This window comes from Gammaproteobacteria bacterium, from assembly GCA_029884425.1.
In the GTDB taxonomy this organism is placed as follows: domain Bacteria; phylum Pseudomonadota; class Gammaproteobacteria; order S012-40; family S012-40; genus JAOUHV01.
In genome coordinates this window covers 1-104,191 of the sequence record JAOUHV010000002.1, presented here as the reverse complement: position 1 = coordinate 104,191, position 104,191 = coordinate 1, and the positions used below count along the sequence as shown (strand labels likewise).

Annotated in this window: 87 protein-coding genes and 4 tRNA genes; 80 read left to right on the top strand and 11 right to left on the bottom strand. The window is 49.3% G+C overall.

Annotation, left to right across the window (positions count from 1 at the left end):
* The coding region (locus OEW58_01040) for a class A beta-lactamase-related serine hydrolase (protein MDH5299932.1) at positions 1–1,684 on the bottom strand (1,684 nt) is incomplete at its 3' end.
* Positions 1,685–2,024: 340 nt separating this feature from the next.
* Here OEW58_01040 and OEW58_01035 point away from each other — a divergent pair.
* On the top strand, positions 2,025–2,903 hold the full coding sequence (locus OEW58_01035; protein ID MDH5299931.1) for an SAM-dependent methyltransferase: 879 nt from the start codon (positions 2,025–2,027) through the stop codon (positions 2,901–2,903).
* Between the two features lie 84 nt (positions 2,904–2,987).
* On the opposite strand, the gene OEW58_01030 is transcribed toward OEW58_01035, so the two are convergent.
* Positions 2,988–4,760, bottom strand: coding sequence for a LysM peptidoglycan-binding domain-containing protein (locus OEW58_01030; GenBank protein ID MDH5299930.1), 1,773 nt, complete (start codon positions 4,758–4,760; stop codon positions 2,988–2,990).
* 265 nt (positions 4,761–5,025) lie between these two features.
* Between OEW58_01030 and OEW58_01025 the strand changes: the two genes are divergently transcribed.
* The 21 genes from OEW58_01025 (at position 5,026) to OEW58_00925 (ending at position 24,815) form a co-directional block, all read left to right on the top strand.
* The gene (locus tag OEW58_01025; protein MDH5299929.1) at positions 5,026–5,838 is read left to right on the top strand and encodes a class I SAM-dependent methyltransferase; all 813 of its coding nucleotides are present in this window, start codon (positions 5,026–5,028) and stop codon (positions 5,836–5,838) included.
* On the top strand, positions 5,819–6,271 hold the full coding sequence (gene rnhA / locus OEW58_01020) for a ribonuclease HI (GenBank protein ID MDH5299928.1): 453 nt from the start codon (positions 5,819–5,821) through the stop codon (positions 6,269–6,271). The genes OEW58_01025 and rnhA overlap by 20 nt, the downstream gene beginning before the upstream one ends.
* Before the next feature lie 3 nt (positions 6,272–6,274).
* Positions 6,275–6,976, top strand: a complete 702-nt coding sequence (gene dnaQ, locus OEW58_01015) for a DNA polymerase III subunit epsilon (GenBank protein MDH5299927.1) — start codon at positions 6,275–6,277, stop codon at positions 6,974–6,976.
* 163 nt (positions 6,977–7,139) lie between these two features.
* A complete protein-coding gene (locus tag OEW58_01010; GenBank protein MDH5299926.1) occupies positions 7,140–7,934 on the top strand; it encodes a UDP-3-O-acyl-N-acetylglucosamine deacetylase in 795 nt (264 codons plus the stop codon).
* Positions 7,935–7,970: 36 nt separating this feature from the next.
* A complete protein-coding gene (locus OEW58_01005; GenBank protein MDH5299925.1) occupies positions 7,971–8,249 on the top strand; it encodes a DUF2934 domain-containing protein in 279 nt (92 codons plus the stop codon).
* Between the two features lie 96 nt (positions 8,250–8,345).
* A complete protein-coding gene (locus OEW58_01000; GenBank protein ID MDH5299924.1) occupies positions 8,346–9,728 on the top strand; it encodes an HDOD domain-containing protein in 1,383 nt (460 codons plus the stop codon).
* Positions 9,729–9,796: 68 nt separating this feature from the next.
* Complete coding sequence (hemH, locus tag OEW58_00995) at positions 9,797–10,819, top strand: ferrochelatase (GenBank protein MDH5299923.1); 1,023 nt, start codon at positions 9,797–9,799, stop codon at positions 10,817–10,819.
* Between the two features lie 4 nt (positions 10,820–10,823).
* Entirely contained in the window at positions 10,824–11,747 is a 924-nt protein-coding gene (gene prmB, locus OEW58_00990; protein MDH5299922.1) for a 50S ribosomal protein L3 N(5)-glutamine methyltransferase, read from the top strand.
* 59 nt (positions 11,748–11,806) lie between these two features.
* Positions 11,807–12,907, top strand: a complete 1,101-nt coding sequence (gene aroC, locus OEW58_00985) for a chorismate synthase (protein ID MDH5299921.1) — start codon at positions 11,807–11,809, stop codon at positions 12,905–12,907.
* Complete coding sequence (locus OEW58_00980) at positions 12,904–14,049, top strand: MFS transporter (protein MDH5299920.1); 1,146 nt, start codon at positions 12,904–12,906, stop codon at positions 14,047–14,049. The genes aroC and OEW58_00980 overlap by 4 nt, the downstream gene beginning before the upstream one ends.
* A 51-nt stretch (positions 14,050–14,100) precedes the next feature.
* A tRNA-Lys gene (locus OEW58_00975) sits at positions 14,101–14,176 on the top strand.
* A 31-nt stretch (positions 14,177–14,207) separates the two neighbouring features.
* A tRNA-Leu gene (locus tag OEW58_00970) sits at positions 14,208–14,292 on the top strand.
* A gap of 357 nt (positions 14,293–14,649) precedes the next feature.
* The gene (tig, locus tag OEW58_00965; GenBank protein MDH5299919.1) at positions 14,650–15,960 is read left to right on the top strand and encodes a trigger factor; all 1,311 of its coding nucleotides are present in this window, start codon (positions 14,650–14,652) and stop codon (positions 15,958–15,960) included.
* Positions 15,961–16,033: 73 nt separating this feature from the next.
* Positions 16,034–16,630 carry an ATP-dependent Clp endopeptidase proteolytic subunit ClpP gene (gene clpP / locus OEW58_00960; protein MDH5299918.1) on the top strand — a complete coding sequence of 199 codons (597 nt, stop codon included), beginning with the start codon at positions 16,034–16,036 and terminating at the stop codon, positions 16,628–16,630.
* Positions 16,631–16,715: 85 nt separating this feature from the next.
* Positions 16,716–17,999, top strand: coding sequence for an ATP-dependent Clp protease ATP-binding subunit ClpX (gene clpX, locus OEW58_00955; protein ID MDH5299917.1), 1,284 nt, complete (start codon positions 16,716–16,718; stop codon positions 17,997–17,999).
* Between the two features lie 289 nt (positions 18,000–18,288).
* A complete protein-coding gene (gene lon, locus OEW58_00950; GenBank protein MDH5299916.1) occupies positions 18,289–20,718 on the top strand; it encodes an endopeptidase La in 2,430 nt (809 codons plus the stop codon).
* A gap of 152 nt (positions 20,719–20,870) precedes the next feature.
* A complete protein-coding gene (locus tag OEW58_00945; GenBank protein ID MDH5299915.1) occupies positions 20,871–21,143 on the top strand; it encodes an HU family DNA-binding protein in 273 nt (90 codons plus the stop codon).
* Between the two features lie 146 nt (positions 21,144–21,289).
* Positions 21,290–21,365: transfer RNA gene (locus OEW58_00940), tRNA-Val, on the top strand.
* Positions 21,366–21,370: 5 nt separating this feature from the next.
* A tRNA-Asp gene (locus OEW58_00935) sits at positions 21,371–21,447 on the top strand.
* Positions 21,448–21,535: 88 nt separating this feature from the next.
* Entirely contained in the window at positions 21,536–23,419 is a 1,884-nt protein-coding gene (locus OEW58_00930; protein MDH5299914.1) for a SurA N-terminal domain-containing protein, read from the top strand.
* A gap of 91 nt (positions 23,420–23,510) precedes the next feature.
* On the top strand, positions 23,511–24,815 hold the full coding sequence (locus tag OEW58_00925) for a dicarboxylate/amino acid:cation symporter (GenBank protein ID MDH5299913.1): 1,305 nt from the start codon (positions 23,511–23,513) through the stop codon (positions 24,813–24,815).
* Positions 24,816–24,870: 55 nt separating this feature from the next.
* Here the strand turns inward: OEW58_00925 and groL are convergent, their stop codons facing one another.
* Together groL and groES are read right to left on the bottom strand one after the other, a co-directional pair.
* Positions 24,871–26,502, bottom strand: a complete 1,632-nt coding sequence (gene groL, locus OEW58_00920) for a chaperonin GroEL (protein MDH5299912.1) — start codon at positions 26,500–26,502, stop codon at positions 24,871–24,873.
* 34 nt (positions 26,503–26,536) lie between these two features.
* Positions 26,537–26,827, bottom strand: coding sequence for a co-chaperone GroES (gene groES / locus OEW58_00915; GenBank protein ID MDH5299911.1), 291 nt, complete (start codon positions 26,825–26,827; stop codon positions 26,537–26,539).
* Positions 26,828–27,078: 251 nt separating this feature from the next.
* Between groES and OEW58_00910 the strand changes: the two genes are divergently transcribed.
* The 14 genes from OEW58_00910 (at position 27,079) to OEW58_00845 (ending at position 48,180) form a co-directional block, all read left to right on the top strand.
* Positions 27,079–29,238, top strand: coding sequence for a glycosyltransferase (locus OEW58_00910; GenBank protein MDH5299910.1), 2,160 nt, complete (start codon positions 27,079–27,081; stop codon positions 29,236–29,238).
* Positions 29,235–30,092, top strand: coding sequence for an HAD-IIB family hydrolase (locus OEW58_00905; protein MDH5299909.1), 858 nt, complete (start codon positions 29,235–29,237; stop codon positions 30,090–30,092). Before OEW58_00910 ends, OEW58_00905 begins: the two co-directional genes overlap by 4 nt.
* Positions 30,093–30,152: 60 nt before the next feature.
* Positions 30,153–32,111 carry an alpha-amylase family protein gene (locus OEW58_00900; protein ID MDH5299908.1) on the top strand — a complete coding sequence of 653 codons (1,959 nt, stop codon included), beginning with the start codon at positions 30,153–30,155 and terminating at the stop codon, positions 32,109–32,111.
* Between the two features lie 231 nt (positions 32,112–32,342).
* The gene (locus tag OEW58_00895; protein MDH5299907.1) at positions 32,343–34,370 is read left to right on the top strand and encodes a methyl-accepting chemotaxis protein; all 2,028 of its coding nucleotides are present in this window, start codon (positions 32,343–32,345) and stop codon (positions 34,368–34,370) included.
* 240 nt (positions 34,371–34,610) lie between these two features.
* Positions 34,611–36,029, top strand: a complete 1,419-nt coding sequence (gene dgt / locus OEW58_00890) for a dNTP triphosphohydrolase (GenBank protein MDH5299906.1) — start codon at positions 34,611–34,613, stop codon at positions 36,027–36,029.
* Between the two features lie 24 nt (positions 36,030–36,053).
* A complete protein-coding gene (gene msrA, locus OEW58_00885) occupies positions 36,054–36,707 on the top strand; it encodes a peptide-methionine (S)-S-oxide reductase MsrA (protein MDH5299905.1) in 654 nt (217 codons plus the stop codon).
* A 58-nt stretch (positions 36,708–36,765) separates the two neighbouring features.
* The gene (locus OEW58_00880; GenBank protein MDH5299904.1) at positions 36,766–37,698 is read left to right on the top strand and encodes a hypothetical protein; all 933 of its coding nucleotides are present in this window, start codon (positions 36,766–36,768) and stop codon (positions 37,696–37,698) included.
* Between the two features lie 269 nt (positions 37,699–37,967).
* Entirely contained in the window at positions 37,968–40,148 is a 2,181-nt protein-coding gene (locus tag OEW58_00875) for an ABC transporter substrate-binding protein (protein ID MDH5299903.1), read from the top strand.
* 2 nt (positions 40,149–40,150) lie between these two features.
* On the top strand, positions 40,151–41,128 hold the full coding sequence (locus tag OEW58_00870) for an ABC transporter permease (GenBank protein MDH5299902.1): 978 nt from the start codon (positions 40,151–40,153) through the stop codon (positions 41,126–41,128).
* A gap of 80 nt (positions 41,129–41,208) precedes the next feature.
* Positions 41,209–42,630, top strand: a complete 1,422-nt coding sequence (locus tag OEW58_00865) for an ABC transporter permease (GenBank protein MDH5299901.1) — start codon at positions 41,209–41,211, stop codon at positions 42,628–42,630.
* Positions 42,627–44,672: an ABC transporter ATP-binding protein gene (locus OEW58_00860; protein MDH5299900.1), complete on the top strand. Its 2,046-nt coding sequence runs from the start codon at positions 42,627–42,629 to the stop codon at positions 44,670–44,672. Before OEW58_00865 ends, OEW58_00860 begins: the two co-directional genes overlap by 4 nt.
* Positions 44,673–44,856: 184 nt before the next feature.
* Positions 44,857–45,576, top strand: coding sequence for a DNA alkylation repair protein (locus tag OEW58_00855; GenBank protein ID MDH5299899.1), 720 nt, complete (start codon positions 44,857–44,859; stop codon positions 45,574–45,576).
* Between the two features lie 82 nt (positions 45,577–45,658).
* Entirely contained in the window at positions 45,659–46,546 is an 888-nt protein-coding gene (locus OEW58_00850; protein ID MDH5299898.1) for a hypothetical protein, read from the top strand.
* Positions 46,547–46,719: 173 nt separating this feature from the next.
* On the top strand, positions 46,720–48,180 hold the full coding sequence (locus tag OEW58_00845; GenBank protein MDH5299897.1) for an aminotransferase class V-fold PLP-dependent enzyme: 1,461 nt from the start codon (positions 46,720–46,722) through the stop codon (positions 48,178–48,180).
* 5 nt (positions 48,181–48,185) lie between these two features.
* Here the strand turns inward: OEW58_00845 and OEW58_00840 are convergent, their stop codons facing one another.
* From OEW58_00840 to OEW58_00820, 5 genes are all read right to left on the bottom strand, one after another.
* Positions 48,186–50,411: an adenylate/guanylate cyclase domain-containing protein gene (locus tag OEW58_00840; GenBank protein MDH5299896.1), complete on the bottom strand. Its 2,226-nt coding sequence runs from the start codon at positions 50,409–50,411 to the stop codon at positions 48,186–48,188.
* A 104-nt stretch (positions 50,412–50,515) separates the two neighbouring features.
* Positions 50,516–54,520: an HYR domain-containing protein gene (locus OEW58_00835; protein MDH5299895.1), complete on the bottom strand. Its 4,005-nt coding sequence runs from the start codon at positions 54,518–54,520 to the stop codon at positions 50,516–50,518.
* Positions 54,520–54,927, bottom strand: a complete 408-nt coding sequence (locus tag OEW58_00830; protein ID MDH5299894.1) for a hypothetical protein — start codon at positions 54,925–54,927, stop codon at positions 54,520–54,522. The genes OEW58_00835 and OEW58_00830 overlap by 1 nt, the downstream gene beginning before the upstream one ends.
* Before the next feature lie 31 nt (positions 54,928–54,958).
* Positions 54,959–56,128, bottom strand: a complete 1,170-nt coding sequence (locus OEW58_00825; GenBank protein MDH5299893.1) for a FecR domain-containing protein — start codon at positions 56,126–56,128, stop codon at positions 54,959–54,961.
* Positions 56,129–56,139: 11 nt separating this feature from the next.
* A complete protein-coding gene (locus tag OEW58_00820; protein ID MDH5299892.1) occupies positions 56,140–57,429 on the bottom strand; it encodes a tetratricopeptide repeat protein in 1,290 nt (429 codons plus the stop codon).
* A 486-nt stretch (positions 57,430–57,915) separates the two neighbouring features.
* Between OEW58_00820 and OEW58_00815 the strand changes: the two genes are divergently transcribed.
* From OEW58_00815 to OEW58_00785, 7 genes are all read left to right on the top strand, one after another.
* Positions 57,916–58,863, top strand: coding sequence for a methyl-accepting chemotaxis protein (locus OEW58_00815; protein ID MDH5299891.1), 948 nt, complete (start codon positions 57,916–57,918; stop codon positions 58,861–58,863).
* 100 nt (positions 58,864–58,963) lie between these two features.
* Positions 58,964–59,260, top strand: coding sequence for an STAS domain-containing protein (locus tag OEW58_00810; protein ID MDH5299890.1), 297 nt, complete (start codon positions 58,964–58,966; stop codon positions 59,258–59,260).
* Positions 59,261–59,275: 15 nt separating this feature from the next.
* Positions 59,276–60,955 (top strand): fused response regulator/phosphatase, encoded by a 1,680-nt coding sequence (locus OEW58_00805; protein MDH5299889.1) that lies wholly within the window; start codon positions 59,276–59,278, stop codon positions 60,953–60,955.
* Positions 60,956–61,112: 157 nt separating this feature from the next.
* Positions 61,113–61,751: a response regulator transcription factor gene (locus tag OEW58_00800; GenBank protein ID MDH5299888.1), complete on the top strand. Its 639-nt coding sequence runs from the start codon at positions 61,113–61,115 to the stop codon at positions 61,749–61,751.
* Positions 61,752–61,793: 42 nt separating this feature from the next.
* Positions 61,794–64,019, top strand: a complete 2,226-nt coding sequence (locus OEW58_00795) for a TonB-dependent receptor (GenBank protein ID MDH5299887.1) — start codon at positions 61,794–61,796, stop codon at positions 64,017–64,019.
* An 18-nt stretch (positions 64,020–64,037) separates the two neighbouring features.
* Entirely contained in the window at positions 64,038–64,955 is a 918-nt protein-coding gene (locus OEW58_00790; GenBank protein ID MDH5299886.1) for a hypothetical protein, read from the top strand.
* Positions 64,952–67,633, top strand: a complete 2,682-nt coding sequence (locus OEW58_00785; GenBank protein ID MDH5299885.1) for an ATP-binding protein — start codon at positions 64,952–64,954, stop codon at positions 67,631–67,633. The genes OEW58_00790 and OEW58_00785 overlap by 4 nt, the downstream gene beginning before the upstream one ends.
* Before the next feature lie 17 nt (positions 67,634–67,650).
* Here the strand turns inward: OEW58_00785 and OEW58_00780 are convergent, their stop codons facing one another.
* The gene (locus tag OEW58_00780; protein ID MDH5299884.1) at positions 67,651–68,667 is read right to left on the bottom strand and encodes a folate-binding protein; all 1,017 of its coding nucleotides are present in this window, start codon (positions 68,665–68,667) and stop codon (positions 67,651–67,653) included.
* 165 nt (positions 68,668–68,832) lie between these two features.
* Here OEW58_00780 and sdhC point away from each other — a divergent pair, with 165 nt between their 5' ends.
* From sdhC to OEW58_00750, 6 genes are read left to right on the top strand one after another with little or no spacing between them, the layout of a single operon-like run.
* The gene (gene sdhC / locus OEW58_00775; GenBank protein MDH5299883.1) at positions 68,833–69,222 is read left to right on the top strand and encodes a succinate dehydrogenase, cytochrome b556 subunit; all 390 of its coding nucleotides are present in this window, start codon (positions 68,833–68,835) and stop codon (positions 69,220–69,222) included.
* On the top strand, positions 69,219–69,551 hold the full coding sequence (sdhD, locus tag OEW58_00770; GenBank protein MDH5299882.1) for a succinate dehydrogenase, hydrophobic membrane anchor protein: 333 nt from the start codon (positions 69,219–69,221) through the stop codon (positions 69,549–69,551). The genes sdhC and sdhD overlap by 4 nt, the downstream gene beginning before the upstream one ends.
* A 3-nt stretch (positions 69,552–69,554) precedes the next feature.
* Positions 69,555–71,318: a succinate dehydrogenase flavoprotein subunit gene (sdhA, locus tag OEW58_00765; GenBank protein MDH5299881.1), complete on the top strand. Its 1,764-nt coding sequence runs from the start codon at positions 69,555–69,557 to the stop codon at positions 71,316–71,318.
* A 22-nt stretch (positions 71,319–71,340) separates the two neighbouring features.
* Positions 71,341–72,048 carry a succinate dehydrogenase iron-sulfur subunit gene (locus OEW58_00760; GenBank protein MDH5299880.1) on the top strand — a complete coding sequence of 236 codons (708 nt, stop codon included), beginning with the start codon at positions 71,341–71,343 and terminating at the stop codon, positions 72,046–72,048.
* Positions 72,048–72,317, top strand: coding sequence for a succinate dehydrogenase assembly factor 2 (locus OEW58_00755; GenBank protein ID MDH5299879.1), 270 nt, complete (start codon positions 72,048–72,050; stop codon positions 72,315–72,317). Before OEW58_00760 ends, OEW58_00755 begins: the two co-directional genes overlap by 1 nt.
* Positions 72,280–72,744: a hypothetical protein gene (locus tag OEW58_00750; GenBank protein ID MDH5299878.1), complete on the top strand. Its 465-nt coding sequence runs from the start codon at positions 72,280–72,282 to the stop codon at positions 72,742–72,744. Before OEW58_00755 ends, OEW58_00750 begins: the two co-directional genes overlap by 38 nt.
* Here OEW58_00750 and nadB read toward each other — a convergent pair.
* Positions 72,735–74,330: an L-aspartate oxidase gene (nadB, locus tag OEW58_00745; protein ID MDH5299877.1), complete on the bottom strand. Its 1,596-nt coding sequence runs from the start codon at positions 74,328–74,330 to the stop codon at positions 72,735–72,737. The two genes, OEW58_00750 and nadB, sit on opposite strands and share 10 nt — an antisense overlap.
* A 216-nt stretch (positions 74,331–74,546) precedes the next feature.
* Here nadB and rpoE point away from each other — a divergent pair, with 216 nt between their 5' ends.
* From rpoE to OEW58_00590, 31 genes are all read left to right on the top strand, one after another.
* The gene (gene rpoE / locus OEW58_00740) at positions 74,547–75,119 is read left to right on the top strand and encodes an RNA polymerase sigma factor RpoE (protein MDH5299876.1); all 573 of its coding nucleotides are present in this window, start codon (positions 74,547–74,549) and stop codon (positions 75,117–75,119) included.
* A gap of 17 nt (positions 75,120–75,136) precedes the next feature.
* Positions 75,137–75,841: a sigma-E factor negative regulatory protein gene (locus OEW58_00735; GenBank protein ID MDH5299875.1), complete on the top strand. Its 705-nt coding sequence runs from the start codon at positions 75,137–75,139 to the stop codon at positions 75,839–75,841.
* A 51-nt stretch (positions 75,842–75,892) separates the two neighbouring features.
* Positions 75,893–76,381 carry a SoxR reducing system RseC family protein gene (locus OEW58_00730; GenBank protein MDH5299874.1) on the top strand — a complete coding sequence of 163 codons (489 nt, stop codon included), beginning with the start codon at positions 75,893–75,895 and terminating at the stop codon, positions 76,379–76,381.
* A 54-nt stretch (positions 76,382–76,435) separates the two neighbouring features.
* The gene (locus OEW58_00725; protein ID MDH5299873.1) at positions 76,436–77,884 is read left to right on the top strand and encodes a DegQ family serine endoprotease; all 1,449 of its coding nucleotides are present in this window, start codon (positions 76,436–76,438) and stop codon (positions 77,882–77,884) included.
* A 75-nt stretch (positions 77,885–77,959) separates the two neighbouring features.
* Entirely contained in the window at positions 77,960–78,763 is an 804-nt protein-coding gene (locus OEW58_00720) for a glycosyltransferase (GenBank protein MDH5299872.1), read from the top strand.
* On the top strand, positions 78,756–79,862 hold the full coding sequence (locus OEW58_00715; protein ID MDH5299871.1) for a glycosyltransferase: 1,107 nt from the start codon (positions 78,756–78,758) through the stop codon (positions 79,860–79,862). The genes OEW58_00720 and OEW58_00715 overlap by 8 nt, the downstream gene beginning before the upstream one ends.
* Before the next feature lie 58 nt (positions 79,863–79,920).
* Complete coding sequence (locus OEW58_00710) at positions 79,921–81,021, top strand: glycosyltransferase (protein ID MDH5299870.1); 1,101 nt, start codon at positions 79,921–79,923, stop codon at positions 81,019–81,021.
* Positions 81,022–81,129: 108 nt separating this feature from the next.
* Positions 81,130–82,530 carry an undecaprenyl-phosphate glucose phosphotransferase gene (locus tag OEW58_00705; protein ID MDH5299869.1) on the top strand — a complete coding sequence of 467 codons (1,401 nt, stop codon included), beginning with the start codon at positions 81,130–81,132 and terminating at the stop codon, positions 82,528–82,530.
* The gene (locus OEW58_00700; GenBank protein ID MDH5299868.1) at positions 82,520–83,764 is read left to right on the top strand and encodes an O-antigen ligase family protein; all 1,245 of its coding nucleotides are present in this window, start codon (positions 82,520–82,522) and stop codon (positions 83,762–83,764) included. Before OEW58_00705 ends, OEW58_00700 begins: the two co-directional genes overlap by 11 nt.
* Before the next feature lie 123 nt (positions 83,765–83,887).
* Positions 83,888–84,658, top strand: a complete 771-nt coding sequence (gene rfbF, locus OEW58_00695) for a glucose-1-phosphate cytidylyltransferase (protein MDH5299867.1) — start codon at positions 83,888–83,890, stop codon at positions 84,656–84,658.
* Entirely contained in the window at positions 84,658–85,728 is a 1,071-nt protein-coding gene (gene rfbG, locus OEW58_00690) for a CDP-glucose 4,6-dehydratase (GenBank protein ID MDH5299866.1), read from the top strand. The genes rfbF and rfbG overlap by 1 nt, the downstream gene beginning before the upstream one ends.
* A 22-nt stretch (positions 85,729–85,750) precedes the next feature.
* Positions 85,751–87,064 carry a lipopolysaccharide biosynthesis protein RfbH gene (gene rfbH, locus OEW58_00685; GenBank protein ID MDH5299865.1) on the top strand — a complete coding sequence of 438 codons (1,314 nt, stop codon included), beginning with the start codon at positions 85,751–85,753 and terminating at the stop codon, positions 87,062–87,064.
* Between the two features lie 2 nt (positions 87,065–87,066).
* Positions 87,067–88,020 (top strand): NAD-dependent epimerase/dehydratase family protein, encoded by a 954-nt coding sequence (locus OEW58_00680; protein MDH5299864.1) that lies wholly within the window; start codon positions 87,067–87,069, stop codon positions 88,018–88,020.
* Positions 88,017–89,042, top strand: coding sequence for a GDP-mannose 4,6-dehydratase (locus OEW58_00675; GenBank protein MDH5299863.1), 1,026 nt, complete (start codon positions 88,017–88,019; stop codon positions 89,040–89,042). Before OEW58_00680 ends, OEW58_00675 begins: the two co-directional genes overlap by 4 nt.
* A complete protein-coding gene (locus tag OEW58_00670; GenBank protein MDH5299862.1) occupies positions 89,014–90,357 on the top strand; it encodes a polysaccharide biosynthesis protein in 1,344 nt (447 codons plus the stop codon). The genes OEW58_00675 and OEW58_00670 overlap by 29 nt, the downstream gene beginning before the upstream one ends.
* Positions 90,347–91,267: a glycosyltransferase family 2 protein gene (locus tag OEW58_00665; protein ID MDH5299861.1), complete on the top strand. Its 921-nt coding sequence runs from the start codon at positions 90,347–90,349 to the stop codon at positions 91,265–91,267. The genes OEW58_00670 and OEW58_00665 overlap by 11 nt, the downstream gene beginning before the upstream one ends.
* A gap of 38 nt (positions 91,268–91,305) precedes the next feature.
* A complete protein-coding gene (locus OEW58_00660) occupies positions 91,306–92,193 on the top strand; it encodes a glycosyltransferase (GenBank protein ID MDH5299860.1) in 888 nt (295 codons plus the stop codon).
* A 75-nt stretch (positions 92,194–92,268) separates the two neighbouring features.
* Complete coding sequence (locus OEW58_00655) at positions 92,269–93,099, top strand: glycosyltransferase (GenBank protein MDH5299859.1); 831 nt, start codon at positions 92,269–92,271, stop codon at positions 93,097–93,099.
* Between the two features lie 89 nt (positions 93,100–93,188).
* Positions 93,189–93,533, top strand: a complete 345-nt coding sequence (locus OEW58_00650) for a MarR family EPS-associated transcriptional regulator (GenBank protein MDH5299858.1) — start codon at positions 93,189–93,191, stop codon at positions 93,531–93,533.
* Between the two features lie 13 nt (positions 93,534–93,546).
* A complete protein-coding gene (rfbB, locus tag OEW58_00645) occupies positions 93,547–94,623 on the top strand; it encodes a dTDP-glucose 4,6-dehydratase (protein ID MDH5299857.1) in 1,077 nt (358 codons plus the stop codon).
* The gene (rfbA, locus tag OEW58_00640) at positions 94,620–95,498 is read left to right on the top strand and encodes a glucose-1-phosphate thymidylyltransferase RfbA (GenBank protein MDH5299856.1); all 879 of its coding nucleotides are present in this window, start codon (positions 94,620–94,622) and stop codon (positions 95,496–95,498) included. Before rfbB ends, rfbA begins: the two co-directional genes overlap by 4 nt.
* Positions 95,495–96,043 (top strand): dTDP-4-dehydrorhamnose 3,5-epimerase, encoded by a 549-nt coding sequence (gene rfbC / locus OEW58_00635; protein MDH5299855.1) that lies wholly within the window; start codon positions 95,495–95,497, stop codon positions 96,041–96,043. Before rfbA ends, rfbC begins: the two co-directional genes overlap by 4 nt.
* Entirely contained in the window at positions 96,040–96,900 is an 861-nt protein-coding gene (gene rfbD, locus OEW58_00630; GenBank protein ID MDH5299854.1) for a dTDP-4-dehydrorhamnose reductase, read from the top strand. The genes rfbC and rfbD overlap by 4 nt, the downstream gene beginning before the upstream one ends.
* A 48-nt stretch (positions 96,901–96,948) precedes the next feature.
* A complete protein-coding gene (pseB, locus tag OEW58_00625) occupies positions 96,949–97,950 on the top strand; it encodes a UDP-N-acetylglucosamine 4,6-dehydratase (inverting) (GenBank protein ID MDH5299853.1) in 1,002 nt (333 codons plus the stop codon).
* Between the two features lie 3 nt (positions 97,951–97,953).
* Positions 97,954–99,111, top strand: coding sequence for a UDP-4-amino-4,6-dideoxy-N-acetyl-beta-L-altrosamine transaminase (gene pseC / locus OEW58_00620; GenBank protein ID MDH5299852.1), 1,158 nt, complete (start codon positions 97,954–97,956; stop codon positions 99,109–99,111).
* On the top strand, positions 99,108–99,806 hold the full coding sequence (gene pseF / locus OEW58_00615) for a pseudaminic acid cytidylyltransferase (protein ID MDH5299851.1): 699 nt from the start codon (positions 99,108–99,110) through the stop codon (positions 99,804–99,806). The genes pseC and pseF overlap by 4 nt, the downstream gene beginning before the upstream one ends.
* Positions 99,807–99,808: 2 nt before the next feature.
* Positions 99,809–100,894 carry a UDP-2,4-diacetamido-2,4,6-trideoxy-beta-L-altropyranose hydrolase gene (gene pseG / locus OEW58_00610; protein MDH5299850.1) on the top strand — a complete coding sequence of 362 codons (1,086 nt, stop codon included), beginning with the start codon at positions 99,809–99,811 and terminating at the stop codon, positions 100,892–100,894.
* The gene (pseH, locus tag OEW58_00605; GenBank protein MDH5299849.1) at positions 100,894–101,838 is read left to right on the top strand and encodes a UDP-4-amino-4,6-dideoxy-N-acetyl-beta-L-altrosamine N-acetyltransferase; all 945 of its coding nucleotides are present in this window, start codon (positions 100,894–100,896) and stop codon (positions 101,836–101,838) included. Before pseG ends, pseH begins: the two co-directional genes overlap by 1 nt.
* Positions 101,839–101,854: 16 nt before the next feature.
* Positions 101,855–102,910 carry a pseudaminic acid synthase gene (gene pseI / locus OEW58_00600; GenBank protein ID MDH5299848.1) on the top strand — a complete coding sequence of 352 codons (1,056 nt, stop codon included), beginning with the start codon at positions 101,855–101,857 and terminating at the stop codon, positions 102,908–102,910.
* A gap of 45 nt (positions 102,911–102,955) precedes the next feature.
* Positions 102,956–103,228, top strand: a complete 273-nt coding sequence (locus OEW58_00595) for a hypothetical protein (GenBank protein ID MDH5299847.1) — start codon at positions 102,956–102,958, stop codon at positions 103,226–103,228.
* Between the two features lie 91 nt (positions 103,229–103,319).
* Positions 103,320–103,853 carry a hypothetical protein gene (locus OEW58_00590; GenBank protein MDH5299846.1) on the top strand — a complete coding sequence of 178 codons (534 nt, stop codon included), beginning with the start codon at positions 103,320–103,322 and terminating at the stop codon, positions 103,851–103,853.
* The last annotated feature ends 338 nt before the right edge of the window (positions 103,854–104,191 follow it).

The following is a 104,191-nucleotide window of genomic DNA, read 5'->3' as shown; positions in this document are numbered from 1 at the left end:
GCATATTCCAAATTAAAAACTCGGGTGAAATTGATGATGCTTTATCTATGAACATTCCGTGGACGTATTCTTTGCCAACGATTACACCTGTCGGAGTTTTAGCTGGGAATGAAACCCAGCCTGCGATGCTTACATACAGTGCGTTATTTAAATCATAGTTTCCGGCTTTGGCTGCTGCACGAACTCGAGATTTGAAGTCATTAATCTGAGTGTTGTCGAGTCCAAGGTTGGCGGCTTCTTCGTTAATGACTGGGGTAATGTCGTTCTGTCCCATAATCATTAGATTGTAAAAACTGTTTCGTTCGGAGCCATAGCCAATGTAACCATTGCGGACCGCTTGATAAAGCTTGCCAGCATCAACTAACGTTAGCTGATTTGGTGTTCCGCCGCAGCCTATGCGATGATTTAGTTTTGTTGACGACATTCCAAGGTCAATCGCCGTATTGTTCAAGGCAGTTTCTGTGTATTCCACGCGAAATGCTTGGGTCCAGCGATTGTCGGAGTTAACCATCATCAGATTGTGTGCATTGGATCGCGGAATCCAAACAGGTGAGGTGTCTTGTGGGCAACTGCTGTCTGTTCCGTCGCCGTTCTTAACATAATCAGAGAAGCCTTGCACTAAGTCGCTAAGAGAATCTTGTTTGTCATAAACACGCTTCATTCCGTGAATATGATGTACCGCTTTGATGGTGCTGGCAGGTTCAAATGGAGTGGATGACATTAATGCTACTTTGGTGGATGCATTAACTTCTTTTACGTACAAACCAAAAGTTCCTCCAGTGCGCTTGTTCGCAATCAAATCACGAACACGAGATGTTTGCGCGTTAACGTTATTGAGATAAATTACATCATATCGGTATTCGCCATTGATCAAATAGGATTCAATATCGATGATGCGAGTGCCGTATTGTGAGAGAAAGCTATTTACATTGTCTGCGGTAACACCATAGAGCCACCACCATTGTGAGCCAGAATTCTTTATCATAACAACAGTATATTTTCCGTTGCTTTGACGCTCAATGTCTATTAAGCGAGCATCATTGGTATTCGCATATTTTCCAATATCAGATACGGGGATGTCTGTATACCACCACCAGGCAGCACTATTGGTGCCGGTGTTTTGTATCATAATGGAATCATAGTATCTAACTCCATTTACTTCATATGTGTCGACGTCAATTAGGCGAGCATTGTTTGCTTTCAATTTAGCCGATAAGTCGGCAAATGTTTGACCATAGTAATACCACCATGAACTGGCTCTGGTTCCGGAGTTTTGGATCATGACGACGGCGAAATATCGAGTGCCATTGACAAAGTATGATTCAATATCAATGAGTCTGGCGTTATTGCTGGCTAAATAACTTGAGAGCTGGCTAGAAGTTATCCCGTAATACCACCACCAAGCGCTAGTGTTTTCTCCGGAGTTTGCTACTGTCACTACGTTAAAAGTCGGGGTTGTGGCATTTACAACTTCGATATCGATAATGCGATAGCCGGCATTAACTTGGGCGGTTATCGTGGCAGCAGTCACGCCATAATGCCTAGTCCATGCTGTGGGTGTCGTTGTTGATTTTTCCAGTGGTTCTTCTGCAAATGCGCTTGATGTTGATGCAATACCAAGGAGCAGTGTGGCAATTAAACGTATGGCGAACAGTGACCTATTTTTTAATATTTTGTAAAGCATGATTTCATCTCCAGTGCAAAAATGGCAAAGTAGGGCGCAAGAGCTAACTGGTTTTGCGCCGAGTGTATTATTTTTGGTGCAATGAGCAATGCTTTTTGCACCCTACGAGATCAGTCGTTTTACGATGCTAGTTCAACCTGATGCAATTGCTTGTCGATTCTCAAATGTCGAATTACCTATGGCTGATATTCGTATTGTGGATAGATTAAACAATGTTTATTTCTGGAAGGTTTCTGATGACAGGGTGTTTTGTTTCATTTGTAACAATGATAGCTTGCTGCGAGATCATTCAAATGTCTGTTACCTCCTGCATTTATGGTGGTGTATAAAGTGAGGTTGTATGAACCAATCTGAAATCAATCAAGTATCCGATACCGCCTTTATGGCGGCGGCTTATCGTGCGATGGAAACCGATCGACCAAACGCACTGTTTCATGATCCGCTGGCGGCGAAGCTGGCGGGCGAGCAGGGTAGAAGGATTATTGAGCGCCTTCCGCCCCGGGCGATGATCGGCGGTTGGACGGTGGTGATTCGCACCAGAATTATCGACGAGTTCATTCTTGCCGCTATTGCTGAGGGTGTGGATACGATTCTGAATCTGGGAGCAGGACTGGATGCCCGGCCTTATCGAATGCAACTGTCATCGCCGATTCGCTGGGTCGAAGTGGATTATCCGCACGTTATCGACTTGAAGGAGGCCCGTCTTTCTGACGAGACAGCACGTTGTCGGTTGGAGCGAGTCAGACTGGATTTGGCCGATGTCGATGCGAGGCAGAAATTTCTTGGCGAAATTTCTGCGCAGTCGAAAAAAATCCTGGTACTCACCGAGGCGGTTACGCCTTATCTGTCTGAGGATGCAGTGGCTTCACTGGGCGCAGACCTGCAATCGCATGCTTCAATCCACTATTGGCTGACGGATTATTTTTCGCCGGCGTCGTACGAATATCGTCGGCGAAGTGGTATGAGCCAGGCGATGAAGAACGCACCTTTTCTGTTTGAGCCGGCGGACTATTACGGCTTTTTTGCCCAGATTGGCTGGCAGCCGAAGGAAGTTCGTTATTTTCCCATTGAGGCCGATCGGTTGCTCCGCCCTGCGCCGTTTCCCCTGCCGTTAAGGCTGGCCATGCGTTTGCTGGCGATGTTTGCCTCAGCCGAACGCCGGCGAGAGATGAAACGTTACGCTGGTTTTGTGTTGTTTGAACGCGATGACTGTGTCTAGCACTAAAAATTTGGAGTGGTTGGTATTGCGCGGGAGAGGATGGAAATCAATCACCCGCCACGAAGGCGGGTGACCGGTGCAGTTTTAGATGTTGGCCTGGCTGGTGACGTCGACGTAAACCACCAGGTTTTGGCCGGGCTTCAGGTGCTTCTTGCCAGACACGCTGTTCCAGCGCATCAAGTCGTTTAAGTTGACGTTGAATTTGCGGGAAATGGTGGCCAGTGAATCACCGCGACGTACACGATAAGTGATTTTCTGGGTACGGTCTTCGTGGTTGGGGGTGAAGGCCGTTTTGGGTGATGTCGAGCCCTTCTTGGTCCAGATAACCAGTTTCTGGCCGGCGCTCAGGGTGTCACCTGGGGCCATGCCGTTCCACTTTGCCAAGGTGCGTACGTTGACGTTGTGTTTGCGGGAAATACTCCACCAGGTGTCACCGCTGCGGACTTGGTACGCAATCTTGTGTTTGTTGCTGGAAGGCGTTGTATTTTGCAGGCGGCTCAGGCGTTGATCGGCACTCATGCTGTAGGACGCCAGTGACTTGCGGGCCACGGGGACGACCAGCTCTTGGTTTTGGCGGATCATGTTGCCCTTGATATTGTTGATCTCTTTGATGAGCTCCACGGTGGTGTCATATTTGTTGGCGACGGATAACAGGGTGTCACCCTTGCCGATGGTATGACGTTCCCAGGCCACGCGCTCGGAATCAGGCAGAGCAGCCAGATTGGCTTCGAAAATCTCGACCTTGTCGAGGGGTAGCATCAGGCGATGCGGACCTTTGGGGTCGGTTGCCCAGCGGTTGAAGCCGGGGTTGAGCATGTAGATTTCGTCCACGCTGAGTTCAGCCAATTCTGCAGCCAGGGCAAGGTCGATCTGTTTCTTGGTGTCGACCTCGGCCATGTAGGGCTCGTTGGGCAGGGGCTGCAGCGTCATGCCGTATTGTTCGGGATTTTTCACCAGACGGGCAATGGCAATCAGCTTGGGTACGTAGGCGCGGGTTTCAGGCGGCAAATCCAATGACCAGAAGTCTGTTGGCAAGCCACGACGTTTGTTTTTGGTGATGGCGCGGGACACGGTGCCCCAGCCGGAGTTGTAGGCAGCGAGCGCCAGCATCCAGTCACCCTTGAAGCTGCGGTTGAGGTCTTCCAGGAAGCTCAGGGCCGCATGGGTGGATTGCACGACATCACGACGTCCGTCGTACCACCAGTTCTGTTTCAGACCATACAGTCGGCCGGTGCTGGGAATAAATTGCCAGATACCAGCAGCGCGGCCATGAGAGTAGGCAAAGGGTTTGAACGCGCTTTCGACGATGGGCAGCAGGGCGATTTCTGCGGGCATGCCGCGACGCTCGACTTCTTCAACGATGAAGTGAAAATAGGGTTGGGCGCGCTCGGCGACCCGGTCCAGGTAGGCCTGGTGACGGGCATACCATGCCAGTTCCGATTCAATGCGGGGGTGATCAACGTCGGGCAGTTTGTAGCCGGCGCGCACGCGTTGCCACAGGTCATCATCGCCGCTGTCGGCGACATCGACCGAATTCTCGGTGTCAGCAATTTTGTCATCAAATAGTGCGGGTGGTGGATTGCGTTGTGCCAATCCAGAGGTGCTGGAGCTACTCGACAGGCGGCTTAGTACTGGGAAGGTGCTGGATGTCGCCTGGGGCCAAACAGTGGTTTTGTCCTGTTTGCGGAATACGGCTGGAAAATCGGCTTGTGAGTCGGCGATTTCTGCGGTGTTGTCTGCATCTATGGCACTGTTTTGCTGCGGAATATGCGCGCATGCACTCAAAAGGACCGCAGCACCGAGCGTAAGGCTGGTGGGCAGCAACATAAAGCGAGTGGACTTATTCTTCTTTGCCATAAAAAACCTTGGGTAATTTAGGATCAATCTCATACAGGGCCACATGGTTTCACAAAAGGCCTTGTATTCCAAGCAACTATGCGCCAAAAACGTACCGCAGACGTGAAGCGCTCGGACCGAAAGTCCGGTAATGCCAAATGTGTGCCACGGCAATGGTTAGCATTCACTGTTATTAACGGTATGATAGGAACAAGGCTTTAACGCGTTTGGGATGTTTTGTGCGCGGTTGACCAATTGGACGAAAGACTTGGTGAGTAATTGATCAGTGAAATTTAGCTTGGGACAACTTAACGGTTATTCGTCACCGGAGCCGGAGTACAGTTCCGAGGCCGTGATCCGCGTTGGTCAGCAGATGCGACGCTGGTACGCCGAGGGTTTGGGGGAGGTGTTGGCCCGTGAGGAGCGCACCGCCCTGCAGCAGGTTCTGCCCATGCTGTTCGGTTATCACCTGGTGCAGCTGGGGTATTTGTATGACACGGATTATCTGGCCGAGAGCTGTGTTCGTCACAAGGTTGTCGCCGATCCTGATTTGACCTTGCCGGCATCGCAGCGGATGTTGCTGGCCGATGCGGCGCAGATTCCGTTGGCCTCGGACAGTGTTGATGTCGTTATTTTGCCCCACACCCTGGAAATGCATCCGCAACCGCATCAGGTGCTGCGCGAGGTCGAGCGCATTTTGATACCCGAAGGGCATGTGGTGCTGCTGGTCTTTAACCCCTGGAGTCTTTGGGGGATGAGGCGGGCGCTTACTTTTGGTGAAAACAAGCAGGCACCTTGGTGTTGCCGGTTTATCAATCCGATACGCACCAAGGATTGGCTGGAGGTGCTGGGTTTTCAGGTGCGTGAGGTGCGGACGTTTTTCCATCGTCCGCCCATTGGTCACCCGGAGGTACAGCGCTGGATGGCACCGCTGGACGGGTGGGGCGAACGGCTCTGGCCTGCGTTTGGCGGGGTGACTTTGTATGTGGTTCGCAAACGGGTGATTCCGATCACCCCGATCAAGCCGCGGTGGCAACGCAAGCGGCGATTGTTGGCAGCTGATTTGGTGGAGACGCGTAATGGCTACCAGCGAAAATAATGTGACTGAATTGTTTACTGACGGTGCCTGCAAGGGCAATCCCGGCCCCGGTGGCTGGGGCGTGTTGTTGCGTCACAACGGCACGGAAAAGGAACTGTACGGCGGCGAGCCGCAGACCACCAATAACCGCATGGAAATGACGGCGGTGATTCGTGGGCTGGAGGCACTGAAGCGCCCCTGTCGGGTGCTGATTACCACCGATTCCCAGTACGTCAAAAATGGCATGACCCAGTGGCTGGCAGGCTGGAAGGCCAAAGGTTGGAAAACCGCAGACAAAAAGCCGGTCAAAAACCAGGATTTGTGGATGCAACTGGACGAGCTGGTGGCCAAACATGAGGTCAGTTGGCACTGGGTGCGGGGGCATAATGGCCATGATGAAAACGAGCGCGTGGACCAATTGGCCAATCGCGGCGTTGAAGAAATAATGGGATAACGCATGAGACAAATCGTATTCGATACCGAAACCACCGGCGTGGAGGTTTCGCAGGGCAATCGCATTATCGAAATTGGCTGTGTCGAGGTGATTGATCGTGTGGTCACCGGCAACACCTATCACCAGTACATTAATCCACAGCGTGACAGTGAAGAAGGCGCACTGCAGGTGCACGGTATTACCAGCGAGTTTCTCGCCGATAAGCCGCTGTTCGCGACCGTAGCCCGTAGTTTTATTGACTTTGTCAGCGGTGCGCAGTTGGTCATTCACAACGCGGCGTTCGACGTGGGCTTTATCAATTACGAATTGTCGCTGTTGGGTGCGCAGTGGGGTCGAATCGAAGACTATTGCACGGTACTCGATACCCTGGAAATGGCGCGCAGACTGCATCCGGGGCAGAAGAACAACCTGGATGCGTTGTGCAAACGCTACGACATCAGCAATGCCCATCGCGAATTGCACGGCGCGTTGTTAGACGCGGAAATTCTTGCTGACGTCTATCTGGCCATGACCGGTGGTCAGGTCAGTCTGGGGTTTGATGGTCAGGGTGAGGCCGGCGGGCCGGCAGTAAGCACGATTCGTCGACTGGACCGCAATCAGCCATTGCGGGTGTGTTACGCCAGCGCCGGCGAATTGCTCGCGCATGAAGAGCGTCTGGAAAAAATTGACAAGGCGTCGTCTGGTGCGACGATCTGGCGAAAATAATTATTTAAGATAAAACAATATGTTAAGGCGGCATTTGTCGCCTTTTCTTTTTTGTGGTGGCGCAAAATGTGGCGTTGAAGTTTACTCAAGTAACCCTGCAAAATGTCGATGATTGCTGAGATGTATTGGTATTTCATCTCCCTGTCATTTTGGAAGATTAGACATGCAGCAGACATTGCGTTTTACCGTGCAGGCGAAGGGACTGGCGCGCTATAGCGCTCAACAGGTGCAGATGCGCATACATCCCGCAGCGGAAAATTGCGGCATTGTGTTTGATGTTCTGGGTTGGCAGTTGGCGGCGACCTTGGCAGATGCCATGCCGGAGTATGGTTTGAGCTTGGGGCAACAAGAGCAGGTGATTCGCAATTGCGAAAAACTGCTGGCGGCAATGTACGGCGTGGGCATCGATAACGCGGTGATTGAGCTGAATTACCCGGAAGTCCCGGAAATGGATGGTGGCGCTTCGTCGTTTGTTGCGTTGCTGCATTCTGCGGGCGTAGTGCAACAAACTCAGCCAAGGAGAGTCCTAAAAGTGGAGTCTCCCCTGTTGGTTCAGCATCATGGCAGCTGGGCACGCGTATTACCGGCGCAAAACTTGCGTGTGGCTTGTCTGCGCTCTCAGGGGCGCAAGCAGCATGCGGTTAATTTGCGAGATGTGGTGGTCGATATCCGTCGCGCCACGTTTGAGTCCTGTGTGCGCCATGCCGGCGCGCAGCCTTTGCCGCATCAATCCCGTGAGGGCGGAGACACCAGCGTTTTCAACCGCCACGACGTGTTAGCGTGTCTGGCGGATTTGAGTTTGCTGCAGGTGCGTTTTCAGGGGATGTACGTGGGGTGTGGTGCCAATCGCGCGCTCAATCTGGCGTTATTGCGCCGATTGATGGATTCGCCGGATGCGTGGATTCAGTATGTTCCTGGTCTGCAGGCTGCGGCGGGCGCGCAGGGCAACACCGGATAGTGAAGCAAGTTAAATTGAGAATACAAGGAAATGACCATGGCAGAGACCAAAGTGCGTAGCCGAAAGGCCGCCGTTACCAGAACAACTGCGGATAGCGCCGCCAAACCCAAAGCGCGTCGTGCGACGACCACTAAAAGCACGAGCAAGGCGACGAAAAAAACGGCTTCAGTTTCAGGTATGCAGCGTGAACAAATGATTCGTGATGCGGCTTATTTTCGTGCGCAAAGCCGAGGATTTGTCGGCGGCAACCCCATGCAGGATTGGTTGGACGCTGAAGCGGAAATCGATAGCCAGATTGCCGGCGCTGGACACTGACAAAACAAAAAAAAATGCCGGCTTAGGTCGGCGGACAACTGTGGGATGAGCCATAAGGTTACTGGTATGTCGTGTTTGGATATCTCGCAGAGATACTTGAAAAGATTAAATATCGCCTACGATGTGATTGCCCACAAAACCGTGGACAGCACGTTTGATGTAGCCGGTGCGGTGGGGATTTCGCCACGGCAACTGGTCAAAACAGTGTTGCTGGCAGATGATCGAGGCGCCATTCTGGTATCGCTGGCGGCGGATCAAGGGCTGGATTTTGAGGCGCTGAATCGACAACTCAATCGTCGACTAACCTTGGCGTACGCCAAACAGTTTTATGGTCAGTTGTTGGGTTATGAACCCATCATGCTGCCTCCCTGGCATAGACTGTTCAATTTGCCCTGGGTTATTGAGCAGAGTCTGTGTGAACAAACAGCGCTGTACGTAGCCTCTGGATCAGCCAATGCGGTGATTCGGTTGTCCAAGACGGCGTTTGCGCGCATGTGTAGTGATGCGCAGATTGGTCATTTTGGACGGCAGGCGCGCAGCTTCGTGCAGGAAATAAAGCACGTACCGCAGATACAGGGAGCCAAGTCGGGAAGCGTGACGTTTGCGGCGGGCGAAATGTCCGGTCTGCGCGAACGATTTCGTCGGGGCATGGAATTGCCTGTTATTCCCGGTATCGCCGCACAGTTGGTGACGTTGCGAGGCGATGCCAACCGCGACGTGGTGCGAGCGGTAAAAATTATTGAGCAAGACCCGGTACTGGTGGCCAATCTGTTGCGCTACGCCAGTTCGCCGGTGTTTGCCTATCAGGGCAAGCTGCAATCGGTGCATGAGGCGATTCACCATGTGCTGGGGTTGGAGCAAGCGCTGGATCTGGCGCTGGGATTGTCGCTTTGCAATCATTTTCACGGTCCTCGCGAGGGCCGGTTGGGGTTGGCCAATCTTTGGCGTGATGCGTTTTTCAGCGCAATCACTTGCCAATATCTGGCGTCCTGTTCATCGTTGCCGGAATTGCGTAATCGATTGAGCACGGCGTTTCTTGCGGGTTTGCTGCACAACATTGGTTATTTGGTGTTGGCGCAGTTGTTCCCGACCGAATACTCGTTGCTGAATCGGCTTAGTTCGAAGCAGTCCGAAGTCAGTCTGGTGGAGCTTGAGCGTCGTACCCTGGCAATTACCCATGTCGAGGCGGGCGAAGCATTGCTGGCTGCGTGGAATCTGGACGATCTGCTGCAACATTGTGCGGCTGCGCACCATGATTTGGAATACGCCGGCGGGGATCAGGCATTTGCCAGGCTGATGACCGTGGCTGATTTGTTGCTGGCCAAGTTGGGAGTTGGTGATATGCCGGTGATGGACGTGCCGGCGGATTGTCTACAACAGGCCGGCCTGGATCACGACGCGCTGAAGATGGCGCAGACACATATGTTGCAGATCCAATCTGATATTGGCCCCATGCTTAACAAGGTGATCGCCGCCTAGCCCGGCGGTGTACTTTTCTGGTCATTCCGGTAAACTCCCTGCTTCAAAAAAGTGGAGCGGGAACGGGGATGAACTACCTTGGCGATGCGGCTGACGCCGTAGACAATTGGGGCAAAATTGGCGTATTGCTGGTGAACCTGGGTTCTCCTGAGGCGCCGACCGCCGCTGCCCTCAAGCCATACCTGAAAGAATTTCTCTGGGACCCGCGAGTAGTGGAAATGTCCCGGCCTTTGTGGTGGTTAATCCTCAATGGCATTATCCTGCGTACTCGTCCGGCCAAGTCTGCCCATGCCTATCAGAGCGTGTGGACCGAACAGGGCGCGCCCCTGCTGGTGATCAGTCGTGCCCAGACCCAGGCTATTAGCGGGCGTCTGCAGCAACAATGGGGCGATAAAGTCGTTTGTCAGTTGGCGATGCGTTACGGTCAACCATCGGTGGCACACGGTTTGGCCAGTCTGAAAAAAGCCGGTGTGGGCCGCGTGCTGGTGCTGCCGTTGTATCCACAATATTCGGCATCGACGGTGGCGTCGGTGCATGACGCGGTATTCACTGAGTTGCAGCGCTGGCGGCGCATGCCGGAAATTCGCACCGTGAATGAATACCACGTTCACCCGGGTTATATCTCTGCCTTGGCCAGTAGCATTCGCGAGCATTGGCAACAGCATGGCCGGGCCAAACGTTTGCTGTTTTCTTTTCACGGTATGCCGCAGCGCTATGTCGATAACGGTGACCCCTATCGCACTCACTGCGAGGCAACCGCCAAGGCGACCGCCAACCAGCTTGGTTTACAGTCGGATGAGTGGCAGGTCAGTTACCAGTCACGTTTTGGCAAGGAAGAGTGGCTGCGTCCCTATACCGATGAAACCCTGATCCGCTGGGGCAAAGAAGGGCTGGAAAGTGTTGAAGTGGTTTGCCCTGGGTTTTCGGCAGACTGTCTGGAAACCATTGAAGAAATCAACGTGGAAAATCGCCAGCACTTTATTGGACATGGCGGACTACAGTTCCATTACATTCCCGCGCTCAATGATCGCGAGGATCACGTCCAGGCATTGTGCGATGTGATTGCGCGCAACGTGTCTGGCTGGATTTAGAGAGATGACAATGAACGATACTTTATTGCTGGAATTGCACAGCATTCGCGATTTTATTCGCTACGGCATTACCAGCTTCAATCGTGCCGGCATTTATTTTGGTCATGGCACCGACAATGCACTGGACGAAGCGGCCAATCTGGTTTTGCATGCGCTGAAATTGCCGCATGATTTGCCCGGCCACTACATGGAGTCACGTTTGACCAGCGAGGAAAAACGCGCGGTGCTGGAGTTGTTTCGTCGGCGCATCGAAGAGCGCATTCCTGCGGCGTATCTGACCGGTGAAGCCTGGTTTGCCAACATGCAGTTCCATGTGGATTCGCGCGTATTGGTGCCACGTTCGCCCATCGCTGAATTGATTGAACAACACTTCGCGCCCTGGCTGGAATCTGACAATGTGCATCGCATTTTGGACATGTGCACCGGCAGCGGTTGTATCGGTATGGCGTGCGCGCAGTACTTCCCCGATGCCATGGTCGATTGCGTGGATATTTCTGCTGATGCGCTGGAAGTGGCGCAGCAAAATTTGCAACGTCATGCGCATCTGCAAGATCAGGTGCGACTGGTGCAGAGCGATTTGTTTGCCGCGCTGGACGGAGAGCGTTACGACCTGATCGTTTCCAATCCGCCGTATGTTGACAGTATGGATCTGGCTGCCATGCCGGTGGAATTTGAACATGAGCCAGCGCTGGGTCTGGGGTCGGGTGAAGATGGCCTGGATGCAACACGGGTGATTTTGCGCGAAGCGGCCGAGCATCTTACCGAGCACGGTGTGCTGGTGGTCGAGGTGGGTGCCAGTGCGGCGAATCTGGAACAGGCGTTTCCGGAAGTGCCCTTCATGTGGCTGGAGCTGGCGCGCGGCGGCGATGGTGTATTTTTGTTCACCCGCGATCAGTTGATCGAATACGCGGACCAGTTTGCCGGCTGATTTTTCAGTCGGGATCGACGACGGTATAATTGTGTTTTTTAAATCTGCGAGAAAATGTCATGTCAGGTAACAGCTTCGGCAAACTTTTTACAGTGACCACCTTTGGTGAAAGCCACGGTCCGGCTCTGGGAGGCATTGTCGATGGCTGTCCTCCGGGGATTCCGTTGACCGAAGAAGATTTGCAGATCGATCTGGACAGACGCAAGCCTGGCACGTCACGCCATACTACCCAGCGTCGCGAAGACGATTTGGTGCGTATTTTGTCCGGGGTGTTCGAAGGCAAAACCACCGGAACGCCGATTGGTCTGCTGATCGAAAACACTGACCAGCGCTCCAAGGATTATTCCAATATCGCGGCGACGTTCCGCCCTGGTCATGCCGATTACACTTATCAGCAAAAATACGGCATTCGCGACTATCGCGGCGGTGGGCGCTCATCGGCGCGTGAAACGGCGATTCGCGTTGCCGCCGGCGGTGTGGCCAAGAAGTTTCTCGCCACCCAGGGCATCGAAGTGCGAGGTTATTTGTCGCAGTTGGGGCCGATCAAGGCGCACGGCGACATTCAGTGGGACGTGGTCAATACCAATCCCTTTTTCTGGCCCAATAACGAGCAATTGACCGAGCTGGAAGACTACATGGATGCGCTGCGCAAATCGGGTGATTCCATTGGTGCCAAGGTAACTGTGGTGGCCAGCGGCATGATTCCCGGTTTGGGCGAACCGATTTTTGATCGGCTGGATGCCGACATCGCGCACGCATTGATGAGCATCAATGCCGTCAAAGGCGTGGAAATCGGTGCGGGCTTCGCCTGTATTGAACAAAAAGGTACTGAGCACCGTGACGAGATGACGCCGCAGGGTTTTCTGTCCAACAACGCCGGCGGCGTGTTGGGTGGTATCTCCAGCGGTCAGGACATTATTGCCCACATCGCGCTCAAGCCGACCTCCAGTCTGCGTTTGCCCGGCAAGTCGGTGAACCTGCAGGGCGAGGCCGCCGAAGTGATCACTACCGGTCGTCACGATCCTTGCGTGGGCATTCGTGCAACGCCGATTGCCGAGGCCATGCTGGCGATTACCTTGATGGATCACTTCCTGCGCCATCGCGCGCAAAATGCGGACGTGAATACCGGCATGCCGGTGATTCCCGCCTCGATTAAATGAGTCAGGGACAAGCGCCGTATTGGCGCCTGTCCGGCTTTTACCTCTTCTATTTCATCGGGCTGGGGGCGCTGGTGCCCTATTGGGGCTTGTACCTCCAGAGCCTGGGATTTTCCGCGCACGAAATCGGTGAGTTGCTGGCAGTGCTGATGGCCACCAAACTGGTGGCTCCCTACCTGTGGGGTTGGATCGCAGACGCCACGGGGCGGCGCATGGCGGTGATTCGCTGGGGCTCGCTGCTGGCGATGCTGGCATTTATCGGCGTGTTTTACGCGCAGACCTATGCGTGGATGATGCTGGTGATGTTTGCCTTCAGCTTTTTCTGGAATGCCACTTTGCCGCAATTTGAAGCCAATACCTTGGCGCATCTTGGCAAAAATACCCATGACTACAGCCACATTCGCCTGTGGGGCTCGATTGGTTTTGTGCTGGCGGTGGTGGTGCTGGGGGCGGTGCTGGAGTCGTATGGCGTGGCGAGTTTGCCGCCGATTATGCTGGGCATGCTGGCTTCCATCTGGTTGGTGAGTCTGGTAACACCGCAGGCGCCGGGCCTGCAGACGGAAGATCACAGTCAATCGTTGCTGGCGGTGCTGCGTCGCCGCGAGGTGATTGGTTTGCTGTTGGTGTGCTTGCTGTTACAGGCCAGTCACGGGCCGTATTACGCGTTTTATTCGATTTATTTGGAACAGCACGGCTACAGCCGCAGCACGATTGGTTTGTACTGGGCGTTGGGCGTGGTGGCCGAGATCGTGATCTTCATGGTGATGACGCGACTGCTTGCACGATTTAGCGCGCGCGGATTACTGACTGCGGCGCTGCTGCTCAGTGCGGTACGCTGGCTGATGATCGGTCAGTTTGTCGAATCGCACAGTGTGATGTTTTTTGCGCAACTGTTACACGCGGCGAGTTTTGGGGTGTATCACGCGGTATCCATCCACCTGTTCCACCAGTTTTTCCCCGGCAAATTGCAGGGACGGGGCTTGGCATTGTACACCAGCGTCAGCTTCGGTGCCGGTGGCGCTATCGGTGCGTTGTACAGCGGTTATCTGTGGGATTCGGCTGGGCCGTTGACGACGTATGCGCTGGCGGCGGCGATGTGCTTAATTGCTGCGCTATTGGCACTAAAATTTCTTCCAAACCGCTAATTTTGCGTTGAAATGCTGATTTTGCTGTGTTTTAATTTGCGCCCTTGCCATGGGCCGTTAGCTCAGTCGGTAGAGCAGCGGACTTTTAATCCGTTGGTCCTGCGTTCGAGTCGCAGACGGCCCACCATATTTAAGTCATCCGGCATCGGGTGACTATTGCGAAAGTGGCGAAATTGGTAGACGCACTGGATTTAGGTTCCAGCGGGGTGACCCGTGAGAGTTCGAGTCTCTCCTTTCGCACCATCTTTGTTATCTTGTTCATCTGGTTGTGCAGCGCGCGGGCAATAGCTCGCTGCGTTGCTCCATCGGCCATTCTGCCGCCTACTCTTGGCTATCGAGCATGGTAAAAAGTCTGTATAATCCCGGCGCAATAATGTTTTGCAAACGTCAAGCGTTGCAAACGGCGGAAGATGGCTGCTATAGGCCACTGTTTTCAGAGGATTTCCTTTCATTTTTTGTGGTCAGGCTCTGGTCGCGGAAAATGCATTTCCGGCTTTCGTTTAATGTTTTCGGGTTGAGTCAAGTATTCGACGTTTTGCATGATGTCGAGTTCGCTTGCTGGACCACAATTTTTAAAGACATATTTACAGGGGAATTCAAATGCAGGTAACGGTTGAAACCACACAGGGTTTGGAACGCCGTATTAAGGCAGTTGTGCCGGCGGAGAAAGTAAATAGCGCAGTACAGGCGCGCCTGAAATCAATGGCGCCACGCGTGAAAATGGATGGTTTCCGCCCAGGCAAGGTGCCAATGCGTGTGGTTGAACAGCGTTATGGCGCGCAAGCGCGTTACGAAGCCATCAATGATTTGGTTTCTGAAACTTTCTATCAAGCAGTTTCCGAGAAACAGCTGCGTTTGGCTGGCGCACCAGAGATTAATCCTGGCGAACTGAATAATGGCACTGACATTCACTTTGAAGCGACGTTTGAAGTGTATCCCGAGATTCAAGTCGGTGGTGTTGACGGGGTCGTGATTGAGCGTCCCGTGGCATCGGTTACCGAAGCTGATGTGGACAAGATGATTGACAAGCTGCGTGAACAGCGCAGAACCTGGAGCGAAGTATCACGCGCTTCCAAGTCTGGCGATCAGGTCACTGTTGATTTCAAGGCGACTATCGATGGCGAAGGCTTCGCTGGTGGCGAAGGTACCGGCATGACGGTGGTGCTTGGCGCCGGCCGCATGATCGAAGGTTTTGAAGACAAACTGACTGGCGTGAAAGCTGGCGCGAAAGTGGAAGCTGATCTGCCGTTCCCGGAGGTTTATCACAACCAGGAAATTGCAGGCAAAACCGCACATTTCGTAATGGATGTGGTCAAAGTTGAAGAGCCTGTGTTGCCAGAGGCGAACGACCAGTTTGCGGTCGCATTTGGCATCACCGATGGTGGAATTGAGAAGCTCCGCAAGGACGTGCGCGACAATATGCAGCGCGAATTGGATTTTGCCTTGAAAAACAAGGTCAAAAATCTGGTGATGGATGCCTTGCTCGAGAAAAATTCTTTTGATATACCTAAAGTTATGGTTAACGCCGAGGCGAAGCGTTTGGCTGAACAGATGCGTCAGCAGATGGCTCAGCGCTTTGGTGGACGTACTCCTGAAGGGATGGAGTTCAAACCGGAACTATTCCTGCAACAGGGAGAGCGTCGCGTGGCTTTAGGACTGTTGCTGTCAGAAATCATTCAACAGAAGTCGCTCAAAGCGAATTCTGAGGCGGTGCTGAAAGAAATCAGGAATATTGCTTCTGCGTATGAGGATCCATCAGAAGTAGAACAGTGGTACCGTGGTAATCGTGAGCGCATGAGCGAGATCGAATCGATGGTGCTGGAAGATCAGGTGGTTCAGTGGGTTTTGCAAAATGCAAAAGTGACTGAAAAATCGACTACTTTTGATGAAGTTGTGAACAATACCCAATAATAACCCGTATAAAGGACAGCGCCGAATGATCGATAAACGTCAGCAGAGTAGCGTGTTTGCGCCAGAATCCAACCTGGTTCCTATGGTGGTTGAGCAGACTGGGCGCGGTGAGCGCGCCTTTGATATCTATTCTAGGCTGCTTAAGGAACGAGTGATCTTTCTGGTTGGCCAGGTCGAAGACCACATGGCTAATCTGGTGGTGGCGCAGTTGTTGTTTCTGGAGTCGGAAAACCCAGACAAGGATATTCATCTGTACATCAACTCGCCAGGTGGTTCCGTAACCGCCGGGTTGTCAATTTACGACACCATGCAGTTTATCAAGCCGGACGTGAGCACCACGTGTATCGGTCAGGCGGCGAGCATGGGGGCGTTGTTGCTGTGCGGCGGCGCGGCGGGCAAGCGTTACTGTCTGCCACACTCGCGGATGATGATTCACCAACCGCTGGCCGGTTTCCAGGGGCAGGCGACTGACCTGGAGATTCACACCAAAGAGATTCTTCGTGCCCGTGAACGTTTGAACGCTATCATGGCCAAGCACACCGGACAGCCGATGGACAAGATTCAGGTGGATACCGACCGTGACTTCTTCATGGGTGGTCAGGAAGCGGTGGAATACCGTCTGATCGACGAAGTGCTGACGAGTCGCGCCGGCGCGTCAAGCGGTGCATAAATGGGGACTGACAGTCGCGCCTTGAGGTGGTGTGGCTGTCTTGTTTTGGAGCCAGGGACAGGCTTGGTGAAAAAGAGGTAGACCGATGAGTGATGATGGACACAACAAGGGCGGTAATAGCGGTGACAAGCTGCTGTACTGTTCGTTCTGCGGTAAAAGCCAGCATGAAGTGCGCAAGCTGATCGCAGGCCCGTCTGTTTTCGTCTGCGACGAGTGCGTCGAGCTGTGCAACGATATCATTCGTGAAGAAGTACAGGAAAGCTCGCCTTCGGCACATGGCTCATCACTGCCAACGCCCAAAGCGATCAATGCCGTGCTGGATGAGTATGTCATTGGTCAGGAGCGAGCCAAGAGAATTTTGTCGGTTGCAGTGTATAACCACTACAAACGATTGGAAGTTGGTCAGAAAAAAGACGAAGTTGAACTTTCCAAAAGCAATATTCTGCTGTTAGGCCCCACCGGTTCGGGTAAAACACTGCTGGCGGAAACGCTGGCGCGGTTGCTGAATGTGCCATTTACCATTGCTGACGCGACCACGCTGACAGAGGCGGGTTACGTGGGCGAAGATGTGGAAAACATCATTCAGAAACTGCTGCAGAAATGCGATTACGATGTGGAAAAAGCCCAGACCGGGATTGTTTACATCGATGAAATCGACAAGATTTCGCGCAAGTCGGACAACCCGTCAATTACGCGAGATGTTTCTGGTGAAGGCGTTCAGCAGGCATTGCTCAAGCTGATCGAAGGTACGGTCGCATCCGTTCCGCCCCAAGGTGGACGCAAGCATCCGCAGCAGGAGTTTTTGCAGGTCAATACCTCCAATATTCTGTTTATCTGCGGCGGCGCGTTTGCTGGTCTTGATAACATTATTCGCCAGCGTACGGAAAAAGGCGGTATTGGTTTCGGTGCGGAAGTTAAGAGCAAAGAAGACAAGAGTGACGCGGGTGAAATTTTGCACAAGGCCGAGCCGGAAGACTTGGTGCGCTTTGGTTTGATTCCCGAGTTTGTTGGTCGCTTGCCAGTGATTGCAACCTTGAGCGAACTGACCGAAGACGCGTTGATTCGTGTGCTGCAGGAACCCAAAAATGCACTGACCAAACAGTACGCCAAGCTGTTCAGTTTGGAAGGCGCAGAGCTGGAGTTTCGCGATGACGCCTTGCGCGCTATTGCCAAAAAGGCCATGGTACGCAAAACCGGTGCGCGCGGTTTGCGCTCGATTCTGGAAAATGTGCTGCTGGATATCATGTACGAACTGCCATCCATGGATGATGTCTGTAAAGTCGTGATCGACGCCGATGTCATCGAAGGTAAATCAGAGCCATTGATGATTTACAAAACCAAAGACAAGGTTGCTGGCGGCGAACAATAATCCAGCAAACTGGATCAGAACACAAAACACCTGAGATGACCTCTCAGGTGTTTTTGTTTTAGGCCTTGAAAAAAGCGCTGAATGCACTTATATCTGCAGCAGGACACGCATTTATTGTCCGCGCAACGCACACACTCATTCCATTTTGCATCTTGTTGATCTGGCGGAGATATTGCAGCGACGCATTGAACATGTTGGCATTTCGTTTTTTTCAACGCGATGGCGTTGCCGAAAAACGAAGTGTCGACAAAATGGCGGAAGCCGGTAGTAAAAGTAAGAGGGTATCCTTATGGACCAGACTGATAAGACTTCTGAATTAATTGACGATCAAATGGTTGTTATGCCCGTTTTGCCTTTGCGAGACGTGGTGGTATACCCCCACATGGTCATTCCTTTGTTTGTTGGGCGTGACAAATCCATCAAGGCGCTTGAAGCAGCGATGGAAGAAGATAAGCAGATTTTGCTGGTTGCGCAAAAAAGTGCGGCTGAAGATGAACCCAAGATCGAAGATATTTACCGCGTCGGTACGGTCTCAAGTATTTTGCAGTTGCTGAAACTGCCCGATGGCACGGTCAAGGTCTTGGTAGAGGGACTGCGTCGTACAAAAATTATTCACTTCCTCGGTGGCAAGGAATATTTTTCTGCGCAAGTCGCTGCAGTTGAAGAAGCTGCGCTGGATGAGCGTGAGGAAGATGTGATGATGCGTTCCATCATCACCCAGTTCGATCAATACGTAAAACTGAACAAAAAAGTACCGCCAGAAATTTTAACTTCATTGTCCGGAATCGAAGAACCCGGTCGTTTGGCGGACACCATTGCAGCGCATATGTCGCTGAAAATTGACGAGAAACAAAAAGCCCTGGAAACGTTTGACCTGCGCGAACGTTTTGAATTGCTGATGGGCGTCATGGAATCTGAAATCGATATCCTTGAAGTGGAAAAGCGTATTCGTGGTCGCGTGAAACGCCAGATGGAAAAGAGTCAGCGCGAATACTATTTGAATGAGCAGATGAAGGCCATTCAAAAAGAGCTGGGCGATATGGATGAAGCGCCTAACGAAGTGGACGAGCTGCAAGAGCGGATCGATACCTCGGGCATGAGCGTGGAAGCCAAAGAAAAAGCCACCTCTGAGTTGAATAAGCTGAAAATGATGTCGCCGATGGCTGCGGAAGCGACGGTTGTTCGCAACTACATTGACTGGCTGGTGACCGTGCCGTGGAAAAAACGCACCAAAGTGCGTCACGATCTGGTGCTGGCGCAAGAAGTGCTGGATGCGGATCACTATGGCTTGGAAAAAGTCAAAGAACGTATTCTTGAATATCTCGCAGTGCAAAAGCGCGTGAAGAAACTCAAGGGTTCCGTTCTGTGCCTGGTGGGACCGCCTGGGGTTGGTAAAACCTCGTTGGGACGCTCCATTGCGCGTGCGACCAATCGCAAGTTCGTGCGGATGTCCTTGGGTGGGGTGCGTGACGAGGCTGAGATTCGCGGTCACCGTCGGACCTATATCGGTTCCATGCCGGGTAAAATTGTGCAAAACATGGCCAAGGTGGAAGTGCGTAATCCGCTATTCCTGCTGGACGAAATTGACAAGATGTCCATGGATTTTCGCGGTGATCCGTCATCAGCAATGTTGGAAGTGCTGGATCCCGAGCAAAACAGTACATTTGTTGATCACTACCTGGAAGTGGATTACGACTTGTCCGAAGTTATGTTTATTGCTACGGCCAACAGTCTGAATATTCCCGCTCCTCTGCTTGACCGGATGGAAGTAATTCGGATTCCCGGTTATACCGAGGACGAAAAGGTGGCAATTACAAAGCGTTACCTTGTTGCCAAGCAAATGAACAATTGCGGTCTGAAAGAAAGCGAGCTGGTACTGGATGATGACGCAGTGCGTGACATTATTCGTTATTACACGCGCGAAGCGGGCGTTCGTAACTTGGATCGTGAAGTTTCGAAGATTTGCCGCAAGGTGGTGAAGGAAATATTACTTTCCAAGGATATCACCAGCATCACCGTAACCAGTGAAAATCTCGAGAAATATTTGGGTGTGAAGCGTCATCGTTTTGGTCGTGCAGAAGAGCGTGATCAAGTGGGGCAGGTCACTGGATTGGCTTGGACCGAAGTCGGCGGCGACTTGCTGACGATTGAGGCTACCGTTGTTCCTGGCAAGGGTAAGATGACCGTGACCGGTCAGTTGGGTGACGTGATGAAAGAGTCTGTGCAGGCTGCTACCACGGTTGTGCGTAGTCGTGCGGCTGTGTTGGGTATCTCGCCAGATTTTTACGAGAAACGCGATATTCACATTCACGTTCCAGAAGGCGCTATTCCCAAAGACGGTCCCAGTGCAGGTATCGCCATGTGCACAACCCTGGTTTCTGTGCTGACCAGTATCCCGGTTAAAGCGGATGTTGCGATGACGGGTGAAATCACATTGCGTGGCGAAGTTTTGCCCATCGGTGGATTGAAAGAGAAGTTGCTGGCTGCGCACCGGGGTGGAATTAAGACTGTCATTATTCCTGAAGAGAATCGACGCGATCTTGCTGAAATTCCCAAGAATATTTTACAGGATATCGATATTCATCCGGTGAAGTGGATTGAAGAGGTGCTAGAAATTGCGTTACAGCACATGCCTGATCCCATTGATGAGACGGTTGTTATCGAAGAAACAGAAAAAGGAAATGCAGACGAGAAAAATCGATCAACGATTCAGCATTAAATTTCTTTTTTTGCGCGATAAAACGAAAACGGGGGGTGTTTGCTTGACAGCAGCCGGTGTCAGCCGGTATAACATCCCCCCACAAACGAAAACACTGATTAAAGCCGCCGACGGCGGCTTTAATTTTGACACCGCGAAGAGAGGAGTTGCGTGTGAACAAAGCAGAATTGGTTGACGCTATTGCCGAATCCGCCGACCTTTCTAAAGCTTCGGCTGCAAGAGCTTTGGATGCGATGATTGATGCCTTGACTGGAGCCATGAAGAAAGGCGACTCAGTTTCCCTGGTTGGTTTTGGTACGTTCAGCGTTAAAGAACGTGCAGCTCGTACGGGCCGTAACCCACGTACTGGCGAAGAGATTAAAATTGCTGCGGCCAAGGTTCCCGGATTTAAGCCTGGCAAAACACTGAAGGATGCAGTAAACTAGCGCCCGATTTCGCGCACTGCGCCTAGGTGATTTGATAGGGCGTAGTAAGTCTCGGTTTGAGACTCTTCTGTAAAAAAGTTCAATAATTGATTGAATTTATGCTTGAAAAGGCAATATTGTTACAGTAGAATGCGCACCACGGTTTTGGGTGGTTAGCTCAGCTGGGAGAGCATCGCCCTTACAAGGCGAGGGTCGCAGGTTCGATCCCTGCACCACCCACCAAATCCGGAGCGGTAGTTCAGATGGTTAGAATACCGGCCTGTCACGCCGGGGGTCGCGGGTTCGAGCCCCGTCCGCTCCGCCAATACTCGATAAAGGGGTGCTTTACAAAAGCACCCCTTTTTTTTACTCTCTTAAAACCAAATTTTTCAATTATTTAGGAATCTGGCTTTATGCTGCAAGTCATTCGAGATCGGGTACAGGGCGTCATCGTTTGGTTTATCGTTGGGGCAATCGTGGTTTCGTTTGCCCTGTTTGGCATAAATGATTATTTCAGCGGAAATAACCGCGGAACACATGCTGCCGTGGTGAATGGTAAGGAGATCTCGGTATATGAATACCAGGTTGCCTACCAGAATGAACGTGCCCGTATGGAGCAAATGTTTGGCGGACAAATCGATCTGGACATGATGGATCAGCAGATCAAGAACTCTGCCCTGGATCGCGTGATCGACAACGCCTTGATGATGCAGATCGCGTTGGATGAAGGTTTCCGGATTTCGGATCAGCATGTGGCCGAGCAGATTCAGGCCATTGATGCGTTCCATGACAATGGTCAGTTTTCGCAGGAAATGTACACGCAAAAATTGCGTGCTGCGGGTGAAACGCCAGCCGGATTTGAGCAGCGCATCCGCCATTCATTGTTGACAGATCAGTTGATGATGGGAGTTGCCGCGACGGGATTCGCGACCAAGGTGGAAATCGAGCAATCCTATCGTGTAAGCAAGCAGCAGCGCGAAATTTCCTATTTCATAGTTGACCGCAACAAATTCAAAGACAGCGCCAAAGTTGCGGAAGCGGACGTGGTTGCGTTTTATGAAGCGAACAAAGATAAATACATGACACCGGAAATGGTCAGTCTTGAGTATTTGGAACTGACCATGGATTCCGCAATGGCGGAAGTATCTGTTACTGAAGATGATTTGAAGTCAGCCTACGATACGCAAAAAGCACGATTCACCGAACCTGTTCAAGTTAAAGCCAGCCACATCCTGATCGAAACAGGCAGTGATGCTGCTGCAGCCAAAGCCAAGGCCGAAGCCTTGTATGCTCGTCTGCAAAAGGGTGAGGATTTTGCGAAATTGGCCAAAGAAAATTCGCAGGATCCAGGTTCCGCTGATAAGGGTGGTGATTTGGGATATTTTGGCGCCGGCATCATGGACAAAGCTTTCGAAGAAGCATCGTTTGCACTGAAAGTGGGCGAGTTGTCCAAGCCAGTACGCTCCGAGTTTGGCTATCACTTGATTAAAGTGTCTGACCGTCGTGGTGGTCAGGGCAAAACCTTTGCTGAAGTTCGCGCACAGTTGGAAAACGATTTGAAGCGTGATCGCGCCAAGCGAATTTTTGTCGACAAATTGGATACGTTCTCAACGTTGGCGTTTGAACATCCAGAATCATTGGATGCGCTGGTGGACGAGTTGAAGCTGCCACGCAAGGTTACGCCAATGTTCCCACGTCAGGGAGGCCCAGGCATTGCGGAAAACCGCAAAGTGGCTGAGGTGGCATTTAGTAACGCGGTGCTGGAAGATCAGCTGAACAGTGAAGTGATTGAAATCAGTGACCAAAGTTCGGTTGTGGTACGTGTGAAAGAACGCAAGCCTGCAGAACAGCGTCCATTGGCGCAGATGCGTGCCATGATCGAAGGTCAGTTGAAAGACAAGCAGGCCAGTGAAACAGCGAAAGCAAAAGCTGAAGCGCTGTTGGCTGAGCTCAAGGCAGGTAAAAAACCTGCGGACAAAGAGTTCTCCTCCTTTGCACGTAAATGGATTGCGCGAGACAACCAGGAAGCCAATGCTGAGTTGAGTCGTCACTTGTTTGCCATGGGCAGACCAGCGGCGGATGCAGCTAATCACGATGTGGTTGTTATGAGTGGCGGCGATGTTGCGGTGGTGAGTTTGCACGGGATTCGTGATGGCGATGTTAGCGCGATGACTGCTGAAGACAAAAACACCACAACCCAGCAATTGGAAAATGCGACTGCAGTTGCAGATTTCACTGCGTTTCTCGCAGAGCTGAAGAAAAAAGCGGAAATTGAGCGCTTCCCAGGTAATCTCTAAACGGGAATCGCAACCGATTAAAAACGGCACCTACGGGTGCCGTTTTTGTCTCTGAATATTTTTGCCATCAAACGACAAGCGAGATCATGACATGCAAAAAAATACGGACGTGACCAGGAAAATCTTGATTTGGATGTTGGCCGGATTGATGGTGGGCAGCGTGATCAATATGTTCGCAGCCAATCAGGATTGGGTTCGTGTGTATTTCACCGATGGACTGTTCCATGTGATTGGAGCGATGTTTGTCAGCTTGCTGAAAATGCTGGTCGTACCGTTGGTGACATTTTCGTTGATTTGCGGCGTATGTGGTCTGGGAGATATCAACAAACTGGGGCGAGTGGGAGGCAAGTCATTGGGCTTGTTTCTGTTGACTACGGCGTTGGCGATTAGTCTGGCCATTGCGTTGGCATTGATCGTCGAGCCAGGCAAAGGATTTGATTTGACGGCTAACACCAGCACGTTTGTTGCGCCGGAAGCTCCGCCGTTGACTCAGGTGTTGATTGATCTGATACCGTCCAATCCAGTAGCAGCATTCGCCAGTGGCAATATGCTGCAAATTATTTTCTTTGTGGTGATGTTTGGTATTTGCGTAGTGATGTTGGGCGAGCGCGGCAAACCCATTGTCGATCTGTCGTCACGACTTAATGACATTATGATGCAACTGGTAACGCTGGTGATGCAGGTTGCGCCGTATGGTGTATTTGCGCTGATGGCCAAAGCGTTCGCGAATCAGGGGCTGGGTCTGATCGTGCCGATGTTTGCGTATTTTTCAGTGGTGGTGCTTGCGTTGCTGTTGCACTTGACGGGTACGCTGATGATTTTGCTCAAGGTGTTTGGTCGGGTTAATCCCTGGATGTTTTTGCGCAAAATGCGCGAGGTGCAGTTATTTGCCTTTAGTACATCCAGTTCAAATGCCACCTTGCCCGTGACCTTGAAAACAGCGGAGCAGCGCTTGGGGGTGGATAACTCGACTGCCTCATTCGTGGTTCCATTGGGTGCTACCATCAACATGGATGGTACGGCGATCATGCAGGGTGTGGCGACTGTGTTTATTGCCAACGTGTACGGTGTTGAGTTGGGTGTGACAGGCTATCTGGTGGTGATTGCGATGGCCGTGTTGGCATCGATTGGTACCGCCGGCGTACCGGGCGTAGGTTTGATTATGCTGGCGATGGTGTTGCACCAGGTAGGCTTGCCGGTGGAAGGCATTGCGTTAATCATGGGTGTGGATCGCTTGCTCGATATGATGCGAACGGCGGTGAATGTGACCGGCGATGCGATGGTGTCGGTGATTGTGGCGGGCAGTGAAAATACACTGGACAGACAGCGCTACGATGATCCACGCGCCGGCGATGCCGAAGAAGTCGTGCATCTTCCTCATGGTGACGCAAAATAATCAGCCATAAAAAAGCCCCGCAATGCGGGGCTTTTAAGTTGTGGCGCGGTGATGATTACATCATGCCCATGTCGCCCATGCCACCACCGGCAGGCGCTGCAGCTTCGGCCTTTGGCTTTTCAGCAATCATGGCTTCGGTTGTCAGCATCAAACCAGCGATGGACGCGGCGTTTTGCAGTGCAGAACGCGTGACCTTGGTTGGATCCAGGATACCCATGGCAACCATGTCGCCGAACTCACCGGTGGCCGCGTTGTAACCAAAATTGCCTTTACCTTCGGCAACCTTGTTGACGATCACGGAAGGTTCGTCGCCAGCGTTGGCCACGATTTGACGCAGAGGCTCTTCCATTGCACGACGTGCGATGCGGATACCAACGTCTTGGTCGTGGTTGTCGCCTTTCAGATCCTTGATGGCTTGCAGGGCGCGAATCAGCGCAACGCCACCGCCAGGGACGATGCCTTCTTCAACCGCTGCGCGTGTGGCGTGCAGTGCGTCGTCGATGCGATCTTTCTTTTCTTTCATTTCAACTTCAGTGGCTGCGCCAACTTTGATGACGGCAACACCGCCAGCCAGTTTGGCAATGCGCTCTTGCAGTTTTTCCTTGTCGTAGTCAGAAGAAGTTTCTGCCAACTGCGCGCGGATTTGTGCAAGACGTGCATCCAGTTCGGCTTTGCTGCCAGCGCCGTCAACGATGGTGGTGTTCTCTTTGGTGATAACCACTTTTTTCGCAGTGCCAAGTTGATCCAGGGTAGCTTGATCCAATGACAGACCAACTTCTTCAGAGATCACCTGACCACCGGTCAGGATGGCGATGTCTTGCAGCATGGCTTTACGGCGGTCGCCGAAACCAGGTGCCTTCACCGCAGCCACTTTCAGAATGCCGCGCATGTTGTTAACTACCAGCGTTGCCAATGCTTCGCCTTCGAGGTCTTCAGCGATAATCACCAGTGCTTTGCCAGTTTTGGAAACTGCTTCCAGAGCGGGCAGCATTTCGCGGATGTTGGAGATTTTCTTGTCAGTTACCAGGATGAATGGTGCATCCAGTTCGGCCTGCATTTTTTCAGCGTTATTGACGAAGTAGGGTGACAGGTAGCCACGGTCGAACTGCATGCCTTCAACCACGTCCAGCTCGTCTTGCAGGCTGGAGCCTTCTTCAACGGTGATAACGCCTTCTTTGCCGACCTTTTCCATGGCTTGTGCAATCAGGCCGCCGATGGTGTGGTCGGAGTTGGCAGAAATAGTGCCGACCTGTTCAATGGCTTTGTTGTCGGTGCATGGCTTGGACTGTTTTTTCAGATCGGCTACGGCAGCGGCAGTGGCTTTGTCGATACCGCGTTTCAGATCCATCGGGTTCATGCCGGAAGCAACGGCCTTCATGCCTTCGTTCAGGATGCTTTGCGCCAATACGGTCGCGGTGGTGGTGCCATCGCCGGCGACGTCAGCGGTTTTGGAAGAAACTTCCTTCACCATCTGTACGCCCATGTTCTCAAACTTGTCTTCCAGGTTGATTTCTTTGGCAACGGACACACCGTCTTTGGTGACGGTTGGGGCGCCGTAGCCTTTTTCCAGCACAACATTGCGGCCCTTGGGGCCCAGGGTTACTTTAACCGCGTTGGCCAGGACGTTTACGCCGGCCAGCATTTTTTGGCGGGCAACGGTGGAAAATAGAATTTCTTTTGCACTCATGATGTAACTCTCCAATCAAACCTTATATTTACGATTAGCCTTCGATGACAGCGAACAGGTCGTCTTCTTTCATCACCAGCAGTTGCTGGCCATCGACCTTGATTTCGGTGCCGGAAAATTTGCCGAACAGCACTTTGTCACCTTTTTTCACGGACATGGCGCGACTCTCGCCATTGTCGAGTACGCGGCCGGAGCCTGCGGCAACGATTTCGCCCATCTGAGGCTTTTCCTGTGCGGAACCTGGGAGCACGATGCCACCGGCGGATTTGGTTTCGTTATCCAACCGCTTAACGATGACACGGTCATGCAAAGGACGAATGTTCACGTTGTTAATCCTCCTGAAGAATTAAGTAGTTCAGTTTGTTATACAAAAAATAAGCACACATAAAACGGCTGACGGCTAAATGGGGTTGGTGGCGGTGATTTCAAGGGGGGAGGATGAAAATTTTTATGAGGCAGGCGGGAATTTGCAATCTCGGGGCGGCTGGGGTAGGGTAAATAATCTGAGCTTGAAAGTACGCATAAATCAATCAGTTATCACGGAATGTGGCCGTGACCGAACTTTGAGAAACGATGATGAGTCACCAGAGCTGCGGGCTGTACATTGTGTTGATCAGTGTGCATGGCCTGATACGAGGAAAAAATCTGGAGTTGGGCCGCGATGCCGACACCGGTGGGCAGACGTTGTACGTGGTTGAGCTGGCCAGGGCGTTGGCGCAGTTGCCGGCGGTTGGACGGGTTGATTTGGTCACCCGACGCGTGGTTGATCCGCAAGTGGCCGAGGACTATGGCGAGCCGCTTGAAGAGTTGGGGCCGACCGCAAAAATTGTACGCATTTCCGCCGGGCCAGACGGTTATATCGCCAAAGAGCAGATTTGGGATCATCTGGACAGTTTCGTTGATAACACCGTCGAATACCTTCGCGCACAGGCGCGACCACCAGATGTGGTGCACAGCCATTACGCCGATGCCGGCTATGTGGGCAGCAGCGTAGCGCACCAACTGGGCATTCCACTCATTCACACCGGACATTCGTTGGGCCGGGTCAAGCAACTGCGATTACTCGCCAGTGGTTTGAGTCACGACGATATCGAAAATCGCTACTGCATGCGTCGACGGATTGATGCCGAGGAACAAACCCTGGCGGCAGCCGAGCGGGTGATTACCAGTACGCGGCAGGAAATTCAGGAACAGTACGAACTGTACGATCACTATCAGCCGGAACAGATGCGGGTGATACCGCCTGGGACGGATGTGCAAAAGTTTGTTCCGGTGCAAGGGGATGAATATTCCAGCGACATTTATAGTGAACTGTGTCGATTTTTGCGGGCTCCGGAAAAGCCGATAATTCTGGCGCTGTCACGTGCCGATAGACGTAAAAATATTGTTGCGCTGCTTGAAGCCTACGGTCAGTCTCCGCAACTACAGCAGTATGCCAATCTGGTAATCGTCGCCGGTAATCGTGATGATATTGACGATCTGGACGCTGGCGCCCAGGAGTTTTTTCGAGAACTGCTGGTGTGTATGGATCGGTATGATCTGTACGGAAAAATTGCTTTACCCAAACATCATCAGCGCAATGACGTGTCGATGTTTTATCGTTTGGCGGCAAGCAGCGGCGGTGTTTTTGTTAACCCGGCGTTGACCGAACCCTTTGGCCTGACTTTGATTGAGGCTGCCGCGTCCGGTTTGCCGATTGTTGCCACCGAAGACGGTGGGCCAAAGGACATCATTGGTAACTGTGGCAATGGCATATTGATCGATCCGCTGGACACGCTAACCATCAGCAATGCCCTGATCCGATTATTGGGCGACAAAAAATATTGGCAGCACTGTGCGAAAAATGGCATGAGTGGTGTAACAGAGCATTATTCATGGTTGGCACATGCACAAAGTTATTTGAAGCTGCTGCAGCCGTTGCTTGCCGGCACCGAAACGTTACAACGCCGTCCAGCGGTGCGGCGCACGGAACTGTATCGTGACAGAGCCATTTTCAGTGACATTGATCAAAATCTTTTGGGTGACAAGGACAGTTTGCAGCAGTTGATTCAGCTGTTACGAATCCGTCGAAAAGATGCTGTTTTTGGTATTGCCACGGGACGACGCCTGGATTCGGCACTGCGGATTATGCGCAGCCACGGCATACCTGAACCGGATATTCTGATTACCAGTTGCGGCACAGAAATTTATTACGCACCAGAACTGACCGCTGATGAACTTTGGTTTAAACATATCGATTATCGCTGGACACCGCAGGTGGTGCGTCGGCTGCTTGATGGGCTGCCAGGATTACGTTTGCAGGCGAAGAACGAGCAGAGTCGGTACAAAGTGAGTTTCTACTATGACTCTAGCATCGCACCGCCCATGGAAGAGATTCAAGGCTTAATTCACCAGGAAGATTTGGCGGTGAATATCAACATAGCATTTGGCCAGTTTCTCGACATCACGCCGATTCGTGCCAGCAAAGGAATGGCGCTGCGGTATGCTGCCAATCGCTGGCAAATTCCGCTTAATCATGTTTTTGTCGCTGGTGGTTCCGGTGCCGATGAAGACATGATGCGTGGAAACACGCTGGCAGCAGTCATCGCCAATCGCCACCACGAAGAGCTGTCCCAGTTGGCGGATAACCGCAATATTTATTTTGCACGCCAGGCGTTTGCTGCAGGGATTTTGGAGTCGCTGGAGCATTATGATTTTTTCAACAGCTGTCGCGCAGCAGAACCGATGACATTATGAGTAAAAATAAAGTTTTGTTGTGTACGGATATGGATAGAACCGTGATTCCAAATGGCGATCAACCGGAATCAACTCAAGCCAGGGTGCTTTTCTCCGCGCTGTGTCAATCGCCGGAAATTGTGCTGGCGTATGTCAGTGGGCGTGATGTTGGGTTAGTGAAAGAAGCTATTCGTACTTATTTATTGCCTACTCCTCAATTTGTGATTAGCGACGTCGGCAGCAAAATTTATCACGTGGATCATGATCGCTGGACTGAGTTGGAGGTATGGTCACGTAAAATGGATCAGGCCTGGGCAGGAAAACATGCGGTTGACTTGCAACGAATGTTTGAAGATTTGACTTGTCTGACATTGCAGGAGGATGAAAAGCAAAATATACACAAGCTTAGTTACTACGTGCCGTTATCTGAAGATTACGTCGCAGTGTTGTCAATGTTACAGGCGCGACTGCAAACGGTAGATGTCCACGCCAACTTGATCTGGAGCGTAGATGATATTGAGCATGTTGGTTTATTGGATATCCTGCCAGCGAATGCGTCCAAATTGCATGCAGTGAGATTTCTGCGTGATTACTTGCAAATGTCCACAGATGAAGTTGTCTTTGCCGGTGATAGCGGCAACGATCTGGATATCATGGCCAGCGAAATACCTTCAGTGCTGGTCGCCAATGCCAGCGATGAAGTGAGAAGAGAGGCAAGGCTGTTGGCCGAGCAGCAAGGTCATTTATCTCAACTGTACTTTGCCAAGGGAAACTGGCTGGGAATGAATGGCAATTATTCTGCGGGTGTTCTTGAGGGAGCGAGTCATTATTTTCCAGGCTTGCGAGAAAAAATAAAGGCAATGCATATTTTGTGAATGCCATGCAAATATCCATCATGCCGTATCTCGAATCAGTGACAACTGGAAAAAAATCGTATGTATGAACAAGTGTCTCATTCTTTGCTCAATAATATTCTGAATAAGCTGAAACCGGAAATTCGCAAGCGTGACTTGCGGCATTTTTACACCCGACTTGGGGCTAATTTTTACGCTATTCACTCCCTGTTTAAGCGTCTGTATGGTGACAGAGATGATTTTGAAACGCAGATGTTGCGTTTGGTTGAAACCATGGCCAGCAACTACATTCGGCGACCGGATGCGTTCAAGGCAATCGATGTGGCGCGTGAAAGTGACCACAATTGGTTCTTGAGTCAAAGATGGGTTGGCATGGCGCTGTACAGCGATGGTTTCGCCGGTGATTTGTGCGGGCTGCAAGAGCGCCTGGGATATTTTCAGGAGTTAGGCGTCAATCTTGTCCACATTATGCCCATCATGCTGTGTCCGGTGGGGAAAAGTGATGGCGGATATGCGGTGAGTGATTTCAGGCAGGTTGACCCACGCGTCGGCACGCTTGAGGATTTGCAGGGATTGTCCGCAGAAATGCGTCAGCGGGATATTCTGCTGGTGTTGGACGTGGTGGTAAATCATACCTCGAACGAACATGAGTGGGCGCAAAAGGCGCGAGCCGGTGATGCTCTATTTCAGGATTATTTTTACACCTTTGAAAATCGCACCGTGCCCGATATGTTCGAGCAAAACATGCTGGAGATTTTTCCCGAAACATCGCCAGGAAATTTTACCTGGGATGAGGAAATGAATCGCTGGGTAATGACGGTATTTAATTCCTATCAGTGGGATTTGAATTATAGCAATCCCAAAGTGTTTATAGAGATGCTAGATGTTATTTTGTATTGGGCAAATCAGGGGGCGGATATATTGCGCCTTGATGCCGTTGCCTTTCTGTGGAAAAAAGTAGGTAGCCAGTGCCAGAACGAGCGCGAAGCGCATTTGATTTTGCAGCTGTTCAAGGATTGTTGTCAGGTCACGGCTCCTGGTGTGCTGTTTATTGCAGAGGCGATTGTAGCGCCGGTGGAAGTCGCAAAATATTTTGGTGAAGATGCGGTGATCGCCAAGGAATGCGAGATTGCCTATAACGCGACGTTTATGGCGTTGATGTGGGATGCGGTAGCGACGAAAAACGCCAAACTGCTCGCTCAAGGTATAAAAAGTTTGCCGGTAAAACTGGACGGTGCCACCTGGTTAAATTATGTCCGCTGTCACGATGACATCGGTTTTGGTTTTGATGACCAGGACATCGTTACTGTGGGGTATCAGCCGCGCAGTCATCGTCAGTTTTTGCTGGATTACTTCACCGGGAAATTTGAGGAATCACATGCGCGGGGGTTGCCATTTGGCAGCAACCAGAAAACCGGTGATGCGCGAATTTCAGGGACGTTGGCATCCTTGGTGGGTTTGGAATACGCACTGGAACAAACGGATGCTCAGGCCATTGATGATGCCATCAAATCGATCCTGTTGTTGCACAGTCTGATTTTGTCTTTTGGTGGAATTCCTTTGATTTATTACGGGGATGAATTGGGAACCCTGAATGACCCTCGGTTCTTGCTGGACGAGATGACTGCTGGAGACAGCCGTTGGGCACATCGCCCCAGGATGGATTGGCAGCGGGCAGAAAAAAGAAATGACGTGGCAACGGTGGAATATAAAATATTCAGTGCCCTAAAAAAAATGATTTCCGTGCGCAAGGAAACTCAGGTGTTTGCGGATTTTAATAATCGTGAGTTGGTCAGCGTAGAAAATCCCCACCTGTTTGTATTCTGCCGCTATGGCGTGTTTAACGCCCAATCTGAAAATGTGTTTGTTATTGCCAACTTTGACACTAATCCACAAAAAATAAATGCTAATGAATTGGCTGCCTGGAACTCATGGCAGTTAAGGCAGTTAAAGGATATTTACACCGGCCGATCTCCGGAAATGTTCAAAGATGATATCGTTGTCCCCCCGCTAAGCTTTTACTGGTTATCGCTCCAGTAATGATCTTAACTCACTGAAAAGTAATTAGTTTAATTATTGGGCTAGTCTGTTTTCTACCTCCCTGGTGTATAGGGCTCGTTGGTGAGTGTGCGTTCTTTCTGCCGCAATGAGCCGTAAAACAACGATTGTTTTGCCGGAATACTGTAACGGCCGTCAGTAAAGAATTACTTGCGACCTGCCGATCACCTCGACGCAAAGAGAATTTTCCACCCGAAAAGGGGAGGGCAGACGGTGAAAAACTGGTTTTATCCTGCAATGTATTTCATGAACCGCATGCGGTTTTTAGCAAAGTTTTCAGTGCTATTCGTGCTGGTTATGGTGCCACTGGTCTTTCTATCCTATGTGGTGATTAGTCGCGTAAGCGATGAAAACGCATACATGCATGGCGAGCAGAAGGGCTTGGAGTATGTGGTCGCCGTACGCGGTGTACTGGAGCCGCTGCAGACCCACCGAGGGCAGACTGCCGTTTACTTGGGGGGAGAACCGTCTTTCAGAGGAAAACTCCTGGCGACCCGACAGTTAGTGGACAAGGGGTTTGAACAGTTAAGGGTGACGGATGCCGAGGTGGGCGTAGCGTTACAAACCGAAGGTAAGTTAGCGCCGATACTGGCTGGATGGCAAAACCTTAAAAACGACTCGCTCAGTGACGACCAGGCCAAGTCATTTACTGACCATACGGCACTGATAGATCAGTTGTTGACACTGATCAGTTACGTTGGTGATACATCGCAAATCGCTCTGGATCCTGCGATAGATAGTTATTATCTCGGGGATGCGGCGGTCAACCGCATTCCTCGACTGCTGGAGTTTATGGGCCAAGCGCGGGCGATGGGTGCCGGTGCGGCAGCAAAAGGGACGCTGAGTAATCGGGAGTTGGTTGAGCTGGCGGTACTGGCCAACAATATTGGTTATCAGACGAACAAAATGAAGGCGGGATTGAACACTGCCATAAAAAATAACCCAGCGCTGGCAGGTAAGATATCAGAGGCTATAGATGAGGTTGTAGCTGATGCAGTCCAATTTAAGGCGCTGCTTGATAGTGAGTTGATTCACAAGGATGTTATTACCGTATCCGCATCAACCGTATTTAATGCTGCCACCAGCAGTATTACCAAAATGTACGGTTTGTTTGATATCGTCGCACCGGAGTTGGACGGGTTATGGGAAGGTCGGGTAGCGGAAAATGCTCGGTTTGAGGCGCTGGAAATTGTTGGTGTGGTGGCAGTACTGCTGGTGATATTTTATCTGTTTGCCGGCTTGTATTTGTCTATTGAAACCGCAGTCAAGAAAATTGAAGTCGTGGCTGGCAGTATGGCGGGAGGCGATTTGAGTGTTCGGCTGTTTGTTGATACCCGCGACGAAATGCGTGATATTGCGCAGCATTTCAACAAAATGGCAGAGGTTTTTGAATCATCCATTAAGCGTATCGCATCGGCGACAACACAATTGGCGGCGGCGTCTGAGGAAGTGGCGGCGGTAGCGCAGGAAAGTGCCGGCAATCTTTCAAATCAGCGTGCCGAGACAGATCAAGTTGCTACGGCAATGAATGAGATGGCCTCCACTGTGCAGGAAGTGGCGCGCAGTGCCAGTGATGCGGCGACGGCGGCATCGAATGCAGATAAAGAGGCAAGTAGTGGTCGACAAATTGTCAAGCAAGCCTCTGAGTCCATTGAACGTCTGGCGAGCGAAGTTCAGCGTTCATCAGAAGTGATTAACAAAGTCGCTGACGACAGTGTGGAAATCGGCGCGGTACTGGATGTCATCAAAGGCATTGCCGAACAAACCAATCTGTTGGCACTGAATGCCGCGATCGAAGCGGCCCGTGCTGGCGAGCAAGGTCGAGGCTTTGCGGTGGTGGCTGACGAAGTTCGTACTCTGGCGGGTCGTACGCAAGAGTCAACTTCCGAAATCGAGGCTATGATCGAAAAACTGCAGACCAGCGCCAAAAATGCGGTCAGTGCGATGAAGTCAGGTCAGGAACAGGCGAAAATTGGCGTAGAGCATACCACCAAGGCGGGTTCTGCCCTGGATGCAATCGCACAGGCGGTGGCGGTAATCAGTCAGATGAACACGCAAATCGCCAGTGCCGCTGAAGAACAGAGCATTACTGCCGACGAGATGAACAAAAACATTGTTAATATCAGCAATCTTTCTGAGCAAACAGCGGAAAGTGCGCAGCAAAGTACCGCATCTGCAGAAGAGCTGTCATCGTTAGCGATCGAGCTTCAAGGTTTGGTTAATAACTTCAAAGTTTCCTAAGGTATTAAATGCATTGATATTCGCCCGGTTCGCCGGGCTTTTTTTTGTCCATAACAATCCGAAACCTCGTTTATTGATATCCCTGTCTTCGTAAAACCTGTGTAAACAGTCGTCGGTTAAAAAAACGCCGGCACGCTAGTTGAAAAATACTACCAAACAGAATTTTGTCTGATGCCGACATAGAAAAATTGTATTTGGTCAGCATCAAATTTCAAAAGCAGATTCAAAACAGGGAAATTTATGCTGTGCAACAAAAAAATTGCGATTGTTGAAAATGACGTCAGGCTTTATACCGATCGATGCGTAGATCGGGATGGTGATTTATCCGTGTCAAGTCAAGAAGCAACGTATAAAAATCCATTCAGATTGGATTACCGCAACCTGATTCGTAGCGATGCATTTCGCCGTTTGGCAGGAAAAACCCAAATGTTCCCAGTGAGCGAACTGGAATGTTTTCGTAACAGGCTGACGCATTCACTGGAAGTTGCAGAGATCGCCGTCGGAATAGCAGAGCGTATCAATCGTCAGTATTCGTACTTCATAAAAAATCCACTTGATTTGAGTCTGATAGAAACCGCCGCGCTGGCGCATGACATCGGTCATCCGCCGTTTGGCCATGAAGGAGAGCGTGCGCTGGATCGCTGCATGAAAGACTATGGAGGGTTTAATTCCAACGCACAAACAGTGCGACTCCTGTCGCGTATTGAAGGTGCATCCATGCTGGGCGAGTATTTGTCAGGCATGGGTGATGATCTCCGTCAGGGACTAAACTTCACCTATCGCACATTGGCGGCAGTGATCAAATATGATCAGGTTCATGCCCATAGTGCAGATGAGGCGGGTTCTGCCGATAGCGGTTATTACCGCCAGGAGATGCCGTTGGTCAATAGAATAAAAATGGCATTGCTGGGAAATTCATTATCTGGTCAATCCCTAAAAACTGTTGAGTGCCACATCATGGATGTGGCTGATGATATTGCCAATGCCTGTTTTGATTTAGACGATGCGTTGCGTTCAGGGCATGTCAATCCATGTCGTCTTTTTAACTTCACACACAGCCAGCTAGTCGGAATGGCAAAAAAAATATCTAAATCTGGAAATGCCAAAGAGATTGGCGCTGACGAAGTTTTTGAAATGATTCAAATCATAATAAATGAATACGGCATTTCTCAGTTTGGCCAGTTTGGCGGTGCATGGGCGGATATTTCAGTAAGTAGGATGGCAGAGTGTGATGCAGCACGAAAAAAATTCATACAGGCCATTGTCAGTGATTTGAATAACGAGATCGAAGTTGAGCTGAATGTTGTTAATCCGGTATTAACCAAGGTGTCTTTGTCTGAAAAATCTCGTTTGCAAGTGGCTCTGTTGAAGGCCATGGTGCATGAGAGCTTGGTGAATTCGCCGGGATTCCGCGCCAAAGAATTTATTAATGCAGAAGTGGTGAGTGGATTGTTTTCTGCGCTGACGACGGAGATTTCTCGTTGTGGCCGTGGGTGTTTGCTGCCGGAGAAGTTTCGAGCCATTTATCAGCGCTTTGAACTGATAGGGGACAAGGAGCAGGCAATGCGTCAGGTGTGTGATTACATTGCCTGTTTGACCGACAAGCAGGCGATTGAAACCTACAGACAATTGCGAATTCCGGCCAGTGTTAATTTTTAACGAGCCATCCAAGGAGGAAAAAGTATGAGTTTTTTATTCAGGACCAGATTGCCCAGTAAAAATGAAGCCCTCGTTGGTCGCGATGCAGTGCGTTTTTTGAAGGAGCCTCATGCAGTGTTTGGTCGGTCATTCACCGATGCTATTGCAGAAAATCATTCGATAGCCAGATTTGCCATGGGGTGCTTTTGGGGAGCCGAACGTCTTTTCTGGCAGGTGGATGGCGTTTATCTCACATGGGTTGGCTACAGTGGAGGTTTTACCAAAAATCCGACTTATCAGGAAGTGTGCAGCGGTAGAACGGGGCACGCAGAAACGGTGCAAGTCATTTATGACTCGTCGCAAGTGAGTTATGCCGAATTGCTGGAAGTCTTTTGGAAAAATCACGATCCGAGCCAGGGGATGCGTCAGGGACATGATGTGGGAACGCAGTACCGCTCTTGTATATTTTTTGCCGATGATGAACAAAAAAAAAGGGCAGTGACCAGCATGAATCATTGGCAGTCGGTTATGCGCGCGCAAGGTTTGGGTGACATAACCACCGAATTGTTGGCTCAGAGCGAGTTTTATCTTGCTGAGGAATTTCATCAGCAGTATCTGGCCAAAAATCCGGGTGCAGTGTGCAGTATCGCATCACCACTCAAGCATTGTCGATCTGACGACATGGTGGTGATGAGTTAAAAGGCTTCCGAATAAACGTCGTATCGGGAAAACAATCAAACATGGAAAGGAGGTTAAGATGGGAACGGTCATTTCAATGAAAGACAGTGATAAAGTTTTGATGGAAAAAATCAAGAGCGATGTGGTTTTTCAGTTGCAGTTCGATATGATGGATGGCGAGGATGTTGATAAAATTGTACATCAGTACCATCAATACGAAGCCGATCAGCAGTCTAATCACCGTCGTGATTTTAATAATACCAACTATGGCTACAAACTGGTCAATAATGGCGACACGCGACGCTCAATTCTGACCATGAACAATGACGTGTTTATTGCCGGCTTGCAGGACTATTATCACCAGTACAATATCCCCAGACTGGATTACAACATGCCAGCACCATTACGGAACGACTTGTACCAGTTGTATCACCATGTTTATGCCATGATGCGACGGATGATGATGCTGATATCCAAGGATGTTTTTAATGACGTCAACTATCTGCAAAACTACATCGCCAAAGAAAACTTTGTCATGGTGTTTAACTATTATTATGCTGTGGACGGTGCACCCAAGGCGGAGTTGACCTGCAAGCGATTCGACGAGCATTATGATTTTTCGCTGATCAGCGTGATTTTTAATGATGATTATCTATACAAAGAATTCAATTTCGAATACGAAAAAGATGGCGAATGGCGGTCGTTGGATAATCAGGATCACCGCTTTACCGTGTTCTTTGGTATGCTGATGGAAATTGTTACTGATGGGGCCTATAAAGCGCTCAACCATCGTACGGTCATGCAGGGGGCAAATCGCAATCGGTTTATGGTCGGATTCTTTGCCCAGCCAGATGAGGACAAGCAGTTGCAGATTTGTGATCAGCATGCGCATTTGCTGGATGGCTATCAGTATGATCACTTTAATCGTGAAATTAGCTACAACACCTTCATGCGGGAAACCATGTGCAGCCAGTTGTTGAAGCTGGATTTGGTTGACGAAGCCGTGGCGTGATACGGTGTGCCAAGTAGCTCAAAAGGGTTCCTTCGGAACCCTTTTTTGTGCCTGCTGATGATTTGGCTAAATATTGTGCTCTTCGTGCCCCGTGTGGCATTGACCCGCTGGAAATAGCGTAGTAAAAGGCCATGTGAGCCGGAGTAAGAAATGCGATCGGTGATGAAACCGGTTTAATGTTTGCAATGCACGCAGGATGTTTCTCCGTTCGGCCGGCAAGTGTGAGTGGTTGGTGCGGTTCCTCAGACTGGAATGAATAGGCGCAAATAATGAGGCAGTACACACGTTGGGCGGCTTGGGTGTCATTACTGACACTGTTGGCTGGTTGTGGTGATGGTCCATGGAATAACCCTTATCCTGCCAGGGATGAGGGTGGCAATATTTTGTACTCGTCATTCAGCGAGCGTCCCAAGCATCTGGATCCTGCCCGCTCATACAGCTCCAACGAATATGAATTCATCGGCCAGATTTACGAGCCGCCGCTGCAATACCATTATCTCAAGCGTCCCTACGAGCTGCTGCCACTGACGCTGGATCGCATGCCCAAGGTGATTTTTCTGGATGCGCAGGGTAATCCGTTGCCTGCCAACGCCCCTGACGAACAGGTGGCGTTCAGTCAGTATCTGCTGGAGCTCAAAACCGGGGTGCAATACCAGCCCCATCCGGCATTTGCCAAAGATGAAAACGGCCAATTTCGTTATCACGCGCTGACCAAACAGCAACTAGAATCGGTACATACCCTTAGCGATTTTAAATACACCGACTCGCGTGAGTTACACGCGTCCGACTACGTGTATCAGATCAAACGTCTGGCCAATCCCGCCAACCATTCGCCTATCTTTGGGCTGATGGCGGACTACATCGTCGGCCTCAAGGAGTATGGCGATAAAATCAACGCCGACTACGAAGCGATGAAGGCACGCGGTGAACAGGGTTATCTGGATCTCAATGCCTATGAAATCGAAGGGGTCCAAGCTCTGGATCGTTTTCGCTACACCATCACGGTGAAGGGAAAGTATCCGCAGTTGGAGTACTGGCTGGCCATGCCGTTTTTTGCCCCCATGCCGGTGGAAGCGGATTTGTTTTATTCCCAGCCCGGGATGGAAGAAAAAAATATCAGTCTGGATTGGTATCCGGTAGGCACAGGCGCGTACATGCTGACGGTGAACAACCCCAATCGGCAAATGATTTTGGAACGCAATCCGAACTATCGCGGTGAGCTCTACCCCCGTGAAGGCATGCCGGAAGATGAAGCTGCTGGTTTGTTAGCCGATGCGGGCAAGAAAATGCCTTTCATCGATAAAATCGTGTTCAGCCTGGAAACCGAAACCATTCCCTATTGGAACAAGTTTCTTCAAGGCTATTACGACACGTCCGGCATCAGTTCTGAAAGTTTTGATCAAGCGGTGCAAATCAATACCGGCGGCGAAGTGGCGCTGACCGAAGAAATGCAAACCAAGGGCATCCAGTTGGCCACGGCGGTGGCATCGAGCACATATTACTTCGGCTTCAACATGAAGGACGATGTGGTCGGCGGCAACAGCAAATCGGCGCAGCGGTTACGTCAGGCGATTTCCATTGCCATGGACTACGAGGAATTTATTTCCATCTTTGCCAACGGTCGCGGTATTGCCGCGCAGGGACCTGTTCCGCCCGGTATTTTTGGTTACAAGGACGGCGAAGCGGGTATCAATCCGGTTGTCTATGATTGGGTGGATGGAAAAGCGCAGCGTAAGAGTATCGAACACGCCAAGCAACTGCTTGCCGAAGCCGGTTATCCCGACGGCGTTGATGCGAAAACTGGTGCGCCATTAACACTGAATCTGGATATTGTGGCTTCCGGCCCCGATGACAAAGCGCGCTTGAGTTGGTATCGAAAACAGTTCCAGAAACTCAATATTCAATTGGTGATACGCAACACCATGTACAACCGTTTCCAGGAAAAAATGAGCAAAGGTACAGCACAGATTTTCACCTGGGGCTGGAATGCCGATTATCCGGATCCGGAGAATTTCATGTTCTTGCTGTACGGGCCAAACAGTAAAGCGGATCATCAGGGCGAGAATGCAGCCAATTATTCCAACCCCAAGTTTGATAAACTGTTCGAGAAAATGAAGAACATGGAAAATGGCCCCGAACGCCAGGCCATCATTGACGAAATGACCAAAATCGTTCGCGAAGATTCGCCCTGGATATGGGGATTGCATCCCAAGAGTTATGCGCTGTATCACCAGTGGTATAAAAACTCCAAACCAAACCTGATGTCACACAACACGATGCAGTACAAACGAATTGATGCCTCTGTGCGTGCGCAGCAGCGATTGGCGTGGAATCCGCCGGTGTTGTGGCCCATTGCCCTGGTGGCTGGTTTACTGCTGGTGGTGATTATTCCCGCCGTTGTCATCTACCGTCGGCGTGAGCACATGGCTCCCCGTAAGGCGAGGGTGTAATCATGCTGGCATATATTACCCGGCGAATTTTATACGCGATCCCGATTTTGTTGGGCGTGAATCTGATTACCTTTGTGCTGTTCTTTGTGGTCAACTCGCCAGATGACATGGCGAGAATGCATTTGGGTGAGAAGCGTGTCACTCCTGAAGCTGTGCAGCAATGGAAGGTGGAGCACGGTTACGACAAGCCCTTGTTGTTTAACGATGATGAGGTGGGGCTGGGAGTTGTTACCGAGACCATCTTTTACCAGAACAGCGAAAAATTATTCACCTTTGAATTTGGTTTGTCGGACGCAGGTCGCGATATTGCCCAAGACATCGGTGAACGAATGTGGCCCAGTCTGGCCATTGCATTGCCTACCTTTATCATTGGACTGCTGGTTAACATTACCTTTGCGTTACTGGTTGCATTTTTCCGTGGTAGTTATCTGGATGTGAGCGCCGTGGTGTTGTGCGTGGTGTTGATGTCTATTTCAGGTCTGTTTTACATCATCGGTGGTCAATGGCTAGTGGGCAAAATGCTGCATCTAGTGCCTATCTCCGGTTACGAAACTGGAAGTGATGCGTTCAAGTTTATTATTCTGCCGGTGATTATCGGTGTGATTGGCGGGATTGGTTCGGGAACACGCTGGTATCGCACCATTTTCCTCGAAGAAATAAATCGTGATTATGTTCGCACGGCGCGCTCCAAAGGTTTGGGCGAAAATGTTGTGCTGTTCAAGCATGTGCTCAAAAACGCGATGATTCCAATTTTGACCGGCGCAGTCGTGGTGCTGCCGCTGTTGTTCATGGGTAGCCTGATTGTCGAATCGTTTTTTGGTATTCCAGGGCTGGGTAGTTACACCATTGATGCGATTAACAGCCAGGACTTTGCGATTGTGCGCTCGATGGTGTTTTTGGGATCGGTGTTGTACATCATCGGTCTGACATTGACCGATATTTCCTACACGTTGGTTGATCCGCGGATTAGGTTGGGCTGATGGACAAAGTAAAACGGCATAGCAGTGTCATTTGGCTGGGCGGCGTGGCGTTGCTTGTGTTATTGGCTTATGTCAGCGCGATGCTGACGGCGGACGCCAAACCCGTGGTGCTGTGGACCGATGCGCTGGTTTATTTGTTGCTGCTGGCGATTACCGGCTTCGTGTTGTACGCACGTGGTCGCGAACATTATCGTGACCCGTGGCGTCAGGTGTTGCGCAGTCGCCTGGGGATGGCCTCGCTGGTGATATTGCTGGCGTATGTGCTGGTGGGCTTGCTGGACTCGGTGCATTTTCGTTTGCCGGCGCAAGCGCAGGAACAAAGCCAGGAGCAGCATTATTCTGCCGATGTGCTCAGCGTATTGGACTTGGTGTTGGGGCCAATGCGCGAACAGGAAGAAAAAACCTATTCAGCACCATTTGCGACGCATCTGTATGCCAAAGAAACCGTCGAAGGAGAGGATGGTCAGAAAATGCGCGTGTACCCCCGCTTGCAGTTCGGTGGTGCGCATTTGCAAAATCCTGACGAGGATTGGGCTGAGGATATTGGTTCGCTGGGAATGCAAGGCGCATTATGGGGCATAGGCTGCTGGCTGCTGCTGGTTAGCTTGGTTGTAGTGCGCTTGTCGCAGCTTTGGCAAAAAAGCTTTAGCGCGGCGCTGAAGGATGTTGTGTTTGGCAAATCCGATGTGGCCTGGCATGTGATTTTTTTAACGATGGGCATTTTGTTTGTCCTGATAGCAATGATTGCAGTCTATGCGCCTAAATATCACGTGCTGGGCACGGATAAAGTTGGTCAGGATGTGTTGTATCAGGCGATAAAAAGTATTCGCACCGGCTTGGTGATAGGTACGCTGACGACGCTGATCATGCTGCCGTTTGCGGTCATGCTGGGCATTATGGCAGGCTATTTTAAGGGCTGGGTCGACGATGTGATCCAGTATTTGTACACCACGCTCAATTCCATTCCGGGCGTGCTGTTGATTGCTGCGGCAGTGTTGATGATGCAGGTTTACATGAGCAACCATCCGGAGCTGTTTGAAACCGAAACCCATCGCGCCGATTTACGGCTGTTTTTCCTGTGTGTGATTTTGGGTATTACCTCCTGGACGGGTTTGGCCAGATTGTTGCGGGGCGAGGCATTGAAACTGCGCGAAATGGAGTTTGTGCAGGCGGCGGAAGCATTTGGCGTATCAAAATTTAAAATCATTCAGCGCCACATTCAGCCCAATGTCATGCACCTGGTGTTGATTGCTGTGGTGCTCGATTTTTCTGGCCTGGTGTTGGCCGAAGCCGTTTTAAGTTATGTGGGCGTGGGTGTTGATCCGTCCATGCATAGCTGGGGAAATTTGATCAACGGTGCGCGTCTGGAAATGGCGCGTGAACCTATCGTTTGGTGGTCGTTGCTGGCGGCATTTATTTTTATGTTCGTGCTGGTGCTGGCAGCCAATCTGTTTTCTGATGCAGTGCGTGATGCCTTTGATCCACGCATTCGCAAGCAATAGTTGAAAGTGATGCCATGAGTGATGTGCTGCTGGAAGTAAAGAATCTCAAAACCTGGTTTGATACCCGCAACGGTGTAGCCACGATTGTTGACGGTGTCAGTTTTCAAGTCCGTCGGGGCGAGACGTTCGCGCTGCTGGGAGAGTCCGGCTGCGGAAAATCGATGACGGCCTTGTCGATTATGCGACTGCTGCCGCAACAGGCTTCAACCAATTTTTCCGGTGAAGTGTTGCTGGATGGTGAAGATTTGCTCTGTCTGCCGGAGGTTGCCATGCGCAATGTGCGTGGCAACCGGATTGCGATGATTTTTCAGGAGCCGATGACGTCGCTCAATCCGGTGTTGACGGTGGGCACCCAGATTGGCGAGGTACTTAAGCGACACAAAAATCTGAGTGGCCGCGCTGCGCGCGAACGCATTATCGAATTGTTGGAAGCGGTGGGCATTCCCGCGCCGGAATCTCGCGTGGATGAATATCCACATCAGCTTTCTGGCGGGATGAAGCAGCGGGTGATGATTGCCATTGCGCTGGCATGTGAGCCGGATTTATTGATTGCCGACGAGCCGACCACTGCGCTGGATGTGACCATTCAGGCGCAGGTGTTGGATTTGCTCAAGGATTTGCAGCGCAAGACCGGTATGGCTGTGCTGTTGATTACCCATGACTTGGGCGTGGTGTCGGAAATGGTTGATCAGGTCGCGGTGATGTATGCCGGCCAGATAGTCGAGACTGCAACGCGCCACAACTTTTTCACCAATCCCCAGCATCCGTACAGCCAAAAATTATTTGAAGCGCTGCCGAGCATGAAAAAGCGCGATCAGGCATTGGCGCAAATTCCTGGACGCGTTCCATCGCTGGATCAAACCTTCCATAGTTGTCGTTTCGCACCGCGTTGTTCGTATGCCTGGGAAGTATGTAATCAGCAGGTGCCTGCCTGGATTGCTGGCGTCGGGCATGAAGGTGTTCGATGCTTTTTACATGATCCGACATATGGCGGTCATCAGGTGGTAAAGCATGATACAGAGGTTGTTACGTATACGCCTCAATCACGCATTGCGGAAACGCTGATAAAAATTACCGACCTGAAAGTTCACTTCCCCATCACCAAAGGCTTGTTCAAGCGCACCGCAGGTTATGTCTATGCGGTGGATGGTGTCAGCCTGCAAGTGGAGAAAGGCCGGACATTGGCGTTGGTGGGTGAGTCGGGTTGTGGCAAGACCACCTTGGGCAAGAGTGTGCTGCAATTAACTCGTCCTACGGCCGGTTCGGTGGTGTTTGATGGTGTCGAATTGACCCAGCTAAAAAGCGCAGCACTACGCAAGGCGCGACGCGATTTTCAGATTATTTTCCAGGACCCATTTTCATCCATGAATCCACGGATGATGGTGGGTGACATCATCGAAGAAGGTATGTTGGCGCAAAATATTGGTGCCAACCGCGATGAGCGTATGGCCAGAGTGGATGAATTGTTGAATCAGGTTGGCTTGTCACCTGCGCATAAATTCCGCTATCCGCACGAGTTTTCTGGTGGTCAGCGCCAGCGAATTTGTATTGCGCGTGCCTTGGCGGTGAATCCAAAGCTGATTGTTTGTGATGAGCCAACGTCTGCACTGGATGTGTCGGTGCAGGCGCAAATTCTCAATCTGCTGAAAAAATTGCAGAACGAATTAGGTCTCACCTTTTTGTTCATAACGCACAATATTTCGGTGGTTGCGTATTTGGCAGACGAAGTTGCCGTGATGTACCTGGGGCGAATTGTCGAGCAAGGCAAGGTGGCAACCATTCTTGAGCGGCCCATGCATCCCTATACGCGAGCATTGCTGTCGGCGGTGCCGGTGGTGGATCAGGAAAGCAAAATCGAAAAGGTGCAGTTGCAGGGCGATCCACCTTCGCCCATTCAGCCACCACAGGGTTGCCATTTCCATCCTCGTTGTGCGGAAGCCAAGCCTGAGTGTTCACAGTCTTATCCGGCGATGACGAATCTGGGTGATGGTCATGTGGTGCGCTGTTATCTGTACGCGTCGCCGGCAAATTCAAAACAATAAAACATTGTTGGGATATGGATGATGCTAGGTGACTTTGCGGATTTATCTCTGGGGCGAAAGATTGTTATCGCGCTATTGGGCCTGATCATTGTTGCAGGGCCGTTTATCCTGCTGTTTTTGCATTTTGGCTTTAAGGATTAACCCTGTGCCGCAGTGCTTCTGTTGTTGGGGCGAGTGAGGAAAAATGAGCGCAGCTCTGTTTAGTGCGCAGAATGTCTTGCAGGACTTGCAAGTCCAGTCTGATGCCGAGGACGCAAAAAACCTGCAGCGTTTTTTTAAAACCGGCGCAGGTGACTACGGCGAAGGCGATGTTTTTCTCGGTATCCGCGTGCCGGTGCTGCGAAAAATGGTCAAGCACTATCGGGGGATTGCATTGGCGCAAAGTGTTGCGCTGCTGCAATCGCCATATCATGAGGCGCGTTTACTGGCGCTGCTAATCATGGTGGATAGTTTTCAACGCGGCGATGCCGCTACCCAGCAAGCTATTTATCAAGCCTATCTTCAGCATCGCAAATACGTGAACAACTGGGATCTGGTGGATAGCTCAGCCCATCATGTTGTCGGCGCATATCTGCATGGTCAGGAAAAATCGATACTGATTCAGCTGGCACAATCAAAAATCCTTTGGGATAGGCGCATTGCCATGATTGCCTGTTTTTTTGACATCAAACGTGGTGAATTTTCTTCGGCTGTAACGATCGCAGAATTGTTGTTGCAAGACGAACACGATCTGATGCACAAGGCGGTAGGCTGGATGCTGCGTGAGATAGGCAAGCGTGACCTCGAGGTGGAAATCGGGTTTTTGCAACGCCACTATCAGCAGATGCCCAGGACCATGCTGCGTTACGCGATTGAACATTTTCCCGAGTCATTGCGCCAAGCCTATTTGCAGGGAAGAGTGTGACCCAGTTGACATTTCTTCGTCAATAATGAGTCCAGCGTTCCGATATCAAATGGTAGACGGTCAATATTCTATCGGAGTGGCTATGAAACTGGCGAGCAAAGCAGTATTGAGTTTATTGGTGGTGGCTCTTGGCGTCGCCGGTTGCAAATCAAAATCTGATGAGGAAAAACCGATAGATCTTCCACCCAGGTTGTCTATGGTGGTGAACTACGATGATTTTCCGCCAGATGCACCGGCCAAGGCAGCGTACAATTCAGTATCGCAATACGATTTTTCCACCTCCTCTGTGGATACGCTGAAGCAGACCTACGCAGCGATGGCGCCAACTCCCTCAGGTTATTTTTCCGAGGCGGCGATCAAGGTTATTTTCTGGAAGGCGATTACTGACATTGGTTTGTTGGTGCCGCGTTTAGCCTTTATTTCAGCATTTAGCCACAAGCCAGTGAAGGACGAGAATGATCACTGGGTGTGGAATTACCCATTTGGCCTGGTGTATACCGCTCGTTTGGTGGGCTATGTACAAAATTCACAAGTGCATTGGGAAATGTATATTTCCAAAAACGACGGAACCATCAGCAACTTCAAGTGGTACACCGGTACTCACGATCTGGCTTACACCAGTGGCAGTTGGGTGATGTACGAGAGTGCCGCTAATCCTACCGTAGAGTTGCTGCAGATTGACTGGACGCGCGATCCAGTCACGGCGACAGGATCGATTAAATACACCAACATAAAGGTGGGTGATGCGGAAAATGGCGGCTACATTTACTATGATTCCACCACGCCGCAATTGTTGCCGGGCTATGATCGCAACTTTGATATTTTCAACAAAGGTCAGAATAATTTGACTGAAATTGAATGGAATCATTTAACCAAAGTGGGGCGTATAAAGAGTCCCAACACAGTTGGCGTGAACTGGGTCTACTGGGATGCGACGTTGGCGAACAGTGCCGCACCTCCGCTGCAATAATTTGATTGATCAGCAAGTCATTTTCAAAGGGCTGCCATCAGGCGGCCCTTTGTGCTTATGCGAAATATGAATTTAGCTTATACGATTTTCTTGCAATGCTTTATAGACGTGAGGCGAGCTGCGAGAATGCCCGGCTGATTAGAAGGCAATTAGCTACGAAAGGCAGTCGCTGCATGGCACTTAAGCCAAGTTTTTCTGAAACCGCATTTTATGGTCTCAATACCCACTATCCCCTGGCCGATGGCCGTATCAGTCGCCGAATTTATCTGGACTCATCGGCGTCTACCTTGATGATGAAGCCCGCGCTGGAGGCTGCACAGGCTTATCTGGAGCATTATTCCAATACGCATTCGACAGTGCATACTTCGGCACACATCACCGATTACACGTTGCGCTGGGCGCAGCAGCAGATTTTGAATTTTGTCGGTGCGTCGACGACTGACTATATCTGCATCAGCCAGGGCAGTGGCACCACAGGTGTCGCGAATCGATTGGCCGCAGGTCTGGCAACATTACGGCCAGAGCGTGGTGTGGTGCTGGTGTCGGGTATGGAGCATCACTCCAATGATTTGCCGCATCGATTGCATGCGCAACAAGTGGAGCATATTCCACTGTGCGGTGCGGGGGCGAATTCGGGGGCGGTGGATTTACAGGCGCTGGCGGCCTTGCTGGAAAAATATCGGCAGCAGGTCAATTACGTTGCGGTTACCGGTGTCAGTAATGTGACCGGAATTGCGAATCCGCTAGCGGAAATTGCGTGCCTAGCCCATGCCCACGGTGCTTATCTGGTGGTGGATGCGGCGCAAATGGCGGCTCATGCACCATTGAAAGTAAGCGAATGGGACGTGGATTTTGTCATGTTGTCCGGTCACAAAATTTATGCGCCCGGTTCACCGGGAATATTGGTGGCGCGCGCCGAATTGCTGCAACACATGCTGCCTCGCGAGGTCGGTGGTGGTGTGGTGGATAAGGTGAGTGTGCATCATTACGATCTGGTGGACGATTTGGTCGATCGTGAACACGCGGGCACGCCGAACATTTTTGGCACGGTGTTGCTTGGATGTGTGACGCACATTTTAATGCAGTACGGTATGGAGAAAATCCGCGATAACGAGTACGAACTGCATCGCTGGGCCTGTCAGTTGTTGCGTGAGCGTTGTCCATCGATACGCATTTATGGTGATAGCGCTAACTGCGAACGGTTGGGATCGCTGTCATTTAATTTGCGGGGCATCGAGCACGGCCTGGTGGCGGCGGTACTCAATGATTTTTTCGGAATCGCCGTTCGCAATCAATGTTTCTGTGCCCACCCCTATGTGCATACCATGTTGCTCGATGATTTAATCGATACGGATTTTGGTGACATGACTCCGCAGCAGTTGGAGTATTATGCCTCAGCGCATCGCGGTATGGTGCGCGCCAGCTTTGGCTTGTACACCCAGCGCGAAGATGTGGAAGCATTGGCTGATGCTCTGTGCCAGATTGCCAATAATATTGCGGAATACAGTGATAAATATCGTCTGGATGACGACGGCGGATTTGTGTTGCGTCAGCCACGCGCCAAGCCGAACGAGTTGTTCGATATTGAAAAAATTCTGCATGAGAGTACGCGGCGGTTTTTGCTGACAGTCTAGCTGGGCTATTTGCTGTCGTGGTTGTACACGCCATTCCAGTCAGGTTCGGCGGGCTTGTCGATGAAAGTTTGGCAGCGTTCCATGTAGATGCTGTAGAGTTTACGTGGCTCTTTGGCGTATAGCGCTGCAAATTGTTGTTTGGCGTGTTGCCATTGGCGTTGACGATAGGCATTGAGCGCTTGCTGGTAATCATCCAGTGCGGTTTTTTGCTCAATGCTCAACTGCGTTTTTTTACCCAGCGGTTCATAAATGGTCACAGGTTCTGTCTTGCCGACGACGGTGACCAGATCCAGTTCGCGGAAGGTGTAATCCGGGCAGCCTGCACGGGTGGTTTCGCTGACGATAATGTTAACGCCGTAGCGTTTGCTTAATGATTCCAGTCGCGATCCCAGATTGACCGAGTCGCCCAGCACGGTATAGGACATGCGAAACTGGGAGCCGATGTTGCCGACGAACATCGGGCCGCTGTTGATGCCAACGCCGATGTTGATTTCTGGCCAGCCTTGACGCTTGAGCTCGAGACGCATTTTTTGCAAACGCTCAATCATTTCCAGCGAGGCTTCCATCGCGTGCTGCGCATGTTTTTCATCGCGCAAGGGCGCGCCCCAAAAAGCCATGATGGCATCGCCGATGTATTTGTCGATGGTGCCACGGTGGTTTTGCAGCGCCTGGGTCATTTCGCTGAAGTAATAATTCATCATGCGCGTCAGTTCTTTTGGCGCCAGCGATTCTGACAAATTGGTAAAGCCACGAATGTCGGTGAACATGACCGACATCTCGCGGGTTTCGCCTTCCATGCCGTAGTCGTTTTCGTTGTCCAGTTCGTCTACCAGTTCTGGTGGAATATATTGGCGGAACACTTTGGCCATTTGTCGCTTGGAGCGATTTTCAACGAAGTAGGTGTAAGTCATGTTGAAAAAAAACACGACGGCGATGAACATCATTTGCGTGGCGACGGGCAATACGATGTTCATTTCATGCCACGCATACAAGCCGCCAGCGAAGGTGGCGGAAAATAACAGTGTAGCACCCAGAATGGTGATGGGGACGTTGGCAAAGTGGAACAGTGTACTCAGCAAAATCCAGCTGACAATCAGGCTGACGAATAACACCCCCTGCAGGTAGGCGGGATTTTGTTTAATGGTGCCGTCCAGAATGCCTGCGATCAAATTGGCGTGAACTTCTACTCCGGGATATAAATTTTGCACCGGTGTGGAACGCACATCCAGTAAGCCCGCTGCGGTGGTGCCGACCAGCACGATGGCATCTTCCAGTGTTTTGGTGGGCAGGGTTTTGTTTAGCACGTCGACAGCAGAAACGTAGACAAAACTGCCAGAGCTGCCGCGATAGGGCACAAGCGCTGCGCCGCGTTCATCTACCGGAATGGTGAAGGCGCCGACTTGCAATTGCTCCAGTCCCAGATTCAAACCATCGGCTTGGGTGGCGTCGTTGACTGTCATGCCGAGCGGTGGGAATTGCATCAGGCTGCGCACCATCGCCAGTGACAAGGCTTCGTACAAATCATCGCCATAGCGCTGCAGCATGGGTACGGCGCGAATCACGCCGTCGCTGTCCACGGTGGGCAGATCAATGAAGCCCCCATGAGCGGCGTGCTGTTGCAATACGGGCAGGCTGGCGCCAAAGCCCAGCGCCTGGACGAAGGGAATATTTTTGTTGGCTTCGCTGAGGGTGGCGATGGGCGCAGGCAATTCGCCCTTGGCGATTTCGGCGTTGTCGGCCGAGGAAGTATTGGCAAAAAAGTATCCCATGATCACGTTGCGGTTTTGCAGCGCGTTGGCAAAGATGGTGTCGTACTGTAGCTGAGGACGCAGTTGGGCGAGTGCGTGCTGATAGTCTGGATTGTTGTGCAGTTGCTGCTGACCAAATTGTTCGAGTATGCCCAGCCCGGAGCTGGTGTCGGCTTCAGCGAACAGCACGTCGAAGCCGGTGACAGAAACGTGGTAATGGTCGAACAGGTTGTTCACCAGTTCAGCGAGAACATTGCGGCTCCATGGCCAGCGTCCGACCTGCTCCAGACTGCGTTCATCGATATCGACAATGACAATGCGTTGGTCTGGCTCGGTGGCGGGATAGAGATTAACGCGAAAATCGTAGGATTTTTTCTCCAGCGTTCCCAGTAGTGGCAATTGGAAAACGTGCGTAGCGTGCGCCAGAAACAGCGACAGAATCACCAGACTGATGAGTTGACGAATAAGGCGGGTGCGGTTCATGACCATGCCACGTTACGGGATTGACCCTTTGGCGGCATTTTTGTGGCTGTTCTTGAACGGAAAAGCGGCAGTGAGGAAGGACTTACCTCACTGCCGGGATTGGATTACTTGGAGCGTTTGTCGTCTTTACGGTCTGACTTTTTGTCATCGCGACGATCGTGGTCGCGCTCGTCATGTTTATCTTTGTCGACGCTGACTTGGGCGCTCTGGCTGTTCATGTTGCCGGAGAAGTCACTGACATTGACGCTGATGTTGTACAGACGGTCTTTGCCTTTGTGATCTTTTTCGGCACGCAGATAAATCAGCCATTCGCCGTTGCGTTCTTCCACCAGCCAGTCGCGATCACGGTCGTGGCCACGGCCAGGTTGGTTGCCGCTGCTGCTGATCTGGATATCGACCTTGGGCTTGCCGTCCACCAAGTCACGAATGTTTTGCACTTTGGCAGCCAGCACCAACTTGTGATTGGGTGACCACAAGCGGTCGCGCAACACGTTCAGCGCAAAGCTGGGCGCGGTGGTGTCGACCACGGTGATGCGTTGGACTCCAATGCGGCTGTTGCCGTTGGCATCGGTTGCTACCCATTCCACCAGGGTGGTGCCCAGTGGGTAGGCCGCAGGCGCATTGTTGCGCATGTTGACCGCGAACAGGTCGCTGGCAGTGGCCTGGCCAATGTTGATGGTGGTTAGTTCACCGCTGGCTTCGACCACCAGGTCGGCGGGCACATTCAGCACAGGCTTGGTGGTGTCCACCACTTTGAGCAGCATGCTGTCACTGCCGGTGTTGCCACTGGCATCGCTGGCGTTGACGGTGATGACATGCTGTCCCAATGGGTACACGGGCAATGAGGGTACGATCTGGATATTCATCGCACCACAGTCGCAGATGTCGCTGGCCTGATAGCTGGGAACAAACGCGGCACCGGCAGCACTGGTGGCTTCAACCACCATGTCGATACCTGCAGTGACCACCGGCGCGGTGGTGTCGATGACTTTTACTGACTGCGATTTTTGGCTGACATTGCCGTTTTCATCGCGCGCGGTCCACAGCACGGAATGGCTGCCCAGCGCATAGCCGGATTGACCATTGTTGCTGATAGTGACGTTGAAAATATCGGTTGCTGTAGCTTGGCCAAGAACCACGGAAGTAAGTGCTCCCGTCGCTTCGATAACTACATCCGCAGGCAAGGTCAGCACAGGGGCGGTGGTATCAACCACGCGCACGGTCTGTTTACCACGAGCGATGTTACCGCTGTCGTCGGTGGCCAGCCAGTTGACGATGGTGCTACCCAAGGGGAAGGCGCTGGGCGCATCGTTACTGAGTGTGGTACCGAAAATATCCTTGGCAATGGCGTTACCGATGCTGACCGGAGTCAGACGGGCGCTGGCCTCAACACTGATGTCAGCTGGCAGGGTCAGCGCAGGCGCAGTGGTATCAACCACACGCACGGTCTGTTTGCCACGGGCGATGTTGCCGCTGTCGTCGGTGGCCAGCCAGTTGACGATGGTGCTGCCCAAGGGGAAGGCGCTGGGCGCATCATTGCTGAGGCTGATACCGAAAATATCCTTGGCAATGGCGTTGCCGATGTTGACTGAGGTCAGAATGGCGCTGGCCTCAACGCTGATATCGGCTGGCAGGGTCAGCACGGGCGCAGTGGTGTCAACTAGGCTGACGCGCTGGGTGGCGCTGCGGCTGTTGCCATTGCTGTCAGTGGCAGTCCACCGCACTTGTGTTTGCCCCAGGGGATAAACGATGGGCGCGTTGTTGCTGATGGTGACATCAAAAATGTCTGTCGCGGTGGCGCTGCCGATGTTGATGCTGCTGTTGATGTCGTTAGCCTCGCGGGTGACATCTGCAGGAATGGTCAGGGTGGGTGCGATCGTGTCCTGCACCTTGATGCTGACCTGCTTGCTGGTTTTGTTGCCAGCGTGATCGGTGGCAGTGACACTGACCGGGGTGATGCCCAGTGGGTAAATGCTCAGGCTGGGGATCAGCAGCACGTTGATGGTGCCGCAGCCAACGCAGCTGTCGCTGACGTTGTAGCCAATGCTATAGGGCGCGCCGCCACGGGAAGTGGCTTCGAGCACCGCGTCACCCTGGGTGATCAGCAGGCTGGGAGCGATGGTATCCCGCACGGTGATTTTTTGTTGCGCACTGCGCTTGTTGCCATTGGCGTCGGTGGCGGTCCAGGTGATCAGGCTTTGTCCCAGCGGGAATGTCGCAGGGGCGTTGTTGACCACGGTAACCGGGAAAATGTCGCTGGCCTGGGCGTTGCCGATGTTGACGCTCATGGGCAGGGCAGTGGCTTCGATCACTTTGTCGGTCGGAATGGTCAGGCTGGGCAGCGTGGTGTCACGCACGGTGATGACCATGCTGTCAGAGGCCGAGTGATTGGCCTTGTCAAACGCAGTCACGGTCACAGTGGTGTTGCCCAGTGGGTAATATTGCGGCGTGGGGTTCACGGTTACGCCGTTGAGGGAGCAACTGTCCGCCGCAGTGTAAGCAACATTGTGTTGTGCGCCCTGGGTAGAGGTCGCTTCCACCACCACATCCGCCCCGGCTGATACGGTGGGGGCCTGGTTGTCGACAACGTTGACGATAATGCTGTCGGTGCTGCTGGTGCCGGAGGCATCAGTGACGGTGAGCGTCACGGTATGACTGCCTACGCCGAAGAAGGCGTTAATTGCACTGCCGGAGAGTGTGCCAAACGGACCGCTCCAGCTGTATGTCAGGCTTTGGTTGTCTGGATCATAAGACTGGCTGGCGTCGAGGCTGACATAAGCGCCGCCGTTGCTGCAGGCCTGGTCGATCGGTTGTGTGGCCTTGGCCACGGGCGCGACGTTGGGCGCAGGATCCAGGTGACGGGCGTACACGTCCATCTGGCCATTGGTGTCGCTGCTGTGCAGCGCATCTGAACTGGTGAAGGCGACCACGGTGCCGTCTTTGTTGATGTCGGCCCAATCGACCACGCTTTGCGTACCCTGTTGGCCGTTGACGCCGACGCTGACCAACTGTATTTGCTTGGTAAAGCGGTCGTAGACGAACTGATCGGCGACGCCGTTGCTGTCGCTGGCCACCAGGTTGGAGGCATCCGAGGTAAACGTGACGAAACGGCCATCACCACTGACATGAGGCGACAGGCTGCGACCATTGGGAGCAGCGCTGCCCTGGATGCGCTCAATGTTGCCGGTTTTACGATCCAGCACGAAAACGTCGACAAAGCCGTTGGTGTCGTTGGCAACCACGTCAGTGGCTTGGGAAACGAAGGCAACGATGCGGCCGTCGTAGCTGATGCTAACTTTGCCAGTGTGGCTGTTTTTCATACCAGCCAGGCGCTTGACGCTTTTGTCCAGACGATCGAAAAGGTAGATGTCGTACTGGTCGGCTGGACTTTGGCCGTCCAGGTTGCTGGCGATACTGTTGAACACCACATAGCGGCCATCAGTGCTGATTTCCGGGCTGAGGTTGTCATTGTCGCTGGCCTGGCCAGCGGCATTTTTGCTGATCAGCTCAACGGTACCAGTGACCAGGTCTTTCAGATAAATTTGGCGCTTGTTGTTGGTGTTGGTGCTGACCAGATTGGTGGCCATACTGGCAAAAGCTACGTAGCGGCCGTCGTCGCTGACCACGCCATCGTGACTGTGGGCATTGCTGACCTGGCCACTGGCGTTGGAGCTGACCAGTTTGATCGTGCCGGTTTGCAAGTCGCGCAGATAAACGTCGGTGGTTGCGTTGGTGTCCGCTGGGGCCAGATTGGTGGCAAAACTTTCAAACACCACGTAACGACCGTTGGCGCTGACGCGCGGATCATTGCTGTGGCCGTTGGCGGCCACGCCTTGGGCATTGGTGGCCAACAGGGTGATCTGGCCTGTTTGCGAATTCTTCATCAGCGCGTGGAACAAGATAGTGCCGGTGCCATTGAACAGGCCGCTGGCGGTGGAGGTGAATACCACAATGTTGCCATCGCCGCTGACGTCCGGCACGTTGCTCTTGCCGGCAAAGCTCTGGTTGTTAATCGTGCTGACCCATTCGGTGTGGCTTGCCTGCGCGTTGAAGCAAACCATGGCAATGGCCGCAGCGACGGCGCTGCGTGCAAAAGTTGGCTTACGCATTATTGGTTCCCCCCTTGGCTGTGCAACGGCAGTTCAATGTTCTTGTCGCCAGGCAATTTGCCGTTGAGCAGGAACAAGACTGGCAGTTGTGAACTGAAATACTCCTTGGCCAGTGGGGTATCGGCGGTGAGGTACAGAACTGTTTGCCCCATTGCCGGCAAGTAGCCAACATTAACTGCTTGGTTGCGCTCGTCCAGCGCGAATTCATCGCCACCGGGATAAATCTTCACATTGTGCAAATCACTGCTGCCAACGTTGCTGACAGTAAGGGCCAGGGTGATGGACGAGTACACCCCGTGGTTGCCTGTGGCAACCACACGGTGTGACACTGAAACTTGTTCAACAGCGCCGGCCGATGAAAACGCGAGTAAAGCGAATGTGGCGGTTAACGTCTTGATAGGTTTCATGTCCAAAACTCCTGGCCTGAAATTTCACCGATTACTTAACCTGGGTGGTATAGGAAGCCAACGTGTAGTTAGCGTCACCTGACGCACTAGCAGTGCTAGATGTCATGTTGTAGCTGTAACTGGCGTCGGTAGCGATCCCTACGGTGTTGGTGGTTGTGCCGAGAGTGCCGCTGAATGTGCCAGCAGCAGCTTCCTGCGCCGTTCCACCAAAGGCGAAGTCGGTGATGCCGACGCTGCCGTCCAACGAACCAGAGAACTGGCCGCTGGCGATGTCCAAGGTGCCGCTGGTGCTACTGGCTACCCAATCGAAACCACTGGAAGCGTTGTTGATGCTGCCGCTGAAGGACGTGCTGACCGTGGCGGCGATAAAGTCGATATTCATCGAACCACTGCTTAACACACCGCTGTTGTTGAGGCCGTCGCTAATGGTGCCTGAGCTCAAGTCGTACGTACCGGTGCTGGCAACCAGAACTTCGGGCTGCAACAAGGTTTGCTGTACGGCCAGACCACTGTCGGCGACCACCATTGAGGTAGTGCTGCTGTCGGCAAGGGCGGTGTCGTCAGTACCTGTGCCGGTGCTGGCAAACAACAAATCACCAGGGGCGGCTGGCAGTGATGCAGGCTGGGTGGTGATGTCCTGCACGTAGCCGTATTCACCTGGATCCAGATTGACCTGGCCTACGTTGTTGCTGACGGTGATGCCGCCATCCATGACGCCAACATACAGACCGGCCTGGTTGCCGTTGCAGTTGGTGTCGCACAAGTAAGCGCTAAAGTCGGTACCACGAATTCCAATGGTGCCCACCACGGTGGTAACGCCATAGGATTTTTTGTTGTCGTGGCCGATCTTGCCGGTGATGGAGCGGAAGCCGCCTTTCACCAGGTTGTAAATGCTCTGATCGGTTTGTTTGTTTTTGTCGTACTGGAATTTTTCAATCACAAAACGACTGTTGGGACGCACAGCAATCAAGGTTCCATCTGCCATGCGTAGCTGCACCTGACCACGTTCGCTGGTGACAATGGTGTCGCCAGAGTTGAACAGGGCTCCCTGTTTCATTTCCACACTGCGGCCATCTGCAGATTCAATGTGCGCCTTGCCCAACACGAAAATGGCTTTGCCTGCTTCGGCAAACGCGTTAATGGGCAGAGCAATAATGCTCAGGATCATGGTGTGGCGAATAATCTCTTTGTAGGACAACATGGGTCACCTCCTTAGATGATTTGGTGACTGATAAAAACCATCGCCTGATTGCGATCGTAGTCGTACAGGTCGACACTGGATTGATTGCGCATAATGGTCAGGCTGGGGCCTGCAGTCCATTTAGCGCCTAACTTGTAGTTCAAACGCAGTGACGCTCCTACATTGTTATCGTTCCGATCGATGCCAAAAAACGTGCTGTCGTACACACTTTGGACATAATTGATCGAGGCGATTGTGTTGGTTTTGCCCTGATTCCACATAAAACCTAGTTGGGCTGCGTTAAATTGGCGGCTATAGGGGGACTGGTTGTCGATGGGGCGATCCTGACCAGTCAGTAAGGCCACGTTGCCGCTCAGGCTTCCCAATTGATAGGCGTAGCGCAGCCCACCGCTGTGCTGCTGGATGTTGCGAATGGCGTATTTGTCGTCATAACGGGTTTGGCCGGTTTTGACCGTCAGGGTCAGCGAGCCGGTGTCCAGGGTGTAGGCGTGGTTGAACTGTACGCTGGCCTGGCGGTTGTTTAGCTGTTGATCCACCTCGGTATGCATGGCTTGCAACACCCACTGCTCCTGGCTGCGACGGCTGGACTGATAGTTCAAACTGTTGGTGAGGCTGACGCTGTCGGTGTTGACGAAGCTGGCATCGCTAAATTCCTGGTGGAAAAACTGCGCAGAGGTTTCATTGCGCCATTTTTTGCTCAGGGGTAATGCCGCAGCGGCGCTGAGGAGCAGGCTGCTGGTATCCGAGGCGGTTGCCTGGCTATTGGTTGACAAATTGGCGCCCAGGAATTGGTCAATGTCAGTGGCGCTGTTGGCGTTGCTGTCGCGGCCTGCGCCCATCGATACCACCAGGGCGAAGTCTCGCTGTTGCTGACGTATGCCGTAATTGATTTGCCGCATGTACTGTTGGGCAATGTGGTACAGGGACGGATCGCGGGACACTGGCAGTTGGGTTAATTCGGTTTTAGCTTGGCGGAATTCGCCCAGTTCGATATAGGCACGCACCAAGGCCAGGCGGGCGTCAGTATCGTCAGGCTGGGTCAGTACGACCCGTTCGAGGGCGAAAACGGCTAAATTGGGTTTGTTGGCGGCCAGTGCTGCCTGGCCCAGCAGACGATCGTATTGAGGGTCGCCGGCATCGGCTGCCATGGTCTCTTCTAATAGTGCCAGCGCTTGCACGGGGCGGTGTTGGGCCAGTAGCGTGTTTGCTTGTGCCAATTGTGGAGAGTCAACCGCATGCGCGGTGGAACTCAGCAATAGCAAGAGTGTTGGCGCCAAGACCTGTATTCTAACCGTGATCATCATTCCCCCAGCAATCATATAGTTAAAGCGTTGGGCAATCTTGCAACGCCTCGGCATTCTTAGCGATCAATAACCTTGGTTTTGTAGATGTACGATGTCTAGCGAGTCACACTTTGGAGCGTTTCTATGACCGAGGTCTCACAAATTGCGGGCTTGAGACACAGTAACCACTGAACTAAAGGTTTTTGTCAGGTGTGCGCTATTGGTCTAACAAATAAGTTGTTTTTCTATGGAAATAACCCCAAAAAGCCCCGAAAAAGTATGACAATTTGGTTCGTGATTCTGTTGAGTACGACAGCGGTGGTCATGTTAGTGACGGTACCAGCACAACTCTATACTGTTGTTTGCAGTGTGGCGGCGTTGGCGGCGTGGGCGGCGGTTTATTATCGGGGTATTGGGCAGCGAGACAAACGGTTGGCTGAATTGCAGGCACAGCTGGTTGCTCACAAGGAAGAACCGATTTGCAATCAGGTGATGCGGGAAGCCATGCCGTTGATTGTTCAAACCAATCAGGCGGTGGATAAGGATTTGTTGCGGGCTCGCGAATTGTTGTCTGAGGCGGTAGGTGGGTTACAGGCCAGTTTTCGTGGTCTTAGTGCTCAGGCGGAAAGCCAGGTGAGTCTGGTCACGGAACTGGTACAAAAAAGTGCACCGGATTCGGTGGCTGATGGCAAGTCCATTAGTTTTAGCCAGTTTGCCGAAGAAACCAATGACGTGCTGGAAGTGTTTGTCGAGCAAATCGTTTCCAGCAGTAAGGACAGCATGGATATTGTCCATGCGGTGAATGATTTGTCGGCGAAAATGGCACACGTTGTAAAGTTGATCGGCGGTGTTCAATCGATTGCCGATCAGACCAACTTGCTGGCATTGAATGCGGCGATTGAAGCCGCACGAGCCGGAGAGGCGGGACGGGGATTTGCGGTGGTGGCTGACGAGGTGCGTGCCTTGTCACAGAGTTCCAACCGGTTTGGCGGTGAAATCCGCCAGGTGGTTGATCAGGCCATGCGTGATATTGCCCAGGTTCAACAGACGACCAGCAAGATTGCCTCAAAAGATATGACGTTTGCCATTACCTCGAAAGAACGGGTGGATCACATGCTGACTGAGGTAAGCACACTCAATCAGTTTATTTCAGAACGTTTGACCCGGGTGTCGGGGATGTCCAGTGAAATTGGCCAAAATGTGAATGATGCTGTGCGTGCTATGCAATTTGAGGATGTGGTGCGGCAACTGTTGGAGTACGTCGAAAGCCGGGTGTCGGTAGTATCTTCGTTACTGAATGATGTGGCTGCGGTGAGTTCGCACGAGGAAAAAGAGCAAATCCTGCAACGCTTGGCGCAGGAGAAAAAACAGCTGGCTGAAACGCGCAAGGGCGACCATTTTGTAAAGGTTCAGCAGACATCCATGGATCAAGGCGAAGTGGAACTGTTTTAGCTTCAGCAGTCATATTTTTTTTACAGTATATTCGTCATGTTATCTGCCGATACTGGTACAGACTCCATTTTTTACATTTAAACAACCAGGAGAGGAACGTATGCCTGTAGTAAGCAAGTTGGAGGGAAACAACGTAACGGTGACCATCCGTGGACGTTTTGACTTTAACGATCACACCTCATTCCGTGAGGCCTACCGCGATGCGCCACCCAGCGCAAATTACATCGTCGATATGGCGGATACCGAATATATGGACAGCTCTGCATTGGGCATGCTGTTGCTGTTGCGCGAACATGCGGGTGGTGATGATTCACGTATTACGATTTCTAGTTGCAGACCGGAAATAAAGAAAATACTGACGATTGCCAATTTCCAGAAATTATTTAACGTTAAATAATATCGCCCGGTTGGCATGAAGATTCTTATCGTCGATGATGAAAATACCAATTGCTTGGTGCTCAAAGGCATGTTGGAAAAAGACGGTCACAGTGTGATCGTCGCCGAGGATGGAGCGCAGGCAGTGGAGCGTTTTCGTGAAAACTCTCCTGAAATGGTGCTGATGGACATTATGATGCCTGTCATGGATGGCTATGAGGCGACGAAAATCATCAAGTCAATTTGCGGTGACGCTTTTGTCCCAGTCATTTTTCTCACGGCTCTGAGCGGTGAAGATGCCATGGTCAGTTGTATTGAACATGGTGGCGACGATTTCCTGCGCAAACCCTACGATAGAAATATCCTTCAGGCGAAAATCTCCGCCTTGTCTCGTATTCGTGAACTGTACAATACTGTTCACAAGCAAAATCTGGAGTTGCAGGCATTTCAGGAACACACCATACGCGAACATGAGGTGGCAGAAAAAATTTTCGAAAATGTCATGGTGTATGGCAAAAATCGCAAGGTTGAATGCGCCCAAACACTACGTCAATCCGCAGAAGCATTTAACGGCGACCTGGTGTTGGCTGCGGGTAATCCATCGGGTGGGGTTAATGTACTGGTAGGCGATTTTACCGGTCATGGTTTGGCTGCGGCGATTGGTGCACTACCCGTGTCCGATGTGTTTTACAAAATGACCAATAAGGGTTTTTCCATTGGTGAAATTGTGCCGGAGATTAACAGCAAGCTCCGCGATTTATTGCCGGCCGGCCGCTTTTTGGCAGTATGTTTATTGGAAGTGGATGCCGATTGTCGGCGATTACAAGTGTGGAATGGCGGTTTGCCTGATGTGTTGATTACGCGCGGCAATGAAGGAATTGTGCAGCGCATCGAATCCAATCAATTACCGCTGGGTGTGCAGCCAACAGCTTCGCTCTGCAGGGAGCCAGATGTACTGCAGATTGCGCCAGGTGATCGGGTGCATGTGTATTCCGATGGTGTGATTGAGGCGGTGAATGAGGCTGGGGTAATGTATGGTCAGGAGCAACTGGAAGCCCTGATTGAGCGTCCACAAACAAATTACGCAAGTGAATTGCAGGCTGAATTGGCGAGCTTTCGCGGTTTGGCACCGCAGGCCGATGACGTGACGTATACCTGCATCCATTGTGAACCGGAAAAAATGAATGCTAGTGAAAACAGTTCTCCCCATAGGTTGCGGCCGATGTCAGCCTGGAAAACCAGTATGGAGTTGGGGCACGATGCATTGCGTGACACCGATCCACTGCCGATTTTGTTGCAAATGGTGGCAGAGCTGCAGGGGCAATCCTCACATCGCGTGCATTTGTTTACCATTTTGTCAGAATTGTTTAACAATGCGCTCGAGCATGGCGTGTTGGGTTTGACCTCGGGGATGAAAAATTCCGAAGAAGGCTTTGCGCACTATTATGAAGAACGTGAAAAGCGTTTGCGCAACCTGAAAGAAGGGGCTATCCGGATCGAGTTGAAGAATATTCCGGTTGAAATGGGGGGATACCTGGAAATCCTGGTGTGGGACTCAGGTAAGGGGTTTAATGAGCACGAACTGAATCTTGCTGAGGGTGACGGCACCATTATGGCAGGCAGGGGGTTGGCGCTGGTTGCTGCGCTGTGTAGTAAGTTGGAATTTTCTCAAGCTGGTAATGCAGTTAAGGCCACATATCTGTGGAAAAATAGTTAGTCTTTGTCTCATCTCATTGAATATCTTGTCATTTCCTATTTTCATCCTAGAAATCTAGCCATATAGCTGCCTAAATGTCGTCGATAAGGCGACAATTTCAATGCTTTTACATATAATCTGGCGCTTTCTGCAGACCACAGAAGGCCCGGGGGGAATTTTGAAAATTTTGGTAGCTGATGACCATGGCTTGGTTCGGGAAGGCATTAAGCTTACCCTGGGGAAGTTGTCCCGCGAGGTCGAAATCATTGAGGCGACCAGTGGTGACGAAGTTTTACAGCAGATGCAACAAAACAGGGATGTGGACCTGCTGGTGCTGGATTTGTTCATGCCACAAACCGATGGATTTGCCTTGCTGGCGTTGCTTTGCAAAAACTTTCCTGACTTGCTGGTCGTGATTCTGTCGGCATCTGAAGATGTACATCATGTGCGCAAGGCAATCGATTGGGGCGCGTCGGGCTATATTCCAAAATCCGCATCCGAAGGCGAAATGCTGGCGGCGCTAGAGGAAGTGTTGCAGGGGGGCATTTATGTGCCCACGCAGACTTATTCCAGTGGTGTTGTCACAATTTCACACGGTGCAGCCAAGCATGATCTGCATTTTACCGGGCGACAAAAACAGGTGCTGGGCTTGTTGGGCGAAGGGCGAACCAACAAAGAAATCGCTAATTCTCTCGGTCTTTCAGAATACACCATCAAAATTCATGTCACCGCGATATTGAAATTGCTAGGTGCCACCAATCGAACCCAGGCTGTTATCGAAGCCAAACGGCTGGGGTTGTTACCCATCTCTGTGTAGTGTTAGTTATGCTTGTCGCAAATCCGATGCGTAGAGGTTAATGTGTTTTGTAAACGGTTTAATGCGCTCAACGGATTTGTCGCGCTTTCCCTGTCGCTGACAGGCATGCCTGTTTTGGCAATGGAAAACTCTCCCATCCATGAAATGGCGTTTGCCGGCGAGAGTGGTTTTCTTGCAGCGATGCCTGTCGTGTTGACGGCGACACGAATTTCTCAACCTGTGACTGAAACTCCCGCGTCAATGACGATTATTGATCGCGATATGATTCGTGCGTCAGGTTTTCGAGAGTTGGTGGATGTATTGCGTTTGGTGCCAGGCTTTCAAGTGGCGCATGGCAGTGGGAATTATTTTGTGCCGACCTATCACGGTTTGGTGGATGATTTTCCGCGGAGAATGCTGGTTCAGGTTGACGGTCGTTCGGTTTATCTGCCCATGCTTTCCAGCGTCGATTGGAATTACTTGGGTGTGGCGCTGGACGATATTGAGCGCATCGAAGTGGTGCGTGGATCAAATAACTCAGTCAATGGTTCCAACGCATTTTTAGGCGTAATCAATATTGTTACCCGTCAACCATTTCAGGATCCAGGGACCACGGTTGAAGTAGTTTCTGGCTCGCTGTATGCCGGTAACGTTCGTCAAGGATTGAGAAATCAAAGTGCAGATCAGACCTGGCGAGCGTTGGATGCACGGGAAATTTTCGTGCGGCAAGGTATTTTTGTGCGCAACTGGGACATGCGAGTGTCAGCCAGTTATCGTGAAGATCAGGGATTTTCCGGTGTGCATGACAGTAAATATATTCGCAATGTTTTTACTCGCGCGGTGGGGGATTTAGGAAATCATAGCCAGTTAGACGTGCAATTGGGGGTTAGTGAAGGGCGAACTGGCGTTGGCTATGAAAATGATCCCATGGATATCGGAAACCCGGTGCGCGATGTATCCACTCGAATGAATTATCAATCATTGGCGTGGAGTCGGGCGTTGACTGGTGGTGATGAACTCACTGTTCATGCTTACCACAATTACTACTATCAAAATGATACGCATATCTATGGGAAACTTTCGCAGGCGCTGAGTCATGAGCTGGGAACGCCAATGACCTCGGCAGATGTGGATATCATTTTTCCGGGAATCACGGATAAAAATATGATTGTTGGATACCTGGATGGTGAGGCAGAGCGCTACGACGTTGAGGCACAACGATTGTTACGGGCCAGTCAGGCATATGAGCTGGTGCTTGGAGCTGGGGTTAGGCAGGACAGTTATCGCAGTCAGTTAATGTTGACGAGTGACAAAACTATTTATGATCTGAGTGTTCGTTTGTTTGCCAATGTGAATTTGCATGTTGGCGATTCTATGCATGTCAATGTTGGTAACATGGTGGAGCATAACGATATTGTTGGTGCATTTTACTCCTCTCGCCTGGGGATGAATTATTCGTTAACGGATACCCGCGCTGTGCGCATGAGTTTTTCTCATAGTGAGCGTTCCCCGTCTCTGCTCGAAGCCAATGTGCTCCACAGTATAGTTCTTGAAGATGGTCAGGTTATTACTGTTAATCGCGTTGCTGCGGACGATGCCCGGACTGAAAAGCTCGGTACGATTGAAGTCGGGTTTGTGGAAAAATTTGAACGCTTAAATACAACGCTGGATGTCAAATTGTTCCGCGAACAGTTGCGCGATGCCATTTTTGATGCAACAGATCACGGTTATGCTGATCGTCCCGTCATTGTTGATAGTGGGGCGCTGAATAACAATAGTCCAAGTGGTGTGGCCGATGCGCCCGTAGATAACTTTCCGTTTGTATACCTTAATGGCGTAGATGCGAACCTGAATGGTGTGGAAGTGCAATTGCAGTATCGACCCCAGCGACATACCTTTGTTGGGTTGCAGTACAGTTATATCGATCCAGAAGCCACCCAGTTGCGTTTTATTAACTATCAGGGCGTGACTGCAAAAAATAAATTTCGTGATGTGAGTAATGGTGTCCCCTATCATACCTCCAGTTTGTTGGCCAGCTACCAGTTTCGCAATAAATGGGAACTGAGTGGTGGTGTGTATCGTATTACTGAAATGCGCTGGTTTGGGGATGGTGATCTTCTTCCCGCCTATCGTCGTATTGATGCCCGTTTAGGAAAAACGTTCAAAATAGATAATTTAAAAGCCAGGGTGGCGTTGGTTGTGCAAAACCTTGAGAAGGATTACGAGGAGTTTAGAGTGGAAAATAAATTTGGACAGCACGCGTATCTTCAGGGAAATTTTTCCTTTTAGTGTGCCGGAGTAGTTGATGTGAAGCGCGCGATATCGCAGCTTGTTTGGCTGTTGATGCTTTTGACGACAAACGTACTGGCTGACCAGGGGCAGACGGTCATTGTGATGTCGTTGCGAAGTCCTGCCTATGAGCAGGTTGCGCAACTGTTGACTGAAAATATGCAGTCGTATCAACGCCGGGTTGAGACGGTGACTCTGGAAAAATGGTCAGCGGAAGCATTGGGCGGCGCGGAAAATTACATTGCTATCGGAGGCCAGGCAACTCAATCCGTGTTGGAGCGTGCGCCAGGCAAGTTATTATTGTCAGTGATGATTACGCGATCTGCGTATCAGGTAATGCAGGCCAGACATGGGCATTTCAGTGCGATTTACGTCGATCAATCGCCGCAGCGGGTGATGGCGCTGGCCAAAGTGTTGTTGCCAGAGAAGAAAAACATAGGCTTGTTAGCCGGAAACAAAGAAAACTCTGTTGAGCCATCGTACCAGCAGGCTGCAATCCAATTAGGGATTCGTGCTGAATCCGCATTCATCGCTAGAGAGGATGTCGCCGCTACGGCGATTAATCAATTGCTGGAAGATAGTGAAGGCATTGTGGCGTTGCCGGATGCACTGGTGATGCAATCCAATACTGCCAAGTGGTTGTTGTATATGGCCTATCAGCAAAACGTTCCGGTCATTGGTTTTTCGCAGGCCTATGTGAAGGCTGGTGCATTGGCGGCGGTGTACTCATCCCCTGATGACTTGTCACGACAGGCCAATGAATGGCTGACCGGATATTTTCAAAAAAATATTCCAATGAGAGGCCGGGGAAGTTATCCGAAATATTATGATGTTGCTATAAATCGCTGGGTTGCGAAATCGATGTTACTTGATGTTCCCGATTCGGACGAGATTCTTCGGAGAATTGATCAACAAAGTCCGAGGGGGCAGCAATGAATTTGCGTGTCCGTCTGGTGATGTTGGCGGTGTTGCCAGTGCTGCTGGTAACGTTGATATTGGGTTTCTACATTGCATCTTCACGTATCGATGATGTTCGTAATGAGCTGGATGCGCGTGGAAAAATTCTGGTGAAAAGTTTGTTGCCGGTGGCGGAATATGGTTTGTTCACCGGAAATGAAAATATATTGCGCAATGCATGCGAAGCAACGTTGCGTGAGGATGACGTTTTGTCTGTGGCGGTGACTGACGCCAAGGGTGAATTTGTTTGGCATTCCTATCGGGACAATTTTATCGGTCGCCCGGCAGAGAGTGATGGAAAATTGTTGTATTTTCGTCAGGAGATCTATCGAACAGGTATGCAGGTGAGCGATTTCGCCGAAGAGCATCATTCGAGTGGCGATGCCCCGGCGCTCACGATGGGGTGGGTAGAGGTGGTGCTGTCCAAGGAGGCCAGTATTGAGCGCCAGCAAAACGAGTGGTTGAATGCGCTGGCGATTATGTTGGTAGGATTGTTTGCCAGTTTGATGCTGGGATTGCGCATGGGGCAAGGGGTGGCGATGCCGCTGATGGCCCTGACTCGCTCGGTTAAGCGCATGGAGCGTGGTGAATCCGATATTCGGGTAAAAGAAGATGCGTCTGGGGAACTGCTGAGTTTGCAGACGGGCTTTAATTCAATGGTGGATTCACTGCAAAAAGCCCATTCCGAATTGCAAAATCGTGTGCAGGAGGCAACTCGTGAACTGCAGCAAACACTGCAGGACATGGAAGGAAAAAATATCGAGCTTGAAAATGCGCGTCGCCAGGCGATGCTGGCTAGTATGGCGAAGACGGATTTCCTGGCAAAAATGAGTCACGAAATCCGCACGCCAGTGAATGCCATTCTTGGGTTCACCCGCCTGCTGAAAAAGAACCTTCGTGAAAAAGATCAAAATGCCGAATATGCTCAGACGGCAACTCGTGCGGCAGAGCAGTTGCTATTTATCATCAATGATATTTTGGACTTTTCCAAATTGGAATTCGGTGATGTGAAGTTGGAGAACATCGATTTTGATATTCGCGACAGTCTGGAAGATGCGATCAGTATGTGTTGTCCGCTGGTGCATGAAAAAGGTTTGGAATTGGTATTGCTGATAGATTCGGATGTGCCCGTGAAAGTGACGGGAGATCCGATGCGCCTGAATCAAATATTCTCTAATCTGCTGAATAACGCGGTGAAATTTACCAGCAAGGGTGGCGTTACTGCGCAGTTGTCACTGATGGAAAATGGTACAGACTATGTGTCGGTTCGGGTGGAAGTTCGTGACACAGGCATTGGCTTAAATCCTGTTGAACAGCGAGGTCTGTTTAAGGCGTTTTCTCAGGCCGACAATACGATTACCCGTCGCTTTGGAGGAACTGGTTTGGGATTATCGATCGCTCGTCGTTTTGTTGAGCTGATGGATGGTTCGATTGGCGTTACCAGTGAGCCAGGCATGGGAGCAACATTCTGGTTTGAAGTGCGATTAGGCAAGCAGAAAAATGTCTTGCCGGATGATGTTTCGCCGATATTTGCCGGCCGCAATGCGGTGGTTTATGACGCACATCCCGTGGCGCGACGTTCGCTGCGAAATACCTTGGTTGGTTGGCAAATGCGGGTGCTTAATACTGGTGATGTTACAAAGCTCGAACACATGCTTGTTAATTCGGTGGACTTGCTGTTGTTGGGTTTGAATTCGGAAGAGGCTCAATCGCGCTCGTTGCAGTCGATGATCAGTCGCGTGCGCGAGGTTTATGCTGGCCCGATATTGCTGTTGCCTAATGTTGAGGAATTTTCATTACCTGCGCCGTTGAATTCGGACAATCACTTGATGGTTGTTTCCAAACCTGCGCGTCGTATGAGTATTTACCGTTGCGTTTCGCAATTGCTTAATGGTGAAGGGGAGGTCAATTATGCTGATGGTGTTGCAGAGGTTGGGCATGATCTTCCCATGGAGAACTTCCGTGTTTTAGTGGCCGATGATAATGATTTCAATCTGATGCTGGTGTCCACGCTGTTGAAGCAGCGCTCGGTGCAGGTGATTGAGGCAAGAAATGGCGCTGAGGCGGTGCAAAAATTCGGCACTGAGGACGTGGATGTGGTGTTGTTGGATGTTCACATGCCTGGTGTGGATGGTATCGAAGCCTGTCGACAGATGCGGCAAAATTTTCCGCAGAAAAGAGTGCCGATCATTGCACTGACGGCTGATGTTTTTGCCGATCATGAGCAGCGTTTGTTGCGCGCAGGTGCGGATGATATTTTATTTAAACCGATCACTGAACAGCAATTGTGGAAAACCCTGGGGAAATGGTTGGCCTTGGATAGATTGAAAGCCGGTTCGGCAGAACAAACATTTGTGATGGCACAGCAGGTCAATGTTCCGGCAAGTTTGTTGCCTCAGTTGAAGCAGGAGTTGCCGCTGCATATTTCTCAAGCGATTGAAGCTTGCGAGCGGGAAGACATGGCTGCAGTGCATTCGAGTGTGCATAAGCTAAATGGTTTGGCGGGTTACTTCCGCTTACAGTCATTGCATGCCGAGATAAAGTCGCTGGAGCTGGATTTGTTGCAAATGAAGTATGACAACCTGTCAGCACGCTTATCGGCGGCCAAAGAAAATATCGCAGTACTGCTGACCGAAATGAGCGCGGAAAACAGTTAGTTTCCCGCGCGTTCCAGTTATTCGCCTAACGGCAGTTCATAGGGCTGAGGTAGCAAGGTGCACGCCTCGCCTTCGATGCTGTGTAAACGCAAATCGGCCTGGCAGCTTTTTATCTGCATGACGGCGAGAAAATCCTGGCCCCCTTGTTCGTTGGTTGCCGCACGAACTATTTCACCAATGCTTTGAGTATTGTCACTGTTGTGTTCAAACAATTTGTCGCCAGTCTGAACGGCGGTGCTGCTGGTGCGAAGCAGGTACATGCGCTTTTTTTGTTTTCCCAGGTAATGGGTGCGCGCCACGATCTCCTGGCCGGTGTAGCAGCCTTTGTTGAAGCTGATGCCGCCGATCAGATCCAGGTTGGCCATTTGTGGTACAAACGCTTCCAGTGTGGTTTGATAAATGTCCGGTTGACCTGCACGGATTTCCGCTAGCTCCCATTGTTGTTCGGCGGCAGGGGATAAATGCGGCGTTAGCTGTGACCAGATGGTTTGCGCCTGATCCACAGGAACGAACAGTTCAAAGCGCGGCGATGCTCCCGCTGCGCGCAGAATCAGGATGCCTTGATGCTCCTGAAAACCACGCTCATCTGTTGGCGCAGGTAGGCCGGCGTGCTGCAGTTCGCTGGTGCTGCCAATGATTCCCAGGTGGACAAATTGCTCGCTGACATCGTCAATGACCACCGCTGAGCGCATCACAAACATTCGCAGTCGTTTGATGACTTGCGCAGCAATTTCGCCAGGGAGTCGCAGATAGAAATTTTCCTGGTGTTTGAAAAGAACAAAACAGCTGTACATCCGCCCTTTGGGGCTGTTGTAGCTGCTCAGTTGGCTGTTGCTGCCGTTAAGCTGGCGGACATCGTTACTGAATTGGCCCTGCATGAACGTAGCGGCGTCAGCACCGGAGATGCGGAATAACTGCCAGCGGTTGAGGGGGCAAATGCCCGCTTGACCAGTGGCGGATTCGAAACCGACGACCTGATCCTGCTCAATTTTTGCACCTTGCTGTTTTAGAAAGGTTTGCCATGCCTGTATCATACTGAAAATTACCTGCGATGTTTAAACTCTAAAATTGTAATCAATTTCCGGGGAGTTAAATACCATGTTATGTGCATGGCGACTGCTCGGTATAGAACTTGCTGAATTGTGGGTTAATTGGCGCTTACAGAAAATTCGCGATCATTGAGCTGAGTGAACGATAAAATGGAAACTTTACGCAAGCCCCCTCGACCCAAGCATCTGGATCTCACCAAGATCAGATTGCCCATCACGGGAGTTGTCTCGATTTTGCACCGCATTTCAGGGGTGTTATTGTTGCTGGCGCTGCCGTTTTTCATTTATCTATTGCAATTGTCGGTGAGCAATAGCGCGGGCTATGCCCAGGCGGAGGCGATTTTGTCGCATCCCTTGGGCAAGGTGGTGACGGTATTGTTGTGCTGGGCGATAGCACATCATTTTTTTGCGGGTATACGGTTTCTGTTATTTGATTTGGATGTTGCGACGTCCAAGGCTTCGGCACGGCGAGCGGCCGGCTGGGTGCTGGTTGCTGAGGTTGTGATTGTGGCATTACTGGTCATTGGGGTGGTGTTATGAGCTGGCGCGCTGGGGGTGTTCGGCCGTTCGTGTTGCAACGTGTCAGTGCGGTTTATCTGGCATTTTTCATCGTGGCATTTGCGGTGTGTATGCTGGTGGTTCGGCCGACGGATTACATCGCCTGGATGGCATTTTTGCAACAGCCGGTGATTGTGGTTGGGGTGGCATTGTTTTGGTTGGCGGCAATCAGCCATGCCTGGGTAGGAGGCCGCGACGTGATCATGGATTATGTGCATCCCGATGGGTTGCGCGTCGCGTTGTTGAGTCTGCTGGGCATGTTTTTATTGGCCATGTTGATCTGGGTTTTACGCATACTATTGGTGATCTAATCCATGAATATTCCAAGACGTCGATTTGATGCCCTTGTGATTGGCGCCGGTGGTGCTGGTATGCGGGCCGCGTTGCAGCTTGCACAGGCCGAGGCCAATGTGGCGGTGGTTTCCAAGGTCTTTCCTACCCGGTCGCACACGGTGGCGGCACAGGGCGGAGTCAATGCTGCGCTGGCCAACGTGCTGCCGGATAACTGGCATTGGCACATGTACGACACTATCAAAGGTGGCGATTATCTGGCTGATCAGGACGCAGTGGAGTACATGTGTCGGGCGGCTTCGCATCTGGTGTATGAACTGGAACATGCCGGCGTGCCGTTTTCACGTCTGGACAATGGCAAAATTTATCAGCGTCCGTTTGGCGGTCAGAGCCAGAATTTTGGTGGCGCACAGGCGGCACGGACGTGTGCGGCGGCAGACCGTACCGGTCATGCGATTTTACATTCTCTGTATCAGCAAAATCTGCGCGCCAAGACGCATTTTTTTGACGAATATTTTTCCATCGATTTGTTGCGTGATAAAGACGGCGCCATTCTGGGGGCGCTGGTGATGGAAATTGAAACCGGTGAGCCGCTGATTATCGAGGCCAAGACCACGTTGCTGGCCACCGGCGGTGCGGGGCGAATTTATCGCACCAACACCAATGCCAAAATTAACACCGGTGACGGTATGGCCATGGCGCTGCGCGCCGGTGTGCCGTTGCAGGACATGGAGTTTTTTCAGTTTCATCCCACCGGCATTGCCGGCAAAGGTATGTTGATCACCGAAGGTGCGCGTGGCGAAGGCGGTTATCTGCTGAACAAAGATGGCGAACGCTTTATGGAGCGTTATGCGCCCAATGCCAAAGATCTGGCCAGTCGCGATGTGGTCAGTCGTGCGATTTACACTGAGGTAAAAGAAGGTCGTGGCTGTGGTCCCAATGCGGATCATGTGCTGCTAAAGCTGGATCATTTGGGCAAAGAGGTTGTGCACAAACGCCTGCCGGGGATTTCCGAAACGGCGCGGACGTTTGTCGGCATTGACCCCGCTGAGGCACCGATTCCGATTTATCCTACTGCGCATTACACCATGGGGGGCATTCCGACCAATCGTTTTGGTCAGGTGGTGGTACCGTTTGGTAGTGTTGCCGAAGAACCCGTGCCTGGTTTGTATGCCATCGGTGAATGTGCATGCGTGTCAGTGCATGGCGCGAATCGCCTGGGCGGTAATTCGCTGCTGGACATCATCGTGTTTGGTCGTGCCGCAGGAAATCACATTGTCGAGTTTTTAGAAGATCATCGCTATCACCGTCCGCTGAATCAGGACAGTGTGGATCAGGCCATGGCACGCCTTACCCGTTGGGATCAAAAAGGCGATGGCGAGACAGTTGGTGGCTTGCGCGCGCAATTGCAAAAGGAAATGGAAGATCACTGCGGCGTGTTCCGCACCGAGGATATTCTCGCCGAAGGCGTTCGCCGCGTGCAGGCCCTGCGCGATCGGATGAAGGATGTGCGTCTGCAGGATCACAGTCGGATTTTCAATACCTCGCGCATAGAGGCGCTGGAGCTGGAAAACTTGATGGAAGTGGCGCTGGCGACGGTGCATTCTGCGCTGTACCGCAAGGAAAGTCGCGGCGCACACAGCCGGGTGGATTTCCCTACGCGTGATGACAAAAACTGGATGAAACACAGCCTGTATTTTATGGACGGACAGCGGATGAGCTACAAACCTGTGCGCACCCAGCCGCTAACGGTGGAAAGTTTTCCACCTAAAGAACGTGTGTACTAGACCCTGCCGAACAGACAAAGGAGTGACGATGCGCTTTTCCATCTATCGCTACAATCCAGAAACTGACAAAGAACCCTACATGCAGGACTTTGAACTGGATGATGCCGAGGTTCCACCCGGCACGATGTTGCTGGAAGTATTGAACAAGATCAAACTCAAGGATGAAACCCTGGGTTTTCGCAGCTCTTGCGGTGAAGGGGTGTGTGGTTCGGACGGGATGAACGTCAATGGTCGTAATCGCTTGTCGTGCATCACCCAGGTCAGTGAACTAGGTAATCATGTGGAAATCCGTCCACTGCCAGGAATGCCGGTGATTCGCGATTTGATTGTGGATCTGAGTCAGTTTTTCCATCAGTACAAATCGGTCAAACCCTATTTGATCACCCATGATGCGGAGCCTGAAATCGAGCGTCTGCAAAGTCCGGAAGACCGTGACAAGCTCGATGGCTTGTACGAGTGCATTCTGTGTGCGTGTTGCTCGACTTCGTGCCCGTCATTCTGGTGGAATCCGGACAAATTCCGTGGGCCGGCGGCATTGTTGCAGGCGGCGCGTTTTCTTGAGGACAGTCGCGATCAGGCAACGTCTGAGCGTCTGACCGAACTGGAAGGACCATACCGTTTGTTCCGCTGTCACACCATCATGAATTGCACCGATGTTTGTCCCAAAGGGCTCAATCCCAGCAAGGCGATCGGTGAAATCAAAAAGAAAATGGTTAAGCACATCATCTGATGGATACGATTATCGACGAACCAATGCTGTTATCGCCCGGCCGTCTGCGCTGGGCTTGTCGCCGCGGCATGCTGGAGCTGGACATTCTGCTGGAGAGTTTTTTGGAGAAGGGCTATGCTCGGCTGAGCATGGAGCAAAAGCTGGTTTTTCAGCAATTGCTGGATTTTCCTGACCAGGAACTGTTGGAATTGTGCCTGGGGAAAGTCCAGGCCGAATCCGACGAGTTACAGGATGTCATCGAAAAAATACGCCTCGCCGTTAAGTCTTGAGTTAACGCCTTCCAGGTTTTTATTCTCCCTGTTCGCTGGTTTGCATTTGCTGGCGATGGGGGTGATTTGGCCAACTACCTTGTCGTTGTCGATCAAAATACTGCTGAGCGCCGGCTTGTTGCTCAGCGGGGTTTATTGCGCGCTGAATTATGGGCTACGCCGATTTCCTTGGTCGGTGCGGGCATTGACCTGGGACGAGCATGATCAATGGTGGCTGTTGCGGCGTGATGGTCAGCGGCTGGCGGCCACTCTGGCCAACGACAGCCTGGTTCATCCTGGCTTGTTAATTTTGAATTTCTGCGTGGAGACGAAGCGCCTGCGTCATGTGGCGTTGATCATCGGCAAGCGTGAAGACGATGTTCAACGACGTTTGCGAGTGCGCTTGCGTTTGGCTGCGGTGCAAACACTCTCGCCGGATCAGGTTTGATCCGGTGTAAGTATGGTCGGGCAGGCTTGGGCGGGGTCGGTGTCCAGGTAATCCAGGGTGTAATGCAGACCGCGACTTTCTTTGCGTTCGCGGGCGCAGCGAATGATCAGTTCGGCGACCAGCAGCAGGTTACGCAATTCCAGTAAATCGTTGGTGACGCGGAAATTACCGTAATAATCGGCCACTTCCTGTTTGATCAAATCCACCCGTCGCTGCGCCCATTGCAGACGTTTGTTGCTGCGGACAATGCCAACGTAGTCCCACATACAGCGACGCAGTTCATCCCAGTTGTGGGCGATGGAAATTTCTTCGTCCGAGTCCGTGACTTGGCTTTCGTCCCACTCGGGCAGCGGTGCCGGCATGGGGCGATGTTGCAGGTTTTGTACAATGTCGTCAGCGGCGGCAAAACCAAACACAATACACTCCAGCAGTGAGTTGCTGGCTAGACGGTTGGCACCGTGCAGTCCGCTGTAGGCTACTTCGCCGATGGCGTACAAGCCGGCAATGTCGGTGCGGCCGTGCAAGTCGGCGACGACGCCACCGCAGGTGTAATGCGCTGCGGGTACGACGGGCAGGGCTTCCTTGGTCATGTCGTAACCGAATTCCAGGCAGCGCTGATAAATATTGGGGAAATGTCCCTGAATGAATTCTGTCGATTTGTAGCTGATGTCCAGCAGCACATAGTCGACCCCGACGCGCTTCATTTCGTGGTCGATGGCGCGGGCGACGATGTCGCGCGGGGCCAGTTCGCCCTGAGCATCGTACTTGTGCATGAACGGTTTACCATTGGGTAGCCGCAGTTTGCCACCTTCGCCGCGAATGGCTTCGGTGATCAAAAAGCTCTTGGCCTTGGGATGGTACAGGCAGGTCGGGTGGAACTGGATGAACTCCATGTTGGCGACGCGACAGCCGGCGCGCCAGGCAAGGGCTACGCCGTCGCCAGTGGAAACGTCGGGATTGGAGGTGTACAGATACACCTTGCTGGCCCCGCCGGTGGCGAGAATCACATTGCGTGCGCGGAAGACCTGGACGACTTGCTGGTCTTTGTCTAGAACGTAGGCACCCAAACAATTTCCATGGTTTTGCTGAACTTTTTTGCCGGTAATCAGGTCTACGACGATGTGGTGCTCAAACAAATCGATGTTGGCATGAGCGCGTGCGCGAGCTTCCAGGCTGGTCTCTATGGCTCTGCCGGTCGCGTCATCGGCATGGGCGACGCGGCGGTGGCTGTGGCCGCCTTCGCGGGTCAGGTGGTAGTCGGAGTCGTCATCTTTGCGGGTAAACATGACACCTTGTTTAACCAGCCATTCTACTGCTTGTTTCCCGTGGGTTGCCGTATGGCGGACCGCCGCCTGGTCGCATAGTCCGGCGCCGGCGCGCAACGTGTCTTCAATGTGAGATTCGATGGTGTCATCGCCGTCCAAAACGGCGGAGATGCCACCTTGAGCATAGAGGGTACTCCCTTCTTTGAGGGGCCCCTTGGCCAGAACAGCGACGCGACAATGGTCGGCAAGCCTCAGGGCGGCAGTGAGTCCTGCAGCGCCAGCGCCGATGATAAGAACGTCGTGATGGTATTGGTCAGCCATGGATGTCGGTCGTCAGGGTCGAGTTTAAACTTGGATCTCAGGACGTAAGTATTAGTCTTGGAAAAAAACCGAGTATACTTTATCGGCGTCTTTGTTAGGAGTTTAAACAACGTGTTCCGATACCGATCGACTAATTTAAAGAACTAAATTTGATGCGAGTTGTCTATGAAATTGGCGAGTGGCAATGCTCATCAGCCAGAAACGGTGCAGGTGCCTATGTCTAACGGCGCCGACTATGAACTGGTGAAACGAGTTCAGAATGGTGACAAAAAAGCCTTTGATTTGCTGGTGCTTAAGTATCAGCACAAGATTGCGAAGGTGATTGGTCGCTATATTGCCGACCAGCACGAGGTGCTGGACGTGGCCCAGGAAGCTTTTATCAAAGCATATCGGGCTTTACCTCGGTTCCGTGGTGACAGCGAGTTTTACACTTGGCTGTATCGAATTGCGATCAATACCGCCAAAAACTTCCTGGTTGCCCAGGGGCGTCGACCCCCGGATGCCGATGTGGAAGCTGATGAGGCTGAGACCTATGAAGGCGCGTTTGCCATGCATGAACTGGCTTCGCCGGAGCGGTTGCTGCTCAAAGATGAGATCGAGGCCACGGTGTTTAGCGCCATTGAGCAGTTGCCCGAAGAATTGCGCACTGCAGTGACGTTGCGCGAGCTGGAAGGCTTGAGCTATGAGGAAATTGCAGTGGCGATGGATTGTCCGGTTGGAACGGTTCGCTCGCGAATTTTTCGTGCTCGAGAAGCGATAGACAAAAAACTTGCGCCCTTACTGGATTAGCGCAGAGGTAGGCAGACATGAAATTAGAAGAACAACTATCCCAGTTTCTCGATGGCGAGACGAATGCGGAGCAGTCCGCTCACTTGATTAAACAAATGCGTGATTCGCAGGCGCGCAAGACATGGGAACGCTATCACCTCATTGGTGATGCCATGCGCAAGGAATTGCCAGCTTCGCTGTCGTCGTCTTTGGCGGAGCGGGTGCGTTTGTCGCTGGAAAATGAGCCAACGCTTTTTGCGCCCAACGCGCTGAAACCGATCGAAGAGTCCAGCAATAATGTCGCGCCGATAGTGGCGCAAGCGCAGCCCGTGACAGCAAAATCATCCGCGCGTTTTGCGTGGGGAGCTGGTCTGGCGGCTTCGGTTGCGCTGGTTGGCCTGTTAGGTTTGCAGATGAATACTCCTTCGGAAACAGTGCTTGCGAGTGCGCCGATGGAAATGCAATCGGCGCCGATGGTGGTTACGGCGTCGCCTGTCACGGCTGTTCCTCAGGTGGTGATGGTAGCGGGTATCGATCGTCCCGTGGTAAAACCTGCTCCAGCCGTTATTTTGGCTGAGCAGAATCCGGTGCCCAATGGCAGCTGGAATCGATTAGATGTAGAGCAACTGCAATTCAGTCCCTACCTGAGTCCGACCAACGAGTTTTCCGTGGCACCTGGTGCTGTGGCCCCCTCTGCTCCGATGGCGCATGTAGCCAGCTTTGGTCAAAATAGGGCACAATAACCTGGTGTGAGCCACAGGGATGGCCCTGTGGTTTCAGATTTGGGAATATCTATGCTGGAAGAAACCGCTGTTGTTGTTGACGTGGAGGGCGATTTTGCGTGGGTGCAAACGCAGCGTCAATCCGCCTGCGGTAGCTGCGCGGCGAACAAAGGTTGTGGTACGGCGGTCGTGGGTAAAGCGATCGGCAACAAGCTGACGCGGGTGCGTGCGATCAATCGTGCCAATGCCAAGCGGGGTGATCAGGTGATTGTTGGCATTCAGCCGCAGGCGCTGGTGCGTGGCAGTCTGATCGTCTATCTTCTTCCGCTGTTGGGTCTGTTGGTTGGTGCTTTGTTCGGCGGAGTGGTTTTTCTTCTGCTGGAGCGAGAATACGTCGAAGGTTGGCGAGTGATATGCTCGCTGGCAGGCTTGGCTGCCGGATTTTGGGGGCTGGCGCGTTTTTCACGACGCATTGCGGAAAATTCAGCTTATCAAATGATTGTGTTACGTCGCAGCGAGTCACCGGTACATTTTGTGCCTTCTCAGAAAATCGAATTCTGATTATAACAATAAACTCTAATCTCCCCGATGAGATCACGTGAGTACGGAGAAGCTATGAACATATTGCGCAGTATAGGTTGGTGTCGAGTTTCCTTTTTGTTGGTGCTTGTGGGTTTGATATTGTTGCCGCAGATAAGCAATGCCGCTGAGTTGCCGGATTTCACCAAACTGGTTGAAGACAATGGCCCGGCCGTTGTTAACATCAGTACCACGCAGAAAGCACAGGCCAAATCCAATCGCCGGCTGCCGCCGAATTTTCCTGAAAATGGTCCTAACGACGACTGGTTCAAACATTATTTTGGTGAAGACGGTGTTCCAGGTGGGGATGGCGGCATGCCTCGTTCCGAGTCGCTGGGCTCCGGATTTGTGATTTCCAAAGATGGCTATATTCTGACCAATAATCACGTCATTGATGGCGCCGACAAAATTATTGTGCGCCTGAGTGATCGACGCGAGTTGGAGGCCGAGTTGGTGGGAACGGATCCGCGTGCCGATCTGGCGTTGCTCAAAATCAAAGCCAATAACCTGAGTGTGGTGAAAATTGGTCGCTCCAAAGATTTGAAAGTGGGCGAATGGGTGTTGGCTATCGGCTCTCCCTTCGGCTTTGATTATTCCGTGACCTCAGGAATTGTTAGCGCAAAAAAACGGGCGCTGCCCAGAGAAAGTTACGTGCCCTTCATTCAAACGGACGTTGCCATCAATCCTGGAAATTCCGGTGGACCGCTGTTTAACCTGCAAGGCGAAGTGGTGGGCATCAACTCGCAAATATACAGCCGTACGGGTGGCTACATGGGATTATCGTTTGCGATTCCCATTGATGTTGCGATGAATGTGGTCGAACAGCTCAAATCCAAAGGGCACGTGACGCGGGGCTGGTTGGGCGTGTTGATCCAGGATGTGACGCGTGAACTGGCCGAGTCATTCAAGATGGACAAGCCTCAGGGTGCGCTGGTTGCGCGAGTGTTACCCTCCAGTCCGGCAGAAAAGGCTGGACTGCAAGTGGGCGACATCGTGCTCAGTTTCAATGGCCACGAAATTGATCATTCCTCTGACTTGCCTCCGATGGTTGGTATAACCGAAGTGAACAAGAGTGCGCCGATGGAGATTATCCGTGATGGTAAAAAACGCACCGTCAGCGTCACCATCGGTGAACTGCCAGAAGAAGAGGAAAAGCCCGCCCGTGTCAGCAAAAAAGGCGGTGACAAAGACGCCGGTGAGCAGCGATTAGGGCTGGAGCTCAAGGATATTGATGATGAAATGCGCTCCCGCCTGGAGTTGAGTGCCAAGGGTGGGGTGCTGGTCGCCGATGTAAAATCCAGTGCTGCCCGTCAGGCAGGTGTTCGTCGCGGCGATGTCATACTGAAAATTGACAGACAAAATGTCAAAAACCTGGAAGGCTTTATCGCGATTGTTGATAAACTGGAAGACGGACGAGTGGTACCACTGCTAGTCAGCCGTCGCGGCAGCCCAATTTTCCTGGCGCTGCGGGTGGGTGAGGAGTAGGTTTTTTCTCAGTGAAATTTGAGAGCGAAGGGCTGCAGTAGCGGCCCTTTTGCTTTTTTCGATAGAATGCTGAATATGAATAAAGAAGAATTGCCATTAGTGAGTATCGTCACCGTTGTTTTAAACGGCGAAGCTCATCTCGAACAGTGCATCAATAGCGTCTTGGCTCAGACCTACCCAAATATTCAGTATGTGATTATTGATGGTGGTTCTACAGACGGCACGTTGGATATCATTAGAAAATACGCTGACAAAATAGCCTATTGGAGCAGTGAACCAGACAAAGGGATTAGTGACGCTTTTAATAAAGGCATAGCGCAATGTAAGGGCGAAATTGTCGGGATGATTAATGCGGATGATTGGTTTGAGAATGACGCGGTTGAGAGTGTGGTTGCGGCAATGCCCAAATTTGACATTGTATACGGATTGACCGAGTTTTGGAAAAAGAACCAAAGTGAAGGTGTCTGGTTTCCTGATCATTCAAAACTTCGAGATGAAATGAGCCTAAATCATTCATCAACATTTATTCGTAGGCTGCTTTATGCTCGCTTTGGGGGGTTTGATGTAAATCGGAAGTTTGCGATGGACTATGATTTGCTATTGCGACTTCTGACGAATGGAGCGATGTTTTCATTTTTGAATAAAAAAATTTCTAATATGCGATTGGATGGGGTTTCTGATCAAAATTGGAAAAAGGCGTACGATGAGGTTCGACAAATAAAAAAGAATCATCTGGCGTTGTATCTGTCTTCAGATATTTATTACTACAAGCAAATAGTTAGGCGGCATGTTAGAGATATTCTGATGAATACAGGTCTTTCAGTTATTGTCCGTTGGTATAGAAAAAAATTTTCTATCATGAAGAAAAATAATGGCTGATGGCGATTTAAGGGTGCTGCACATCTCTGCCCGTGCTGATGTGGGGGGGGGGCCTGAACATTTATATCAGCTTTGCAGAAAGCTTCAGGATATGGGAGTGGAGTCGTATATTGCTTGTCCACAAGACTTTCCGTATTGGCAGCGCTATCAATCTTTGCTGGGTTCGAGTCGTTTATTTCAGATTCCACATCGAAAATTTGATGTCACAAGAATATTTGGTTTAGCCAAATGGATTAAGGCGCAGGGTATTCGTCGTATTCATTCTCATGGGAAAGGTGCTGGGGCATATGCTTTATGTTTATCTTTTCTAGTGAAACTAGATTGGGTGCATACACCCCATGGGATTCATGTGGGTGAGTACGGTTGGCTGAAAAAGAAAATGTACATTTTTTACGAACGCTTAGCCGGTTTTTTCATTCGATGTGTTATTCATGTTTCAGAGGGAGAGAAGACAACAGGGCTGTCTTTGAGGTTATGGCCAGTTGCAAAACTAACGGTTATCCAAAATGGTACGGCTAAGATTGAGTCTTCACGTCAAGAGAAACCTGAAATTCGAGCGTCGCTTGGTTTTGATGTGAAAAGTTTTATTGTGCTTAGTGTGTCTCGCTTTGATTACGCCAAAAATATGAGTGAGGCTCTGCGTATTGCTGAAAGACTCCCTCATATGTTGTTTGTCTGGCTTGGTGATGGACCAGAACGCACTGTTCTGGAGGCGGAGTCTCGTGCCAGGAAAATTAATAATGTTATTTTTGTTGGAAATGTGGCAGATGTCCGTCCGTACCTACAGGCATCAGATGTATATTTATCCACATCGCGATGGGAGGGGATGTCGCTGGCAGCGCTGGAAGCGATGTCGGCAGGAATACCTCTTTTGCTAAGTGATGTTGTGGGGAATCAGGATCTTGTGCGTACAGGTGTTAATGGATTGCTTTACCCGTTAGGCAGGATAGATGTCGCATGTAAACAGCTTGATTATTGGTCACATCACTTGGAGGAAGTGCGCAGTTTAGGCGAAAATTCTCGGAAGTGGCATGCGTTGCACTATTCGGTGGATAAAATGGCCAATGCAACAAAGATGGTTTATCTGGATGAGTCGTAATGCAATCATTGCTTTTAGCTGATTATGTGACTGATTTTATTGAAGAGATTTATTGAGAATGAAAGTTGCGATAGTTCACTATTGGCTAGTCAACATGCGCGGTGGTGAAAAAGTATTGGAAGCTTTGTGTGATATATATCCTGAAGCGGATATTTTTACTCACGTTGTCGATCAAAATTCCCTTTCGACTAAACTGCGCAAACATCAAATTTATACGACATTTATTAACAAGTTGCCGGGCGCGGTAAAGCATTACCAAAAGTATCTCCCGCTGATGCCTCTGGCGCTGGAACAGTTGGATTTGCGTGAATATGATTTGGTGATCAGCAGTGAATCAGGCCCTGCCAAGGGAGTCATTACCTCTCCTGACAGTGTACATATTTGTTATTGTCATTCGCCTATGCGGTATCTGTGGGATATGTACCAGGATTATTTGCAGAACCAATCCTGGTTCATGCGGTTGCTTATGCGCCCGCTGACGCATTATTTGAGGCTGTGGGATTTCGCCAGTGCCGCCAGGGTGGATCATTTTATCGCCAACTCTGAATATGTCGCTAGGCGTATTGCCAAGTGTTATCGTCGGTCGGCGCAGGTTGTTCACCCCCCGGTATCGTTACAGGATTTTTCGCTCGCCGAGGATGCTGTTGACGGCGAATACTATCTGCTGTTGGGGCAGTTGGTGGCTTACAAACGCGCAGATTTGGCGGTGAAGGCATTCAATCAAATGGGCAAACGCCTGGTGGTGATTGGTGAGGGTGAGCAGTACGAGGAGCTAAAGCGTATTGCCGGGCCGAATATTGAGATATTGGGACGCCAGTCGTTCGAAAAAATACAGCAGTATTATGCTTCATGTAAGGCATTAATTTTCCCGGGGGTTGAGGATTTTGGCATTGTACCGCTGGAGGCCATGGCTAGTGGCCGGCCGGTATTGGCATATGCCAAAGGGGGGGCGCTTGAAACGGTGATTGATGGCGTGACCGGGCTGTTTTTTCACCAACAAACGGTCGAGGCGCTTATGGATGTGGTACATCGATTTGAAGGACTGCAAGCTGATTTCGTGAAAGCCAAAATTTCGGCGCATGCTCAAGCCTATGGGGTTGAGCGTTTTAAGCAAGAAATTCAGGCTGCGATAGGGGAAAAAATAAATATTAGTAAGTAGTGATTTACTGAGGGTGGGCCTATATACGGCAGGCATCGTTGGCGACAATCCATAATCAATAAGATAGAATTAGCCCTAATTCATCCGTAGGTTTAGGTTCGTCATTTCATGGTTTCAAAGCGCTTCCATCGTGAGCATTCAAACGTAATTTCGTTGTTGGCACATCTGAGCGATATGTTGGCAATTTCGTTGTCTGCATGGCTCGCCTTCACAATCCCACATTGGCCAGCTCCTTTGGCACCGGAGATTTACCAGCTTTCCGTTATTCTTGGTTTGTTGCTCAGCCTGTTGGTGTTTCCTCGCTTTGGTATCTATGCATCCTGGCGGGGGCGGGGGTGGCTCCAGCATGTGAAGGCCATCGTGTCTGGTTGGTGTGTCGTGCTGGCAATTTTGGTGTTTTTAGCCTTTATTACCAAATCGGGTGAGTTGTACTCCAGGCAGTGGTTGTTAAGTTGGGCGGTGTTGGGTCTGGTTTTTCTGGTTGGTTTTCGAGGCAGCTTGGGTATTGCGTTACGGCTTGCCAGACTGAAAGGATGGAACCGGAAGCAGGTAGTGGTCATCGGTGCGGGAAAGTTAGGGCAAAATATTTCTCTGCGTCTGCGCCAAGCAATGGCAACCGGCTTAGAGGTTGTGGCGTTTTTAGACGATAAAAGTGAACTTCATGGTCAGCGCATTGATGGAGTGATCGTTGCGGGTGGTGTGGATTTATTGCCGGAGCTGCTGGAGCAACATCATATCTCCGAGGTTTGGGTTGCGCTACCTCTCAGTGCAGATCGGCGTATCAATGATGTGCTTCACATGTTGCGGCATAGCACAATTGATATTCGCTTGGTGCCGGATATTTTTAACTTCAATCTTATCAATCATTCGGTGACGTCGATTGCAGGTTTGCCAGTGGTCAATCTCTCCGAGTCACCCATGCACGGGGTGAACTGGATGGTAAAAAATATCGAAGATAAAATTTTGGCATCGACGATTTTGTTGTTGATAAGTCCGCTAATGTTGGCTTTGGCAATGGGCGTAAAGCTTAGCTCCCCAGGTCCTGTGTTTTATCGACAAGAGCGCGTCAGCTGGAATGGAAAATCTTTTGCCATGCTAAAGTTTCGGTCTATGCCTGTAGATGCTGAAAATAAAACAGGAGCCGTGTGGGCAAAATCTGGTGACAACAGAGCAACAGCCTTCGGTAGTTTTATACGCAAAACGAGTTTGGATGAATTGCCACAGTTCATTAACGTGCTGCGTGGAGATATGTCCATTGTAGGGCCTCGTCCTGAACGTCCGGTATTTGTGGAGCAATTTAAAAATGAAATCCCTGACTATATGAAAAAACATATGGTCAAGGCAGGGATTACCGGTTGGGCGCAAATTAATGGCTGGCGAGGGAATACAGATCTGAATAAGCGCATCGAGTTTGATTTACAGTACATTGAGAATTGGACGCTGTGGTTTGACTTGAAGATTATTTTTCTGACAATCTTCAAAGGGTTTGTGCACAAGAATGCATATTAATATCCGTCACCAAAAATATCAAACACGCGATTGGTTGCGCTACGTAATTGCACTGCTGGTGCTGATTTTTCCTATGGTCGCAGCAACGGTCAAGGATGGTAGTGGCGTTGTATTTGCGCTGCTATTTCTGCTGGGAATTATTTATGGCTGGCCAGCTTGGAAAAGTCTGTGTAAACAAGAAAAATTGATGTTATATGGGTTCGTTGCTTTTTTCATTGTTGCCTCAATTTCATTATTAAATACCGAAAATATGGCTGCGGGTATTCGCAAGCTGGAGCGCTATCTATATTTTCCGCTTTCTATTCCAATTTATCTTTTACTGCGACGCTACGGTGAGTATGTCGGTAGAGCGTTAATTATAGGCTGTGTCTTAGCGGGATTTATTTATGCCGCTGATGCGTGGTATGACACTGCTGTTTTGGGAAAGGAATTAGCGTCCGGAGCATACCATAAAATAATATTTGGCGATTTTTCAGTATTGCTTGCAGTGTTAATTTTTCTAATGGCAATTGAACTGAATAAAAATAGGTTATTAAAGATTCTTATGTTGTGCTCTGCGATAGCTGCCTTATATGCAGGGGTGTTGTCGATGACTCGTGGTGCGTGGATACTCTTGCCAGTAGCCATGGTGGTAGCAGCGTGGTTTTATCGGCAGAAAATCACACGACGACAAATTCTGATGGCATCTGCTGGTGTTTTGCTTGCCATCATAGCTCTTGCTGCATTAAAACCTGAACGAATTGTAGGTGGGGTTGAGTCGGGTTTTAGTGACATTAATCGCACGTTACAGGACCCCTCTCAGCCATCGTCGTGGGGAGAGCGTATCTTGATGTGGAAAGATGCGCTTTTGATATGGCAAAACAATCCATGGTTAGGGACGGGCATTGGTGACTACGAAGGACATAGGGCGCAGCTAAAAGAACAGGGTTTAACCGAATATCCAAAGCCGTACGAGCATGCGCATAGTATTTATTTCGATGCACTAGCGACGACTGGAATGTTGGGTGTGGCTGCCCTATTGATTGGTGTTTTTATTTTACCTGCCTCGCTTTTGTCTGGATTAAAAGACGCAGAGAAACTTTGGTTGATAGCGGCGTCAATGGTTTTGGTCGCGTTCGCGGTGTTTGGATTAACGGAAGGTTGGTTGTCACGTAGTGCGATGGTTAAGGGGGGCTTGTTGTTTTTGTTGATGTGTTTTTCGGCGGCACAAATAAATTATCAGTCACGGCCCTGATAGGGAATTATATCTTTAGTGATGGTCTTTATATGATGTGTCGGAAGTGTTTTAAGTTTGTGGAAAACTTGCAGAAATTAATAAGCGAAATAAAAGACGAAGTTATAAGCGGAGTGTGAATCAGTGAAAGCAGTGATTTTAGCTGGTGGATTAGGAACTCGCCTTAGTGAAGAAACGGACCTAAAGCCAAAACCCATGGTTGAAATTGGTGGTAAACCGATACTTTGGCATATTATGAAAATATATTCTGCCTATGGAGTGAATGATTTTATTATTTGCTGTGGCTACAAAGGCTATGTAATTAAAGAGTATTTTGCGAATTATTTTCTACATCAATCGGACGTGACATTTTGCATGCGGGAAAATCGCATGGAGGTTCATGAAAAACGCGCTGAGCCATGGCAGGTAACGCTGGTTGATACAGGTGAAAAGTCCATGACAGGGGGGCGCCTTCGTCGAGTTGCAGAGTATGTGAAAAACGAAGATGCATTTTTCTTTACCTATGGCGATGGTGTGGGTGACGTAGATATTGGTAAAACCTTGCAGTATCACCGTCAACAGGGAAAGTTAGCAACATTGACGGCTACCTATCCCCCTGGGCGTTTTGGGGCGTTGGATATTCACAATGGATTAGTGAAAACATTCCAAGAAAAACCTCGGGGCGATGGTGCTCTGATTAATGGTGGTTTTTTTGTGTTATCTCCAAAAGTGTTGGATTACATTGCTGGAGATGACACAACCTGGGAGCAAGAGCCACTGAATCGATTGGCCGCGGATGGGCAGTTGGCTGCGTATGAGCATAATGGCTTTTGGCAGCCGATGGATACCTTGCGCGACAAACATCACCTGGAAGATTTGTGGAATAAGAAAAAAGCCCCTTGGAAGGTTTGGTGATGAACCGGGATTTTTGGAAAGGAAAGCGAGTATTAATTACTGGTCATACCGGTTTTAAGGGGGCGTGGTTATCGCAATGGTTACACATGGCTGGTGCCGAAGTAACAGGCTTTGCTCTGACTCCACCATCTGAGCCATCATTATTTGATGTCATTTCATTAAACAAACGCATTAACAGCGTAATTGGCGATATTCGTGATTTGCCAAGTGTGCTGAAGGTTTACGCAGACTGTCGCCCAGAGATAGTTTTGCATTTGGCAGCGCAGCCATTGGTTCGCTTGTCTTATCGTGAACCGATCGAAACTTACTCCACGAATGTGATGGGAACACTAAACTGCTTGGAAGCCGCACGACGCACGGGTGGAGTGCGTGCATTTGTAGTGGTAACCAGTGATAAATGCTACGAAAACAAAGAGTGGGAGTGGGGGTATCGTGAAAATGAGCCCATGGGTGGATATGATCCCTATAGTAGCAGTAAAGGCTGTGTAGAGTTATTAACGGCTTCGTATCGTAATTCATATTTTCCAGTTTCCGATTGGAAAAAGCATGGCGTGGCCATTGCGTCTGCGCGTGCGGGGAATGTTATTGGTGGCGGCGACTGGGCAGAAGACCGTCTGATTCCTGATATGATAAATTGCTTCATGAGAAATGAAACAGTTCAAATCCGCAACCCGAATGCTATTCGCCCATGGCAGCATGTGTTGGAGCCATTAAGTGGATATCTTCTGTTGGCCGAGAAATTATGGTGTGATGGCGAAGTTTACGCAGAGGGATGGAATTTTGGCCCGTCGGAATATGATGCCAAACCAGTTTCTTGGATTGTAGATGAGTTGGTAAAGTCGTGGGGTGACGGCGCTAGCTGGAAGTTGGATGGTGATTATCATCCGCACGAAGCGCATTACCTGAAGTTGGACTCATCAAAGGCACGATCCAGGTTGGGTTGGATTCCTCGCTGGGATATTCAGCAGGCGTTAGATCATTCTGCGCGTTGGTATAAGGCGTACTCGCAAGGTGAAGACATGCTGTCATTCACTATAAATCAAATTCTCGCTTACGAAGTTAAGCATTAGTAATTATCGTTAGGTAAAGTCGATGTCAGAACAGCAATTACGAAACGAAATTCTCGCACTAGTTAAAAAATATGCCGAAACAGCACATGGCCCAAAGGCGTTTGTCGCTGGTAAGTCCACTGTTCCTCCATCTGGAAAAGTATATGGAGCGGAAGAAATGATGAATTTGGTGGACTCATCATTGGATTTTTGGCTTACCACAGGTCGCTATAATGATGCCTTTGAAAAGCGATTTGCTGAATTTGTGGGCGTGAAGCATGTCTTGACCACCAACTCTGGTTCGTCAGCAAATTTGTTGGCCTTTTCGGCGTTAACCTCGTACAAGCTAGGTGACAAGGCGTTGAAGCCAGGTGATGAAGTGATTACCGTCGCTGCGGGCTTTCCCACAACGGTAAACCCCATGCTGCAATATGGAATGGTGCCTGTTTTTGTCGATGTGGATATTCCAACATACAACATTGATCCTGCAAAAATTGCAGCAGCAGTGAGCGACAAAACACGTGCAATTATGATAGCGCATACGTTGGGTAATCCATTTGATTTACGCGCAGTCATGGAAGTGGCGGAGAAGCATGACCTGTGGGTTATCGAGGATTGCTGTGATGCATTGGGGTCAACCTATGACGGAAAAATGGTAGGTACATTTGGCCATATTGCGACCTGTAGTTTTTATCCTGCACATCACATCACCATGGGTGAAGGTGGAGCGGTGTTTACTAATAACGGTAAACTGAAAAAAATTATTGAATCTTTCCGTGACTGGGGTAGGGATTGTTATTGTGGGCCAGGGCAAGACAATACCTGCAACAAGCGTTTTGGCTGGCAGTTGGGTGATTTACCAACGGGCTATGATCACAAATACACCTATTCTCACCTAGGCTACAATCTAAAAATCACTGATATGCAAGCTGCGGTAGCTTTGGCGCAGATGGACAAGTTGCCAGGGTTTGTGCAGCAAAGAAAGGATAATTTTATCTATCTAAAAGATAGACTGTCATCTTTACAAGAATTCCTGATTCTACCAGAAGCTACGCCCAACTCAGATCCTTCATGGTTTGGCTTCCCAATTACGTTGAGAGACGATGCTCCAGCTTCACGTGTCGATCTGTTGAAATTTATGGATCAACATAAGATAGGCAGTCGACTGTTGTTTGCTGGAAATCTAACCAAGCAACCTTATTTTGCAGGAAGAAAATATCGGGTAAGCGGAGATTTGCGCAATACAGACACAGTCATGAACAATACTTTTTGGATAGGAATTTATCCTGGTATTTCAAAAGAGATGATGAATTTTGTGGTTGAAAAAATGGAAGCTTTTTTTGGAGTGAATTTCTAAAGATGTACTTGCAAAATAAACGAGTGATGGTGACAGGGGCCTCAGGATTTCTTGGTGCGCACTTGTCGGCATTATTTGTGGAGAGGGGTATTGAAACATTTTGTGCTGTCCGCCAAGAATCGAATACTTGGCGACTAAAGAGGCTGGGCATTGAGCATGTTGTGAGTTTGATACCATTTGATTTGCAAGACAGGAGTTCCATTGTTGCAGCCATAGAGCAATGTCAACCTCATGTTATTGTAAATTGTGCAGCGTATGGTGTTGACTATAGGCAGCAGGATTATGAGGCAGCAATCCTAGGTAATGTTCAAGCAGTTTCATGGATATTGGAGGAAGCAAAGCAGCATAAAGTTGAGCGCGTTATTCATGTAGGGACATGCTATGAGTATGGCGCACATGATTATCCTATTAATGAAATGGCGAGCCTTAACCCACAGGGGGTTTATGCGGCAACGAAAGCTGCAGGTAGTCTCATTGCATTGGCTCAGTCAAAGTCCAGTGGTCAGCAATTGACCGTTCTCCGTCCATTTGGAATGTATGGACCTTTGGAGGGAGAGCATAAATTTGTGCCGATGCTGATAAAGGGATGTTTGGCGAATGAGAAAATTGAACTTACCCTAGGAAAGCAGTTGCGGGACTATATCTTTGTTAAGGATGCGGCATCAGCGATAGTTGATGTAGCAAGTTTAGAGAATTTTCCATCGCAAGAAGTGATAAATGTGGGTTCTGGTAAAGGACTCACGTTGCATGAATTTGGATCCCGGCTGCAGAAATTGATAGGCAAGGGTGAGTTAAATTGGGGTGGTAGGGAGTACCGCCCTGATGAAATGATGAGTGTTGTGGCTAATGTAAAAAAGCTTGCTTCCTGGATAGGATGCAGGCAAACAATCCGTCTTGATGAAGGACTGAAGGTCACGCTGGATGAATTTATAAACCGAAAAGAGATTTATCGATGAAATATTTGATTACTGGCGGGTGTGGATTTTTAGGGAGCAATCTCGCAGAGGAAGTGCTCTCTCGTGGAGAAGAGTTATGTATTTTTGACAACTTATCACGCACAGGCAGTAATCTCAATTATCAGTGGCTAAAAGAAAAAGGAAAGTTCTTCTTTGTTCATGGAGACATACGAAATGCAAATGATGTTGATAGCCTAATTGCCAATTATAAGCCAGACGTGATTTTTCATTTGGCAGGACAAGTGGCAATGACAACTTCAATTTCAAATCCAAGGGCAGATTTTGAAACAAATTCACTAGGGACCTTGAATTTGCTAGAAGCTGTTCGTGCACATGTTCCTTATGCTCAAGTCATTTACTCATCCACGAATAAAGTTTACGGAGACCTTGAGTGGGTTGAATACCTGGAAACGGAAACTCGTTATGAGGCAAAAGGATATGAAAAAGGTTTTGACGAAACGACGCCAATGGAATTTCACTCTCCCTATGGTTGCTCGAAGGGCGCTGCAGATCAATACATGCTTGATTATGCAAGGATCTTTGATTTGAATACCGCGGTGTTTAGACACTCATCAATGTATGGTGGTCGGCAATATGCTACCTATGATCAAGGATGGGTTGGTTGGTTTTGTCAACAGGCGATAGATATAAAAAATGGAAAATTAAAAGAACCGTTCACTATATCAGGTAATGGAAAGCAAGTGAGAGATGTGCTGCATGCGGATGATATGAAGAGTTTATATTTTGCAGCAGTTTCACATGAGGATAAAGCTAGGGGACAAGTGTTTAATATAGGTGGTGGGGCTGCGCAGAGCCTGTCATTGTTAGAGTTGTTTTCGTTATTGGAATCTATAGTGGGTGTGGAGCTTGACTATACAAAGTTGCCAGTGCGTGCTAGCGACCAAAAGGTGTTTGTGGCTGATGTGACAAAAGCAGAAAAGTGGCTTGGTTGGAATCCTAGGGTTAATGCCAAAGAGGGAGTGCGGAAAATGGTTGAATGGTTGTCATGCGGTCATGTCTGAATTGTCAAGCTCCAGGGGTTTTAATTATGTTTATCAGGTTAAGTCCTCTTTTATTTTTAAGGGACTTGCTATCTTAGCCACCTTTGTGGCGATGCCGATTACTATTAAGTATTTAGGAAATGAGCTATTTGGCGTGTGGGCTACCATGCTCGCACTTATTTCATGGGTGATGTTGTTTGACCTGGGTATAGGTAATGGATTGAGGAACAAGGTTTCTGAATCATTGTCTGCATCAGACTATAATAGTGCCAGAGAGTATGTTGCTGCGTCGTATATGGTTGTCGGTTTTGTAGCAGTTGTATTGTTTTTAGTTGTGCTTATAGTCTCCATTAGTGTCAGTTGGCAGAGAATATTTAACACAACGATAGTATCTGAGGTCGCACTGAGGGAGTCTGTTATAGTATTGGCAATGTGCATTTTGGCAAATTTCTGGATTAGCCTTGTTGCACAAGTTTTTCATGGGTTGCAGAAAACATCTTATGTCGTTTTTAGTCAGTTTTTGGCAAACATATTGGCACTTTTTTCGGTATATGCGTTATATGTTTTCTGTGATTCATCTATTCTGTATATGGTGCTCGCGTATGGCCTTGCGCTTGTCTCATCCAATCTTATTTTGACTTTAATTTTGCACGCCAAACACCCTCGTTTAATGCCCTTTTTTAGCAAGCCAAAATTGCTCCAAATAAAGCCGCTATTAACCCTGGGTATTCAGTTCTTTATTATCCAACTGGCGACGCTGTCTATATATATGACGGACAGGATTATAATTTCTCAGATATTAGGGCCTGGAATGGTGACGCCGTATGAAGTGGTGTTAAAGTTGTTTAGTTTTTTTGTTTTGATACAAACGTTATTATTGACCCCGTTGTTGCCAGCCTATACTGAAGCATTTCATCGTGGCGATTATTCATGGATTAAGAAATACACTGCTGCTCAGTTGGTGGTTTTTCTGGTGTTGTCGTTATCGGCTCTCATTTTTTCTTTTAATGCAGATTGGCTTATTCAGCTTTGGGTTGGTGATGGCGTTGATGTACCTCGGTATGTGGTCGGATTGTTTGTTGTGCTGACAATAATGATGCTCTGGAATGCAATTTTTAGCTGTTTTATAGGCGCTATAGGGAAGTTGAAAATCGGTGTTTTTATAACCTCATTCTCCGCAGCTATCAATATACCCTTAAGTATTTATTTGGCACAGACCGATCTTGGTGTTGCCGGTGTGATATTGGCCACCATAATTTCAATATCACTTACAGCAATTATTTCACCACTGCAATATCTATTTTATGTTCGAAAAGGTTCGGTTTATGTTAGATAAACTTTTGACTATCGTCATTCCAACACGAAACAGATATCACCTCCTTAGTGAGTATTTGGAATCTCTTATTGTAGAGTGCCAGAAGGAACGTGTTAGTTTAATTGTTAGTGATAATAATTCCAATGATGGGACGGGGGATCTTCTTGATGAGTTGAGGTCAAAGTATCAGAATTTGACCGTCATTTCCCATGAAAAGTTATTGTCGATTGATGAAAGTATGATTGCTTCGGCTTGCAGTGTCACATCTGAATATTTTTATTGGCTGGGTGATGATGATAGGTTAAAGGATGGGGCTTTGGTCTATGTGAAAAATGTTTTAGTTAATAAATGCCCGAATCTATTGCTGCTAAATATGGAAATTTTTGATGAAAAACACGGCGTATACAAAAAAATGGTGAAGATTGATCATGATAGATCATATGATAATGCATTAAGTTTTTTTTGCGATAATGTATTTAATTTGCCATTTGGTAGTTTTGTTATTCACTCAGACTCATACAGAACGCAATTCTTTAAACGTTATATAGGGACTAGTCACGCGTATAGTGGTTTGGTGTTTGATTACTTGTCTTGGGCTCAAAAAGAGGAAAAGTTATCGCTTGTTGTGTCTAGTCAGGCATATGTGTATTCGAAACGAGTGGAAAAATCCTGGGTCGAGTCCAAGCCGCTGATTATGCTGTATGAAATCCCTAAGTGGTTTGATTTGCTTGATCCGTACTATTCTATTTGCTCTGCAAGAATTAAGAGAAGGTATATAAGGAGGGTAATGGGGGTTCGAGGGTTGTTCCAGAATTTTGGTTCGTTGAAGCAGATTGTGGGTTTTGATCAATTTGAGTATTTTCCTTTCTTGCAGAAACTCATAGTAAAGAGTCTAAAGAAGGCTATCTTGTGTGTAAAGTATCCATATTAATACCTGTTTATAACCGTGAAGGTCTGATTGCTGAAACTATGGAGTCTGCATTGGCTCAGACCTACGGTGATATTGAAATTATTGTTGTCGATAATGCTAGTACTGATGGTACTTGGAATGTTGTTCAGAGCTATGCTGTCAAAGATAGTCGAGTGAAAGTGTTTAGAAATTCTGAAAACATCGGGCCAGTAAGAAACTGGCGGCGATGTATCGAGGAGGCGACAGGTGAATATGGCAAAATTCTTTTCAGTGATGATCTTATGAAAGAGGATATGCTTGCTGAATGCGTTCCATTACTAAAGGATGAGAAAGTCGCGTTTGTATTCTCAGGGGTTATAAATGGACACGAACCTTGGAGTGGGGATGAGCTTTTTCATTGGAGGCGGTCTACTGGTGTTTATGCGACGAAAGATTATATATTGGATGCACTGGATGGAGTTGCGCCAGTATCCCCTGGAGCTGCGTTGTTTCGTCTGAGTGATTTAAATAGAGATATAAAAATTAAAATCGACTCCCCCGGATGTTCGGATTTTATGGATCATGGCGCGGGACCTGATTTATTGTTGTATTTGCTGGCGGCAACAAGATTCGCGAAGGTTGGTTTTGTTGCGCAGAACCTTAATTTTTTTAGGGCTCACCCAGGTTCTATAAGTGTTGCCGATAGGGATGGAATTCTTGGGTTGAGGTATTTTCAAGCTAAAGTGTGGTACTGTCGACAAGTAAATAAAGTCCATTTGTTAGAGAGGCTTATGGTGAAGATGTGGCTCAGGGAAATTATAGATGCCAAACGGTTTCGTCATTTTTCTTCAATATGGACGGAGTTTGTAGTGGAGCCAAATAGAATGGGAATTTTTAAATTATTGTGTACGGTTGGGGTTGTTATGTTTAGCTATCTGCGCCGTATTGCGTTGAGGCGTTATTTATGATCTTGAAGTTATATTTTTGCGTTGGATCGACAACATTGATTTGCACAATATTACATAATATTAAGAATTTTATTTATGGATAGGCGTCCACGATTTTCTGTCATTACTCCTTGCTATAATGCTGAGTCGCTAATCATGGAGACAGTTGAGTCCGTTATTAATCAATCTGCGGTCATGGATGGAAGTGTTGAGCTTGAGTATATCATTTGTGATGGTGGCTCAAATGACGGTACAGTGGAAAAAATCCAACGCTTAAATCATCCCGCGATCATGCTTTTTTCTGAGCCTGATTCTGGTATGTATCATGCGTTGGCAAAGGGTTTGGCGAAAGCTACGGGTGATATCGTCTCATATATAAATGCAGGCGATTTATATTATCACAAGGCATTTTCTGTAATTCAGCGGATTATGTTTGACACCGAAATTAAATGGCTTACAGGAATAAACGTAAATTTTAATGAAAATTCCGAAGTTACTGCTGCACGGTTACCATTTCGATATGTTCGGAAGCTTATTCTAGCGGGGGAGTATGGAAGGCGGCTTCCGTATATACAGCAGGAATCAACGTTTTGGAGTTCAGAGTTGAATGAGTGCTTGGATTTAGAGCGTTTGTCGTCATATAGGTTGGCTGGAGATTATTACCTGTGGCATTCCTTCTCTAGGTCGGGTTATGAATTAAGTGTTGTAGAGTCTTTTTTGGGTGGTTTTAAGACGCATACCCATCAGCTATCCTCCGCGTTACAAAATTATATCCTAGAAAAAGATAGAATTGCACCTGGGGGATGGATGTGTTCAGTGTGGGCGATTTTTGAGCTGATAGGCTGGTTTTTTCCTGTAAAACTAAAAAAACGCTTTAATCGCAGGGGATTGCTGCGTTTTGATAGCGGTACGGGAGAGTGGAGATAGTTTACGTCAAATGCGGTCTTGCAGGCTTGAGTTTCAAGTATCCTGGAGAGTGTCTGCCTTTATTGTTCAATACTTGAACGGAGGTGCTTTTGGTCGACGAAATTCGTTACCGAGTGCTTAGATTGCTCGAAAGTGATCCAGAAATGAGTCAGCGTGATTTGGCCAAAGTTCTGGGTATTAGTTTGGGAAAAACCAACTATTGCCTCAATGCCTTGATTGACCGAGGTTGGGTCAAAGTTCAAAACTTTAAGAATAATCCTTCAAAGCGGGGATATGCGTATATGCTTACTCCCCATGGAATTGAGGAGAAAGCGAAAATAACCGCGAGGTTTCTTAAGTTCAAAATAGCCGAATACGAAGCGCTTCGTTTGGAAATTGCGGCTTTGACGAAAGAAATGGATCAGTTGGACGGCTTTGAGCCAAGGCTAGAATAGATTGGAAGGGTGTATGGTGACTAGTAAAACTATTGTTGTAACCGGAGGGGCTGGTTTTATTGGCTCTGCAGTGATTCGAAATATTATCAACGAATTACCTCATAGGGTGGTGAATGTTGATAATTTGACCTACGCAGGCAATTTGGAATCACTTTCATCGGTTTCTGCTAGTGACCGATATTCATTTGAGCAAGTTGATATTTGTGACGCGGAAAAAATCCAGCGGATCTTTGAAAAGTATCAGCCGGATATTGTGATGCATCTGGCGGCTGAATCTCATGTTGATCGTTCCATTGATGGGCCGGCCGAATTTATTCAAACAAATATTGTTGGCACCTACACCTTGCTTGAGGCCGCTCGTCGATATTGGCTATCGCTAAATGGCGATAAAAAAACTAGCTTCCGTTTTCATCACATTTCAACAGATGAAGTGTACGGCGATCTTCATGGTGTTGACGATTTGTTTACGGAAAAAACACCGTATCAGCCAAGTTCACCTTATTCGGCAAGCAAGGCAAGTTCCGATCATTTGGTTAGGGCATGGAACCGCACTTATGGATTGCCGACTTTATTGACCAATTGTTCTAATAATTATGGCCCTTATCATTTTCCTGAGAAGTTAATTCCAGTGATGATATTGAATGCCTTGGAGGGTAAGCCGCTCCCAGTATATGGCAAAGGAAATCAGGTTCGCGATTGGCTATATGTTGAAGATCATGCACGGGCACTTTGTCTTGTTGCAGAAAAAGGCGATGTTGGTGAAACATACAATATTGGTGGGCATAACGAAAAACAAAATATAAAAGTCGTTAAAACAATTTGCGCATTATTGGAAGAGTTGGCTCCTCGCAAACCACCAGGAGTGAATCGCTACGAAGATTTGATTACTTATGTGGCGGATCGACCAGGGCATGATCTTCGTTATGCCATCGATGCTAGTAAAATTCAAAAGGAATTAGGCTGGAAACCGGCCGAAAGTTTCGATAGCGGTATTCGCAAAACGGTGGAATGGTTTTTGGCTAATTTGGATTGGTGTCGACGTGTTCAAGATGGAAGCTATCAGCGTGAAAGGTTGGGAGCAAAATTATGAAAGGTATTATTTTGGCGGGGGGAAGTGGAACACGATTGTATCCATTGAGCATGGCGGTAAGTAAACAGCTCATGCCCGTGTATGATAAACCGATGATTTATTACCCCCTGAGCACGTTGATGTTGTCAGGAATCAGGGATATTTTGATTATCTCTACCCCCCAGGACTTGCCGAGGTTTTCCGATTTGTTGGGCGATGGTTCGCAATGGGGGATTAGCCTTTCTTATGCCGAGCAACCTAGTCCGGATGGTTTGGCACAGGCATTTATTATTGGTGAGGAATTTATCGGCAATGATCCTGTGTCCTTGGTGTTAGGCGATAATATTTTTTATGGCAATCATTTGGCAGATAGCTTACTTCGGGCTGCAGCACAAAAAGAAGGTGGGACGGTATTTGCCTATTATGTGAACGATCCTGAGCGCTACGGAGTTGTTGATTTTGATGCGACGGGAAAAGTCACCAAGGTGATTGAAAAACCGAAAAATCCGCCGTCCAATTATGCAGTAACTGGTCTTTACTATTACGATAATGATGTCGTCTCTATTTCCAAAGAGATCAAGCCTTCTCCACGGGGTGAATTGGAAATCACCGATGTGAACCAAGTTTATCTTGATCGAGGGAAGCTGCAGGTGGAGCTTTTGGGGCGGGGAATTGCGTGGCTCGATACTGGGACTCATGTTTCTTTGCTAGAGGCAGCAAATTACATCAAGATTATTGAAGAACGGCAGGGATTGAAAATTGCCTGCTTGGAAGAGATTGCCTATCGACAGGGCTATATCAGTGCTCAGCAGCTAGAAAAGCTTGCTCAGCCCCTGAAAAAAAGTGGTTATGGTGAATATCTGCTTCGATTGCTCGAAGGGAAAATCAGGCTATGAAATTTGTTCCAACAAAAATACCGGATGTTATTGTAATAGAGCCTCAGGTGTTTGGTGATGAGCGGGGCTTTTTTCTGGAAACCTATCACCAGGAAAAATTCCGAAAAGCGGGATTGGATCTGAAGTTTGTACAGGACAATCATAGCAAATCCTCGAAGGGGATTCTAAGAGGGCTGCATTATCAAAAGCCAAACCCGCAAGGAAAGTTGGTGCGTGTAATCTCAGGCGAAGTTTATGATGTAGCGGTAGATATGCGCCAAACTTCCCCAACTTTTGGACAATGGGTTGGTGAGTATCTTAGCTCGGATAATAAAAAAATGCTGTGGGTGCCAGAGGGTTTTGCTCATGGGTTCTATGTGACTAGTGAATCTGCAGAGTTTGTATACAAGTGTACGGATTTTTATTCACCTGCAGATGAACATTGTCTAGCATGGAATGATCCTGTTCTGAATATTCAATGGCCGATTCCGGAAGGGTATGAGCCTAAGCTCTCTGCAAAAGATATGGATGGAAAGCCATTCTTACGTGCGGAGTATTTTTTATGAAAGTTTTGATTACTGGAGCGAATGGTCAGGTTGGTTGGGAGTTGCAGCAAAGAATTCCAGATGGGTATGAAGTATACGCGGTTGATGTGGATCAACTGGATATCCGTGATGAACTTTCAGTTAATGCGTTTGTTGACCGAATAAAACCAGATTTAATCATAAATGCGGCAGCCTATACCGCAGTAGACAAGGCAGAAAGCGATAAAGAAACCGCCTATGCTGTGAATGCGTATGGTGCAGGATATCTTGCGGCGAGTGCAAAAAAAAGTGGTGCTCGATTAATTCATATATCGACTGACTTTGTGTTCGATGGAGCAAAATCTACGCCCTATACGCCAGAAGACAAGCCCAACCCTCTGAATGTATATGGCGCATCAAAGTTGGAAGGCGAAAGACTGGTGGCTGAAGAATGCCCTGATGCGGTGATTATCCGCACTGCTTGGGTATATTCTGTTCACGGCAATAATTTTGTAAAAACCATGCTGCGTTTGATGCGTGAGCGTGATGAATTGAGTGTGGTATGTGACCAAATTGGTACGCCAACGTGGGCAGGCTCATTGGCATCGGCGATATGGGAAATGGCTGATCGGCCGAAGTTGCGAGGTATTTATCATTATACTGATGCGGGGGTGGCGAGCTGGTATGATTTCGCGGTGGCAATACAGCAAGAGGCCTTAGCAATAGGCTTGTTGAGTAAAGAAATCGTAATCAAGCCTATTGCTGCTAGCGAGTATTTTACTCCTGCTCGTCGGCCGTCGTTTGGGGTGCTAGATAAGAAAATGAAGGATGGTCCACTGCTTCATCACTGGCAATTGGTGTTAAAAAAGATGCTTGGGAAATTGCTACGTTCTTTGTAATTCGCATATTCGTTTATTCATGGGTAATACTTAGCTTAAGGAAATGAGATGTTTAATGATAAGTCAATCTTGATTACGGGTGGAACTGGGTCGTTTGGAAAGCGATATGTGAAAACATTGCTTGAGAAATATTCACCAAAGCGGATTGTTATTTATTCTCGAGACGAGTTAAAACAGTTTGAAATGCAACAATATTATAGCGCATCGTGTATGCGTTATTTCATCGGGGATGTACGTGATGCGAATCGCATGGATGAGGCAATGCAGGGTGTTGATTTTGTTATTCATGCAGCAGCTATGAAGCAAGTTCCGGCTGCTGAATATAATCCTATGGAGTGTATAAAGACAAATATACATGGTGCAGAGAATGTCATTAAAGCAGCTATTAAAAATAATGTAGAAAAAATTATTGCCCTATCTACTGATAAAGCAGCAAATCCCATCAATTTATATGGCGCAACAAAGTTAGCTAGCGATAAGCTGTTTGTGGCAGCAAATAATATGGTTGGGTCAAGGAAAACTAGCTTTTCTGTTGTTCGGTATGGAAATGTAGTTGGTTCTCGTGGGTCGGTTGTTCCTTTCTTTAAAAAATTGATATCGCAGGGAGTTGCCGAGCTACCGATTACGCACAAGGATATGACCCGATTTATGATTACTTTGGATCAGGGGGTTGATTTTGTCTTGAAAAACTTTGATCGGATGCAGGGGGGGGAAATTTTTGTTCCTAAGATTCCATCTATGAAGGTGATTGATTTGGCTAATGCTCTTGCGCCAGAACTTCCACATCACATTGTGGGCATAAGGCCGGGTGAAAAATTGCATGAAATTATGTGTCCTTCAGATGATAGTCATTTAACGCTTGAATTTCATGATCACTTTGTTATTGCGCCAACAATTCAGTTTTCGCACAAATCCAATTTTTCTGAAAATAATATTGGTGAAAAAGGCGTGTATGTAGACCAAGGGCATGAGTATCATTCTGGAAACAATAAGGAGTGGTTGAGTCAGAAGGATTTTCTTGAAATGGCCAATGGGTATGAAGAGTGCTAGCTTATGATTCCTTATGGTAAACAAGATATAAGTCAGGCAGATATAGATGCTGTTGTCGATGTGTTGAAGTCTGAATACTTGACGCAGGGGCCGACGGTTCCCCGATTTGAAAAAAATCTAGCGGAATATTGCAATGTAAACTATTCAGTTGCAGTAAATAGCGCGACATCAGCACTGCATGTGGCATGTTTGGCGTTAGGCTTGGGTAAAGGTGATTGGCTGTGGACGTCACCAAACACATTTGTGGCCTCTGCAAATTGTGGATTGTATTGTGGTGCTGATGTTGATTTCGTTGATATCGACCCTCTTACCTATAATATGTGTCCTATTGAGTTGGAAAAAAAGCTAATTCTAGCTGAGAAAGAAAATAGATTGCCTAAAGTGGTTATTCCTGTTCATTTCGCGGGGCAGTCATGCAATATGAAAGAAATAAGGCGATTGGGTGATCGGTACGGCTTTAAAGTTATTGAAGATGCTTCGCATGCTATAGGTGGTAAATACCTAGGCCGCCCTGTAGGTGGTTGTGAATATTCGGATATTACGATATTCAGCTTTCACCCAGTAAAGATAATAACAACGGCTGAGGGTGGAGTTGCAACAACAAATGATGAGTTGTTGTATAAAAAAATGTTGCTTCTTCGGAGTCATGGTATAACCCGAGATCCCAATGAGATGATTGGTTCCTCGGAGGGTGGGTGGTTCTATCAGCAGGTAGATTTAGGATTTAATTACCGTATGACTGAGATGCAAGCTGCGCTGGGGCTAAGTCAGTTATCACGCCTTGACGCGTTTGTTCGACAGCGCCACCAATTGGCTAGTCGATATAATGATATGCTTGTTAATGTCCCGGTGCTTCTTCCATTTCAGTCGAGCTGGGCGTTTTCGGCATATCATTTGTATCCGATTTTATTGAAGACAGATCAGTTGAGTAGAGATCGAGCTGAGATATTTGATGAGCTTCGTAACAAAGGAATCGGTGTTAATGTGCACTATATTCCTGTGCATGCCCAGCCGTATTATCGATCTAGGGGGTTTTCCTATGGCGATTTTCCAGTATCTGAATCCTATTATTCTAGAGAGATAAGTATCCCGATCTTCAATTCGATGACAGTTTCACAGCAAAATGATGTGGTTCGAGCGCTTTCTGAGGTGATAAAGTGAGGTTGTGTGTAATTCCAGCAAGAGGTGGGAGTAAGCGAATACCGAAGAAAAATATTAAATTATTTTGCGGAAAGCCGATTATTGCCTATTCAATCGATGCTGCGAAACGAACCGGTTGTTTTGATCGAATTATTGTAAGTACGGATGATGATGAAATTGCAAGTATTGCTAGTGGCTGTGGTGCGGAGGTGCCCTTTATTAGACCAAAAAGTTTAGCCGATGATTTTTCTGGAACTATTCCGGTTATTAAGCATGCGATTGAATATTTTCGGTCTGGTGGTCTGATGTATGAATATGTTTGTTGTGTTTATGCTACCGCTCCTTTTGTAAGGGAATTAGATATTTTGTCTGCCTTGGAAAAGCTTGAACAGGGTGACTTATTATATTCGGTTCCATTTACGCGATATCGATTTCCCATTCAGCGAGCAGTAAAAATCAATGAGCGTGGTCGCGTTGAAATGTTTTTTCCAGAAAATTTTAATACTCGGTCGCAGGATCTTGAAGAATCATGGCATGATGCGGGACAATTTTATTGGGGAATGGCAGACGCTTGGTTGGCTGAGAAGCCAATTTTTTCTTCTGATACATGGGCTCTTAGTGTACCGAGCTATCGTGTTCAAGACATCGATAATATGGATGATTGGAAACGAGCAGAGGCAATGTATCGTGCCTTGTTAGAAATGAATGAAATTTAGTTATGAACGTTATTTTTAGAGTTGATGCATCGCAATTGATTGGAACAGGTCATGTTATGCGCTGCTTGACTTTGGCGCATGCATTGAGTCATCGGGGAGCTAATTGCTCTTTCATCTGTCGAGAATTGGAAGGTAACCTCTGTGCGGTGATCGAAGGAGAGGGTTTTGAGCTAAATATAATTAATCAACCTGATAAACAGTATGTGTCCGATGATATAGATTTTTTGGCTCATGCAAGCTGGCTTGGTTGCAGTTGGCAAGAAGATGTGCTTCAAACTATATCTGCATTAGATGGTAATATTGTGGATTGGTTGATTGTTGATCATTATGCGATTGATTATCGGTGGGAAAAGGCTCTAAGAGAGTACTGTTCACGAATATTGGTTATCGATGATTTGGCTAATCGAATGCATGATTGTGATGTGATATTGGATCAAAATTTATGTGAGCATTTTTTTACTCGTTATGATTCATTGGTTCCAGATTCAACTATTCGGCTACTCGGACCACGATATGTATTGCTAAGGGATGAGTTTCGACAATCAGACCCTAAGGAAAAAATATCTTGTTTGAAGAGAGTGGCAATATTTTATGGGGGGGCTGATCTGGTAAATGAAACCAGAAAGGTACTATTTTCACTTGTAGAATATTTAAATAAAGGTCTTGAAATTGATGTAATCATTGGTGCCGCAAATCCCTATAAAGTTGATATTGAAGCTTGGTGTGATCATTATGATGGTGTAACGCTTCATTATAATGTAAATAACATTGCAGAGATTCTTGTTGGTGCTGATTTGTTATTTTGTGCTGGTGGAAGTATTACATGGGAGAGATGTTGTCTCGGAGTGCCAGCTGTTGTGACGGTTGTTGCTAGCAATCAGAGGAAAGTGGCAATTGAAATGCAGAAAAGAGGTACGCAAATCTATATAGGAAATTGTGAAGATCTAAGAGATATGGATTATAGAAATATTTTTAAGGAATTGAGTATGAATCCACGTCGTCTAGAGCTCATGCGAAAGAAATCTTTAGGAGTCGTTGATGGTGGTGGAGTTGATCGAGTGCTTGATGCTTTATTGAAGGAGGAATAATGAAGGAGTCTAAGCGATGCAGCATGAGGAGAATGGAAAATAGCGATTTGGATTATGTGCTGGTATGGCGCAATTCTCCTGAAACAAGAAAGAATATGTATACCAGTCACGAAATTACTGCGGAAGAACATCTGGCTTGGTTCGATAGGGTTCAGTCAGATAGTAGTAAACAGTATTTTATTTTTGAGATCGAGGGTGTCCCTGTCGGTGTGATTGCTTATGTGGATATCAATTTATCAAGTAAATGTTGTAGTTGGGCATTTTATTCCGGAAATACTGCTGTTAGAGGTGTCGGCTCATTGATGGAGTATTACGCAATCAATTATGCCTTTAATGAACTAGGTATGGGAAAACTATACTGTGAAGTTCTGTCTTACAATGAATCAGTGATACGCTTTCATCGAAAGCATGGTTTTAGTGTCGAAGGAATATTCCGAAAGCAACACCAATTTGAAGGTGAGTTGTTTGATGTCTACAGGTTGGCATTGTTCAAGATTGAATGGGTAAAATATATTCGGCCTCAAATTGACTCCAAAATGAACAATTCATATCGAGTGAATTCAACATTTAGCAAAGATTTTTTTGTTACATGTGATGATATTAATAGTTTTTCTAAACTTACAGGGGATGATAATCCTATCCATGTTGACAGTGATTATGCAATATCTGTGGGCTTTGAAGACAGGATTGCTCATGGACAATTACTTTGCTCCCTTGTAGCTACTGTATTTGGAACTGAATTTCCTGGAAATGGAACTATTTTGTTAGCACAGAAATATAGTTTTCATAAGCCGGTTTATGCTAATTCATTGTGTAGCCTAAATGTTAAAGTACTTAGTCGAGTAGGGCGAAAATTGTTGGCGTTTGTTAGTATTAGCAATAAAGATGATCAGTGTTGTATATCGGGCGAAGTCGAGTTGTTCGTACCTGTTGATGATAAATAAATATGAGAAATGCATGATGAGCGAATCAATTGCTATTAATGGGCGCAATATTGGTGGGGTCTATCCTCCGTATATTATCGCTGAGTTATCGGCAAATCATAATGGTGATATTCAACGGGCCTTTAAAATCATGGATGCTGCAAAGTCAGCAGGCGCGGATGCGATAAAAATTCAGAGCTATACCCCAGATACGATAACAATTGATTGTGATGGGCCGGACTTCATGTTGACCGAAGGATTATGGGCAGGAAGGTCATTGTATGATTTGTATGCGTGGGCACATACTCCATGGGAATGGCATAAGCCACTTTTCGAATATGCGCGAAAAGTTGGCATTACTATGTTCAGCTCTCCATTCGATAATACTGCAGTAGATTTGCTTGAAGATCTGAATGCTCCTGCATATAAAATTGCTTCATTTGAAGCGATTGATTTACCGCTAATTAAATACGTTGCCTCTACAGGTAAACCGATGATTATTTCGACGGGCATGGCTGATCGAGAAGAAATAGCAGAGGCTATTGAGGCGGCAAGGGAGGGAGGGTGTAAGCAGTTAGCTATTTTGCACTGTGTGAGTGGTTATCCCGCTCCGTCCGGTGATTATAACTTAAAAACACTTGTAGATATGAGGGAGCATTTTGGTGTGCTAGTAGGGTTATCTGATCACACTATTAGTAATGTTACAGCCATAGCGGCAGTTTCATTGGGGGCGTGCATAGTTGAAAAACACGTTACGCTAGATCGCAATGGGGGAGGTCCTGATGACAGCTTTTCACTCGAGCCAAATGAATTGGAAGCTTTGTGTCGAGATTCCAAAATAGCTTGGCAGGCGGTAGGTCATGTTGATTATGGGCAAAAGTCTAGTGAGGTAGGTAATGTTAAATTTAGGCGTTCCTTGTACTTTGTGAAGGATGTTGGTGTGGGGGAGATTATAAAGCCTGAACATGTTCGGAGTATTCGACCAGGGTTTGGTCTTGCACCAAAGTATTTGGATGAGGTTCTCGGTGGGACTATGATTAAAGCTGTAAAAAAAGGGCAGCCAGTTTTACGCGACTCTTTTATTCGTTGTTAGAGTATTTAGACTTTTGGAATTATCTTCATGTTAGGCATGTAAAAAATGGACTCAATCCTTAAACAATTACAAGAAGAATATAACTTAGATATTGAGTCACCATTCACAATTAGAGTGGGAAATGAAACTCACCAGTTGCATTGTCTTATTAAAGGTTATGGCGCAAAGAACGGAATGGTGATCGATAAGGACTGGTATAAAATCAAGGCAATCCAGGAAGAATTAGAGAAAAACGATTATGGATGCTCTTGTATTGAAATAACTGATACTGAAGGTTTTCAAGAAGTTTTAGATGATTGGGGTAAATCAAATGCCTAACAAGAAAATCAAGATCGTTCGCTATCGCTCACTGGGACGCTCCTTTCATTCGCGACCCTTATTAACACTTTAGGCAATAGGAGAACGTGGCATGTATGACGAGACAAAAGACATTCTCATTCCGATTGCCTCAATCCTTGTTTCCGTCGTAGTAGCATACTGCACTGCAATTTACGCCTTTCGTCGCGAGTCCAGCCATGGCCGTCTTCGGCTGCTAGAACTTGTTCGCCGTTACTTCCTCAACGTTCTGAATGCGTCCGACCAAGGCACAAACCAAATCAAACAGGATGCCACTTCAAAGAAAATGTACGTGGAAGAGCTGAAAGCTATTCTCCAAGAGCTTCAAAATTTGGTGGCGCATCCATACTTCTCCGTTCTCATCGAGAAGTATCCTCTCTTGTCAATGGTGCTCGTTCAATCCAGACGCGAAATAGTTGAGCATGAAATTCAGAAGTCATTCGCGCTTAACGTCGGAACAATGACGCAGTTTTGGCGGCTTCACCAGATCCTGAGTAAAGACTTGTCGAAGATCATGAAATCAGAGCTCGACAAGACAATCATCTTGCTGGCAACCGCGCACAAGCTGGGGGGGCATCGAGTGAAATATTGCCTAACAACGCCATGAACGCGGACATCAAAAAACGTGGCTCCTTCGTCGCGCCACTTTTTGCTGCCGGTTATGGCGAACGTTAAGAGATTAGATTGTTTCTAATAATGCGAGCGTAAGGTGTATAAATTCAGAGAGAGCTTCAATGCTCAAGATCTTGCAGCGGAGGAGTGTTATTGTTCATATGAGACGCTAGTTGTAGAATTAGCTAGAGTTATGAATGAAATACATAATGAGGAGCGCTCTGTTCGATACTGGGAACATTTGTTAGGCGCATATATATTATGGTCATTACAAGTTGTGTATGAAAGGTATGTTTTTGTCATTAAGGGGGGCAATATGATGAGAAAGCCAGT

Bases quoted from the DNA above. Each gene is read 5' to 3' on its own strand.
- tig (MDH5299919.1), top strand. From the start codon at position 14,650: ATGCAGGTAACGGTTGAAACCACACAGGGTTTGGAACGCCGTATTAAG.
- OEW58_00725 (MDH5299873.1), top strand. From the start codon at position 76,436: ATGAACATATTGCGCAGTATAGGTTGGTGTCGAGTTTCCTTTTTGTTG.
- OEW58_00980 (MDH5299920.1), top strand. From the start codon at position 12,904: ATGAGTCAGGGACAAGCGCCGTATTGGCGCCTGTCCGGCTTTTACCTC.
- groL (MDH5299912.1), bottom strand. From the start codon at position 26,502: ATGAGTGCAAAAGAAATTCTATTTTCCACCGTTGCCCGCCAAAAAATG.
- OEW58_00910 (MDH5299910.1), top strand. From the start codon at position 27,079: ATGAGTCACCAGAGCTGCGGGCTGTACATTGTGTTGATCAGTGTGCAT.
- OEW58_00880 (MDH5299904.1), top strand. From the start codon at position 36,766: ATGGGAACGGTCATTTCAATGAAAGACAGTGATAAAGTTTTGATGGAA.
- OEW58_00805 (MDH5299889.1), top strand. From the start codon at position 59,276: ATGAAGATTCTTATCGTCGATGATGAAAATACCAATTGCTTGGTGCTC.
- hemH (MDH5299923.1), top strand. From the start codon at position 9,797: ATGAACTACCTTGGCGATGCGGCTGACGCCGTAGACAATTGGGGCAAA.
- OEW58_00680 (MDH5299864.1), top strand. From the start codon at position 87,067: ATGTACTTGCAAAATAAACGAGTGATGGTGACAGGGGCCTCAGGATTT.
- rfbG (MDH5299866.1), top strand. From the start codon at position 84,658: ATGAACCGGGATTTTTGGAAAGGAAAGCGAGTATTAATTACTGGTCAT.
- rpoE (MDH5299876.1), top strand. From the start codon at position 74,547: ATGTCTAACGGCGCCGACTATGAACTGGTGAAACGAGTTCAGAATGGT.
- OEW58_00750 (MDH5299878.1), top strand. From the start codon at position 72,280: ATGTCATCGAAAAAATACGCCTCGCCGTTAAGTCTTGAGTTAACGCCT.
- OEW58_00835 (MDH5299895.1), bottom strand. From the start codon at position 54,520: ATGCGTAAGCCAACTTTTGCACGCAGCGCCGTCGCTGCGGCCATTGCC.
- rfbH (MDH5299865.1), top strand. From the start codon at position 85,751: ATGTCAGAACAGCAATTACGAAACGAAATTCTCGCACTAGTTAAAAAA.
- OEW58_00830 (MDH5299894.1), bottom strand. From the start codon at position 54,927: ATGAAACCTATCAAGACGTTAACCGCCACATTCGCTTTACTCGCGTTT.
- OEW58_00710 (MDH5299870.1), top strand. From the start codon at position 79,921: ATGAAAGTTGCGATAGTTCACTATTGGCTAGTCAACATGCGCGGTGGT.
- OEW58_01035 (MDH5299931.1), top strand. From the start codon at position 2,025: ATGAACCAATCTGAAATCAATCAAGTATCCGATACCGCCTTTATGGCG.
- OEW58_00735 (MDH5299875.1), top strand. From the start codon at position 75,137: ATGAAATTAGAAGAACAACTATCCCAGTTTCTCGATGGCGAGACGAAT.
- OEW58_00925 (MDH5299913.1), top strand. From the start codon at position 23,511: ATGCAAAAAAATACGGACGTGACCAGGAAAATCTTGATTTGGATGTTG.
- aroC (MDH5299921.1), top strand. From the start codon at position 11,807: ATGTCAGGTAACAGCTTCGGCAAACTTTTTACAGTGACCACCTTTGGT.
- OEW58_00865 (MDH5299901.1), top strand. From the start codon at position 41,209: ATGCTGACGGCGGACGCCAAACCCGTGGTGCTGTGGACCGATGCGCTG.
- OEW58_00810 (MDH5299890.1), top strand. From the start codon at position 58,964: ATGCCTGTAGTAAGCAAGTTGGAGGGAAACAACGTAACGGTGACCATC.
- clpX (MDH5299917.1), top strand. From the start codon at position 16,716: ATGAGTGATGATGGACACAACAAGGGCGGTAATAGCGGTGACAAGCTG.
- OEW58_00845 (MDH5299897.1), top strand. From the start codon at position 46,720: ATGGCACTTAAGCCAAGTTTTTCTGAAACCGCATTTTATGGTCTCAAT.
- lon (MDH5299916.1), top strand. From the start codon at position 18,289: ATGGACCAGACTGATAAGACTTCTGAATTAATTGACGATCAAATGGTT.
- OEW58_00715 (MDH5299871.1), top strand. From the start codon at position 78,756: ATGGCTGATGGCGATTTAAGGGTGCTGCACATCTCTGCCCGTGCTGAT.
- rfbD (MDH5299854.1), top strand. From the start codon at position 96,040: ATGAAAGTTTTGATTACTGGAGCGAATGGTCAGGTTGGTTGGGAGTTG.
- dgt (MDH5299906.1), top strand. From the start codon at position 34,611: ATGCTGTGCAACAAAAAAATTGCGATTGTTGAAAATGACGTCAGGCTT.
- rfbB (MDH5299857.1), top strand. From the start codon at position 93,547: ATGGTGACTAGTAAAACTATTGTTGTAACCGGAGGGGCTGGTTTTATT.
- dnaQ (MDH5299927.1), top strand. From the start codon at position 6,275: ATGAGACAAATCGTATTCGATACCGAAACCACCGGCGTGGAGGTTTCG.
- OEW58_00820 (MDH5299892.1), bottom strand. From the start codon at position 57,429: ATGATCACGGTTAGAATACAGGTCTTGGCGCCAACACTCTTGCTATTG.
- OEW58_00595 (MDH5299847.1), top strand. From the start codon at position 102,956: ATGGACTCAATCCTTAAACAATTACAAGAAGAATATAACTTAGATATT.
- sdhC (MDH5299883.1), top strand. From the start codon at position 68,833: ATGGAAACTTTACGCAAGCCCCCTCGACCCAAGCATCTGGATCTCACC.
- sdhD (MDH5299882.1), top strand. From the start codon at position 69,219: ATGAGCTGGCGCGCTGGGGGTGTTCGGCCGTTCGTGTTGCAACGTGTC.
- OEW58_00700 (MDH5299868.1), top strand. From the start codon at position 82,520: ATGCATATTAATATCCGTCACCAAAAATATCAAACACGCGATTGGTTG.
- OEW58_00840 (MDH5299896.1), bottom strand. From the start codon at position 50,411: ATGAACCGCACCCGCCTTATTCGTCAACTCATCAGTCTGGTGATTCTG.
- rnhA (MDH5299928.1), top strand. From the start codon at position 5,819: ATGGCTACCAGCGAAAATAATGTGACTGAATTGTTTACTGACGGTGCC.
- pseC (MDH5299852.1), top strand. From the start codon at position 97,954: ATGATTCCTTATGGTAAACAAGATATAAGTCAGGCAGATATAGATGCT.
- OEW58_00850 (MDH5299898.1), top strand. From the start codon at position 45,659: ATGAAACTGGCGAGCAAAGCAGTATTGAGTTTATTGGTGGTGGCTCTT.
- OEW58_01010 (MDH5299926.1), top strand. From the start codon at position 7,140: ATGCAGCAGACATTGCGTTTTACCGTGCAGGCGAAGGGACTGGCGCGC.
- OEW58_00900 (MDH5299908.1), top strand. From the start codon at position 30,153: ATGTATGAACAAGTGTCTCATTCTTTGCTCAATAATATTCTGAATAAG.
- OEW58_01005 (MDH5299925.1), top strand. From the start codon at position 7,971: ATGGCAGAGACCAAAGTGCGTAGCCGAAAGGCCGCCGTTACCAGAACA.
- pseI (MDH5299848.1), top strand. From the start codon at position 101,855: ATGAGCGAATCAATTGCTATTAATGGGCGCAATATTGGTGGGGTCTAT.
- OEW58_00815 (MDH5299891.1), top strand. From the start codon at position 57,916: ATGCCGTTGATTGTTCAAACCAATCAGGCGGTGGATAAGGATTTGTTG.
- OEW58_01030 (MDH5299930.1), bottom strand. From the start codon at position 4,760: ATGGCAAAGAAGAATAAGTCCACTCGCTTTATGTTGCTGCCCACCAGC.
- pseB (MDH5299853.1), top strand. From the start codon at position 96,949: ATGTTTAATGATAAGTCAATCTTGATTACGGGTGGAACTGGGTCGTTT.
- OEW58_00785 (MDH5299885.1), top strand. From the start codon at position 64,952: ATGAATTTGCGTGTCCGTCTGGTGATGTTGGCGGTGTTGCCAGTGCTG.
- OEW58_00825 (MDH5299893.1), bottom strand. From the start codon at position 56,128: ATGTTGTCCTACAAAGAGATTATTCGCCACACCATGATCCTGAGCATT.
- OEW58_00780 (MDH5299884.1), bottom strand. From the start codon at position 68,667: ATGATACAGGCATGGCAAACCTTTCTAAAACAGCAAGGTGCAAAAATT.
- OEW58_00730 (MDH5299874.1), top strand. From the start codon at position 75,893: ATGCTGGAAGAAACCGCTGTTGTTGTTGACGTGGAGGGCGATTTTGCG.
- OEW58_00705 (MDH5299869.1), top strand. From the start codon at position 81,130: ATGGTTTCAAAGCGCTTCCATCGTGAGCATTCAAACGTAATTTCGTTG.
- OEW58_00905 (MDH5299909.1), top strand. From the start codon at position 29,235: ATGAGTAAAAATAAAGTTTTGTTGTGTACGGATATGGATAGAACCGTG.
- OEW58_00870 (MDH5299902.1), top strand. From the start codon at position 40,151: ATGCTGGCATATATTACCCGGCGAATTTTATACGCGATCCCGATTTTG.
- OEW58_00655 (MDH5299859.1), top strand. From the start codon at position 92,269: ATGGATAGGCGTCCACGATTTTCTGTCATTACTCCTTGCTATAATGCT.
- OEW58_00755 (MDH5299879.1), top strand. From the start codon at position 72,048: ATGGATACGATTATCGACGAACCAATGCTGTTATCGCCCGGCCGTCTG.
- OEW58_00660 (MDH5299860.1), top strand. From the start codon at position 91,306: ATGGAGTCTGCATTGGCTCAGACCTACGGTGATATTGAAATTATTGTT.
- OEW58_00665 (MDH5299861.1), top strand. From the start codon at position 90,347: ATGTTAGATAAACTTTTGACTATCGTCATTCCAACACGAAACAGATAT.
- OEW58_00590 (MDH5299846.1), top strand. From the start codon at position 103,320: ATGTATGACGAGACAAAAGACATTCTCATTCCGATTGCCTCAATCCTT.
- rfbA (MDH5299856.1), top strand. From the start codon at position 94,620: ATGAAAGGTATTATTTTGGCGGGGGGAAGTGGAACACGATTGTATCCA.
- nadB (MDH5299877.1), bottom strand. From the start codon at position 74,330: ATGGCTGACCAATACCATCACGACGTTCTTATCATCGGCGCTGGCGCT.
- OEW58_00855 (MDH5299899.1), top strand. From the start codon at position 44,857: ATGAGCGCAGCTCTGTTTAGTGCGCAGAATGTCTTGCAGGACTTGCAA.
- pseG (MDH5299850.1), top strand. From the start codon at position 99,809: ATGAACGTTATTTTTAGAGTTGATGCATCGCAATTGATTGGAACAGGT.
- rfbC (MDH5299855.1), top strand. From the start codon at position 95,495: ATGAAATTTGTTCCAACAAAAATACCGGATGTTATTGTAATAGAGCCT.
- sdhA (MDH5299881.1), top strand. From the start codon at position 69,555: ATGAATATTCCAAGACGTCGATTTGATGCCCTTGTGATTGGCGCCGGT.
- msrA (MDH5299905.1), top strand. From the start codon at position 36,054: ATGAGTTTTTTATTCAGGACCAGATTGCCCAGTAAAAATGAAGCCCTC.
- OEW58_00875 (MDH5299903.1), top strand. From the start codon at position 37,968: ATGAGGCAGTACACACGTTGGGCGGCTTGGGTGTCATTACTGACACTG.
- pseH (MDH5299849.1), top strand. From the start codon at position 100,894: ATGAAGGAGTCTAAGCGATGCAGCATGAGGAGAATGGAAAATAGCGAT.
- OEW58_00720 (MDH5299872.1), top strand. From the start codon at position 77,960: ATGAATAAAGAAGAATTGCCATTAGTGAGTATCGTCACCGTTGTTTTA.
- OEW58_00675 (MDH5299863.1), top strand. From the start codon at position 88,017: ATGAAATATTTGATTACTGGCGGGTGTGGATTTTTAGGGAGCAATCTC.
- OEW58_00930 (MDH5299914.1), top strand. From the start codon at position 21,536: ATGCTGCAAGTCATTCGAGATCGGGTACAGGGCGTCATCGTTTGGTTT.
- prmB (MDH5299922.1), top strand. From the start codon at position 10,824: ATGACAATGAACGATACTTTATTGCTGGAATTGCACAGCATTCGCGAT.